General features: G+C 37.3%; 107 protein-coding genes, 1 tRNA gene and 2 other RNA genes. 93 read left to right on the forward strand and 17 right to left on the reverse strand.

Features of this window, described 5'->3' with window-relative positions:
* Nucleotides 1–32: 32 nt before the first annotated feature.
* Nucleotides 33–245 carry an integrase core domain-containing protein gene (locus EPJ90_RS03400; RefSeq protein WP_244660375.1) on the forward strand — a complete coding sequence of 71 codons (213 nt, stop codon included), beginning with the start codon at nt 33–35 and terminating at the stop codon, nt 243–245.
* Between the two features lie 51 nt (nt 246–296).
* Here EPJ90_RS03400 and EPJ90_RS03405 read toward each other — a convergent pair whose 3' ends face one another.
* Nucleotides 297–947: a YoaK family protein gene (locus EPJ90_RS03405; RefSeq protein WP_200542583.1), complete on the reverse strand. Its 651-nt coding sequence runs from the start codon at nt 945–947 to the stop codon at nt 297–299.
* A gap of 188 nt (nt 948–1,135) precedes the next feature.
* Between EPJ90_RS03405 and EPJ90_RS03410 the strand changes: the two genes are divergently transcribed.
* The 3 genes from EPJ90_RS03410 to EPJ90_RS03420 all read left to right on the forward strand — a co-directional run bounded on the left by EPJ90_RS03410 (nt 1,136) and on the right by EPJ90_RS03420 (nt 2,953).
* On the forward strand, nt 1,136–1,495 hold the full coding sequence (locus EPJ90_RS03410; RefSeq protein WP_244660376.1) for a GNAT family N-acetyltransferase: 360 nt from the start codon (nt 1,136–1,138) through the stop codon (nt 1,493–1,495).
* Nucleotides 1,496–1,611: 116 nt separating this feature from the next.
* Entirely contained in the window at nt 1,612–2,379 is a 768-nt protein-coding gene (locus EPJ90_RS03415) for a CPBP family intramembrane glutamic endopeptidase (RefSeq protein WP_161636611.1), read from the forward strand.
* A 7-nt stretch (nt 2,380–2,386) separates the two neighbouring features.
* Complete coding sequence (locus EPJ90_RS03420) at nt 2,387–2,953, forward strand: hypothetical protein (protein ID WP_200542584.1); 567 nt, start codon at nt 2,387–2,389, stop codon at nt 2,951–2,953.
* Here the strand turns inward: EPJ90_RS03420 and EPJ90_RS03425 are convergent.
* The 6 genes from EPJ90_RS03425 to EPJ90_RS03450 all read right to left on the reverse strand — a co-directional run bounded on the left by EPJ90_RS03425 (nt 2,946) and on the right by EPJ90_RS03450 (nt 8,238).
* On the reverse strand, nt 2,946–3,674 hold the full coding sequence (locus EPJ90_RS03425) for a hypothetical protein (RefSeq protein ID WP_200542585.1): 729 nt from the start codon (nt 3,672–3,674) through the stop codon (nt 2,946–2,948). The genes EPJ90_RS03420 and EPJ90_RS03425 overlap by 8 nt on opposite strands.
* 93 nt (nt 3,675–3,767) lie before the next feature.
* Nucleotides 3,768–3,965, reverse strand: coding sequence for a hypothetical protein (locus EPJ90_RS03430; RefSeq protein WP_200542586.1), 198 nt, complete (start codon nt 3,963–3,965; stop codon nt 3,768–3,770).
* A 436-nt stretch (nt 3,966–4,401) separates the two neighbouring features.
* Nucleotides 4,402–4,980, reverse strand: coding sequence for an Ltp family lipoprotein (locus tag EPJ90_RS08575; protein ID WP_237558267.1), 579 nt, complete (start codon nt 4,978–4,980; stop codon nt 4,402–4,404).
* 556 nt (nt 4,981–5,536) lie between these two features.
* Nucleotides 5,537–6,751: a site-specific integrase gene (locus tag EPJ90_RS03440; RefSeq protein ID WP_200542587.1), complete on the reverse strand. Its 1,215-nt coding sequence runs from the start codon at nt 6,749–6,751 to the stop codon at nt 5,537–5,539.
* Between the two features lie 337 nt (nt 6,752–7,088).
* A complete protein-coding gene (locus EPJ90_RS03445) occupies nt 7,089–7,646 on the reverse strand; it encodes a hypothetical protein (RefSeq protein WP_200542588.1) in 558 nt (185 codons plus the stop codon).
* Between the two features lie 124 nt (nt 7,647–7,770).
* Complete coding sequence (locus tag EPJ90_RS03450) at nt 7,771–8,238, reverse strand: helix-turn-helix domain-containing protein (RefSeq protein ID WP_200542589.1); 468 nt, start codon at nt 8,236–8,238, stop codon at nt 7,771–7,773.
* A 136-nt stretch (nt 8,239–8,374) separates the two neighbouring features.
* Between EPJ90_RS03450 and EPJ90_RS03455 the strand changes: the two genes are divergently transcribed.
* Entirely contained in the window at nt 8,375–8,584 is a 210-nt protein-coding gene (locus EPJ90_RS03455) for a helix-turn-helix transcriptional regulator (RefSeq protein ID WP_200542590.1), read from the forward strand.
* A gap of 36 nt (nt 8,585–8,620) precedes the next feature.
* Nucleotides 8,621–8,881 (forward strand): hypothetical protein, encoded by a 261-nt coding sequence (locus tag EPJ90_RS03460; RefSeq protein WP_200542591.1) that lies wholly within the window; start codon nt 8,621–8,623, stop codon nt 8,879–8,881.
* A 77-nt stretch (nt 8,882–8,958) separates the two neighbouring features.
* Here the strand turns inward: EPJ90_RS03460 and EPJ90_RS03465 are convergent, their stop codons facing one another.
* Complete coding sequence (locus tag EPJ90_RS03465; protein WP_200542592.1) at nt 8,959–9,324, reverse strand: DUF2513 domain-containing protein; 366 nt, start codon at nt 9,322–9,324, stop codon at nt 8,959–8,961.
* Nucleotides 9,325–9,378: 54 nt separating this feature from the next.
* Between EPJ90_RS03465 and EPJ90_RS03470 the strand changes: the two genes are divergently transcribed.
* From EPJ90_RS03470 to EPJ90_RS03495, 6 genes are read left to right on the forward strand one after another with little or no spacing between them, the layout of a single operon-like run.
* On the forward strand, nt 9,379–9,981 hold the full coding sequence (locus EPJ90_RS03470; protein WP_200542593.1) for a hypothetical protein: 603 nt from the start codon (nt 9,379–9,381) through the stop codon (nt 9,979–9,981).
* Nucleotides 9,974–10,192, forward strand: a complete 219-nt coding sequence (locus tag EPJ90_RS03475; protein ID WP_200542594.1) for a hypothetical protein — start codon at nt 9,974–9,976, stop codon at nt 10,190–10,192. The genes EPJ90_RS03470 and EPJ90_RS03475 overlap by 8 nt, the downstream gene beginning before the upstream one ends.
* The gene (locus EPJ90_RS03480; RefSeq protein WP_200542595.1) at nt 10,179–11,459 is read left to right on the forward strand and encodes an AAA family ATPase; all 1,281 of its coding nucleotides are present in this window, start codon (nt 10,179–10,181) and stop codon (nt 11,457–11,459) included. The genes EPJ90_RS03475 and EPJ90_RS03480 overlap by 14 nt, the downstream gene beginning before the upstream one ends.
* Nucleotides 11,460–11,461: 2 nt before the next feature.
* Complete coding sequence (locus tag EPJ90_RS03485; protein ID WP_244660377.1) at nt 11,462–12,541, forward strand: ATP-binding protein; 1,080 nt, start codon at nt 11,462–11,464, stop codon at nt 12,539–12,541.
* 18 nt (nt 12,542–12,559) lie between these two features.
* Nucleotides 12,560–13,018: a DUF669 domain-containing protein gene (locus EPJ90_RS03490; protein ID WP_200542599.1), complete on the forward strand. Its 459-nt coding sequence runs from the start codon at nt 12,560–12,562 to the stop codon at nt 13,016–13,018.
* 3 nt (nt 13,019–13,021) lie between these two features.
* On the forward strand, nt 13,022–14,608 hold the full coding sequence (locus tag EPJ90_RS03495; protein WP_200542601.1) for a DEAD/DEAH box helicase: 1,587 nt from the start codon (nt 13,022–13,024) through the stop codon (nt 14,606–14,608).
* Nucleotides 14,609–14,613: 5 nt separating this feature from the next.
* On the opposite strand, the gene EPJ90_RS03500 is transcribed toward EPJ90_RS03495, so the two are convergent.
* Nucleotides 14,614–15,210 (reverse strand): hypothetical protein, encoded by a 597-nt coding sequence (locus EPJ90_RS03500; protein ID WP_200542603.1) that lies wholly within the window; start codon nt 15,208–15,210, stop codon nt 14,614–14,616.
* Between the two features lie 90 nt (nt 15,211–15,300).
* Between EPJ90_RS03500 and EPJ90_RS03505 the strand changes: the two genes are divergently transcribed.
* The 32 genes from EPJ90_RS03505 to EPJ90_RS03655 all read left to right on the forward strand — a co-directional run bounded on the left by EPJ90_RS03505 (nt 15,301) and on the right by EPJ90_RS03655 (nt 40,597).
* Nucleotides 15,301–17,559, forward strand: coding sequence for an AAA family ATPase (locus EPJ90_RS03505; protein ID WP_200542608.1), 2,259 nt, complete (start codon nt 15,301–15,303; stop codon nt 17,557–17,559).
* Between the two features lie 324 nt (nt 17,560–17,883).
* Nucleotides 17,884–18,114 carry a helix-turn-helix domain-containing protein gene (locus EPJ90_RS03510; protein ID WP_200542610.1) on the forward strand — a complete coding sequence of 77 codons (231 nt, stop codon included), beginning with the start codon at nt 17,884–17,886 and terminating at the stop codon, nt 18,112–18,114.
* The gene (locus EPJ90_RS03515; protein ID WP_200542612.1) at nt 18,098–18,358 is read left to right on the forward strand and encodes a hypothetical protein; all 261 of its coding nucleotides are present in this window, start codon (nt 18,098–18,100) and stop codon (nt 18,356–18,358) included. Before EPJ90_RS03510 ends, EPJ90_RS03515 begins: the two co-directional genes overlap by 17 nt.
* Nucleotides 18,351–18,617 (forward strand): hypothetical protein, encoded by a 267-nt coding sequence (locus EPJ90_RS03520; protein ID WP_200542614.1) that lies wholly within the window; start codon nt 18,351–18,353, stop codon nt 18,615–18,617. The genes EPJ90_RS03515 and EPJ90_RS03520 overlap by 8 nt, the downstream gene beginning before the upstream one ends.
* A complete protein-coding gene (locus tag EPJ90_RS03525; RefSeq protein ID WP_200542616.1) occupies nt 18,610–19,014 on the forward strand; it encodes a RusA family crossover junction endodeoxyribonuclease in 405 nt (134 codons plus the stop codon). The genes EPJ90_RS03520 and EPJ90_RS03525 overlap by 8 nt, the downstream gene beginning before the upstream one ends.
* Entirely contained in the window at nt 19,011–19,142 is a 132-nt protein-coding gene (locus EPJ90_RS08640) for a hypothetical protein (RefSeq protein WP_275065478.1), read from the forward strand. The genes EPJ90_RS03525 and EPJ90_RS08640 overlap by 4 nt, the downstream gene beginning before the upstream one ends.
* A 67-nt stretch (nt 19,143–19,209) precedes the next feature.
* Entirely contained in the window at nt 19,210–19,620 is a 411-nt protein-coding gene (locus EPJ90_RS03530; RefSeq protein WP_207106264.1) for a hypothetical protein, read from the forward strand.
* A gap of 63 nt (nt 19,621–19,683) precedes the next feature.
* A complete protein-coding gene (locus EPJ90_RS03535) occupies nt 19,684–20,709 on the forward strand; it encodes an ATP-binding protein (RefSeq protein WP_200542620.1) in 1,026 nt (341 codons plus the stop codon).
* A gap of 167 nt (nt 20,710–20,876) precedes the next feature.
* Complete coding sequence (locus tag EPJ90_RS03540) at nt 20,877–21,428, forward strand: hypothetical protein (protein WP_200542621.1); 552 nt, start codon at nt 20,877–20,879, stop codon at nt 21,426–21,428.
* 210 nt (nt 21,429–21,638) lie between these two features.
* Nucleotides 21,639–22,103: a hypothetical protein gene (locus EPJ90_RS03545; RefSeq protein WP_200542623.1), complete on the forward strand. Its 465-nt coding sequence runs from the start codon at nt 21,639–21,641 to the stop codon at nt 22,101–22,103.
* Nucleotides 22,084–23,457 carry a phage terminase large subunit gene (gene terL, locus EPJ90_RS03550; RefSeq protein WP_200542627.1) on the forward strand — a complete coding sequence of 458 codons (1,374 nt, stop codon included), beginning with the start codon at nt 22,084–22,086 and terminating at the stop codon, nt 23,455–23,457. The genes EPJ90_RS03545 and terL overlap by 20 nt, the downstream gene beginning before the upstream one ends.
* Entirely contained in the window at nt 23,457–24,785 is a 1,329-nt protein-coding gene (locus EPJ90_RS03555) for a phage portal protein (RefSeq protein WP_200542631.1), read from the forward strand. The genes terL and EPJ90_RS03555 overlap by 1 nt, the downstream gene beginning before the upstream one ends.
* Nucleotides 24,763–26,346 carry a minor capsid protein gene (locus EPJ90_RS03560; protein WP_200542638.1) on the forward strand — a complete coding sequence of 528 codons (1,584 nt, stop codon included), beginning with the start codon at nt 24,763–24,765 and terminating at the stop codon, nt 26,344–26,346. Before EPJ90_RS03555 ends, EPJ90_RS03560 begins: the two co-directional genes overlap by 23 nt.
* Nucleotides 26,321–26,545 carry a hypothetical protein gene (locus EPJ90_RS03565; RefSeq protein ID WP_200542640.1) on the forward strand — a complete coding sequence of 75 codons (225 nt, stop codon included), beginning with the start codon at nt 26,321–26,323 and terminating at the stop codon, nt 26,543–26,545. The genes EPJ90_RS03560 and EPJ90_RS03565 overlap by 26 nt, the downstream gene beginning before the upstream one ends.
* A gap of 166 nt (nt 26,546–26,711) precedes the next feature.
* Nucleotides 26,712–27,323 carry a capsid assembly scaffolding protein Gp46 family protein gene (locus tag EPJ90_RS03570; protein ID WP_200542642.1) on the forward strand — a complete coding sequence of 204 codons (612 nt, stop codon included), beginning with the start codon at nt 26,712–26,714 and terminating at the stop codon, nt 27,321–27,323.
* Between the two features lie 4 nt (nt 27,324–27,327).
* On the forward strand, nt 27,328–28,434 hold the full coding sequence (locus EPJ90_RS03575) for a Rho termination factor N-terminal domain-containing protein (RefSeq protein ID WP_200542644.1): 1,107 nt from the start codon (nt 27,328–27,330) through the stop codon (nt 28,432–28,434).
* Nucleotides 28,435–28,450: 16 nt separating this feature from the next.
* Complete coding sequence (locus EPJ90_RS03580; RefSeq protein ID WP_200542646.1) at nt 28,451–28,819, forward strand: hypothetical protein; 369 nt, start codon at nt 28,451–28,453, stop codon at nt 28,817–28,819.
* Nucleotides 28,812–29,129, forward strand: a complete 318-nt coding sequence (locus EPJ90_RS03585) for a hypothetical protein (RefSeq protein ID WP_200542647.1) — start codon at nt 28,812–28,814, stop codon at nt 29,127–29,129. The genes EPJ90_RS03580 and EPJ90_RS03585 overlap by 8 nt, the downstream gene beginning before the upstream one ends.
* Nucleotides 29,120–29,644, forward strand: coding sequence for an HK97-gp10 family putative phage morphogenesis protein (locus EPJ90_RS03590; protein WP_200542649.1), 525 nt, complete (start codon nt 29,120–29,122; stop codon nt 29,642–29,644). The genes EPJ90_RS03585 and EPJ90_RS03590 overlap by 10 nt, the downstream gene beginning before the upstream one ends.
* Nucleotides 29,641–29,955: a hypothetical protein gene (locus EPJ90_RS03595; RefSeq protein WP_013852804.1), complete on the forward strand. Its 315-nt coding sequence runs from the start codon at nt 29,641–29,643 to the stop codon at nt 29,953–29,955. Before EPJ90_RS03590 ends, EPJ90_RS03595 begins: the two co-directional genes overlap by 4 nt.
* Nucleotides 29,956–30,014: 59 nt before the next feature.
* Nucleotides 30,015–30,443: a phage tail tube protein gene (locus EPJ90_RS03600; RefSeq protein WP_123245229.1), complete on the forward strand. Its 429-nt coding sequence runs from the start codon at nt 30,015–30,017 to the stop codon at nt 30,441–30,443.
* 15 nt (nt 30,444–30,458) lie between these two features.
* Nucleotides 30,459–30,818, forward strand: a complete 360-nt coding sequence (locus tag EPJ90_RS03605; protein ID WP_013852806.1) for a hypothetical protein — start codon at nt 30,459–30,461, stop codon at nt 30,816–30,818.
* An 83-nt stretch (nt 30,819–30,901) separates the two neighbouring features.
* The gene (locus EPJ90_RS03610; protein ID WP_200542656.1) at nt 30,902–31,153 is read left to right on the forward strand and encodes a hypothetical protein; all 252 of its coding nucleotides are present in this window, start codon (nt 30,902–30,904) and stop codon (nt 31,151–31,153) included.
* The gene (locus tag EPJ90_RS03615) at nt 31,150–33,747 is read left to right on the forward strand and encodes a tape measure protein (protein ID WP_200542658.1); all 2,598 of its coding nucleotides are present in this window, start codon (nt 31,150–31,152) and stop codon (nt 33,745–33,747) included. Before EPJ90_RS03610 ends, EPJ90_RS03615 begins: the two co-directional genes overlap by 4 nt.
* A 10-nt stretch (nt 33,748–33,757) precedes the next feature.
* Nucleotides 33,758–34,126, forward strand: a complete 369-nt coding sequence (locus EPJ90_RS03620; protein ID WP_200542659.1) for a hypothetical protein — start codon at nt 33,758–33,760, stop codon at nt 34,124–34,126.
* The gene (locus EPJ90_RS03625) at nt 34,126–35,733 is read left to right on the forward strand and encodes a hypothetical protein (protein ID WP_200542660.1); all 1,608 of its coding nucleotides are present in this window, start codon (nt 34,126–34,128) and stop codon (nt 35,731–35,733) included. Before EPJ90_RS03620 ends, EPJ90_RS03625 begins: the two co-directional genes overlap by 1 nt.
* Nucleotides 35,733–37,775, forward strand: coding sequence for a gp53-like domain-containing protein (locus EPJ90_RS03630; protein ID WP_200542661.1), 2,043 nt, complete (start codon nt 35,733–35,735; stop codon nt 37,773–37,775). Before EPJ90_RS03625 ends, EPJ90_RS03630 begins: the two co-directional genes overlap by 1 nt.
* Nucleotides 37,776–37,787: 12 nt before the next feature.
* Nucleotides 37,788–38,027 carry a hypothetical protein gene (locus EPJ90_RS03635; protein WP_115354745.1) on the forward strand — a complete coding sequence of 80 codons (240 nt, stop codon included), beginning with the start codon at nt 37,788–37,790 and terminating at the stop codon, nt 38,025–38,027.
* Nucleotides 38,020–38,391, forward strand: a complete 372-nt coding sequence (locus tag EPJ90_RS03640) for a phage holin family protein (RefSeq protein WP_200542662.1) — start codon at nt 38,020–38,022, stop codon at nt 38,389–38,391. The genes EPJ90_RS03635 and EPJ90_RS03640 overlap by 8 nt, the downstream gene beginning before the upstream one ends.
* Nucleotides 38,378–39,430 carry a CHAP domain-containing protein gene (locus tag EPJ90_RS03645; RefSeq protein WP_200542668.1) on the forward strand — a complete coding sequence of 351 codons (1,053 nt, stop codon included), beginning with the start codon at nt 38,378–38,380 and terminating at the stop codon, nt 39,428–39,430. Before EPJ90_RS03640 ends, EPJ90_RS03645 begins: the two co-directional genes overlap by 14 nt.
* 3 nt (nt 39,431–39,433) lie before the next feature.
* Complete coding sequence (locus EPJ90_RS03650) at nt 39,434–39,664, forward strand: hypothetical protein (RefSeq protein ID WP_003773244.1); 231 nt, start codon at nt 39,434–39,436, stop codon at nt 39,662–39,664.
* A 66-nt stretch (nt 39,665–39,730) separates the two neighbouring features.
* Nucleotides 39,731–40,597, forward strand: a complete 867-nt coding sequence (locus EPJ90_RS03655; RefSeq protein WP_200542670.1) for a hypothetical protein — start codon at nt 39,731–39,733, stop codon at nt 40,595–40,597.
* 149 nt (nt 40,598–40,746) lie between these two features.
* Here EPJ90_RS03655 and EPJ90_RS03660 read toward each other — a convergent pair whose 3' ends face one another.
* On the reverse strand, nt 40,747–41,346 hold the full coding sequence (locus EPJ90_RS03660) for a hypothetical protein (RefSeq protein ID WP_013852815.1): 600 nt from the start codon (nt 41,344–41,346) through the stop codon (nt 40,747–40,749).
* Between the two features lie 191 nt (nt 41,347–41,537).
* A tRNA-Trp gene (locus tag EPJ90_RS03665) sits at nt 41,538–41,611 on the reverse strand.
* Nucleotides 41,612–41,718: 107 nt separating this feature from the next.
* Between EPJ90_RS03665 and pyrR the strand changes: the two genes are divergently transcribed.
* From pyrR to trmD, 7 genes are all read left to right on the forward strand, one after another.
* Nucleotides 41,719–42,225, forward strand: coding sequence for a bifunctional pyr operon transcriptional regulator/uracil phosphoribosyltransferase PyrR (gene pyrR / locus EPJ90_RS03670; RefSeq protein ID WP_003773247.1), 507 nt, complete (start codon nt 41,719–41,721; stop codon nt 42,223–42,225).
* A 96-nt stretch (nt 42,226–42,321) separates the two neighbouring features.
* On the forward strand, nt 42,322–44,298 hold the full coding sequence (locus EPJ90_RS03675; protein ID WP_200542672.1) for a glycosyltransferase: 1,977 nt from the start codon (nt 42,322–42,324) through the stop codon (nt 44,296–44,298).
* Nucleotides 44,288–45,226 carry a 3'-5' exoribonuclease YhaM family protein gene (locus tag EPJ90_RS03680; RefSeq protein WP_125164652.1) on the forward strand — a complete coding sequence of 313 codons (939 nt, stop codon included), beginning with the start codon at nt 44,288–44,290 and terminating at the stop codon, nt 45,224–45,226. Before EPJ90_RS03675 ends, EPJ90_RS03680 begins: the two co-directional genes overlap by 11 nt.
* Nucleotides 45,227–45,308: 82 nt before the next feature.
* Nucleotides 45,309–45,581, forward strand: a complete 273-nt coding sequence (gene rpsP, locus EPJ90_RS03685) for a 30S ribosomal protein S16 (RefSeq protein ID WP_161636607.1) — start codon at nt 45,309–45,311, stop codon at nt 45,579–45,581.
* A gap of 2 nt (nt 45,582–45,583) precedes the next feature.
* Nucleotides 45,584–45,832 carry a KH domain-containing protein gene (locus tag EPJ90_RS03690; RefSeq protein WP_003773251.1) on the forward strand — a complete coding sequence of 83 codons (249 nt, stop codon included), beginning with the start codon at nt 45,584–45,586 and terminating at the stop codon, nt 45,830–45,832.
* Between the two features lie 34 nt (nt 45,833–45,866).
* Entirely contained in the window at nt 45,867–46,364 is a 498-nt protein-coding gene (gene rimM, locus EPJ90_RS03695; RefSeq protein ID WP_125164650.1) for a ribosome maturation factor RimM, read from the forward strand.
* A complete protein-coding gene (trmD, locus tag EPJ90_RS03700; protein ID WP_161636606.1) occupies nt 46,364–47,086 on the forward strand; it encodes a tRNA (guanosine(37)-N1)-methyltransferase TrmD in 723 nt (240 codons plus the stop codon). Before rimM ends, trmD begins: the two co-directional genes overlap by 1 nt.
* Nucleotides 47,087–47,166: 80 nt before the next feature.
* Here trmD and EPJ90_RS03705 read toward each other — a convergent pair whose 3' ends face one another.
* Nucleotides 47,167–48,471, reverse strand: a complete 1,305-nt coding sequence (locus EPJ90_RS03705) for a D-alanyl-D-alanine carboxypeptidase family protein (RefSeq protein WP_161636605.1) — start codon at nt 48,469–48,471, stop codon at nt 47,167–47,169.
* 150 nt (nt 48,472–48,621) lie between these two features.
* Here EPJ90_RS03705 and EPJ90_RS03710 point away from each other — a divergent pair, with 150 nt between their 5' ends.
* The 10 genes from EPJ90_RS03710 to EPJ90_RS03755 all read left to right on the forward strand — a co-directional run bounded on the left by EPJ90_RS03710 (nt 48,622) and on the right by EPJ90_RS03755 (nt 56,456).
* Complete coding sequence (locus tag EPJ90_RS03710; protein ID WP_161636604.1) at nt 48,622–49,005, forward strand: hypothetical protein; 384 nt, start codon at nt 48,622–48,624, stop codon at nt 49,003–49,005.
* Nucleotides 48,995–50,137 (forward strand): pyridoxal phosphate-dependent aminotransferase, encoded by a 1,143-nt coding sequence (locus EPJ90_RS03715; RefSeq protein WP_161636603.1) that lies wholly within the window; start codon nt 48,995–48,997, stop codon nt 50,135–50,137. Before EPJ90_RS03710 ends, EPJ90_RS03715 begins: the two co-directional genes overlap by 11 nt.
* Before the next feature lie 155 nt (nt 50,138–50,292).
* Complete coding sequence (gene rpsB / locus EPJ90_RS03720) at nt 50,293–51,216, forward strand: 30S ribosomal protein S2 (RefSeq protein WP_161636602.1); 924 nt, start codon at nt 50,293–50,295, stop codon at nt 51,214–51,216.
* A 2-nt stretch (nt 51,217–51,218) separates the two neighbouring features.
* Nucleotides 51,219–52,103, forward strand: a complete 885-nt coding sequence (gene tsf / locus EPJ90_RS03725; protein ID WP_161636601.1) for a translation elongation factor Ts — start codon at nt 51,219–51,221, stop codon at nt 52,101–52,103.
* A 51-nt stretch (nt 52,104–52,154) separates the two neighbouring features.
* The gene (pyrH, locus tag EPJ90_RS03730; protein WP_125164644.1) at nt 52,155–52,868 is read left to right on the forward strand and encodes a UMP kinase; all 714 of its coding nucleotides are present in this window, start codon (nt 52,155–52,157) and stop codon (nt 52,866–52,868) included.
* A 2-nt stretch (nt 52,869–52,870) separates the two neighbouring features.
* Nucleotides 52,871–53,416 (forward strand): ribosome recycling factor, encoded by a 546-nt coding sequence (frr, locus tag EPJ90_RS03735; protein ID WP_125164643.1) that lies wholly within the window; start codon nt 52,871–52,873, stop codon nt 53,414–53,416.
* A 2-nt stretch (nt 53,417–53,418) separates the two neighbouring features.
* Nucleotides 53,419–54,099, forward strand: a complete 681-nt coding sequence (locus tag EPJ90_RS03740) for an isoprenyl transferase (RefSeq protein WP_125164642.1) — start codon at nt 53,419–53,421, stop codon at nt 54,097–54,099.
* Between the two features lies 1 nt (nt 54,100).
* Nucleotides 54,101–54,868, forward strand: coding sequence for a phosphatidate cytidylyltransferase (locus tag EPJ90_RS03745; protein ID WP_125164641.1), 768 nt, complete (start codon nt 54,101–54,103; stop codon nt 54,866–54,868).
* Between the two features lie 9 nt (nt 54,869–54,877).
* Nucleotides 54,878–55,942 carry a M50 family metallopeptidase gene (locus tag EPJ90_RS03750; RefSeq protein ID WP_125164640.1) on the forward strand — a complete coding sequence of 355 codons (1,065 nt, stop codon included), beginning with the start codon at nt 54,878–54,880 and terminating at the stop codon, nt 55,940–55,942.
* Nucleotides 55,943–56,012: 70 nt separating this feature from the next.
* Complete coding sequence (locus EPJ90_RS03755) at nt 56,013–56,456, forward strand: hypothetical protein (RefSeq protein ID WP_125164639.1); 444 nt, start codon at nt 56,013–56,015, stop codon at nt 56,454–56,456.
* Nucleotides 56,457–56,468: 12 nt separating this feature from the next.
* On the opposite strand, the gene trhA is transcribed toward EPJ90_RS03755, so the two are convergent.
* Nucleotides 56,469–57,128 carry a PAQR family membrane homeostasis protein TrhA gene (trhA, locus tag EPJ90_RS03760; protein ID WP_161636600.1) on the reverse strand — a complete coding sequence of 220 codons (660 nt, stop codon included), beginning with the start codon at nt 57,126–57,128 and terminating at the stop codon, nt 56,469–56,471.
* 151 nt (nt 57,129–57,279) lie between these two features.
* Between trhA and EPJ90_RS03765 the strand changes: the two genes are divergently transcribed.
* The 8 genes from EPJ90_RS03765 to alr all read left to right on the forward strand — a co-directional run bounded on the left by EPJ90_RS03765 (nt 57,280) and on the right by alr (nt 65,754).
* Entirely contained in the window at nt 57,280–59,076 is a 1,797-nt protein-coding gene (locus tag EPJ90_RS03765; RefSeq protein ID WP_161636599.1) for a dockerin type I domain-containing protein, read from the forward strand.
* Between the two features lie 9 nt (nt 59,077–59,085).
* The gene (locus EPJ90_RS03770; protein WP_161636598.1) at nt 59,086–60,582 is read left to right on the forward strand and encodes a hypothetical protein; all 1,497 of its coding nucleotides are present in this window, start codon (nt 59,086–59,088) and stop codon (nt 60,580–60,582) included.
* 139 nt (nt 60,583–60,721) lie between these two features.
* Entirely contained in the window at nt 60,722–61,183 is a 462-nt protein-coding gene (locus tag EPJ90_RS03775) for a transporter (RefSeq protein ID WP_125164636.1), read from the forward strand.
* 2 nt (nt 61,184–61,185) lie between these two features.
* A complete protein-coding gene (locus EPJ90_RS03780) occupies nt 61,186–61,686 on the forward strand; it encodes a DnaD domain-containing protein (RefSeq protein WP_125164635.1) in 501 nt (166 codons plus the stop codon).
* Nucleotides 61,683–62,303 carry an endonuclease III gene (nth, locus tag EPJ90_RS03785; protein WP_161636597.1) on the forward strand — a complete coding sequence of 207 codons (621 nt, stop codon included), beginning with the start codon at nt 61,683–61,685 and terminating at the stop codon, nt 62,301–62,303. The genes EPJ90_RS03780 and nth overlap by 4 nt, the downstream gene beginning before the upstream one ends.
* Nucleotides 62,300–63,622 (forward strand): UDP-N-acetylmuramoyl-tripeptide--D-alanyl-D-alanine ligase, encoded by a 1,323-nt coding sequence (locus tag EPJ90_RS03790; RefSeq protein WP_161636596.1) that lies wholly within the window; start codon nt 62,300–62,302, stop codon nt 63,620–63,622. The genes nth and EPJ90_RS03790 overlap by 4 nt, the downstream gene beginning before the upstream one ends.
* Nucleotides 63,623–64,639, forward strand: a complete 1,017-nt coding sequence (locus EPJ90_RS03795; RefSeq protein WP_161636595.1) for a D-alanine--D-alanine ligase family protein — start codon at nt 63,623–63,625, stop codon at nt 64,637–64,639.
* Complete coding sequence (gene alr, locus EPJ90_RS03800; protein WP_125164631.1) at nt 64,636–65,754, forward strand: alanine racemase; 1,119 nt, start codon at nt 64,636–64,638, stop codon at nt 65,752–65,754. Before EPJ90_RS03795 ends, alr begins: the two co-directional genes overlap by 4 nt.
* 53 nt (nt 65,755–65,807) lie before the next feature.
* Here alr and EPJ90_RS03805 read toward each other — a convergent pair whose 3' ends face one another.
* Together EPJ90_RS03805 and recU are read right to left on the reverse strand one after the other, a co-directional pair.
* The gene (locus tag EPJ90_RS03805; protein ID WP_200542674.1) at nt 65,808–68,864 is read right to left on the reverse strand and encodes a transglycosylase domain-containing protein; all 3,057 of its coding nucleotides are present in this window, start codon (nt 68,862–68,864) and stop codon (nt 65,808–65,810) included.
* On the reverse strand, nt 68,861–69,442 hold the full coding sequence (gene recU, locus EPJ90_RS03810) for a Holliday junction resolvase RecU (protein ID WP_161636593.1): 582 nt from the start codon (nt 69,440–69,442) through the stop codon (nt 68,861–68,863). The genes EPJ90_RS03805 and recU overlap by 4 nt, the downstream gene beginning before the upstream one ends.
* Before the next feature lie 126 nt (nt 69,443–69,568).
* Here recU and EPJ90_RS03815 point away from each other — a divergent pair, with 126 nt between their 5' ends.
* The 11 genes from EPJ90_RS03815 to EPJ90_RS03865 all read left to right on the forward strand — a co-directional run bounded on the left by EPJ90_RS03815 (nt 69,569) and on the right by EPJ90_RS03865 (nt 88,277).
* Nucleotides 69,569–69,883 (forward strand): DivIVA domain-containing protein, encoded by a 315-nt coding sequence (locus EPJ90_RS03815; protein WP_013852834.1) that lies wholly within the window; start codon nt 69,569–69,571, stop codon nt 69,881–69,883.
* A gap of 15 nt (nt 69,884–69,898) precedes the next feature.
* Nucleotides 69,899–70,221, forward strand: an RNA gene (gene rnpB / locus EPJ90_RS03820) — RNase P RNA component class B.
* Between the two features lie 129 nt (nt 70,222–70,350).
* Nucleotides 70,351–71,280, forward strand: coding sequence for a helix-turn-helix domain-containing protein (locus EPJ90_RS03825; RefSeq protein WP_237558265.1), 930 nt, complete (start codon nt 70,351–70,353; stop codon nt 71,278–71,280).
* The gene (gene pgsA, locus EPJ90_RS03830) at nt 71,280–71,873 is read left to right on the forward strand and encodes a CDP-diacylglycerol--glycerol-3-phosphate 3-phosphatidyltransferase (protein ID WP_125164628.1); all 594 of its coding nucleotides are present in this window, start codon (nt 71,280–71,282) and stop codon (nt 71,871–71,873) included. Before EPJ90_RS03825 ends, pgsA begins: the two co-directional genes overlap by 1 nt.
* A gap of 31 nt (nt 71,874–71,904) precedes the next feature.
* Nucleotides 71,905–72,930, forward strand: coding sequence for a recombinase RecA (gene recA / locus EPJ90_RS03835; protein ID WP_200542676.1), 1,026 nt, complete (start codon nt 71,905–71,907; stop codon nt 72,928–72,930).
* A gap of 112 nt (nt 72,931–73,042) precedes the next feature.
* Nucleotides 73,043–74,599, forward strand: coding sequence for a ribonuclease Y (gene rny / locus EPJ90_RS03840; protein WP_161636590.1), 1,557 nt, complete (start codon nt 73,043–73,045; stop codon nt 74,597–74,599).
* On the forward strand, nt 74,599–75,363 hold the full coding sequence (locus tag EPJ90_RS03845; RefSeq protein ID WP_125164625.1) for a TIGR00282 family metallophosphoesterase: 765 nt from the start codon (nt 74,599–74,601) through the stop codon (nt 75,361–75,363). Before rny ends, EPJ90_RS03845 begins: the two co-directional genes overlap by 1 nt.
* Before the next feature lie 143 nt (nt 75,364–75,506).
* Entirely contained in the window at nt 75,507–77,165 is a 1,659-nt protein-coding gene (locus tag EPJ90_RS03850) for a ribonuclease J (protein ID WP_161636589.1), read from the forward strand.
* A gap of 14 nt (nt 77,166–77,179) precedes the next feature.
* Entirely contained in the window at nt 77,180–79,537 is a 2,358-nt protein-coding gene (locus EPJ90_RS03855; RefSeq protein ID WP_200542677.1) for a DNA translocase FtsK, read from the forward strand.
* 180 nt (nt 79,538–79,717) lie between these two features.
* Nucleotides 79,718–85,696 (forward strand): Cna B-type domain-containing protein, encoded by a 5,979-nt coding sequence (locus tag EPJ90_RS03860; RefSeq protein WP_200542678.1) that lies wholly within the window; start codon nt 79,718–79,720, stop codon nt 85,694–85,696.
* A 235-nt stretch (nt 85,697–85,931) separates the two neighbouring features.
* Entirely contained in the window at nt 85,932–88,277 is a 2,346-nt protein-coding gene (locus EPJ90_RS03865) for a Cna B-type domain-containing protein (RefSeq protein WP_200542679.1), read from the forward strand.
* 70 nt (nt 88,278–88,347) lie between these two features.
* Here EPJ90_RS03865 and EPJ90_RS03870 read toward each other — a convergent pair whose 3' ends face one another.
* Complete coding sequence (locus EPJ90_RS03870; RefSeq protein ID WP_200542680.1) at nt 88,348–90,033, reverse strand: proline--tRNA ligase; 1,686 nt, start codon at nt 90,031–90,033, stop codon at nt 88,348–88,350.
* Between the two features lie 63 nt (nt 90,034–90,096).
* Here EPJ90_RS03870 and ssrS point away from each other — a divergent pair.
* The 8 genes from ssrS (at nt 90,097) to EPJ90_RS03910 (ending at nt 96,835) form a co-directional block, all read left to right on the forward strand.
* A non-coding RNA gene (gene ssrS, locus EPJ90_RS03875) (6S RNA) lies at nt 90,097–90,249 on the forward strand.
* Between the two features lie 77 nt (nt 90,250–90,326).
* On the forward strand, nt 90,327–90,551 hold the full coding sequence (locus tag EPJ90_RS03880; RefSeq protein WP_125164623.1) for a YneF family protein: 225 nt from the start codon (nt 90,327–90,329) through the stop codon (nt 90,549–90,551).
* A 40-nt stretch (nt 90,552–90,591) separates the two neighbouring features.
* The gene (locus tag EPJ90_RS03885) at nt 90,592–91,308 is read left to right on the forward strand and encodes a biosynthetic peptidoglycan transglycosylase (RefSeq protein ID WP_200542681.1); all 717 of its coding nucleotides are present in this window, start codon (nt 90,592–90,594) and stop codon (nt 91,306–91,308) included.
* A 1-nt stretch (nt 91,309) separates the two neighbouring features.
* A complete protein-coding gene (gene trpS / locus EPJ90_RS03890) occupies nt 91,310–92,305 on the forward strand; it encodes a tryptophan--tRNA ligase (RefSeq protein ID WP_200542682.1) in 996 nt (331 codons plus the stop codon).
* Between the two features lie 113 nt (nt 92,306–92,418).
* On the forward strand, nt 92,419–92,856 hold the full coding sequence (gene spx / locus EPJ90_RS03895; protein ID WP_003773302.1) for a transcriptional regulator Spx: 438 nt from the start codon (nt 92,419–92,421) through the stop codon (nt 92,854–92,856).
* Nucleotides 92,853–93,971, forward strand: coding sequence for a tRNA 2-thiouridine(34) synthase MnmA (gene mnmA / locus EPJ90_RS03900; RefSeq protein ID WP_161636582.1), 1,119 nt, complete (start codon nt 92,853–92,855; stop codon nt 93,969–93,971). Before spx ends, mnmA begins: the two co-directional genes overlap by 4 nt.
* A complete protein-coding gene (locus EPJ90_RS03905) occupies nt 93,955–94,683 on the forward strand; it encodes a CPBP family intramembrane glutamic endopeptidase (RefSeq protein ID WP_161636581.1) in 729 nt (242 codons plus the stop codon). Before mnmA ends, EPJ90_RS03905 begins: the two co-directional genes overlap by 17 nt.
* A 16-nt stretch (nt 94,684–94,699) precedes the next feature.
* Nucleotides 94,700–96,835: an ATP-dependent RecD-like DNA helicase gene (locus EPJ90_RS03910; RefSeq protein WP_200542683.1), complete on the forward strand. Its 2,136-nt coding sequence runs from the start codon at nt 94,700–94,702 to the stop codon at nt 96,833–96,835.
* A gap of 157 nt (nt 96,836–96,992) precedes the next feature.
* Here the strand turns inward: EPJ90_RS03910 and mscL are convergent, their stop codons facing one another.
* Entirely contained in the window at nt 96,993–97,400 is a 408-nt protein-coding gene (mscL, locus tag EPJ90_RS03915) for a large-conductance mechanosensitive channel protein MscL (RefSeq protein ID WP_200542684.1), read from the reverse strand.
* A gap of 96 nt (nt 97,401–97,496) precedes the next feature.
* Here mscL and pepD point away from each other — a divergent pair, with 96 nt between their 5' ends.
* The 5 genes from pepD to EPJ90_RS03940 all read left to right on the forward strand — a co-directional run.
* Nucleotides 97,497–98,927: a beta-Ala-His dipeptidase gene (gene pepD, locus EPJ90_RS03920; protein WP_161636578.1), complete on the forward strand. Its 1,431-nt coding sequence runs from the start codon at nt 97,497–97,499 to the stop codon at nt 98,925–98,927.
* A 111-nt stretch (nt 98,928–99,038) separates the two neighbouring features.
* Nucleotides 99,039–99,512, forward strand: a complete 474-nt coding sequence (locus EPJ90_RS03925; RefSeq protein ID WP_123171605.1) for a PTS sugar transporter subunit IIA — start codon at nt 99,039–99,041, stop codon at nt 99,510–99,512.
* Nucleotides 99,513–99,562: 50 nt separating this feature from the next.
* Complete coding sequence (locus tag EPJ90_RS03930) at nt 99,563–100,423, forward strand: acyltransferase domain-containing protein (RefSeq protein WP_200542685.1); 861 nt, start codon at nt 99,563–99,565, stop codon at nt 100,421–100,423.
* Between the two features lie 71 nt (nt 100,424–100,494).
* Nucleotides 100,495–101,163 carry a hypothetical protein gene (locus EPJ90_RS03935; protein ID WP_200542686.1) on the forward strand — a complete coding sequence of 223 codons (669 nt, stop codon included), beginning with the start codon at nt 100,495–100,497 and terminating at the stop codon, nt 101,161–101,163.
* Between the two features lie 104 nt (nt 101,164–101,267).
* Nucleotides 101,268–101,538 (forward strand): helix-turn-helix domain-containing protein (locus tag EPJ90_RS03940; RefSeq protein WP_200542687.1); only part of this gene is annotated, 271 nt, incomplete at its 3' end.

Genomic DNA, 101,538 nt, shown 5'->3' on the forward strand with positions numbered 1-101,538 from the left:
AAGCGCATGAAAATTATAACATAATTAGATCTATGTCGCGAGCTGGAACACCTACAGATAATCCAATTATCGAATCATTAAATGGATGGATTAAAGCAGAAATGGCGTGTGATTATCAATACTGGTCTGTAGATAACTTTGAAAATTTTATCGAAGAATATGTACATTATTTTAATTTTGAAAGACCTACTTACTGTTTAAATTACAAAACCCCTATCCAATATAAAATGGATAAGGGTTTCTAGTCTTTTATTAATGTCTACTTTTGTTTGACAACTCCACCTTGGTGGCTCTTTTTAGTGTTGATGATAGAAACAAAAACTAAGATAAATGAAACATATAAAACCAACAATCAATTCTAATGCAAGCGTAGCATTGATGAAACAGAGTAGACAGGTTGACGTCATGGCGCCTAAAAAAAATAAGAACCATGTTAGAATTAATGTTGATACTTCATGCCAGCTCGTCTCTTTGCGTACAAAGCGCGCAAACGCTTCACCAATACCATAAAGCACTCCGGTCATAAATCCTTTCCCAATTGTTGCGTTATTAACTTCAACTTGGGCCTTGTTTTGAATTCCCATCGCAAAACTTATGAGGGGAAAACTCCACGTTTGATAGGTGGTAAATTGAAACGCCAGAGCGACGACCAAACAGAGGATATCAAGTTCTAAAATTTTTTTGATGGATTGCGCATGACTACCAGTGCAGAAAAGGTTACCGATAAAAGATCCTAGAACAAAGGAAATGAGTACCAAAACATAGCGAAGAACTTCAATCCATTCTTGGTTAATCAAATGAATCCCTAAGCGGGTTGAGTTACCACTCATAAAAGACAGGAATACACCACCAATGGCAAGGATTCCTAAAACATCTAAATAACCGGAAATAAATGAAAAAACATATGCGAAACGACTGTTCTCGTGTTGAAGATCGATTGATTTCATAGTACACCTCTTTTTACTGTTTTTAGTATAGCACGCACCGTCGTAAAAACGATATTTTTTATTAGAAATGCTTGAAATAATTGACATTGATACGCGACCGCGTTATGGTGTTACGGTTGTGAGCGCCGTTACATAAACGCTCATTTAATTTTCATGACACATGACCATGAATACGATAAGATAGGTTTATGGAGGATGTCGCAATGATTTGTCTTGGTACCCCAGAACAACTTGAAGAATTGGTATATCTAAGCATTATGTGTGAGACTGATTGTTCTTACGAACATCGACATGCCGTAATACAAGAACAACTAAATTCAGATCAAGATGTTTTTGTTATTAAATATGATTGTGGCTTTCCAGCAGGGTTTGCGCACATTCAAAAAGATTCCTTTAATAAGAATCACGCACGACTTCAAATGATTTATGTCGAGGAAGCGTTTCGAGGGAATGGATACGCAACTGAAATGATTGCGATGTGTAAGACGTTAATCGGATGCAATGACGAGGTGCGTTTATTCTCGGAGTGTGCCTTTCAGGTTTCTTAAATGCACCTTAGGTGCATTTTTTTATTGCTTCCAAGAGCGTCGGTTCATGAAGGATGAATTAATGAGCTAAATTAAGGTATAATTAAAGCAAGTAATTTTGAGGAGGATGTATGTCAATGGATTACAGAGAAGATATTTTCTACGGTGAGACGGTTAACCACGAGGTTGGGATTGGGGACATTGAATCCCCTTTAAAAGGAAAACGATTATTTTGGAGTGTGCTTTCCATTTTTATTTTATCGACATTTTCAGATGCATTTGTCGGGGTGTTTATTGAGATGAAAATGGTTCAAGAAATAAACATGACTGCGTTTACGCCCATTGTAATGATGTTGTTAACTACGGTAATTTTATTATGGATTAATTTACCATTAATCAAGGAGGCACGTACGTTTCCAAATCCATTAACACGTATACACATATTACGGAAGGTCGGTTTCTATTTTGTAGTAATGGTTTTTGCGAATTTTATTGTAAGTCCATTGGTGGCAATGCTTATTGAAACACTGGGTGGATCCAGTCAACCGATTAATCAAGAAGCGCTGATTGCAATGAAAGGGATTGGATTCCCTATGTATTTTGTTTTTGCGGTTGTTGCTGGTCCAATTAAAGAAGAACTGCTCTTCCGAGGATTAATTTTCCGCAAGTTGATTCATAAAAACCGCTTTGCAGCCTATGCAGTAAGCTCGATTTTGTTTGGCTTGATGCATCTTACGACGGAACTTGTGACTGGGCAATGGGTGATGATGTTTAATCTTATAATTTATGCAGGAATGGGAGCATTTTTCGCATATATCTATGAAAAGACAAACAGCATCAAAGCTGCAATGTATTTACATATGATTTGGAATACATTGGGCGTAGTCGCGATTTTCGCAGTCTAATTCAAACATGAAAGAGCCGATTTATTTACTAGAAGGGATTATCCCCAATTCGATTTTAGTTCAAGAAGCAGATCGTTTTATCTGGGTTGCGAATTTTCCTCATAAAGGCATTACTGTGACATCTGAAACGGTACAATCAAATTTGAAATCATGGGATGTGGTTCGTCGTGTAAAAACCATTGATTATGTTAAGGAGACATCATTGTGTACTTGGTCTGATGTTTATCATCTTTGGTATTCGACTAAATTTTTATGTCAAGAAATTGATGATGCCAAAGCTCGAACTCTGGGTCGGATGCTCGCCTCGCAAGAAAATGATGATTTCGAAACGGTACGGGAACAAATTATGGATATTATTTACTGTACTTCTACCCCTGAACGCATCAAAGGTTGGTTTCAGAAAGCGATGGCTCATGAACGTAAGCAAAATCCAAAGATTGAGCTATTTCAGACGGTAACGGAAGATGCATCGGATGAAGGGGTGTATCAAGGGATTTGCCAACTTGAGGCATACGCTCATAAACAATGTTTCTTTTTCCAACTGGAACCCTATACAAAAAGAGAAGCTAAATAGCTTCTCTTTTTCGTGAAATTTGATGGATACTGCGTTTAATTTCGGACTGAATCGTCGGATGGTCGCAGGTTAAGTACTGGCTGTTTAAAATTTCGAGCGCACGATCAAGTGGAAATACTGAAAGACATTGCATGCATTTCCAAAGAATTAAATCATCATCTGCGTAAGTATTGATGAGATATTCGATGACATTTAAGTGTGCTTGTGTCGCCAAATGAGGATGCTTTGAAATAAAATAACCGTAAGCATCAACAAACTCACTGACTTGATTTTGTGAGAGCGAACCTAAGGAATCAATCATTGTGTATAGAATTGCGGCATTCATATTACCCAATGTACGTGCAATGATATCACGCGGTAAAGGATAGCTTCGTTTACGCGAGACTGCCTTTGGAATGTTTTGATGTTGGTTGTGCCCAATCTCTCCAAGATAGGGCATCATCGCAGCGGCGACATCATTATTGCCACCTTCTAAAACACGACATATTTCAAGTCGTGTATAGAGCGCTTTTTCATTCATTAATTGCTTCAAGAGCAAATCAACAAACCAGGGTTCATAATTCCATCTTCTTGCGCCGACATGGACAGCTGCCGTGCGTTCTTGTGCGGTTTTCGCATTTAATTGTTTTACCAATGCGTCATCACTTAAGTCTGCACACTGTGTCACGATATTTAAGTCGAGATATCCTCGATGTTCAAGATCGTGTCGTATGTTTTCCATATTATCACCTATGATTATTATATCATTCTTGGGAAAGGGTTTATGAAATTCACGCAAGATAACATAATGCTTTAATAGAAAAAACGTGAGGATTCACGCTTTTTTGTTTGATTTATTTTTAATCGTTTTCTGAATTTGAATTGCATCATAGATAACGTAAATACCATAAGCAAGCATAAACCAAAAAACGCCTGTTCGAATTATTTGTGGAAGCCTTGATAAAGATAATCCCAAAATAAAAGCGATAAAACTTAAAAGCATCTTTTGATGCTTAATGATCGATTGTTTCATATTTCCATCCCCCTAAGAGGATTGTAACATAAAAAAGACTCGAGCCTGTATGAGAACTTGAGTCTTGTTTGTAACGATTGTACAGATGATAACTTATTTTCATGGAGAAAGACATGCATCGCTACATCAAAATTATAACAAGCTCCACCCAAATGAAACTAAGAATTAGGTATTCTTAATAAAATGTTAATGAATATTAAGAAATCAAAAGACCCTTATCCATAAGGGTCTTTTCGAGATATTGATGTTCTTTTAGGTTTAATACTACTTGATTTCTATGATATCAACCTAAAATTCACCTGTGTTTTTATTCAAAGTAATCAGTTTTAATCACGCTGTAGTGACCTAGTTCGTAGGTAACTTGGTTGAATAAAATATAAGAAGGGTAAGTAATTCTTAGTTGCTTTGTAACACGATATTTACTAAATGAGAGAAACTAATTGGGTAAATTTTCAAGAGCGTAATTTGCTTGATCTTCTGTAAAATTCTCTCCATGTTCTGAAACAAGTTGTTCCCAAATAGAATCACGAGACATGCTCATTCGAGATTGATAAGTTTTTGCTTTTTCAAGTGCGTTGTTATTGTAATCTGCTTTGATATTCTCAATAGCGTACTGTGCAGCATCCTCAGGAAAATTCTCTCCGTATTCTGACACAAGTTGGTCATAGATGGCACGTTCAGACATATTCATGCGATCGGCATACTGTTGTCCTTTAATCAGGGCATTTTTAAATTCAACAGATACAGACTCTTTCTCTTTCTCCGAAGACTCTGTTTTTATTGTTTCGTCTTTTGACTCCTTCTCGGGGTCTTTTGCGGATTCTACTGCAACATCTATCTCATCGGTGCTTCCAGTAGAGGGGGTATTAACCATAGCAATCCCAAAGAGTACGACCGAACCTAAGATGATAAACAAGGGTTTCTTCTTACTCGTTTTTTTAAATAATGAAATGACGAATAAGATAATTCCTATAAAAAATGTAAGAATTCCAAGTATTCCAAATAATGCTACCATAATTATATTTCCTCCTTAGTTTTCAATAAATTATTTTTCACTAAAATGAAAAAAGGAACTTTTTGTATTACACGCTCATAGAAAACATGTGTTGTTTAAAGTAGTATTGAGTCCATGGAAATGATAAGCCATGACCAGATGAGTAAGTCAAAATAATATTTAATGAATCTCACGTGTTTTTTTATTATAGAACATTGTGAGAAAAATCATCTTGAAATCCATCCCTTCTTGTTCACATAGTACTATAGTGGACATGAAGGGTCAACTGAAGTCGAGATAAGGGCGGATGTGTTTAATGATGAGTTACATTTAGAAATACCAGGTAATTTGAGTCGATTTAAACAATCTGTAGGCCTTTTGTAGGCCATAAAACAAGAGGGTAACATAAAAAAACCACTCGAAAGTGGTTGTATTTATATAATTGGCAGGGGTAGCAGGACTGTCTTAGTTGTATCATACAGTATCTAAAACCCACTAAATAGTGGGTTTTGCTATCATAGGGTATCATCAAATATCGCTATTTTTCATGGTTTGTATGGCAGATGTATGGCAGGAATTATAAAGTAATACTTTGTTTCAAATCCTCAAGAATTCTGTTAAAAGTAGTTTCGATGGTATAAAAAGATTGCCCTTTTATGACTGAAAGTATTTTATCTTCAAGATTATCGTCATTTAGACTTTCTGATGTGCAAATAGAATCATCATTAATATAATTTTGAATGGCATTAATTGCACGAGCATCATCACCTTTAAATAAATGGACATAAGTTTGCATTGTTTCTGAAATTGAACTATGACCGAGTCGTGCACTTACTACAGTTATTGGAATATTCTGACTTGCAAGGAATGTAGCGTGAGAATGTCTCAGATCATGAATTCTAACATGTGGAATTTCTTTTAAGCCAATTTCTCTGCGAGAGACATTAGCTTTATATAAACATGCACTAAAACGACGATTAACTGTGTTAGGAGCGAGATTTGTTTCTCCGCCTAATAAGAATTTACCTTTGCTCTTTGCGTGCGGTAGGAGGCGATTATAGAGGTCGTCGTGTATTTTGACTCTCCTATAACTACTCTCGTTCTTTGGTGGACCAACTTCCTGATAAGAATTAATTGAGTTATAAACATCTAACTCTTTTGTACGAAGCAAATCCTTTTTGAAAAGAGCTAGTGCTTCACCACGTCTAAGTCCTGCCCAAAAGTAAATTTCATATAGAAGTCTAAATACTTCTAATTTTTCGTACTGAATGACTTCCTGGAATTCCTCAGGGGTAAGGGTGTAATAAGTGAATTTTTCTTTAACCTTTGGTTTGATAATTTCTACATCGGAAGCAATATCATTGATACCAAAAATTCTCTTACCAAATTTATAAATCGATTTAAGAAGATAGATGGCTTTATTTTTTTGTGTAATGGATCCATCTGCTGCTTCAATATTATTTCTAAGGGTGATTAAGTTAAAAGGTGTAATATACTCGATTTTTTTATTAGAAATTTGAATGAGATACTTCGAAAATAACTCACGTTCTTTTCTTAACGTTTCGGGTTTAACATTTGGTTTTGATTCGTGATAAGCATCAAAAAGTCTTATAAATGTCATCTCTTTAGTAACACCAAGTCTTAGTTCTTCAATCAGTAGATTCTCGGCTAAGATTGCATCTCTGCGAGTACCATAAATAATCTTTCTACGTTCAGTTGGTTTGCCGTATCCATTTCTATATGCAACACGCACATCATATTTTTTATTTTTTATAAGTTCTTTAACTGCCAACTGTAATCACCTCCGAATTACATAATAGTTTTGATAGAATATAATGAAGTATCTGATTTCTTGTATAAATAATCAAGGGAATATTCACATTATTTAATTAATGGTTTCAGTTCTTTCAACTCAGATTGATAATTTTTGATTTCATGAGATCTAATTAAGTGTACATACATACGAAATGCTTTATCATACCATAGTATCTTGTCTTCGTCGGTCATATCATATTCACGATGATGTCTGGGAATATTTAATGCAAACTTTGTATCTTTATATAATGATTTAAAAGGATCACAGTTCAAGATTATTTGTTTGCTTTCAATATCTTTATATAATCTTGCAATTATCGATTCTTTATGAATGATATTTTTTCAAATCTAAAGTCGATATATGACAATACATCTAGACGTAGTTCCGGAGAAATATATTCAAGGACCGAGTCTATATCCTCATCTCTTTTGACAGTAAATACATCCAAAAATCCAAATTCGTTTTTTTCTTCGCTTAGTATATTCTTATAATTTTGGCTCTCTAATATTAGAAGAATTCGATCATACAAATTATGAATAAATTTAAATTCCAATTCTAATGATTTCAATGATCTATATTCTTCTATTAGCCAAAATATAAAATTTGAGTAAAGATTTAATAAATATAAATTGTAATCTTCTTGTTTAGAATTTATACCTCTCTCCTCAAAAAACTCTTTCACATTTCTAGAAGTACCTGATAACGGAAAAGAATCAAAATAATCAGTTAATAAATCACTAAATGTAATATCCGGATATGGAAAAGAAGTTGTTTTACCAACAATCTTTTCCGAAAATAAAGATTTCAATTTAGATATCTCAGTATCGATATCCATTCTTTGCTCTAGGTATTTTATGCTTATTTTATTCATTTACAAATTCTCCAATCTATTCGATATGCATATATAACTAAATTGAAAATTATCAAGTGTAAACTAAACAACATTAAAAAAATCATAGTGTTGAATAATTTTAATAATATTTTTAAGAGGCATTCTAATCCTGATTTCTCTCTTTTTTTATTCCTCTAGCAACCATCAATACCGTTTCCAAATCGATAGGTGATAAGTCTTTAGAGATACTGAATAACTGTTGTAGTTGTTCGTTATCATGAATTTGACGATAAATGTCAAACAATTCTGGTTTATCAAAGAAATATTTGAGATTAGAGGTGAAATCACCAAAAGGAGGATCCATAAACTCAGGTATATTAAAATCAGTTCTCCAATCAGAAACAGGATCAATTGAATTATCAACAAAATAGCTTACGGGGACTGAAAGTGAATCTGCAAGTTTGACTAAGTCACCAATTGAGTCGGGTTCTCTGTTTCCGTTTTCCCAATTTGAAATTGTATTTTGAGAAAAGCCGGTTTTATTTGATAAGTCTTGTTGTGTTAGAGAATAGTTCTTTCTTAAAGCTCTTAACTTTGACCCAAATAATTTTTTATTGAAAGTTTTATCCATATAATCACCTCATAATATCCTTATGAGATAAATATATCACAAAAGGATATTATAGACAACTACAATATAACTTTTTGAGATATTTGTATTGCAATATCTCGCAACGTGATATATACTATCCTCAGGAGGTGAACATATGAATGAAAAGTTGAGCATAAAACAAATGCGTGTTTTACGTGGTTACTCTCAGGAGTCTGTTTCAAATCATGTTAGTATATCGCGTGAGCATTTAGGGAAAATGGAAAATGATCCAGTTGTTTTGAAAAATGCAAAAATTCAAACTATATTGAATTTGCTCAATTATTATGAATTTGAAATAAATCAATTAAATTTTTTTGATGATTAATATCTCGTTGCGAGATATTAAGAAAAGGAGAAGTAAATGCCTAAACGAACAGATGAAGAAAAAATGTTATTTGATGATTATATAGCAGTAACGACTATTCAGAGATATTTTTCATTAAGCAAAATAGATGCCCAGGATGTCTTCATCAAGGCAAAGAGCTGGGATGAAGATAATGGATACTTGGATATCTTTCCAGAAAGGGTAAGGAAAGGGGCGGTACTACAAGTTTTAGGATTGAATTTAGAATCGATGTTGATGTGTTATCAGATTCGTCAAAAAAGTAAAACTAGTGATTGAAAATTTGATAGTTAAAAACACCGTCAATTAGTTAACGGTGTTAAGTATAAATTTTAAGTTGAGATTCTATTTTTGATCTATCCATTAATCATTTGGGATAAGACTGATGCAGCCACTTGAGACATTATATTAATTGATACAGAAGAAAAGGTGGAAAGTTTTGATTTTGTGTTAGACCAAACTTTACTATCCCGAATATTATCAAGAAATTGATGTCCTTCCCAAGATATTGATTTGACTTCAACAAGACGCATACCGTAAGAATAATTATAAACTTTTCCATCCAAATAATTAGCTTCAAGCATTTTAATAATACTATAATCAATGTCATCTTGTGAGAAGTTGGGGAGATTGATATCTTTGGTGTCGATTAACGATGCTATTTCTAAGTTTTCCTCTAAGTAAAGCATGACAGAACGGATACAATCGTGATTTAATCTCATGTTTTCACCCCCTTCCCATATAATCCAAGCATATCAAAAAAAGGAGAAGTATCAGTGAAAAAACAAAACAAAAAAAGGACACTCACCTTGGCCGGAAAAGTAATCCTTTACGGCTTTATTTTAACATTAACTTATTTAACTGTCCAATCTCTTGAATTGGCCAAAAAAGAACGAAAAGTTTTAGAGTCAAAAATACAATTAATCAATCAAGAAATGGTGAGACTAGATAAACAACAAATTGAGAATAAAACCAAAATCGAAACTATGAAATATATCTCAAATGTTGGTGCAGAGGTATCTTCCGTAAGAGTATATATAACTGAATATGGCACTTGGGATGGGGAATCAACAAACAATACTGCGTCAGGATTAACGATAGAAGATTTTACGGTATCTGACGGAATTTATCAGTATCAAGGTAAAGATGTGCTTGCAACTGCGAATTCAACTCGCTGGAGTGAACGATTAAAGGAAGGATTTAAGTCATACGATCTGTATGAAACTGTTAGTTATGAATTAAATGGGGTGTTAAGAACAGGAATTGTCTTAGACGTATGTGGTGCATGTCATGGGATAAATGGTGAAGAACTGCAAAGGATTGATGTATTTACAGAAAAACCAATCATTGGAAAGAAAGAAGGGAAAATATATGAATGATAAAAACAACGTGACAATTAAGAAAGAAAAAGATGGAATTGACATCAAATGTAATGGAACACAAAATTATATATTAAATGCATTAGTGGGTTTATGTAAAGCAATCCATGAAGCAGGAATTCCAACGGAATTACAAATATTAACAATCCTGGGTTCTTGTGAATTTACCAAAAAATTAGAAAGAGAGGGAAGCAAGAATGAATTCCATTAAAATAAATAAACTGGAAATTGAAAATGTTAAACGTGTACGTGCGGTGCAAGTTGTACCATCTGAAAAAGGTCTAACGGTACTTGGTGGAAAAAATAATCAAGGGAAGACATCTGTACTAGACTCTATTGCTTGGGCACTAGGTGGTAAGAAATATCAGCCATCAAATCCACGAAGAGAAGGTTCTGTAACACCGCCATCACTTAGAGTTGAGTTAAGTAATGGCTTAATCGTAGAACGCAAAGGTAAAAATAGCGATTTAAAAGTGATTGATCCATCTGGGAATAAGGCAGGACAGGCTCTGCTAGATTCTTTTGTAGAAGAACTTGCACTAGACTTACCCAAATTTATGGAAGCTACAAGCAAAGAAAAGGCACGAACACTTTTAGAAATTATTGGGGTAGGCGATAAGTTATTTGAACTTGATACCTTAGAAAATAAACTCTATCAGGAACGTTTGGCAATTGGTAAAATTGCCGATACTAAAAAGAAACATGCTCAAGAAATGCCGCGTCATGAAGGCGTTCCTGAAGATCTGATTAGTGCATCAGATTTAATTAAACAGCAGCAGGATATTCTGGCACGGAACGCAGAAAAAGAGCGTAAACGACGCAATTTAGCCCATCTAGAGGACGAAAATAAACGTCTGAAAGAAATACTTCAAGATTACCAAACTAAGCTAGAAACCAACGAAAACGACCTTGTAGAAGCTCGTAAGTCTGCATTAGACCTTCATGATGAATCAACAGCAGAACTTGAAGCTAATATCGCTAATATTGATGAAACGAATGCAAAAATTCGAATCAATTTAGAGAAAGACCAAGCAGAACAAGAAGCGGAGTATTACAGTCAACAATATAAGGATTTAAATGAAGAAATCGATGCGATTCGTAAGGAACGTCTCGATTTATTGAAAGGAGCAGATTTACCGCTACCAGGTCTAAGTGTTGTAGATGGGGAGTTAACATTCAATGATCAGCATTGGGACAACATGTCAGGCTCTGAACAATTACGCGTTGCGACAGCAATTGTACGAAAACTTAAACCTGAATGTGGATTTGTTCTAATCGATAAATTAGAACAGATGGATATCGATACCATGAAAGAATTTGGTGAATGGTTGGAGCAAGAAGATTTACAAGCGATTGCGACACGTGTCTCAAGCGGAGATGAGTGCCAAATTATTATTGAAGATGGATATGTCGTGGGACAGGAGACACTACCAACAGAAAACGATATGAAAGTTGAAGAGAAAGGATGGGAATTTTAGTCATGAATATAACGAAAGGTAAAGTGATAAAAGCTCAAAAAGTTATTTTATATGGACCTGAAGGAATTGGGAAATCAACTTTTGCTTCATTGTTTCCAAATCCATTATTTAGCGACACAGAAGGATCTACGATGCATCTTGATGTAGCGCGATTTGATAAACCAACTTCATGGCCGATGTTATTGTCGCAAATCGAATATGTTAAACAAAATAAGCCTTGTCTAACATACATTATTGACACTGCTGATTGGGCCGAAAAACTGGCCAAAGATTATCTTATAGGCCAGTATCCAAAGATTAAGTCCATTGAGGATTTTGGATATGGGAAAGGGTATACGATGCTTGCAGAGGAGTGGGGTCGATTCCTTAATAAATTACAGGAAGTTGTTGACGCTGGAATCAATGTCTTAATCCTAGCGCATGCCATGATGCGTAAATTTGAACAACCTCAAGAATTAGGTTCTTATGATAGATGGGAACTTAAACTTGAAAAGAAAACGTCGCCTCTAACTAAAGAGTGGGCGGATGCAGTTTTATTTGCAACTTATGAAATTCATGTAGTCAATGTCGATAATCAAGGTGCTACAAAGGGTAAAAATAAAGCACAAGGTGGTGCTCGTGTAATGTTTACTTCACACAATCCAGCATGGGATGCTAAAAATCGTTGGGGTCTTGCTGATAAACTTGCATTTGAATTCAAAGAAATCGCATTACATATTCCTGATCATCTTGTAGGTCCAATTATTGAAACCAAACAAGTTGTGAATGAAGATAATGCACATCAAAACGAAGTGCAAAAAGAAACATTAGAGGAAAATGTTTCAACTGATACTAATAATGATTTTGGATGTTTAAGTCTAGCGCTTCAAGATTTACTTAAAACTGATAAGGTGACTAAATCTGAATTGATGCACTACATAATAGATATAAAAGGGCATTTTCCAAAAGGAACACCTTTAGAAAATCTACCTCAAGAATATACTGATGGGGCACTTGTGGCTAATTGGCCAAAAGTTATTCAAGAGATTCGAAATATGAGAGAGCCTGTTTTAGATATAAACAGTGACGATTTACCATTTTAAAATAGGAGGACAAAAATAATGACATTAAATAATAATCAAATTGAACGCGAACTAGGATGGGACGATGAAATTCAAGATGATGGGGAAGATTTTATTATTTTAAAACCCGGAAACTATGATTTTGTAGTTAAGAAATTTGAACGAGGTCGTTTCGACGGAAGTGAAAAAATGCCGGCTTGTAATATGGCTTTAGTAACATTGACTGTTGAAGACCCTGATACCGGTCGACAAGTTGATGTTCAAAATCGAATATTACTTCACAGCAGAACAGAATGGACTATCAGTGCATTTTTTGCATCGCTTGGTATGAAGAAAAAAGGCGAGAAGATTAAACCACAATGGAACATGATTGTTGGTAAAGTCGGTAAATGTAAAATTAAGAACCGAGAATATAATGGAAACTTATACAACGAAGTTGACAAGTTCTATCCAAAAGAAGAGGAAGTAGTAAACCAACAAGCATCCTGGGGATTTTAAATCATGGAGTTAAGACCATATCAAGAATCCGCTAAGAATGCGATTCTTAATGAATGGGACAAAGGCATTAAACGAACGTTGTTAGTACTTCCAACAGGCTGTGGAAAAACAATAGTTTTCTCTAAAGTGATAGAAGAAAAAGTTAGGGAGGGCAAGCGTGGGCTTGTCCTCGCACATCGAGGAGAACTTCTTGAACAGGCGTCCGATAAACTTTATAAGGCATCAGGACTCCGGACTGCTCTTGAAAAAGCAGAGTCTACGAGCCTCAATAGTTGGGAACGTGTTGTTGTAGGTAGTGTTCAGACATTGATGCGTGAAAAACGATTGCATCAATTTAGCAAAGAACACTTTGATTTTATAGTTGTTGATGAAGCACATCATTGTATTTCTGATAGTTATCAGACAGTGTTAAATTACTTCGAAAATGCGGATGTACTTGGAGTTACTGCAACTCCTGATCGTGGTGATATGAAAAATTTAGGTAAATACTTTGAAACGTTAGCCTATCAGTATTCTTTACCACAAGCGATTAAAGAAGGATACTTGAGTCCGATTAAGGCTCTCACAATTCCGCTACAATTAGATTTATCAAGTGTCTCACAACAAGCAGGAGACTTTAAAGCAAGTGATATTGGAACTGCCTTAGACCCGTATTTGTATCAAATAGCCGATGAGATGGTTAAGCACTGTCAAAATAGAAAAACGGTAGTGTTTCTACCGTTAGTTGCTACGTCACAAAAGTTTAGAGATATTTTAAATGAAAAAGGATTTAGAGCCGCGGAAGTAAATGGAAGTAGTTCTGATAGAACTGAAATCTTGGAAAATTTTGAAAACAACAGATACAACGTGCTTTGCAATTCTATGCTACTTACTGAGGGGTGGGACAGTCCTGCCGTGGATTGTATCGTCGTACTTAGACCAACAAAAGTGAGAAGTTTATATTCTCAAATGGTTGGTCGTGGAACGAGACTTTATCCTGGGAAAGAGGAGTTATTACTCTTAGATTTCCTATGGCATACAGAACGACATGACTTAGTACATCCGGCTCATTTAATAGCAGAAAATGAAGAGGTTGCAAAAGCAATTACTAAGATATCAGAAGATAATGCAGGTATTGCTCTAGATATAGAACTTCTTGAAGAAAAGGCAAAAGAAGATGTTGTATCGCAAAGGGAGGAAGCCCTCGCAGAACAACTAGCGCAGATGCGTAAGCGAAAGCGAGCACTAGTAGATCCTTTACAATTTGAATTAAGCATTCAAGCAGAAGACCTATCTAATTATGTACCAAGTTTTGGGTGGGAAATGGGACCACCTACAAGTAAGCAACTTCAGCAATTAGAGAAAGCAGGGATATTACCTGATGAAATCGATAATGCAGGTAAAGCATCACTACTCATTGACAGAATCAATAAGCGTCGTGATGCAGGCCTTGCCACACCAAAACAGATAAGACTATTGGAACGATTTGATTTCCAACATGTAGGAAGTTGGTCCTTCGAAGCGGCAAATAAAATGATTAGTAGAATTGCTGCTCAAGGGTGGCGACAAGTACCTCCAGGGATTGAGCCGAGAACGTTTAATCCAGAATAAATCCATTATTTATTGAGAGTTAGTAAATATATGATAAAAGCCTTGATTTCTGATGAGAAAAAAGTGATAAGCCAAACAACTAAACTAATAATTTTTGAAGTGTTAAAATTAAGGGAAATGCCAAAATAATTTAGAATTGATTTTGGTATTAAAAAAATTCTTTCTAGAATTAATTTAGGGTTTATAGATCTGAAAAAGTCGTATTCCAGCTGAGTATCTAAGTTGACTAACTCGACACAAAGTTCTTTAAATTCTGTTTCGTTGTGAGCAGGTTCATTTGAGCAAGAAATATAGTGGTGCTTTATTGATAAACTTTTTAAATGAGGGATTATTGGAACTATGTTTGAACAAATTATGTCACTGAATTTGTGTCTAAATTCATTTTCTTTTTTCATCTTTTGTTGATAAGTGAAAAATGCTTCGGAATTGTTATCTAGTGCAGATAATTCTTCATTTAATGGTTTCAATTCATCTAATATATCGGAAATTTTAGACATGATGAAATCAATTCTTTTTCGATAAATTATATTTTTTATTATTGTCTTGCATGTTAAAAAGAAGTATAAGCCTGCAAAAACAAAAATTACCATTTTAATATTCATTGAAAGACCTCCAAGTATATTCACAGTATAACTCAATAATTCAAAAATTAAATGAAAGAAATATCAAAATAAATCAATTTAGGAGAAAACATGAATGAAATAAATCTATTAAGTATAATAAAAAATATTGATCCATCCAAATTATCATATACAGAGTGGATTCAAGTCGGAATGGCTTTGAAACATGAAGGTTATTCTGCTTATGACTGGGATTTGTGGTCATCTAAAGATACCGAAAGGTATAAACCTGGAGAGTGTTATCTGAAATGGGAAACATTCAATGAACAAGCAGGGACGATTGTAACAGGTGGGACAATTGTTCAACTCGCAAAAGAACAAGGATTTGAATTTCCAAAATATGATGCAGGATATGCACTCGATTGGGATGATGAAATTGAACAAGATGAACTCGTTGTCATCGATAAGTATTGGCTTGAAGATAGAGAAATTGATGAGCCGTCAGAGGATAATTGGCATCCTGTTCAAGAACTTATAAAATATTTGCAAGTTTTATTTGAGTCAACTGAAAATGTTGGCTATGTGACCTCCACCTATAAAAATGATGATGGTAAATACTTACCTCAAAAAGGAAACTTTGACCGAACTGCTGGTGAGTTAATCCAAGAATTGCATAAGTACAAAAATGATATTGGTGCAGTCATTGGTGATTACAAACCAGAAGCAGGTGCATGGATACGATTCAACCCTTTAGATGGCAAAGGTGTTAAAAATGAAAATGTAACAGATTATCGATACGCACTAGTAGAGTCAGACTCGATTCCTGTTGAACGACAAAATGCAATCATTAGAGAATTAGAACTTCCTGTAGCGACACTTGTATATAGTGGTGGTAAGTCCATTCATGCAGTGGTCAAAGTTGAAGCTGCAACGATGGAAGAATATCGAAAACGTGTTAATTATCTCTATGATGTTTGTAAGAAGAATGGTCTTGAAGTCGATACTCAAAACAGAAATGCAGCACGCCTAAGTCGAATGCCTGGTGTCGTGAGAAATGGTAAGAAACAATTTCTTATGGCCACAAATATTGGAAAAGGCTCATGGGCGGAGTGGGAAGAATGGATTGAAGGTGTAAATGATGATTTACCTGATCCAGAACCTTTGATTGAAGTGTTTGATAACTTGCCACCATTATCACCTCCATTAATTGAATGTGTATTACGCCAAGGACATAAGATGCTTATGGCGGGTCCATCAAAGGCAGGAAAGTCATTTGCATTGATTGGGCTAACAATTGCGATTGCCGAAGGTGGTAAATGGTTTGGTTGGCAGTGTACACAAGGAAGAGTGTTATACGTCAATTTAGAGCTTGATAGAGCATCAGCCCTACATCGCTTTAAAGACGTTTATAAATCACTTGGAATTAAGCCTAAAAACCTCAAGAACATCGATATTTGGAATCTTAGAGGCAAAGTAGTGCCGATGGACAAACTCGCTCCTAAGCTCATTAGACGAGCTCAAAAACAAGGGTATATCGCAGTGATTATTGACCCAATTTACAAGGTGATTACAGGAGATGAAAACTCTGCAGAGCAGATGGCTCATTTTACGAATCAATTCGATAAAGTGGCCAGTGAGCTAGGTGCTTCGGTTATTTATTGTCACCATCACAGTAAAGGTTCACAAGGTAGTAAAAAATCAATGGATAGAGCAAGTGGTTCGGGGGTGTTTGCACGGGACCCTGATGCACTTATTGATTTAGTTGAATTAGAACTAACACCTGAATTAGTTAATCAAGAACATAATCGAATTATTGCAAGCATCTATGCTGAGGAACTTAAAAAGCGAAATCCAAAATATTATGAAGAAGTAGTTGGTGAAGATGATGTATTAAGTAAATTCCAAATGAAGGAATATATCGATTTAGCTTTAAAGAAAGACGAGATATTTGAGGTGGATTCTAGAGTTCAAGAAGTGGAAACATCACTCGTAAATCGTTCTGCATGGCGTGTAGAAGGGACGCTTAGAGAATACCCTAAATTCCCACCACTGAACCTCTGGTTCGAATATCCAATCCACAAAGTAGATGAGGTGGGAGTGTTAGCTGATGTAGATCCTGAAGGGTTTTCGACGACACATTTAAATAGAAAATTATCAAAAGATAGTAATAGAAGAATTTCAAAAGCGGAAAAAATGAATTTAAAAACTTCGGAGTTAGATTTGGTTTTCACAGATTTGTCTAAAGAAAAATCCGAAATACATTACTCTGATTTAGAAGTGGAAATGTGCGTTTCACGAAACACTTTAAAAAATTACATAGCAGCACATGGAGGATTCAAAGTGACTCAAGAACCAGGGAGACCGGCCGTTATATCAAGAAATAACGAGTAGAGATAGACCCTATCAAGTCAAGCAAAAACATAAATTGATACCTTGTCAAATCAATGAATTGATAGGGTTGACAGTCTATCAGGTCAATCAATTGAGATAGTTGATAGTCTGTCAAAAAACTCTATAACCCTATCAATTGACAGACTTACACCACCCTCTCTCAAAAAGGTACCCCCTAAAGGGGGTAATATACCGGGTTGACACCCTACTGCTAGAGTGGATGGGAGGTCGGGCGCTAAAGCTGCCGCCCGGCCACTCCCTCACACCACACATAGCACTAGCAACCGCGCGAAGAAAATATGAAATCATCGAAAGGAGAAAACTATGACATACAAATTTGATAGAAAGAAATTTGGGAAACGAATTAGTGAAGCACGAAAACAGATTGGATTGACTCAAGGACAACTTTCAATTAAAACAGGATTCTCACAGAATGCTATTTCTAACTGGAAAAATGGAAATAGGGAACCAAATAATATCTCTGACCTAATTACCTTACTAAATACTCTCGAATTAAGATTTGAGGATGTGATTGTCTATGAGAGTAAGAAATAAATTAACAGGAGTTATTGGGAACAGCAACATGTTCTACGAACATAACTTGAATCGAATTATTGTTGCTACTGAATTTTGGGTTGATGATGACGATGTATCGAATTACGACGTGTATCTTGAAGGTAAGGGATGGATTGATCTCGTCGAAGCATTTCGATTGAAACTTGTGATTCCAGATAATTACACGAATTACTTTAGAGCATCAAAGTCGGATATCGAAAGAGAGCGTGGTTATTATGAGTGATTTGCAAATGCATATGGCAAAGGTAAATGAACTGATGGAGTTTCAAAACTCTAAAAACTTCCAACATCTCTCGGAGTGTTCTAAGTATAAGTTCAAACGTAGATTAAATTTTCACTTGCATCAGATTGTAGATTATTATACAAATTTTGCTTTTGAACTATTTCATGCGATTAAACGTGCGGTAGAGGAAGTGATGATATGTTTGGAACCATTTATTTCTGCGATTATTAAACTTGTAGTTGGTGAAGCTGATGATTGAGTTTTTCATTCCGATGATTACGCCTACGACAACACATCAGCAAAAGAAAATACGTGTGGTAAGTGGCAAACCAGTGTTCTATGAACCGCCCAAATTGAAAGCAGCTCGCTCGAAGTTGATGGGATATCTATACGAATTTGCTCCTGAGGCTTCAATAAATGGCCCAATTCGCTTGAAAGTTGTCTGGTTATATAAAAAAACCCCGGGACATAAAAGAGGCTCCTATAAGCCTACAAAGCCGGATTTAGATAATATGCAAAAATTACTTCTCGATTGTATGACAGATTTAGGTTTCTGGAATGATGATGCTCAGATTACGTCTATGCTTGTCGAGAAAATGTATGACAAAGTTCCAGGAATTTATATCAAAATTGAAGAGTTGGAGGTGGAGGTATGATTGACAACTTATGGTTGTTTTTGAAGGCATCAGTTTTAATGTTAGGTATTGCAATTGTTTGGGCAATTATATTTTCAGTAATTCGAGAAGTGGTAATTCAAAATCATGATGATCCTGATAGCAAGTAACGAAAGTAAGACCTTAAAAGGAGTTGATAGATAATGCGACAAAATAATAACTATCTGCGTGATTGCTGTGACTGATAAACGCGCCAAGATAAATCACGCTAAGTCTGAACTTCGAAACTACATGTATCTTCTTAACGTGTATCACAAATACGAGAGTAGAATTATTGAGTTAGAAACGCAACTAGAAGCCGTGAAATCATCGTCTGCTCCTTTGATACTCGGCAATAGCGGTTTAACTCCAGAAGAGCGTAAAAATGAGCTTAGAGATAAACTGCAGATTTATCAAAAGGAGTTAGCGCTTGTTCGTTATCGAACTGATAAGATTAAAAACTTCCTAGATAGCCTCGAATATTCTGATCGCGTTATTGTGACTGATATCTACATCAAAAACATTAACATTGAGAAAGTTGCTACACGCTTTTATTGTTCAGAAAGAACATTAAGGCGAAAAGTAGATGAGTTAATGGTGAAATTTTGAGTAAACCTACACTAAGTGGTGTAGGTTTTGGTATGGTTTAATCAGTGATGAGGAGGGCAATTAATGATAACTATACCAAATTTATCTACATATAATTCTATAGAAAGTGCAAGAACATTAAAAGCAAATTTAATACTTAACCAAGAACCTAAAGTGAAGTTTAATTTGACTGCAATTCGCAATTGTGATCCTTTTGCAATGATCATTGTAGGACTAGCAATACGAGATATACTGCATGATAGAGAAGTCATTGCGGAAAATCTTAATGATATTAATGACTATGCAGGTAGCATGTGTTTTTATGACTTCATTGGTGTGAAAAATTTAGGATTAAAAGTGAATAGTAGGAGTGGATCTACCAAACACATTCCCATTACGATTGTACGGAAAAGTATACTTATGGAAAAGTGTAGAAATCAAAATAAAGAGTTTATTGACGCATTGAGGGAGTACTCATTTCGAGTAGCGAAGGTATTAAGTAGAAATTATCCGGAATCGGAGATTGCGTTTGAGTACTTAATTCGCGAAATGATTAGAAATATATTTGAGCATAGTGAATCAGAATGTGCATATATCTGTGGTCAATACTGGCCTAGTTATGATTTGATTGAAATAGCGATTGCAGATGACGGTATTGGTATAAAAAACTCCCTCAAATCGAATATGAATTATATAAATTTGATTGAAAATGATAATGACGCAATTAAATTAGCGATGAGACCTGGAGTTTCTAAAAGTTATAGTCAGTCGGAAAATCCTATATTTAATCCAGATAAAAATTCTGGATTTGGCTTATATGTTGTTAGTGAATTATGTATCGCGTTGGATGGGTCGTTTATTATAACTAGCGGCAGTAATTCAAAGCATATAGGACGTAGCTCTGAAAATAGCGGATTATTAATTAAAGAAAGTATTTCAAACCATAATGGAACAGCAATAATGATAAGAATTAAACCAACAATGTTAGTTGATTTCGACAACATTTTTGATTCGATAATCGAAAAGGGAGAGGAACTTGCAAAGCAAGATAAGTTGGCTTTTAGTAAGTCATCTAGCTTATCTAGAAAATTGAGCCGTGATCTATATTAATGACCGTCGCGACCCTGTTTTCGGTGCTATTATGGTAGTGTGGCAGGTGTGACTAATACACTTATTCATTCATTGACTTTTCCTTTCTGAGTCAACCCCCTTAAACCCTACTAGTATCTCTGGTGGGGTTTTGTTATGATTAAGACAAATATGAAGGGGTGGGAAAAATGAACAACAGCAACATAGATAAATATATTAATGGTTTGAAAAAATTTATTGAGTCGAATGATCAAACATTACTAGTCACAGGGAATGAAAGATACAATAAACATAAAATTATAATCAAATACATAAATTCTGAATTTACTAATAAAAATATTCTATTTAGAACGAATGGATTTGATAAAGTTTTAAATGGTAATTGGTTAGGCTTTACTGGTATTAAGAAGAAACCAAAAGGCAATACTTTTTTTAAGATAGGGAATAATAATTATATGGTTGATTCGTTTTTGAGCAAAGGATCTAAGTCTGATTCTTTCGTAAATTTTGATTTTGTGATTGTTTACCCGATTGATGGAATGTTGAGAGAATCAAAATTTGATAGAATTGAAGAGTTATATAAGGATTATGATGTGGGAAAAGTTTTCTTAGTTACATGCTCAGACAGCTGGCTAAATAAATGTGGTAATATAGAACATATTGTAGATCAGCATTTGTCATATAATGATGAAAGCGTAGTCGATGATTGTCAAGATAAAAAGATATCTCAAGAAAAATAATGGTAACATCATCGTTTAGTTGTTTTAGAATCGAGAGATTTCGATAGTTTATACTATAGATATTTGAGATTTTTAGTCGCAAGTTTATAGAGATAATTCATAGCGATAGAATTAATTGATGAGATATTAGAAAACTATGACAAGCTAATGGAAGAGGACAAATTGTCTTCTTTTTTATCTATTTTTTAAACTTAATGGGAGGTGATATCTATGTCAAATAAGAGAGGTAAATACGTAAAATGGCTTGAACCTAAAAATCTACTGCTTCTTGAAAGTTGGGCTCGTAAGATTTCAAACGAACAAATCGCAGCGAACATAGGTATCGCTCCGAAAACGTTGTATGCCTGGATGAACAAGTATCCTGAGATACGTGAAGCAATAGAACGTGGCAAGGAAGTCTTGGTATCTGAAATCGAGAATGCACTTGTTAAACGAGCGCTAGGGTTTACTGAAGAAGTGAAACGGGCCAAGGTAACAAAAGATGGCGATGTGGTTCGGTATACGGAAGAGGTATATTATCCGCCAGACCCAACGTCACTCATTTTCGCATTAAAGAATTTTGATCCTGAACATTGGCGTGATAAACACTCATATGAGCATAGTGGTGAGATTAACAATCCGTTTGCGAATTTAACGACTGAGGAGTTGAGAAAGATTGCAAACAAAGATTGCTGATGGCGCAAGACAAGAACTTGCAAGAAGACACTATGCAGATTATGTATCATATACGCATCGCGGGAATTATCAGCATGCCAAACATACACGTCTTATCTGTGAACGGTTAGAGAAACTTATTTATCAAACGAATCAAAGAATTGTTATTGCAATGCCACCACGACACAGTAAGTCGATGACAATCACTGAAACGTTTCCAAGTTTTTATTTATGTAAGCATCCAGAGAAACGTGTCATCTTAGCTGCATACGCTTCTACCCTTGCAGATGGTTTTAGTAGACGTAATAGACAAAAAATCGAAGAGTTCGGAAGGACTCTTTTTAATTTGGGATTAAGTAAAGAAAAAGCAACAGAAAATGAATGGGAAATGGACAATAAGATAGGTGGTTTAATTAGTGCAGGGATGCTTGGTGGTGTAACTGGTAAAGGAGCTGACCTGCTAATTATTGATGACCCGATTAAAAACATGGCAGAAGCTTTATCTGAAACATATCGTAATAAAGTATGGAATGAGTGGGAGGCAACATTTTCAACGCGTCTTCATCCTGGAGCAAATGTAATCCTGATCATGACGATGTGGCATCAAGATGACCTAGCCAATCGTTTTATTAGAAAAGATTGGGAGACAATTATCATTCCTTGCGAGGCCGAGGTGGATGATATTTTAGGACGTGGGGTTGGTGAGCCATTATGGCCAGAACGTGGTTACGATAAAGCTTGGATTGAAGCAAAGAAATTAGAAGTTGGTTCTCGTGTTTGGAGTGCTTTGTATCAACAAAAACCGGTACCAAGTGATGGTGAAATATTTAAAGAAAGTTGGTTCCGCTTTTATCGGAGAAATGAAGAGATTGAAGTGTCCAATAAGATACAGTCATGGGATTTGGCATTTGAAGGCAAGAAAACATCAGACTACGTTGTTGGCCAAGTTTGGGGCGAGAAAGGTATCAACGCATATTTGGAGTACCAATGGCGTGATAGAGCATCTTTTACGGAAACAGTTAAAGCAATCCGTACGGTAACGAATCGTTTTCCTGAAGCAAAGACGAAGCTTGTAGAGAAAAAAGCAAATGGGGCTGCTGTCATTGACTCATTAAAAGACGACATAACTGGTATTGTTGATATCAATCCAAAGGAATCAAAGATAGCCAGAGCGAATGCAATCACGCCTTTTATGGAAGCAGGGAATGTTTGGTTCCCGCATCCTGATGAACAACCATGGGTCAATGACCTAATTGCAGAACTGCTAGCGTTCCCGAATGGCGCAAATGATGACCAAGTCGATGCACTTACACAGGCTTTACATAGAATTTATTTAAATAAGAAGAAAGTAAAAACAAGGAGAGGATTATTCTAATGGAATTAACACGTGAACGAATTGAATACATTAAGAAACGAAAAAAAGAAGAAGCGTCACAGTTAAATCTTAAACTTGATTACTATAAGGGAAGACATCGTATTTTAGATAGACTTAAAGATCCTGATTTATCCAATTACCGAATTGTTGTTAATCATTGTAAGCGAATTGTCGATATTAATGCAGGTGCACTATTCAATCAACCCGTACAGTATCAAGCAGATGAAGATGTTGACATTTCACCTATTTTAGAGGAATACAATAAGCAAACTATCGAACGTCTTGATTTGGCCAATGGAAAGAAAGTAGGAATCTACGGGAAGTCTTATGAATATATCTATGCAAAAGAAGTTGATGGAGAAATAAGTATTATTTCAACGCTATTAGATCCAAATTATTCATTTATTAAGTATGATAACAGCATAGAGAGAAATAAGCTTTATGGTGTATTTTGGAGTGAAGATGATGAGGCAAAGACTGAAGAATGGACGATTGTTGATGATTCAGAAATTAACATTTATCTCGTGGATAAGAAAGGCAGAATTATCCTTGATATAGAGCGTTCCACACCGCATTTATTTGGTCGTATTCCGATGATTGAGTATTTTAATAACGACGAAAAACAAGGTGACTTTGAGCAAGCGATTAGTCTTAATGATGCACTCAATGTATTGCAGTCTGATCGTATCAATGATAAGGAACAACTTGTTGCTGCTATTTTGGCCATTTATGGGGCAAACGTTGATGACGAAGATATGGATTCAATTAAAACAAATCGCGTTATCATGTTTCCAGAAGGCTCAAAGGCAGAATATCTTATTAAAGCCATGGATGAGGATTCAATTGAGGTTTTAAAGAAATCAATAGTAGATGATATTTATACCGTTACGATGACTCCGAACTTGTCTGATGAAAAGTTTGCTGGTAATGCATCAGGTGTTGCGCTTGAATTAAAGCTTATTCCATTTATCCAAAATATCGATAACAAAAAGACATTTATGTCAATAGGGCTAGATGAACGATTTGAGATTTATGCAAATGTTTTGAAGGCTTTAAAACGCATGGATGCTGATGTAGATGCATCAAACATGGATGTAATCTTTAAACATAACCTACCTCAAAACAAGCTTGAAATTGCTCAAATTATTGGTTTATTGTGGGGCAAGGTTGATAGAGCAACGCTCATTAGTTGGCTTCCTGATATCAAAGATGCTCAAGAAATACTTGATGCTATGGATGCAGATGAAGAAGAGGCTCGTAAAAAATATGCAATTCCTAACTTTGGCGATTTAGGTGTAGGTCAAGATGAAGACGAAGAAGCGCTATAATTATTGGCTTAAAAGACAGGATGAACGACTTGCTTATTCGGAGCGAATTTCAAACGAAACAATTGCTCAAATTATGGATGTCTACAATGATTCTTTACAACGTGTAGAGAAGAGAATTGATAATATTATCAAAAACTATTCGCAATCGATTCAAATGCCTGCTGACCAGTTAAAGGCGTTGTTATCCGAGCATGATAAACAAAAACTGCTTGAAGACTTGCAGCAGGATTTAATTAAAAATGGTGCAAATACGAATGCCAATATGACTTGGCTTCGTAGTAATTATCTTAAACGCTTAACAGACCAAGAGAGTATAAAGCTACAATTGGAAAATGAGCGGAGAATTATTGCGTCACATGAAAAATCACTCAGTACGCTTGGCTATAAGAATACAATTGAACGTACATACTTATCAATGACGCGTGATTTAACTGGACAGACAAAGCATTTAAATGAAAGTGCTAAAAACTCATTGTTAACTCAACGTTGGGTATCGAGTAAAAACTATTCAAAGCGAATTTGGGATAATACAGGGAAACTAAGCAATGATGTGAATAAACTTATTAATTCGTCCTTGATTTCAGGGGCCTCGAGAAATGACATTATTAATGATCTAAAAGAAAGATACGATGTTGCGCGGTATCGTGCTGAAGTTCTAGTAAGAACAGAAATGAATTACTTTGAGAACCAATCAGAGCTAAAATCGTATCAGGATGCAGGCATTGAACATTATATCTACATCGCAACACGTGACAGTCGTACGAGTGCGATATGCTCTGGTTTGGACAATCAACGATTTGCAGTTAATGATGCCCAGGCAGGTCTTAATTATCCGCCCATGCATCCTAATTGCAGAAGTACAACTGTGCCGGACTTAGATTTTATAGATGACTATCGCGTCTATAAAAATCCGATTACTGGATTGCGAGAAAAGACAACAAAATCCTATGAGGACTGGCTAAGCGATATTGAAGAAAAAGCAGAGTCGAAGTATAATATAGATAGAGATAGAATCACATCAAAGTATGATAGAAACACCTTTGCAGAGACTCATCAGATGAGGGATATTGATTTAGTTCAATCTCTTGAACTGGATGAAATATCACTTATTCAGTCTTACTCAAGGGATCTCTATCAAGATTTGAATAGATATCTAAGAGGTGAGTTTGAGTTTGCACCAGATATCTTCAAAATTAACGCGAGAAAACTTAACAATGCACTAAATCGTCATGAGTTAAAAGAAGATGCGTTATTAAGACGCGGAGTAAGTGGTGTGACTATCGAACAGATGGGAATAGAGGGTCTTGGAGAAGTTCAATTAAAAGGATTCACATCAACGACCATTAATCCCAATATTTCAATGCTATTTATGCATAAACAACCTAAGAAAGTTTATATGGAGTTTTTAGCACCCAAAGGAACAAAAGGGTTATACATCTCAAATTTAGCCGAATATGGTAGTGAACAAGAATTTTTATTACCACATAATACACGAATTAATGTTGAATCAATAAAGGAAAAGGAGGGTTACACACATGTCAAAGCACGGATCATTGTCTGATAAAGACAAGAAGATAAAAGTTTTTACAGAAGCTAAAAAGAATCGCGAGCTTTCTGAAAAGTTTTTAAGTGAAACGGGTCGCAACACTAATGCGTTTATGATAGCGCGTTGGAATAGTGAAAGTGACCCAACATCTACAGAGTTCGATGACTTGAAAAAAGAATTTGAACAATGGAAGAATAACTATAATATCAACTAAGACGGTAACCCCGTCTTTTTTAATGAAAGGATGTGTAGGAAAGCAGTAGAAAAATAATTTAGACGCTCATGATGCGTCTTTTTATTTGTCCTGAGTATGACGCTATAAAGTGCTTAATTTGAAGAAAGAACTTTAAGGTAGAAAACTTAAAGGGCAGGAGGTAAAAATGAAAGATTTAATTAAATTCCCACTAAACATTCAATTGTTTGGTGATGAGGCACCTAATGATACACAAGAAGGTAATGAGAACTTAAGTGGAGCAGAAAAGCCGAAAGTATTCACGCAAGCAGATATTGACCGTGCTGTTACTGCAGCAGTTAAAACACGTGATGAAAAACATAGCAAGGCATTAAAAGATGCGGTTGAAGCAGCAATTGCCGAGCAGAAACGTCTTGCAGCATTAACAGAAGAAGAACGTAAAGAAGAAGCCCGTAAGCTTGCGGATCAAGCTGTAGCACAAAAACAAAAAGATTTAGATGAAAAGATTTTGCGTTTTGATGTTGGTGAGGTACTTGTAAAGCGTGGACTTAATCCAGATTTACTTAGTTTTGTTTTAGGGAAAGATTTAGACGATTCAGTCGCTAAAATTGATGCTTTGACAGAAATCATCAATAAGCAGGTAGAGGAACAAATAAAACTAGTTGTAACGAAACCTGGAGTTCCTACACGCCCTAAAACTAAGACACTAACTAAGAAAGAAATCATGGATATTAAAGATAGTGAAGAGCGATTACGACAAATTGCACTTCACCCAGAATTATTTAATTATGGAGGATAGAAAAATGAAACAAAAGATGAAGTTTCCATTGGACATTCAATTGTTCGCAGAAGATAACTTAGTGAAAACCCCTAATATGGGTGTTGCACAGGATATTGACTTTGTGGAGCGCTTTAGTGCTTCTTTAATCAAACTTTCAGAAGCCTTAGGTGTTACACGTCCACTTCCTTTGAAACAAGGAAATAAGATTCAAACATATAAATTTATTTTGACAAAGCCAACAGGTGATGCTGCAAAAGGTATTGTTGGAGAAGGTGAAGATATTCCACTAACTCACGTTAAACGTGAAAAAGACAAAGAGTATACTGTTGATTTCCGTAAATACCGTAAAGCAGTAACGATGGAAGAAGTACAACGTGTGGGTTATGACGCTGCCGTTAATAAATCAGATAATCAAGTTCTTGGTTTAATGCAAAAGAACATCCGTACTGATTTCTTCGATTTCTTAGCAACTGCACCAACAAAACTAAAAGCAGATTCTCTACAAGGTGCGTTTGGTAAGGCATGGGGTAAAATTAATGCATTATTTGAGGATTATGGTGAGTTCCAAATTGTTCAATTTATTAATCCGGAAGATGCAGGAGAATACCTTGGTGAAGCTGCAATTGCTAATGGTGAATCCGTTGGTTTTGGATTAACACTTTTAAAAGATTTCACAGGAGCTGGAATTGTAATGACAAATGCGTCTGTACCTCGTGGAAAGGTTTATGCAACTGCGGTTGATAATATCAATCTAATGTATATTGATGTGAATGGTGAGGCTAAAAAAGTCTTTGAAGGTAAACCAGTGGTTACAGATGAATTAGGATTAATTGGTCTTGTAAAAGAGGCAAATACAGTTAATGCTACTACAAGTTCAACGCTATTCAACGGAATTAAATTGTTTGCCGAAATTACCAATGGTGTTATTGAAGTAACTATTGAGAAACCTGAGAAAAAAGCAGTTGAAGGGGATGCTCTTGCAGCAAAGAAATCACTTGAAGAAATGACAGTTCCTGAGCTTAAACAACTAGCAGAACTTTTAGGAGTTGACTACGGGCAAAAAACTAAGAAAGAAGAACTTGTAGCACTCTTAAAAACTGTAAAAGCAAATCCATCAGGATCTGTTTAATTTAAGAGGTTAGATAATGATGGAAATGGTCCAAGAAATAAAGAAATACCTTCAAGTCTTGGAACCAAATATCACGATTACTGACGTTCAAATTGACATGATTTTAAATCGAATAAAGGTATATCTCAATAGATCAGATATACCTTTTATTTTGTCATCGACGATCGCTGAAATGATTATTGAGCAAGCAAAAATGAATCGTAAAAACGACGACGATACAATTTCTTCAATTTCAGATAATGGGCAATCCATATCATTCAGTAATAAAGTTTTTCAGTCGATGATGTCACAAAAAGATGTAGATTTATTTGCATCACACACTGCTATCTTAAATCGCTTTCGAAAGGTAGGTGTCATAGGTGTACATCCCTTCAAAAATGAATAGTTTGATGCGCAAGTATTTCTACGATAAGTCAGTTGAGTTTTATAAATACGAAAAAATTGGTTCAAGTGAAGGTGGTAGATCTAAAAAAGGCGAAAAGGTAGCTTTAGGAAGTATTCAATGTAATATACAGCCAACATCTCATAAACTGATAAAAGAGACGTATGGTATTGATATCGATGCGAAATATGTCGTTACATGTGGAGTCAGTGAACATGTTGAAAAAGGATGGCGACTTTATTTCAAAGGAGAGGAAATGGAAGTTGTAGAAGTATTTCACTATGATTCCCATTTGATGATTTTATGTCAGTGATTAAAAATCTTGATAAATTAACCAAAAAGCTATCACGTACGCATCAACTTGTTCTTCAAGAAAGTAAAAAAGAAATTACTCGAAAGACTTTGGCTATCCAAAAGGATGCAAAGCTCAATGCTCCATCAGCAGCAGGTGATTTAGTAAATTCAATCAAAAAAGAAGTAAGAGTCGAGGGTGACGAAATCGTCGGTCGGGTTTATACCAAAAATGACCATGCACTTTTTGTAGAGTTTGGCACGGGTCCAAAAGGTAAAGGATCAGCAAGTATTGTGCCTAAAGGCGTTGTACTTCAATATCGAGAAACGCCATGGTTTGTTAATATTAAGGATTTTCCTGACTACAAGCGGTACAACCTAATAACTTACACGGTTGGCGAAGAAACGTTTGTCTTAATTCGAGGTCAGAAAGCGCAACAGTTTATGTCACCGGCAGCCAAACGATACAGTGGTACAGTAGGAAAATCAGTAGGCACGGCAATATCTAAGCAAATTAGAAAGGAACTAATAAAATGAGAAAAGAATTCTATGAATGTCTATGTACAGTTTGTCAAAATGTATTTCAAGACTATCCAGATGAAAACACTTCATTTCCTTGCTTAATTTTTGATTTGGATTATACTGCTGCTTATTCCCTCAATAACATTGCGTATTTTAAGCAATATGCTCGTGTAGAAATTTTCACAGAAACTTCTGAAGAACGAAGTGCACTCGAGCTCCAGTTAATTGAAAAATTATTTGAATATGATTGGATAAATGTTAGCAATCGGAGTATTCCTGATGCTGAATATTACCGACAAAATCTTACTTTTGAAAGGAAAGTGTAATCGTGTGGAGAAGAACTAGAATAATTAACGAAATAGAAGAAAGTAGAGAGGTGGTAAATATGGAAAAAGAAACCAAACGTACAATTGGTACAAAATTACTCTTAAAGAAATCAGGTAGTGAACAAGCAGACTTGGCTATCGGTGATTTAACGAATATTGGAGAAATTGGATTAGAGTCTGAAGAGATTGATGTAACAACACATGATAGCGAAGGAGACTTCAAGGAATATATTGCAGGATCTAAAGATGGAGGCGAAGTTTCTGTTGAAGGATATCTATTCAATCAAGAAACCTTTGAAAAATTATTGGCTCTTGCGAACTCTCGAGAAGTTCGTGATTGGGAAGTTAAATACCCAAGTGGTGCAGTTTGGTCTTTTAAAGCATTCGTAAAATCTTTAAAAGATGGCGCAAAAGGTCTCGATGATGTATCAAGTTTTACTGCAAACTTACGTGTGTCTGGTGCACCAACATTTAAAAAATCTGTTTAATAGAAAGAGGTAAGTATGACTAAAATTTTATTCAAATTCAATGCTTCAACAGTTGATTCAATTGAAAAACGTACTGGAGAATCAATCGGTAATGCATTGACTAATACAACGATCAGTAATATTGCAACATTCGTAGAACTTGCATCAGTTTCAGAGGAAGGAAAGGTTGGGATGTCTCGTTCATTGGCACTCAAGAGCATTGACGCTTATCTTGAAGAAGAAAATGATATGGACGATTTAGTTCTCGATATTACAGAACAGCTGGTTGCTGACGGTTTTTTATCGCGGGGTCTCTCAGTAGAGAAGATGAGAGCGTTGAAGGAATCGAAAGTTCAAGAGTTTGCGAAAGCAGTAGACAGAGAATTGAACAAATAATCTCTTATCGTTTCGGCGACCATTGGCGTGAGAATGAATCAAGTGCGATTGAGATAGGCTTAGACTTAAATTATTATTGGAGTTTGAACCCAAAACAGTTTCAAAAGCATGTTGATATTTTCAATAAGAAAGAATCAGAACGAATGATGTATGACGATAGACTTAATCATTTATTAGGTCAATACATTGTTCTTGCAATTCATGATCCAGGAAGTTATCCAAAGGATTCATTTTTATCTCAAGCAAACACGAATTCAGATAGAATGAGTGATTTTGAGATGGAAAAAATGGCACGTCGAAACACAATTATGTTAGGAGGTGACATTGTACAATGACCATTGAAGAATTACAGATTTTAATTACTGCAAATACAAATGAATTACGTAAAGAGATTTCTCGTACGAATAACACTTTACAAGGTTTAGAACGCAAATCCGCGAAAACGTCGCGAGGTGTCGTGAGTGGTTTTCGATTCATGAAAACTGCTATCTTAGCACTTGGAATTGGTAAACTTATTCAAAGTATCACTAATGGACTCGATGGTGCCATAGCGCGTGTTGATACAATGAATAACTTCCCACGAACGATGAGTAATCTTGGTATCAGTGCAAGTGATTCAAAAATGGCAATTGACCGATTAAGTAACAAGCTTAAAGGTTTGCCAACAACACTTAATGATGCAGCACTTTCTGTTCAACGATTTACGAGTGCGAACGGAAACATTAAAGCATCAACTGAAATGTTTTTAGCAATGAATAATGCTATTCTAGCGGGTGGAGCGCCTATTGAGCTACAAAAAACCGCCTTAGAGCAATTATCGCAAGCCTATACAAAAGGGAAACCTGATATGCAAGAATGGCGTGCAGCGATGTCTGCAATGCCCGCTCAATTAAAACAAGTTGCGATGGCCATGGGATATGCTAGTGCTGATCAACTTGGAGAAAGTCTTCGTAACGGTAGTGTTTCGATGAATGAGTTTATGCTTGCAATGATTCAATTAAACAAACAAGGAATTAATGGTTTTCAAAGCTTTGAAGCACAAGCTCGAAATTCTACTGGGGGAATTGCAACCTCTATTGCAAATTTGAAAACTGCAATTACTCGTGGAATTGCAGATGTTATCAATACAATTGGCCAGGCAAATATTGCTGGCTTTTTTAATGCAATTACAAATGCAATCAATGCAACGATTCCATATATCTTAGCATTTATTAAAGTAGTACAAATGGCGGTTGCGTGGGTTGCTAAACTGTTTGGAAAGACAATTAAACAATCAAAGACACTTGGAAGCAATGTACAAAGTGCAACAAGCTCTATGGGTGGTTTAAGTAACCAAGCAGGAAATGCTACAGGCGGTATCAATAAAGCTACTAAGGCTGCCAAGAAACTTAATAAAGAAATGAGTTCACTTGCGGATTTTGATGGTGATCTTCACGTAATGAAACAAGACGTTGGAGATTCGGGTGATTCAGGCGGTTATGGTGGTGGCGCAAGTGTGCCAAATATTGGTGGAGGAGCGGTTGACTTGTCAGGACTTGAATTCGATTGGGATGAGCAAGCGGATAGTATTGATAAAGTAAATGAGAAAGTGGAACAACTTCTTGGGTTTGTAAAAGGAATTGGTGCTTTTGTAGAGAAGCATAAAGTTCCAATTGTTTCTACGCTTGCTGCAGTAAGTGCAGGACTGGGTACACTAGGATTAATTGCACTATATGGTAAATTTCAAAAAGTTGCCGAAGTAGCTTCTAAAGTCGTTGGACTATTTAAACTTTGGACAGGAGAAATGGGTTTGGTCAAAGGGACATTGGACTTGCTGGTAACAGCAATAGGACCGGCAACGCTTATTATTGCGGGGATTGTTGCGGTTGTTGCTGCAGTCGCTGGGGCTTTAACTCAACTTTGGATGACGAATGAAGAGTTTAGAAACAAAGTTACAGCGGCGTGGGAAGGGCTTAAAGAAACATTATCCTTATTCTACGACACAGTAATTGGACCTGTTTTTACGTCGTTTAAAGAGGCTCTAATGATGATTTGGACGGATGGTGTTCAACCATTATGGGATGGTTGGGTTGAGTTTGTTCGTTCTATCTCAAGCGCACTCTTAGACTTTTGGAATGATGTTCTGAAAGATTACGTAGATTGGTTTATAAAAACCTTTGGACCGGTTCTTTCTAACGTTTTAGACATAGTTATGAAAACATTCTCGTTTTCGATGGCTACAATTGGTCGTCTTGTTGGAACAGTCTTTAAAAACATTGGAGCAAGTGTAGAAGGCATTGTTGGAGTGTTCATAGGATTAATTACCTTTATTCGTGGTGTTTTTACTGGTGATTGGAAAATGGCATGGAATGGCGTTGTTAAAATCTTTGATTCTATAACAACGGCTATCGGTAAGATTTGGGGTAATACTTGGGATTTTATCCTCAAGGTCTTTAACACGGGTGGTAAGGTTTTTGACGGAATTAAAGCAGGTATTGTCAATGCGTTCTCTGCGATCGTCAATGCACTGATTGGTGGAATTAACAAAATAATTGCACTACCATTCAACTCGATAAATGGCATCCTCAATGGTATCAAGAATATATTGATATTGGGTGCTAAACCATTTAGTGGTTTTTGGGATTACAATCCATTGCCAGTACCACAAATTCCAAAACTTCCAGCATATGAAAAAGGTACAAACTATGTACCGGAGACTGGGTATGCGTTACTCCATAAAGGTGAGTCTGTTGTACCTGCAAAACAAGGAGCTCCCTATCGTGAGAATGTACAAGAACGCCTTGAAATCATTCAAATCCTTATGGAAATGAATATTCACTTACGTCGTATCTATGAAAAAGATACAGATATCTATATGGATTCAGTCAAACTGAATCAACAGCTTAAAAAAGCAGAGCTAAAGCAATTAAAAGCATTAGGAGTCGGATAGGAGGTGTATCATGGCTAGTAAAAATGATTTGAGGATTGTTATAGAAGGATACACTTTTCCTTCTCCATTGAGAGATACGTTCTCTGTTAAAAAAATTAAATACAATGCGTTTGCTGAACGAACTGCAAAGACGATGCGCATTGATCAATTAGGAGATGTATGGAGCGTAGAGTTCACGCTCCCATCACTTCCAGAAACTGAATACAAGAAGATTGCAGATGCACTTTCACCCTTTGTTGTAGAAATGGAATTTTATAATGTGTTCGAGGGAAAGCGCATGAAGACTACGTTTTATCATTCAGACTTAGAAGTTGTGAGAATAAGTCAAGATTTACACAGACCACTAAACATTAAGTTTACGGGAACTGAGGTGATTTGATGTGGCAAACATCTGAGGCCTATAAAAAACTTGCAAATGCGCAAACACGTACACCGATTCCAATTGTACAAATCAATGGTATTGAAATTGACATCATTAGTTTAGAATTCAAGGAACCAAGAGAAACTTTTATTGGTGGTTTCGCTGCAAAATACATTGTCCTACAAATTGATAGGGATGCATATGCAGGTGAATTGATAGGTGCGGAAATTGAACCATTCATTCAATTTAAAGGAGACGAGACTAAAGTCCCAATTGGTAAGTTTTATGCAGATAAAGAAGACGTTGAATTTGATGAGGTAAAGAAAAAATATGCGATAACAGCTTATGATAAAGCTATTTGTTTCGACAAGCGGTATGAACACCTAGAATGGCCAATGACAGGAGAAGTATTTTTAACTGCAGTATGTAAAGCTGTCGGTGTAAATTTGAATATTGAATGTACATCGAAAATATTGTATTATCTTAAGCCGATTCAGGGTATCAATGTAAACGAAAAAGAAATTATTTCTTATCGACAACTCATCAATGAATTTGCGCGCTTCAATTTTTGCTCAGCACATATTAATCGACGTGGTGAATTAGAGTTTAGAAGTGTCTTTATTAATAATTCAATTAGTGAAGTAATAACAGGCTTTGACTATAATGACTTAAAAATAGACAAGGCCGTTAAACCTTTCAACTCATTAGTATATGAACAAAAAGATATTAATGATCCAATTTTTAAAAAAGATGAAGTAAGTATTACAACGCATGGATTAGCAGAATTGAAAATTACAGATAATGTATTTATTGATTTCATGGATAAAGCAACGCAACAAAATTATGTTGATGAAATGTTCTCCAAAATATCAGGATTTATTTATCATAAGTTTGAAAGTAATTTAATCATGAGACCTGATTATGATTCATGTGATGTTCTTGGGTACGAAGACTTAGATGGTTACTTATATCGAGTTGTTTTAACTGATATTTCATGGTCATGGATTGGTGGTGGAATGAAAGGAACGTTGAAGTGTCCACAATTGCCTGAAACTGTGACGAAGTATGAATTGTCAGGGGAGCGCCAAGACTTGTTGAATATGAGTATCGATGTAGATAGAGTGAATAAAAAAATTACTTCACTTGCTCGAGAAACAGGGAAGATACAAGATCAGAATGATTATTTATCTGACCTCGTTGAAGACAATCAAACTAAAATCACACAGACTGCTGAAAGGATAGAGAGTGAAATTAGTTCGCGCATTGAAATGGGTGACAAAATTTTAGAAGAAACTCGAAGTGTATTTCAACAGCTTGAAAATCAGTACAACTTTGAAATAGTAAAAGTCATCGATGGCTTAGATGAGATGAAGTCTTGGTTTCGTATCGATGAAAATGGCGCCATCATTGGAAAAAGTGGAAACCATGTTTCCGTTCATATTGGCCATAATGTCATTGAGTTTATTGAAAATGGTGTAGCGGTTGCGGTTATGGATAATCAAAAATTACGGATTACCAGTGTTATTGCCTTAATGGATATTATTGTTGGAAATCATATTATTATGAAATACCCTCAATCAAAAACCATTACGATTATTAAACCGGTAGAAGGAGAGATGCAGTAATGGCATGGGTGAGAAAAGAAAATCGAGAAATACCAAATTCAGGTGGTGTTTATCTTGAGGTTTGGTATGAAGTCGGGAATCAAAGTATTGAATCGAACTTCACACCGATGCGTTGGGAAATTGGCTTGCGTTCAACCGGTTCGCGATGGAATGCGGACGCAAACTCAAGTCTTAACCAAACGATTTATGGTGAGTCGTATTCAAGTTCCTTTGCCTATGATTTTAGAAATACAGATTACATTGTATTAGATTCTTGGAGTTGGCGTAATGTTGGTCACAATGACAATGGAACCAAGACGGTCTATTATGATATTTCGGTTTCATTAGTCAATCCATTAGGGAATGGATCAGTAAGAGCTCAAGGTAGTGTTGTTTTAAAAACAGTTCCACGAAAATCGAGTTTATCATCCTATCCGAGTGTATACTCCATTGGAGATGTCCTGTCGCTTCGTATTGAAGCAAAACACAGTTCATTTAGACATAACGTTTATGTAATGTATGAAAACAGTGATAGCAGTACCGATTATTGGTTGCAGCAAAAAAATATTGGCGCAGGACTTGTGACGTTTAATGTTACAGAAAGTCAAAAAAATAGTTTACTCAATCGAATGCCAACTGTGTCAAGTCGCAAGATGTATCTATGGCTTACGACCCTTAACGCAAGTGGCAATCGTATTGGCTATAACGTCTATACGATAACCGTCAATATTAAAGAAGCGGATAATAAAATTACGGTATCAGGATTTCAACTCAGTGAAGCAAACGCCCTAGTGAAAAATGGATTCCTGCAACACAATTCGCAAATCCGTTATGCTTATAAACCGAATGCACCAATAGGAACGAGCGTTAAATCAACTTCGATTCAAATCGAAGGGAAAAACTATTCAAATACCAGTGGTGTTACCGGTGTTCTGTTGAAATCAGGATTAAAGCAGAAAGCAATCATAACGGTTGAAACCAAGCGAAACCGTAAGGCAAGCTTTGAGTATCTGTATGATGTAAAACCTTATACTTATCCAAGTGTTCAGAATTTATCGCAAACCCGTACTGATTCGGTTGGGAATCCTGCAACACTGGGGACCTACATTCATATTAAAGGTGCATTGAAGTTTACTCAACTTGGTTACAATAAACTGCGTGTGCGTATCCTTAAAAACAGTGTTTCACAAGCTGAAAACACATATACCCAAAATGGATCACTTGACCGATTGTTGAGTGGTTTTTTAGTGCACGAACAATATGCTTTAACCGTTGAACTATTTGATGGCTTAAAAACAGTAACCTATCCGCTGTTTATTCCAACATCAAATGTCACGATGAGTTGGAATGAAACAAGTGTTGGAATTGGGATGGTTGTGAATGAATCCGACAAAGACTTGTTGCGTGTTAAGGGAAATATTTATCAAAAAGAAAAAATTCAAGTTCTCGATACAGAAACAGGTCGAAGACGATATCCAATCGGTGTCGGTGTGATAAATTTCAACGACTACTATAACGATGGAGACTATCTCATCAGTTCGAATGCAAATGCATCCAAGTCATACAACGCACCGTGTCCTTATGCAGGAATTTTTAGAGTTCGCACATTAAGAGCAGGGCAGTATCCAAATAAAAATGCACCCTGGATGTATGTGATGCAAAGCTATCTTGATTTAAATGGTGTTGAATACCAACGCTCTATGATGACGGATGGTAATGGTGTTTGGAACTACGGTAGATGGCGTACGGTATTATCAGTTGAGGAAGAAAAACTTAACGGAGAAAGTGGTTATGTTAAACATCAAAGCGGTCGTTTAGAAGTATGGGGCCGGGTAAGAATCGATATCCAAGCAAAAAATCGAGGATCAGCAGTTGTACGTTTTCCAATCTCATTTACCGATACAAAGTATACGGTAATCACTTCAGTAAATACGACTGCACCGGATGTTCAAGAACACGTTTCATTTGAACCCGATAGTTCGTCACAAATGACCTTGTATACATATCGCACGACATCAAACTGGATTTGGGCCCATTACCACGTAATTGGCCGTTGGAAATAGGAGGGAGTTATAATGTTGAACCTAATTAATCAAAAAATTAAAGCGCTTGAAGTGGAACGCAGTCAATATGATTATTCACAAGATGAAATTATTGTGGAGCGAAAAGAACGCGAACACCAACAAGCTTTAAACAAAATGCTGGAAAAGAAAGCGCCTTATGATCGTATTACCGAAGAAATTAAACGTCTGGATTCGATTAAGGCGTATCTTGAACAACTTTCAAATGATAAAGGAGTGAAACCACATGAGTGAATTTCTAAATGAATTACTAAATCTTTTGCGTCCAACTTTAATCACAGCTGGAACAATTATTTTAAGTTTTTTAGGGATGAAAATGAAAAAATACTACAATGTTAAGATATCTTTAGAACAACAAAAACAAATTGCGAATATTGCGAAAGCAGCCGTTATGTTTGTGGAGCAAGTAGCGGGAGAACATTTGTTGTCGGATGATAAATTAAGCATGGCAAAACATCGTGCAAAAGTGACCCTCAATCAAGTTGGTATTGATATTACCGATGAGGAATTGACGATGTGGATTGAAGCCTTTGTGGGAGGTTTAAATCATAAAGATGCCTTGCAAATTAATGAAGGAGGTCATCATGATATCATTTAAAATACGAACCACAGGGAGTGATTTACATCGTCTCCCTGAATACAATTCATACGCAAATGGCACCATGAACCCTTACCATGATGAATTTGCACCATTAAGTGTCCAAGGAACCATGAGTGGTTTAAAGAACAAATATGCGCTTGGAAATTGTACCTGGTATGCTTTTGGACGTATGCTTGAAGTTTTTAAAATTCGGCCAGACTATCCATGTTGCCGATGGGATGCGAAGCGATGGGGTGACGGGGATGGTGCAGTCCTCAGTGATAAGCCTGAAGTAGGAGGTATTGTTGTCTTTGGGGTACCTGGTGATCCTGACGACTATGGCCATGTCGCTTTTATCGAAAAAATAGAAAATGGACGTGCATACTTATCCGAGTCCGCATACAGTGAACGAACCAATGGATTTTTATTCAAATATGGGCGTAGTATCCAGGATGTGGAACATCAATGGGGTATGAAAGTCATTCGTTATCTGGCATCGCTTAAACCTGCAACATCTTATGAAGCACCGGCGCCAAGCAAGAGTGTTAATGGGAAATATATTAACCTATTACCGCTCAAAGATTATCCACGTTATGGGACTTATGACATGGGTGTGGTGCCAATTGCACAGAATATCAGCCACTACATTGAAGTGATGGAACTTGAACCCAATACAGGGATTTCTTATGAGATTGTAGACTGGATAAATCCGCAGGTAGCATGTATCGAAACACGTGATTTTGGAAAACAACAAATCTTTGTGGATTCAACACGTGCAACGGTTACGGATAAACCTGTTGGACGTGTCTATGGAAAGAAATCAAGCAAAGTCACAGATTACACAGGGCAAACCCTTGTCATTCATGACTATGCAGGATACGTGCCGCTTTATAACGAAGACTTTACATATCAATATCCTGATGGATTAAGTCCTCGTAATCGTGAGTTCAAAATCTTGCGTCAAATCGCAGATGGTCACTACATCGTCAACATTCCTTATGCTGATCCGCAAATTGTAGGGATTAAGTGGCAATCAGGAATTGGATTTAAAGGATAGATTATGAGCAATACAGAATTTATTGGATTACTCTTTCTAGTAGGAATCCCAACAATTGTATCAATCTTCAAACTCTCCGTATCGATTGCGAAATTCACGGTATCCGTTGACAACTTACTTGAATGGCAAAAGTCCAAAGACGATAAAGATGTCGAGCAGGACCGTAGACTGAATGAACATGAGGGACGTTTAGAAAAGATTGAACGTACGAACTTTATTAAAGATAGAATATAGAATAGAAGCCACTCTCGTACGGGAGTGGCTTTTTTGATATGATTAGTTATAAGGGAGAAGATAAATATGAAAAAAGAACAACTTCAATTTTCACTAAATATCAATGATAATGAAATTTCAAATCTAGACAATCTAGTAATGAAACACGGAGATAAAATCTACAATAAGTTAAGAAATCATAAAGGAAAATATTACTGGAATATTTTCTCATCAGCTCAACTTAGACTTAGAGAAACTGTTGAATACTGTAATAGCGCTCGAATGATTATCGATTATAATGATAAATATTCTTCATATATGTTTACTGATTGGATAACATATGTAAATTTGATTACAGATTATATCAAAGAGTTAGGGAGCCCATTCGATTATGAAATTCTAGAAAAATATTCTGGAACAGTATTTTGTGAACCTAAAGAGATAACTACCAAAAAGAATAAAAAAATAAAATCTAATGATATTCGGTATATGAGATATTTAAGATCTATCTGCATAATGCACACAACTAAAACAGATCATTTTGTATTTTTTGGATATCAAGAGAAAGAGGAATCATCGATTTACGCTTCGCCAATGAATTTTTCAATTAAAAGCATTATAACTGCAGATATCAATAGAAAACCAAGTGACTCGTTGGTTAAAAGAATAAATAGGGATTTCGATGTAGAAGAATCATTTTATATTAGAGTAGGAAATAATGACCATTCAGATTATCGAAAAGCGGAAGTAGAAACGAATGAATACTATGCAGAAATGATAGAAAACGGTTATATGGAAGAAGAAGAAATTAATGCGCTAATAGATAATAAATCTATAGGGCTTGATAGATACATCATAGTACATCCAAATGAAATTGTTGAATTTGTAGATAACATAATGGCAGAATTGAAAGCTATAAATGATGTGATTAAGAATTATTGTACTGAACATTAAGACTGTAGTTATATCATTGTTTTCTGATAATTAAGCGTAAAAACATTTGAAAATTGAAGTCATATTATACAAACTGGCGTCTACAAATACCCTAATTTATTTTACTTTAAAAAAACCACTCTTTTCGTAGGAGTGGTTTTAATTTTTTATTATTTTAAGTATTTTGATGTTTGTTTTGCTTTGATTAGAGCTGAGTTAACTTTTACAATCTTTTTTCCTTCGAATATGAGTGTTGATTGGAAACCATGATCATAGTCAACTGTTAGGAAGTTTTGGTTTATTTGTTTTCTTTTTGGCATAGCAAGCGAGAAAACACCAAATGCCAGCATTCGTGTAGCGCTAATTCTGCTTAGTATTTGTGACTGTGTTTCAATCGCTGTAGCAGTGATGTTTTCGATAGGTATAAACTCATTACCGTATCTTAGTCCTTTTGAGGTGACGATAATAGGAACATTCTTTTCCTTATTAATAGTACCCCCACCTAAGTATCGTAGACTTGTCATTGCATAAGGTATTTCTCGTGCATCTGGCTCTACGTGTTTTTTCTTTGGTTTATCGCGCTTAGCGACTTTGTCACTAGGTTTATCATTTCGAGCTATCCAAACATACGCGGTTGATCCCATACAAATAATACCGAAAATAGCTGCCAATGTTTCACTTTGACCTAGAATTCCATAGAGAATGGAAGCTCCAACCCATATAATCATGGTAGCAATTAAACGTTCTTTGTTACTGTTAGATTTCCACATAAAATCCCCTCCATAATTTATATTTTTATTATATTATATTTTCAAATTTGCGAAAAGAAGAAAAAAGGATAAAATGTGGTGAAATTAATTGATTTTAAGGGTACAAAAAGCACTTTGTATGGCAGATGTATGGCAGGAACATTTGTGTGAAAATAAAAAAAGCCACTTATAAGTGGCTGTAATTATATTGTTGGCAGGGGTAGCAGGACTCGAACCCACATTAACGGTTTTGGAGACCGTTGCTCTACCATTGAACTATACCCCTAAAAAGGCTTTGCAAGACGTTATTTAACTGACTGCCAACAAATAATACCATAGTCGTATATCAATATCAATAGGTATTTGATATAATATTTCTTGAGGTGTTAAATTATGAAAACTATAATGGATGAAAGTGCAATTAATCGATCGCTCATTCGAATGACGCACGAAATTATTGAGAAAAATAAGGGGCTCGATAAAGTTGTACTGTTGGGAATCGAAACACGTGGTGCCACGCTTGCGTTTCGCATGGCAAAACTTATGTATCAGTTTGAAAATATTAAAGTACCTGTGGCATCACTTGATATCAGTTACTGGCGTGATGATGTGAAAGCATCAGACCAAGCATTCCGCTTACCGATTAGTGTCCAAGATCGTGTTGTGGTTATTGTTGATGATGTGCTCTTTAAAGGTCGTACGGTTCGTGCAGCGTTGGATGGTATTATCTATAACGGTAGACCCGAACGCGTACAACTAGCTGTTTTGGTTGACCGGGGTCATCGTGAGTTGCCAATTCGTGCCGATATTGTTGGTAAGAACATTCCAACATCGCTCAATGAAACCGTAAAAGTAAAACTTCGTGAAGATGATTCAGAAGAATGTGTGGTCCTTTATTAATGAACACCCCATTTTCGGGGTGTCTTTTTTTGATATTTTTCCTAAATTAGATTATTATTAATACAGTGAAATTAAATGCCAAAGGAGGCATTCTCGATGAGAATTGGTTTATTTACAGATACTTATACACCGGATATAAATGGTGTAGTAACATCAATTGTTACTTTAAAAAATGCGTTAGAAGCGCAAGGACATAATGTTTTTGTGATAACAAACCAACCGTCAATTTTAAGCACGACTTATGAAGATGGCGTATTACGACTGCCGGGTTTAGAATTGAAATTTTTATATGGTTATGTCATGAGCAGTCCGTTACATATTCAAGCAATGAGTGTTATAGAAGAAATGGATTTGGATGTGCTTCATGTTCATTCAGAGTTTGGTGTGGGGATGTTTGCACGTCTTGTTGCGAAGAACCTTCACTTACCGCTTGTCTCAACCTATCATACGACTTATGAAGATTATACCCATTATGTAAATCTATTAGGGCTTAAGTCCGTTGATCAGCTTTCAAGAAAGGCGATCGCGAAGATGAGCCGTATGTTTACCAAGCAAGCTCAAGTGATTATTTCGCCATCTGAGAAAACTAAGAAAATGTTGCTTGGTTATGATATTCGTAAAGAGATTGCCGTAATTCCTACGGGTTTGGATCTGACGCGGTTTGCGACTCGGAATGAAACACGGATTCGAGAAATTCGTGAATCCTATAATTTAGGAACACAACCAACATTTGTATATATCGGTCGTCTGGCCAAAGAAAAAAGCATAGATGTTGTTATTGATGCGTTTGCTGAACTTTTAAAAAGGGATGTCGAAGCGAAACTCTTAATTGTTGGTGGTGGGCCTTCGGATAAAGATCTTTTACATCAAACACAGAAACTTGGTATCCAAGATGCAGTCATTTTTGTTGGACCCGTGGATTCCACAGATGTTGTGAATTTTTATCATGTATCGGATGCGTTTATTTCGGCGTCATTAACAGAAACACAAGGATTAACCTATATTGAAGCGTTAGCATGTGGTTTATGTGTCTTTGCACGCCCTGATAAACCACTTGAGGGGATTATTGTTGATGATGAGACGGGATATTTATTTGAGTCATCTGAAGAGTTCGCAGACAAAGCGCAGCATCTTCTACAATCAGATAAAGACCTTCTAGATCAATTTAAAACGAATGCACTTGAAAAAGCATCAACCTTTGATAGTTCGAAGTTTGCAGACAGTGTACTGACCGTATACCAACGTGCCATTGATACATACTTTGGACGTTATGTTGTTACAGCAATCGAACAAGTGGGAGATGAAGTATTTATTGATTTTGAATCAAAAGATAGTGATGAGCGCATGGTGATTGATCACTATGTGTTTGAACGGAGAGGAATCGAGGTGGGTCGCGAGTTGTCACGAAATGAGCTAAATGAGATTGAGGATGATCAAGCCGTTTATGAAGCGTACCAGTTAGCGTTATCGCGAATTGGAGTCAAAGATTATACCTCGTTTGAAATGTCGGAATATTTGCATAAAAAACTTGAACTGACTCAAGAGCAAGTTGATATTGTTATTGAATTGCTAAAGCGTCGACGTTTTATTGATGATGATCGTTACTTTAGAGATAAAGTAGACTATCATCGTGAACAAATGCGAGGAAATCAGCGTATCGTTGAAGACTTGCGTAAACGTGGGTTTGAAGCAGATCGCATCTTGGCTGCTTTAGAAGATGAAGACTACGATGACTATACAGAGCGTGGTGTACGCCGGGCTGAGACCTTTATGAAGACTTTAAGGGATGGCTCGAGCCGTCAACGTGAGTCAAAATTGCGTCAACATCTCCAACGTCAAGGTTATGGATTTGAAGTGATTAACGATATTGTGGGTCGTTTGATTAAAGATGAATTTGATGAGACCGATGAATTTGAAAGTCTTAAAAAAGTTATGGAAAAAAGCACTGCACGTTATGCTCGTAAATATGACGCCCGTGAAACACGAAATCGTGTTGTACGACATGCATTATCACGTGGTTATGATTACGAAATGATTGCACGTGTTCTGGAGGAGTATGAAAATGAAGATTAAAGAATTTGAAGCCGGTCAAAAAAATACAGTGCCGTTGTTGATTTCACGTTATACAAAAGGCGTGACACAAAATGGTGCTCCCTATATGTCGATTACTTTGCAAGATGATACCGGAGAAATTGAAGGAAAGATCTGGGATGTCAAACCAGAACAAGAATTATTGATTCAAGTAGGTTTAATTGGAGTAGTGCATTGCGATGTCCTTCAGTATCGTCAAAGCTTACAATTGCGAATTCACAGCATTGAAATTAAAGAACAGTCTGAATATGTATTGAGTGATTTTGTGAACGCATCCAAATATGATATTGAATTTTTAAAAGAAAAAATAAATGGATTTAAAGATCAAATTGAGGATCCAATCATAAAAGAATTGGTTGAAGCATCGCTTGAGGATTGTGGGGAGCAATTTTACCAATATCCCGCTGCAACGCGTAACCATCACGATTTTGTTGGAGGCCTTGCAACGCATGTGTTTGGGATGTGTCAACTTGCCAACAGCATTTGTGACCTGTATCCAATTTATAATCGCGATTTATTACTTGCAGGTGTAATTCTGCATGATATGGGTAAGATTGAGGAATATACAGCAGCGATGTTGAGTGAATACAGTGCTAAAGGAAAATTATTGGGTCATATTTCTATTGAACACTCAAACTTTGTAGAAGTAGCAACCCGTCTTGGCTATCACGATACAGAGCAAGTGTTGTTATTGCGTCATATGATTTTATCGCATCACGGGAAATTAGAATACGGTTCACCCGTATTACCGATGATTAAAGAAGCGGAGATGTTAACCTTTATTGATAACATTGATGCACGTACCAATATGTTTGAAAAGTTCTACGATGACCTTGAGGAAGGCGAATTTAGTACGCGTATGTTTGCACTTGATAATCGAAATTTCTATAAAGCAAAGGGTGTCAAGTAAAAACACTTGACACCACTTCCTGTTATGATATACTTAACAAGGAAATTAACAAATACGTTAAAATTAATAGGAGGCTATACACATGGCAGTTAAATTACGTTTAAGAAGAATGGGTTCAAAACAAAAACCTTCATACCGAATTGTTGCAGCAGATTCACGCGCACCTCGTGATGGACGTTTCATCGAAATCGTTGGATACTATGATCCAACAACTTCACCAGCTGAAGTTAAAGTTGATGCAGAAAAAGCATTAAAATGGTTATCAGTTGGAGCTCAACCATCAGACACAGTTCGTAGCATTCTTTCAAAAGAAGGAATCATGACTCGTTACCACGAATCAAAATTAGCGAAATAATCATGAAACCGGTTGAAGATATTCTTTATGATTTAGTTCTTCCACTTGTGGAGGAAGAGAAGAGTTTGAGTGTCAAAAGGTTACCGAGCTTAGATGAAAATGAAATTATTCTTGCAATCTATGCGGATAGCGCAGATATTGCTCGTTTAATTGGACGACAAGGGACGATGGCACATGCAATTCGTCAAACAATGGCAATTGGTTCTCGTGTCCTTGATCAACGTATTTCAATTAAATTTGAATCATATTAAGGATGTAGCAATACATCCTTTTTTTGGAGGTTATATGGAACATATTATTATTGGTATTATTCAAAAGCCCTTTGGTATTAAGGGCGAATTAAAAGTTGCACCGAAGACTGACTTTGTGGAGGAGCGTTTTGCTCCTGGTCAACGCGTTCATTTCAAACTGGGTGGGAAATCAACGGATTACGTTATTGAGTCGTTCCGCCGTCATCACGGATCCATTCTGATAAAGTTTGAGGGACTGAATTCGCTTAATGATGTTGAGTTTTTCCATAAAGGTGAGATATCGATCGACCGAGAATCTCAACATGAACTCCCAGAGGATCAATATTATTTCATCGATTTAGAGGACTGCACCGTGTTTTCTGATGATGTTAAGTTAGGGATTGTAACTGAAGTAATGGAAACACCTGCACATCCTGTATTGCGTATTCAGGCTGAAGATCGTGATATTTTAGTTCCTTTTGTGGAACGATTTATTAAAAAAGTTGATACGCAAGCGAAGCGTATTGATATTAACTGGATGGAGGGACTTTAATGCGTGTAAGTATTTTGACCCTTTTTCCGTCAATGTTTACCGGGTTTGTGGAGTCTTCCATTATCAGTAAAGCCATCGAACGTGATTTAATTCAAATCGATGTTGTGGATATGCGAAATTTTACCGAAGATAAACACAATCGTGTTGATGATTATCCCTATGGTGGTGGCGCAGGATTGGTGTTAATGTGTCAGCCGGTAATTGATGCAATTGAAGCAACCCGTACCAAGGATTCTTTAGTGATTATGTTAACGCCTCAAGGGAAGACTTTAAAGCAATCCTTGGCGTATGACTTAAGTAAGGAGCAACACATAATCTTGGTTTGTGGCCATTATGAAGGGTTTGATGAACGCATTCGCTCATATGTTGATATGGAAATGTCTATTGGAGATTATGTGCTTACGGGCGGAGAAACTGCAGCGATGGTTATTGCTGACTCTGTGATTCGTCTTGTTGATGGTGTAATTACCAAGGAATCCCATGAAGATGATTCTTTTAGTGATGGACTCTTGGAATATCCACATTATACGCGACCTCGTTCTTACAAAGGGCATGATGTTCCTGAAGTGCTAATGAGCGGACATCACGCGAATATCGAAACGTATCGTTTAAAAGAATCATTGCGTAAGACATACCGTGTTCGTCCAGATCTTTTGGAAAGTAGAAATCTTACCCCGACAGAGGCGAAATTGCTTCAAGAAGTTGTTGCGGAAGAAAAATAAAAAAAGGAACCTTTGTGAACCGCCATACCGAATCTTTTCAAGATTTGGTGTGCGGGTCATGGATTAAAGGTTCCTTTTTTCTATTCTTTTCGAGAGCGTCGATCTAATTTTTTAAGATAGTACTTATGGTCACGGTAATCTTTCCATTGTCGATAAATTAGATAGACAATCCCGAGAATCCCGAATCCAACGGCTAAGATAAAACCGATGATTTTTATCGCTTCAAAAGCAATCTGAAGATAGGAAATTTTTATTACTTCATCATTAATGATTTCTTTTTCAAGAAGTGTTTTTCCTTTGTAAGAGAAACGAATTTCACCCATCTTCATACCTTCTGAGATGGGAGCCTCAAATTCTTTCTGACTTGGGATAAATTCGATTTTGATGTCGTCTTGATCATAATCTTTGGGTAAGTAGCTCATGATATCGTCTTCGAACCAGATATCAAAATCGGATCGCCCGTGTTTAATTGGGATGGTTTGAATGGTTGTGTTTTTATACAATAAAGGAACATAACGATAATGTTCAAGGACGTGTTGATAGACGGTTCCGTGGTCGATAATCTGAGTATACAGCCTGTTTTCAAAAGGGGCATTGGTTGAAATGAAAATGTAGGATTGTGATGCATCTTCTGCAACACTTGAAAGTGCACGTTCTGCGAGATCGGTTGTCCCGGATTTTGCCCCTTTAATCATCGTATAGCCTTTTTGGTGTGCAACACTTAAGGATTCGTTAGTGAGTGCGATGCCGTTGGGATGAGTAGGGGTTGATGATGTAAGGTAGGTTTCGGTTTTATAGATAGTTTCGAATGTGGGGTTTTTTAATGAATACCTTAACAGTAATGCAAGGTCATCTAACGTTGTTAGGTGCTTTGGATCATCAAGGCCGCTCGTATTTACAAAGTGGGAGTTTTTCATTCCAATGCGTTGTGCGAGTCGGTTCATTTTTTCCACGAGTTTTTCGGGATCTTGTGTTAGATAGGTTGACATAGCCCGTGTCGCATCAGCTCCGGAAGGTAACATGATTCCGTGAAGCAGGTCATTGAGTGTTAATGCATCTCCCTCTTGAAATCCGGCAACAGAGGCGATGGGATCCAAGCCCTCAAAAACCTCGGGGGGCAAGGTATAAATCGTGTCAAGTGATGTATCGCCCAATGCTTCAATTGCGGTAATGACCGTTAGGACTTTTGTGATGGAAGCAGGGTGAATCGGTGTGTCGTGATTTTTTTCGGCGAGTGTTTGACCTGTATTGGAATCAACAAGGATGTAATTTTGACTCTGCAGATCTAAATCGTAGATCGGAATTAAATCATGATTTCCCGCAGCGTTTATGGGAAGAAGTGTCATGGCTAGGATCAGAAGTGTTAGGACAATTTTTTGTTTCATAAGAATACCTCAATATAAGTTTAATTAATCATACGACAAAATAGACTGAAATGGGTAAAAAACAACTGAAAAATGTATAAGGCAGAGGATTGATGACTTGATTTTAGAAGTTCTATGATAAAATAATACTAAAGAGAAAAGAGGTCAATCATGAAATTATTAGTTATCAGTGATCGGGACTCCGTGAAGCAAGAGCTTACCGATTTAAACCGTGATTTTGAATATTTGGATTTGCGAAAAGGATTTCCCAATGAACAATTAATGGATGTCTATGAGATTGAAAAACCGGAGTTGTGTCGTGTTGTCCGTCAAGAAATTGAATCGATTCATCCGGATAAGATTGTTGTTGTGGGTGAATTAACTGATTATGTATGGTTAGGGACAATTGTGACGCGTCTATTTGGTCAGTTCAATTCTTGGAACGGCCAACGTGAAAATGCTTTTGGAAAAACAACACTGTTCATTAACGGTAAAGAAGTTCCTTTATATGCAATTTATAAAACAAGCGATTGGAGGTATGTGGATGAAGCATAGGATTGAGGCTTTGACCCTAAGTGGTATACGTCAGTTTTCAGCGCGTTTTCAAGGTCGTGAAGATATGATATTTCTAACGATTGGTGAACCGGATTTGGATACACCTGAAATAATTAAACAAGCGGCAGTGGATGCATTGACGCGTAATGAAACGCATTATCCACCAGCGATTGGTAATCTTGATTTGCGCGATGCGATCGCTCGTTATGAATCACAATTTAACATCCATCCTTACAAAACTGATAATGTGATTATCACTAATGGTGCAACGGAAGGATTAACGTTGGCGATTTGGTCGGTTGTGACGGAAGGGGATGAAGTGGTGATTTTCACACCCAGTTTTCCGTTATATCAAACGCAAGTTACACTAGCGGGAGCAAAACCGGTACTTCTCGATACCAGTGAATCACAATTTCAAGTTACATCAGCGATGCTTGAGAAGGTCATCTCACCACGCACTCGTGCAATCCTTTTCGCAACACCCAATAATCCAACTGGGGTCGTTTATAATGAAGCAAGCATTCAAGCAATCCGTGAGGTGCTATCAAAACGATCAGATATTTATGTAATTGTCGATGAGGTGTATCGTTCAATGTTGTATGAAGGAAATATTCCATCATTACGCATGGATGAATCAATTCAAGACCAAATCATTATTACGCAGAGTTTTTCAAAGTCGCATGCAATGACTGGATGGCGTGTAGGGTACGTTTTGGGTGAAGCGCACTTAATCGAGTTGATGCATCGTCTTCATCAAAATCTTGTAACTGGAATTTCAAGTTTCTCCCAACCGGCATGTATTGCTGCATTGGATGTGGATACACAGTATATGGTCGATGCCTACGCAAAACGTAGAACGTATGTTTTAGCACGCTTGGATGCAATGGGGCTTCAGTATGTAAAACCAGAAGGTGCATTTTATGTCTTTCCTTCGATTCAACGGTTTGGGATGCCTTCGGAAATTTTTGCCACGAAACTTGCGGAAGCATATGGGTTGGTAACCATCCCTGGAATCTATTTTGGGACTGAAGGATTTATTCGAATTTCATATGGAAGTCCTATGGATGTACTTGAAAAAGGCCTTGATCGATTGGAACAATTTATCACGGATTTTGACAAGGATAAATCGTGATTTAGCCTTGTTTAAGCAAGGACATTATGATAAAATAAACAATGGCATCAAAAGAATGCCTAATTCACACATCATGGATTCGTAGACCCCGTGCTCACGATGAGTTGTCTACTTTAGAAATGATGGAGGACTAACGGAAAGGTAGGAATTTAGTTATGTCAGTTGTGACAATGAAGAAATTATTAGAAAGCGGAGTTCATTATGGACACCAAACACGTCGTTGGAATCCAAAAATGAAACCATATATTTATGCTGCAAAGAATCGTATTTACATTATCGATTTAAATAAAACTCAAGAAAAACTTGATGAAGCATATGCGGCAATGAAAGATATCGCAGAAAAAGGCGGTAAACTTTTAATTGTAGGTACAAAGAAACAAGCTCAAACAATCGTATTAGAAGAAGCATTACGTAGTGGATCATTCTTTATCAACCAACGTTGGTTAGGTGGTACATTAACAAACTTCCGTACAATCCAAAAATCAATTCGTCGTTTAGTTGAAATTGAAGAAATGGAAAACAGCGGATCAATCAATGTTTATACTAAAAAAGAAGTGTCATTATTACTTAAAGAAAAAGACCGTCTAGAAAACTTCTTAGGTGGAATTAAAGAAATGAAGAAACTTCCAGATGCATTATTTGTGGTAGACCCAATTGAAGATGCTAACGCTGTTGCTGAAGCACGTAAATTAGGAATCCCAGTATTTGGAATCGTTGATACAAACTGTGATCCAGATGCAGTTGATTACGCAATTCCTGGTAACGATGACGCAATCCGCGCAATCCGTACAATCGTAGGATTAATGGCTGATGCAATGATCGAACCAAAAGGTGGCGTATTGCAAGTTGCTTATCAAGATCAAGATGTTGAAGATATCACAATGGAAGACGTTATCGTTAATGTAGAACAACAAGCTGCTGAAAATGACCGTCGTCGTCGTCAACGTTTCGAAGAACGTCGTAAACGCGATGATCGTCGTCGTCAACAACGTTATACACGTAATGACCGTCCAACAAATAACCGTGATGAAAAAGTAGAAGCAAAAACAGAAACAAAAACAGAAAAAAGTGAGGCGTAAAGATGATTAGTGCAAAGTTAGTTAAAGAACTTCGTGATCTTACTGGAGCTGGAATGATGGACTGTAAGAAAGCTCTTGAAGCTACTGAAGGCGATATTCAAGCTTCAGTTGACTGGTTACGAGAAAAAGGTATTTCAAATGCTCAAAAGAAATCAGGTCGTATTGCTGCTGAAGGAACAACAAAGGTTACTGTTAAGGGAAACCGCGGTATTGTTATCGAAGTAAACTCAGAAACAGACTTTGTTGCTAAGAATGATCAATTCGTAGAACTCGTTGATACATTAAGCAACGTACTTCTTGAAGCTAATCCTGCAGATTTAGATGCAGCTTTAGCAGTTGATGTTAATGGACAAACAGTATCAGATTTAGTTGTTGCTGCAACAGCTACAATCGGAGAAAAAATTACATTACGTCGATTTGCAATCGTTGAAAAATCAGATGATGAAGTATTCGGTGAATACATGCATATGGGTGGAAAAATTTCAGCATTAGCAGTTCTAAAGAACGCAGATGATGAATTAGCAAAAGACATGGCAATGCAAATTGCATCAATGTCTCCACAATATGTATCACAAGCTGAAATTCCTTCAGAAATCATTGATCATGAAACAAACATTCAAGTTGAAATCGTTAAAAATGACGAATCACTTTCAAATAAACCAGAACAAGTAGTTGCTGGAATCATCAAGGGACGTGTAAGCAAATCAATGCAAGACATCTCTTTAGTTGACCAAATCTTCTTTAAAGATGGTAAAGCTAAGGTTTCACAAGTACTTAAATCAGCAAATGCTAACGTAGAATCATTTATTCGTTATGCAGTTGGTGAAGGTATTGAAAAACGCGAAGAAGATTTCGCAGCTGAAGTTGCAAAAGCAGCTCAAGTTTAATTAATGATATAAGGACACAGTTACTGTGTCCTTTTTGAAAGGACGTGCAACATGTACAAACGCGTATTGTTAAAATTAAGCGGTGAAGCTCTATCAAAAGATGGAGAAATATTTGATCCGATCGTTCTCGATGATTTATCAGAACAAATTAAAACAATCGTCAACGATGGTGTCGAAGTCGCTATTGTTGTCGGAGGAGGAAACTTTGTAAGAGGTCGTATGGCTGATGATTTAGGTATTGATCGCATGCAAGTTGACTACATGGGAATGTTGGGCACAGTAATCAACGCTTTAGCAATCCAAGGCGCTTTAGAACGCAACGGTGTTGAAACACGCGTTCAAACAGCAATTGATATGACTAAGGTCGCAGAACCCTTTATTCCACGTCGTGCAATCCGTCATTTAGAAAAAGGACGTGTTGTCGTATTTGGTGCGGGTACAGGCTCTGCATACTTTTCAACGGATACTACTGCTGCACTACGTGCATCAGAAATTAAAGCTGATGTTATTTTAATGGCAAAAAATGGTGTGGATGGTGTTTATAATTCAGATCCAAGAGTTAATCCAGATGCCTTAAAATATGATAGCTTATCCTATATGGATGTAATTCAAGAAGAACTTGCAGTCATGGATACAACTGCAACATCGATGTGTATGGATAATGATATTGATTTAATTGTATTTAATATGAATGAAAAAAATAATATAATAAAAGCAGTAAAAGGTGAAGCAGTAGCAACACGTGTATCTAAGGGAGGAAAATAAAGATGCAATCAATCATTAACGATGGTCGTCTTTTAATGGACGAAGTAATTGAAAACTTTGAGACACGCTTAGGCGGTTTACGTTCAGGCCGTGCGAATGTGTCAATGTTATATGGGGTGTCAATTGACTATTATGGTTCAGCAACACCCATTGAACAAATTGCTCAAATTTCAGTAGTCGAAGGGCGTCAATTGGTAATCAAGCCATTTGATCCATCTGCACTTAAAGAAATTGAACATACAATTAATAACGGTAACCTAGGGTTACTTGCTCAAAATGATGGTACGGTGGTTCGTATTAATGTACCTCAATTAACTGAAGAAACACGTAAAGAAGTTTCAAAACAAGTTGGTACTTTAGCAGAAGATGCAAAAGTAGCTGCACGTAATGTTCGTCGAGATTTAAATGATGAAATTAAGAAACTTGAAGATCTTCCAGAAGATCAAGAAAAACGTCTTCTTGATGATGTCCAAAAACTTACAGATGATATTACAAAGAAAATTGATGCGATTTCAAAAGATAAAGTTAAGGAAATCATGACAATTTAATTATGAATAGCCTAAAACATGTGGCCATCATTATGGATGGCAACGGACGTTGGGCAACAAAGCAAAAAAAAGAGCGTACATTCGGTCACTACTACGGGAGTGAGAATGTACGTGATATTGCTTTGGAAGCCTTAGATTTGGGTGTTGAGGTCATTACTTTGTATGCATTTTCGACTGAAAACTGGAAACGTCCTCAAAAAGAAATCGATTATCTGATGAAATTACCGGCTGTGTTTTTTGAAAAGTTTTTAAATGAATTGATGGAAAAGGGCATTAAGATCCGAACAATTGGTGATCTTACGAAAATTCCTGCACGTACGCGTAAGGTAATGGATAATGCGGTTGAACGCACAAAAGATAATAACAAATTAATTCTTAATTTCGCATTGAATTATGGTTCACGTGATGAAATCGTTCGGGCGGCCCAATCAATTGTGGATGAAGGTATTGAAACTGTTACGGAAACAGTATTTGAATCGTATTTAGATACGTTTGGATTACCCCCTGTTGATCTCTTAATTCGTACAGGAGGCGATCGTCGACTTTCGAATTACTTATTGTGGCAATTAGCGTATGCGGAACTTCTCTTTGTAGATGTTCAATGGCCAGAGTTTGATCGTCCAATGTTTAAGTCGTGTGTAGAGGATTTCAATCAACGAAATCGTAGATTTGGAGGACTTTAGTATGAAAGAGCGCATAACCACTGCCATTGTATTAGTCGCTGTTTTTGGTGCAGCCTTATTTGCAGGGAATCGGGCTCTTTTTACTTTAATCATGGGTTTAATTCTTTTGGGAGCATATGAAATATATCTTCTCAATAAATCGCGATTAAAGCCCGTTATTGTCCCTATAATCATCGCATTTACCATAACAGGTGGCTTAATTCAAGCCGATTATCTGCCATCCTATACTGCTGTCTTAATCATGACGCTTTTTGCACTGACGGTATTTTTCGAATGGTTTACCTTTGATAATGTTTCCTATATGTTTATCCTCATAATGATGTTAGTTCTTGCGGTGCAAGCTGTGAGCGTAGTATTGAACTATGATAAGTTTGTATTTATTTATGTACTTCTTGCTACATACCTAACTGATACGTTTGCGTATTTTGGAGGTATGCTATTTGGAAAGCATAAACTCATTGAGCGGATTTCTCCAAAGAAAACGATTGAAGGTGCGGTGATCGGTTATGCGATGTCCGCAATATTATCCTTTATCTTTGGTTCAGTATTTATTCTTAACTACGTACCCTTAAATGCTGTCATTGCAGGGTCACTTATAATCCCTTTTATTGGTCAAATTGGCGATTTAGCATTTAGCTCAATTAAACGCCATTTTGATGTTAAGGATTTTGGCTATATATTCCCAGGTCATGGGGGTGTCTTGGATCGTGTTGATAGTGTGATTTTCGCACTCTTGACATTCAATATTATACTTACAATCTTTGTATAGGAGGTTTGCATGCAAGTATTACTTAATATATTTTATTTTGTTCTCGTTATGGGATTGATTGTATTCATTCATGAATTAGGTCATCTTATGGCGGCAAAGGCTTTTGGCGTCTATTGTAATGAATTCGCAATTGGAATGGGACCTAAAGTTTTCGAATATAAGAAAGAAAATTGGGAAACCAGTTTCTCAATTCGTGCATTGCCCTTAGGGGGATTTGTATCGATGGCTGGTGAACCAGGTGAAGCGGACTTTGGTGTCGAACGTGAACGAACCATTGTTGGGATTAAACCTTGGAAGCGTCTTATTGTGATGCTTGCCGGTATCTTTATGAATTTAGTGTTAGCGTTCGTGATTTTCACAGGGCTTTCAATGCATCTCGGTACGGTTGATGCACCCAAACCCATTGTGGCAGGTGTTGCGGAAGGGTCACCGGCAGAAAAGGCTGGACTACGCGTTCAAGATGAAATTACAAAACTAACATTTGATGATGGGAAAGTCGTGATTCCTCATGATTTTAATCAGCTCGTTACGAGTATTATGGTTTATGAAGATCATGAAGTTACCATTACGGTAATGCGAGATGGTCAAGAAGTTGATACAAAACTAAAACCTGAATTCAATAAAGAAGAAGAACGGTATCTCATTGGTGTTCAAGCAGTTAGTGGTGAACATCGCGATTTAGGGTTTTTTGAATCGATCATGATGGGCTTTACAATGCTGGGAACAATTATCCAGCAACTTGGTTTTGTACTAAGCAGACTTGTTCATGGTGTGGGTCTCAATGCTGTGGGTGGTCCAATTGGGATTTACCAAGTAACATCTCAAATTTCAAGTCAAGGATTTATTTTCTTCTTGAGCCTTATTGCACAATTATCCGTAAGTTTAGCGGTTATCAACCTTGTTCCGATTCCTGTAATGGACGGTGGACGTGCGCTCTTAACCCTTATCGAGATGATTATTCGAAGACCGATTCCAGAAAAAATTGAAAATGCCATTATGTCTCTTGGCGTTGCAATGATTATGGCGCTCTTTGTATTCATAATGTTCAACGATATTCGTAAACTTATTGGGTAACAGAAGTTGATTTAAGTTAAAAAAAGGCAAGAGCCTTTTTTTATGTTATAATGGTAAAAAGGAGTATTTTATGGCGTATAAGATTGAAAAACTTTCATTAGATAAAATGTGGCTGGCTACAATGGAGATTACGGTACCCGATTATTCTCGTGATCTATACTTAAAAGCAATTGATTCATTACGCAATGAGTTGATTCGTCTTAATGTAGAACTAACAGAGCCAGAATATAACTATACAGTGGCATATGATTCAGAAGACCGTATCGAACTTGTTGATGTTAAGCTTTTCATTGCTGTGAAAGAGCCGATTGAAGACCTTGGACCGATTAAGTTTGTTCAAGAGAAACCCGATGAGTTGATACGTATAGTTGCGGATTCATTTGTGGATGTTCATACGGGAATTGCAGAATGGATGCATGAACATGATTATGTCGCGGATGGCGATATGAGACGTGTTGTGGATGCAGATCAAGAATATGTCTTTGATTGCCCATATAAAAGAGCAGATGATTAATCTGCTCTTTTTTTATGCCATACAGAATACAATTGCGATAAAATGCGCAAGCGACGCTAAATTAATAAATAAATGCCAAATAAAATGATAATACTGTTTATCTTTTTGCATATAAAACCATGCCCCAATGCTATACAAGACACCACCAAGGACAATCAGTCCGAGAAATAAGGGCGTTGTATTTTCTAGTAAGCGTGGAATTAAGACGACAGCAGTCCATCCCATCACTAGATAAATCCCAACTGTAATGGATGGCTTAGCATTCTTAGCCAGAGCCTTATAAAGAATTCCTAATACTACCATAAGCCATTGAATTAGAACAATCACAATTCCAAATGTACCGCCAATGGCATAAAGTGCTATTGGAGTATAACTTCCAGCGATTGCCACAAAAATAAAACTGTGATCCAGAAATCTAAAGATATACTTATGATTTGAACCATACTCCATTGAATGATAAAGGGTAGATCCTAAAAACATAAAGAATAATGAAATTACGAATACCGCTTCTCCAGTAGCAAGGAGTGCGCCACCATCTTGATATGCATGAATGGAAACATAGGGAAGGCTTATAAGAAGTGCGAGCGCCATGATTCCGTGCGAGACACAGTTAAGAACTTCTTCTTTAAAAGAAAGTTTAATCATGTGCTTCATTGAATTTTCGTTTGTCATAATTACCTCCTAAGATTATTCTACACTATCCACATATAAACTTATAGTAAATTCAAGTATGTGCGTATGTGAAATATTGTTCATGATGCACCCATTCAATTGTGATTGTGAGGGAATTATGGTATATTTTATTCCAAGGCGGTGGGTAATAATGAAACGTTTTAAACTTAAAAAGAAACTCTTAAAACTGATAATTTGTGCTGTGATTTTAGGATTTGTGGGGGTAAATTCAAGTGCATCGACGTATGCGGACCATAAAGGGTTGGAGGGATTTACACAAGAACTTGATCCTGAAATTGAACAGCTTCGTGATGAAGAGGATTTGGGGGAAATTGATTTGAATGAAAATCCAGATGTCCCATCCTTAGGTGGTGAAGACAATGAAACAGTAACCGTATTAAATCAAATGCGGAATTTTTCTTCTGGAGCCCGTGCACAACGTACAGAGGGGATTATTGAACCCAATGGATCGGGAAAATCTACCATTCTTCTATACAATAATTCAACAGGGGAAGCAGCACGTACGTATCTTTCAGATGGAGTCCTTTACAGTGGTGCCTTTCCGTTTTATGGCAAAGAAAACAATCGTTATAAAGTTCAAATTGCTGGCGCTATAGGTTGGGTTAATGCTTCGAACTTTAGAGAATATAGTTTCGATGAAGCAAAATCCATGAATATGTATAAAGTGAATGGAGATAACGAATTGGTTCACTATATCAGTCGTGGTGCAAATCAAACGAATGCAGCATCAATTCTTCTTGGACCAGCACCAAGTTTTTTACGTCAAGGGGTCAATTATTATTCGGCAGATGGTCATTATTTTTACACAAATCTCAAGACCATGGTTGCGGATTTAAAACTTAATAAAAATGCCGCGGCAGTCAATGCTTCAAATCCTTGGTATAACTACTATCAATATTTATCAAATCGTGCAAAATCATCCGTTACTGCGCAAGATATCAATAAATATTTAGCACGCAAGGGTTATACCGCAGCCCCTTCACCTAAAGTAACTGAGGTTGAGAATTTACAGCCACATGAGTCACTATTGGTTGGCTCGGAAAGTCACTTTATAAATGAAGGGAAAAAGTATGGGATTAACCCTCTAATTACATTTGGAACTGCAGTAAATGAGTCGGCATGGGGACGAAGTAATATTGCCTTAAAAGATAAAAATATATTTGGGCATTCAGCCTATGATTCTGCACCTGAATCGGCGACTGTCTATGAGAGTATTGGGATGTCCATTTCTAACCATATGACCCATTTCTTGAACTGGCATTATATGGATGTTACGGAAGCGAATTACTATGGCGGTTATCTAGGGGATAAACAAAGTGGTATTAACGTTAAGTATTCATCAGATCCATTTTGGGGCGAGAAAGCTGCAGAGTATTTCTACATCATGGATTGGTATATTGGTATGAAAGATTACAAGCAATATACCATCGGTTTGGTGACATCAAGTGGAACACCATCAGTTTATAAAGAGGCAAATGGAAGTTCTGCTTCAATCTACAAATTAAACGTTACAGGACAACATGTATTAATTCTTGATGAGATTAAGAAAGGATCAGAGGTGTGGTATAAAATTGCTGCAGATCCATTATTAACCTCAAATCGTGACTTAATGCCTTGGGATACTGAGACAAGACCTTTTAAAACACCCTATAATGAAAATCATAACTATGGTTATGTAAAAGGGAGTGAAGTTAAAATCGTAGCGGGTAAGTTGCATAACGAAGCAAATCTAAAACGTGGAGATGTGAATGGTGATGGGAAAATATCACTCATCGATCTTGCGATGGTCAAAAGTCATCTATTAGGTAATTCAAAACTCAGTGGTGACAGTTTTAAACGAGCTGACGTTAATGGTGATGGTAAAATTTCATTATTAGATTTAGCGATGATTAAAAGTCATTTATTAGGAAATAGTAATTTAAACTAGAGGTGAATCATGAAAAAAATATTAAAATTAGTTGTTGTGGGGCTCATGACGGTCCTCTTATTACCGTTTAATGCGAATACAGTTCATGCCGCAAGTGGCAGCATTTCTATCTCAGGACCTTCATCACTTGCGCCCGGAGAAACTGGGTATTATACACTCACATTCAGTGCTAGCGAAACTGCGTATTTTTCATATAATACGTCTGTATCAAACGGTAGTGCGGGCGGTGAAACATCCAGTGGTGCGTTTGGAAGTGGAGAGAGTAAAACTGAAAGTGCGAGTATTTCTGTAACTGCGGGATCAAGTGGAACGGTTGTGATCTCAGTCTCTGGTGTTGCTGCAACGACGTCGGCGAATGCTTCAGAATTCTCAATTGGAGGATCGAAAGAAGTTGCAATCGTTGCATCTTCAGGTGGGGGAAACTCATCGGGAAACGGTGGATCATCAGGAGGGTCAACAGGAGGTTCGACTGGTGGGTCATCAGGTGGGTCAAGTCAAGGTGGTGCAGAAGCGCCATCAAAGACACCTGAAGAACTCAAAGAAGAAGCTGAACAAGCAGAAAAAGAGCGCAAGGAAGAAATTGCGAAATCATTTTTAGTTGAGTCTATCGATATTATTTCCAGTGATACCAAACTTTATGGTGAAACGTTAAAGACAATAAAAATCGAAGAAGGTAAAACAGAATACGAGTATACATTACCTAAACGTGTCAATAAAGTTCTTTTAGATGTTGCCTCAACCGGCAATGATGTTACCTTAACGTTTGACAAAGAGTATGAATTCAAAGATGACGTAAAAGAGCATGTTATCACCGTTCGTGGTGCTCAAGAGGATGTCGTGAAGGAATATAAAGTCACATTAAAACGTAATTTAGATGAACCCACAGTCGTAAAGGTTGATGACCACGATGTGACGGTTTATGAAGATGAGATGTTAGATCGCTACATGGAATCAATTGGATTTAAACAAGCCGAAATCAAAATTGGGGACCAAAAAATCAATGGGTTTGGTAACGGTAATCTAAAAGCGATGTTAAGTCTTGAGAATGGCGAAGCATCATGGCGTGTATTCAGCAACGATGATGCCTATCTCGGGGATGCGGTTATGATGATGCGTTCTGAGAAAGAACCATTCTTTATCCAATCAACAACAAATGGTAGTGACCATGAAAAGGTTAATAAAGCGACGTATGTTGACCATACCTTGGACTTGGATAAAAAAATTCTTGAAATTGATCCAGAGTTGAAATTTAAACAAACTTATAAAGCTTGGGATTTAGAAGATGAATCACAGTTGCTCTATGGTATCAATTCTAAAGGGAAACAAGGTTTTTATAATCTAGATGTCGACAAAAATATCGAATGGTCCGTTGTCGGTTTTGATCACGTCGATAATGCTTATGTTACAGCTACTTGGGGACTTTCTGGTGCACTTGCTGTTGTATCAAGTGGGTTGGTTGCAAGTGTATTAGAACGAAAAGGCATCCTTAAATTTAAGAAAAAATAACTGAAGCAATTCAGTTTTTTTTTACGCATAAATTATCGAAGTGGCACCGTGATAAAAAGAAGTTTGATTTCAAGAAATTCCAGTGGAATGTCCGCCGTTTTCATTGTAATTATGGTAAAATAATGATTGAGGTGTGAACATGAAAAATAGAGTTAAAGCATTTTCAACAAATGTATTTTTGATTTTTTTAATCGTTTTGACAATCTATATCGGCTATGTAGGATTTATTGGTGGACCTCGCCGTGCTTATGAACGTGAAGATCAATTACATGTTGAAGCGATGATGAAATTAAAAGGCTATGAAGAGGCTCGCTTATTGAGTCGTTTTTCACTTGATCAAGTTTATTACATAACAGAAATAAAAGAAGATGAAGGCTCTAAAATTGTGTGGTTCAATAAAGGTTTAGATGCTTTCGGTGAACATGAAATGATTACCTATGAGCCGGTTTATGATTTGGCAGAGTCAATGGGCATTTCAAGTCGTAAAATTCGTTTGGGTGTCTATAATGACAAACTTGTATATGTATTAAAAACTAAAAATAAAGAAGTATTTGTAGATGTTGATGACTTATCCGTAGTTTTTGAATTGGAGGACTTTTAGTTATGTGGTGGAATAAGGCTTATATTAATCGCCGTGATTGGATTTTAGAGAATTTGGGTTCGCTGAAACTGACGCCTACCCAGACCCTAGTTTTATTAATGATTGATTTCTTGAATCAACAAGATGCTCCGATTACGCTTGAACTGTTGGCAGAACGTACGGCTTTAGACAGTCAAGTTGTGGATGAAACAATCCATGATTTAGTACGCCAGAATATTCTTGCGATTAAGGTATCGAAAGATGCCCTTGAGTTTAACCTTGACGGACTATTTCAAGACGGGGTTCGATATGAATACGTTAATGAAGGGATTTTTGAGGTGTTTGAATCGGAATTTGGACGATTGTTGTCTCAAAATGAGTTGATGACTCTTAATACATGGTTATCAAAATATTCGGAAGCCGATATTTTGGACGGTTTAAGAAATGCTGTGATCTATAAAAAAGTATCGATGCAATACATCAATGCAATCCTTGCGAATAAGCAAAAAGAGCGTTTAGGATGACCGTAGCTGAAATGATTAAAATTTTGGATGCTGAGTTTCCAAATGCGAAAAGTGACTTGGATTATCGCAATCCTTTTGAATTGTTGATTGCAGTTACTTTGTCGGCTCAGACAACCGATGTTGCAGTGAATAAAGTGACACCTGCCCTCTTTCAAGCTTATCCAACGCCCGAAGCACTTGCACAGGCAGATGTTAAAGTGGTTGAGTCGTATTTAAAGACGATTGGTTTGTACCGAAACAAAGCGAAGTATATTGTCGCATGTGCTCGGATGCTTGTTGAGGATTTTAATGGGGAAGTTCCCAGAACACGCACTCAACTGATGAAATTACCGGGTGTTGGTCGAAAAACAGCGAATGTTGTTTTAGCGGAAGGTTTTAAGCTTCCCGCAATCGCAGTGGATACGCACGTTGAACGTGTTGCCAAACGGCTAAAGCTTGCCAAACCAAATGATTCGGTAGAGGATGTTGAACGTAAGTTAATGCGTAAAATTCCGCGAGAGGATTGGGCTCGTGCTCATCATCTCTTATTATTATTTGGACGTTATCATAGCACCGCACGAAATGAGCGGGATGCTTTTGAGTTATTAGAAGAATTAAAGGAGAAACATCAATTATGAAAAATTTAAAAACCGATATCATTGCGGATTGGGTAAAAGGTTCTGTATTGGGTTCAGCGCAAATTCAAGGGGTTAAGGTCGATTCACGTACTGTGGAAGCAGGAGATTTATTTGTGTGCTTAAAAGGGGCTCGTGTAGATGGTCATGATTATATTGAAGATGTGATTGGTAAGGGAGCTGTAGCGGTTCTTGTTGATCATAAAATTGATAATCTTGATGTATGTCAGATTATCGTTGAGGATACAATGGTGGGCTTACAGATGTTTGCGTATGCATACCGTGAAACGTTAAATGCGACATTTATTGGTATTACAGGCAGTAATGGAAAGACTTCGACGAAAGATATTCTCTTTAGTATTCTAAGTCGTGTTGGAAGTGCTATCGCAACATACAAAAATCAAAATACTGAAATTGGAACTTACCTCAATCTCTTTCGCATGAATGAGGATACAGAATTCGGTATTTTTGAAATGGGTCTTGATTATGTCGGGGATGTCGCTGTCATGGCTGAATGTATTCGTCCGGATGCAGGACTTGTAATGAGTTTAGCACCAGCACATATGATGAATTTTGAAAGCATTGAACACATTGCTTCGGAAAAAATGAGAATCTTCGATTTTGTGACGCATAAAGATTTATCGTTTTACCAAGGAGATTTTGAACACTATCGTAATATAAGCCATGGTGAGCACACTTTTGGTTTTAATCAAGATAATGAATGGATTGTGTCAGATGTCGCTTCAAATAATGATGGCATCACATTTAAAGTAGATGGTATTGAATATTCAAGCAATCTTTTAGGGAATCACCAAGCGAGCAATTGTGCTGGGGTAATTGCCTTAATGCGTAAACTTGGCGTTGATGATGGACTTATTCGTGAGGGTTTGAATCACGTTGCATTAACCTCCCTAAGAACTGAGCTTGTAAACAAAGGGAATGCATTAGTCTTGTTGGATGCATACAAGTCCAATCCAATCAGTGCGAAATATGCTCTTGATTTGCTTGCACACTATGAATTTGAAGGGGAACGTATTGCTATCTTGAGTGATATGGTTGAGTTAGGTCCTGAAAGTCAACGTGCACATCTTGAAGTTCTTGATTGCATCCAAGATTTAGATATTAAAAGGGTTCATACATTAGGACCAGAATTTAATAAAGCGATTTCTCAACGTAAACTTGATTCGTCGCGATTCACAAATGATGAAACGTTTGAGGCATTTGTGGCACGGGTCACACCCTGTTTTAATGAGCATGCGATGATATTAATTAAAGGATCACGTTCGTATCAACTCGAGCGTTTAATGGAAGAGGTAAAGTAAATGGATAAGTTACAAGTGGCATTAGTTTTTGGATCAATTAATAGTGAACATGATATTTCAGTTGCAAGTGCAGCGTCTGTATTTGAACATTTTCCTAAAGATAAGTTTGACTGTGTACCTTTATACATTGGCAAAGATGGAAAATGGTATACGGGTGATTATACATTAGCGATGATGCAATCAAATAAACTTGAGGGACATCGTGAACTTTATTTACAATTTAATTATGATCGTCCCGGTTTTATTTATGCAGATGATCAAAGTCTCTTACCGGTTGATGTGGCATTTCTAATGTTACATGGTCGTATGGGTGAGGGGGGACAAGTTCAAGGACTCCTAAAATGTGCAAACATTCCTTTTACAGGCTGTGATGTACTTTCTTCCGCACTATGTATGGATAAAGGCTTTACACATATAATCTGTGAAGCAGCAGGCATTAATATGGCTGATTATCAATTAATCACCCATATTAACGATATTGATATTGAAAAAGTAACTTATCCTTGTATTGTGAAACCAAGTCGTGAAGGGTCTTCTTTTGGTGTGACCTATGTGCGTAATTATGATGAATTACTGAAAGCATGTTTGTTTGCGTTTGAATTTGATACCCGTGTTCTCATTGAAGCGTATATCAAAGGAACTGAGGTCGGTCTCGGTATTCTTAAAACCGATCAAAAGATGATTATCAGTGAAGTGGACCAGGTTAATGTTTCCGGTGAGGTGTTTGACTTCCAAGAGAAATATCACCCACATGCAACCGAGACACTCCCTATCTCTACATTCCCTGAATCGGTCCGAAAAGAGGTACAGCGTTTGGGTGAGCTTGCATTCAATGTTTTAGATTGCGCTCAATTCTCGCGTATTGATTTCTTTGTAACTGAAGATCATCGTATTTTCTTAAACGAAATTAATACAATCCCAGGATTTACAAGTTCATCACGTTATCCGGGAATGTTAGACCGTGCCGGTGTAAGTTATCCAGAATTGATTACCAAAATGATTGAGGATTTACTATGATTAACAACTGTACTGTATTTGTAGACGAACAAAAAATCCTGAACAATACTGAAAAACTGCGTGAAATTATTAAACCTGAAACGAAAATCATTGCGGTCATTAAAGCCAATGGTTATGGTTGCGGTCTTGTGGAAGTAGCACATACTTGTGAAAAGATGAAAATTGATGTACTTGCAGTTTTAAACATTGAACAAGCCCGTGACCTTCGATCCCATGGAATTACGACACCGATTCTTCTTCTTGGTGCTACCCTCGAGTCAAATTTTAAGTATTTGATTGAGTATGATTTAATGCAAGTTATTGTTAATCATGACTATGCATTAAAACTGAATCAATTTGGTCTTGACCACGGTGTTAAAGTTAAAACACATGTAAAAGTTGATACAGGCCTTCATCGCTTGGGTATGGAAGATTATGAAGAGATTAAGACTTGTTATGCACTTGAGGGTCTAGAAGTTTGTGGTATTTACAGTCATTTTGTGGAAGCGCAGTCTTATGATGGAGATGCAGTTGCATTTTCAATGCTTCAACTTGAACGTTATAAGACAGTTATTGAAAAGCTCCATCAAGATGGCATTGATCCAAAGATGACCCATATTCAAAACAGTCCTTCCATCCTTAATTTTGGTGATTTAGGCTTTGATGCAGTTCGTTGCGGTATGATTATGTTTGGTCTCTATCACCCTTCACAACTGGAGATGTCTTTAAATGCGGGGTATGAACCCGTCCTATCTTTTGAATCACGCGTTTGCATGGTGCGTGAGCTTAAGAAAGGGGAGTATGTAGGTTATGGTCGCACATTCCAAGCAACGCACGATATGATGCTTGCTACGGTCTCAGCAGGCTATTGTGATGGGGTTATGAAGTCCTTGTCCCTCAATGGTGGTCATGTTGTTATTAATGATACACTGTGTCCGATTGTGGGTGATATTGCGATGTCTCAATTTATGGTTGATGTGACCGGAGTTCCTTGTGCGCTGGAAGATCGCGTGATTCTCTTTGGTCATGAGAAGCAAACAATTTATGATTACATCGCAATCACAGGACAATCGATTAATGAATTAATCAGTCATATTCTTTACGATATTCCTCGAATCTATATACATAAAATCTAAGAGACAATCCGTCTCTTTTTTTTATGCACGCAAAAAAAGAAGGCCGAAGCCTTCTATTTAAAGTTTACAACAACTTGAGATCCTTCATGATCACTTAATCTGAATGAACTCATCGCCGTACCATCTACAGTAAAGGAATCAATTATTCCAGATGCTTTACCTTGTGTGTCAACTGTGAGATATCCTGCATCAGCTGCACGCTTGAGATTAGAACGAAGATAGTCACCCGAAGCAGTGATTTCTAAATCGGTGACATTAACACTGATAACAGTTCCAGAATAATCACCCGGTTTTACATTTTTACCAAGGATATTTGGATCCGAGGAAACAACTGATTTATATTTGTTTCCTTCGAGAACATAATTTGCTTGAATGAGGTCTCGATTAAAGCCTGCTGCCACCATTTGTTCTACAAAGTCATTAAATGCAGTTCCTGCAGAGGGAACTAAAACACTAATTTCCTTGGCATCAACGGCTGTACAGACTACATTACTCTTCTTACCGGTACTCTTATCAAAGGTGTAGTAAGAACATGCCTCAATTTTACCTTTTAAATTCTCAATCGTTACTGAGATTTCTTGATTTGGTCCTTCGGTCATCGATTCAGCGATGGGTTTACCATCAACACGAATTTCAGATTTATAGCGCACGGCACCAAAGAGCCATGATGGATCATACAGACGTTTTCCATCAACCGTACCACCACTTGGATAGTTCATGGTTATGGTAGATGGTGCAACGGTTAATTGCGACGCATCGGGATAGGTTGCCATCTTAATATCAAAATTAAATTTATTTCCTTTTTGATTCATCATAACTTTATGATCACTGAGTGCTGCTAAGTCTTTTGGACTCGCTTCGGCAAGTTTTAAGAAATCACGTTTGATATAACCTGTAGCAAGGAGGCTTTGGTCCATACCTTCTACTGGCGCTTGATATGGGAATGTTCCCAAGATATGTTGAATATCGGCAACTGAACCCGGGCGGGCAACATCATCACCAGCACCATAGGATTCTTCAATGAGTGTTAGGAGGTAACTGTTGAGTTTACCTGTAAGATTTTGTGATGCTTCATCAACACCGTACTCATCGATGAAGTAAGGATTCTTCTTATCTTTTGAGTCAAAACCAGTCCATGTCGCAATACTGTATTCCGATGTTGCGGTAATCATGAGACGGTCTTTAATTGAATTTCGTGGAACACCTGTAGCATCAGCTGTTTCATCATCATATTTATTCGTTCCAGTTTTACCAAATACAGGGTAGTTACGACGTACTGGCGAGATAACCGGGTTATATGAACTTTCAACTGCATATTTCATAATTCGAGTTGTAAGCCATGCCGATGCATCCGAAATAACAGGTGTTGCAGTGTGCGAAGGAACATAAGGTTCCCGATCACTATCCAAGAACTCGATTCGAGTGACTGTATGAGGCTTAATATAATTTCCATCATTAAACATAACAGCATTGGCACCCGCCAATTCAACTGGACTTACAGTGAAGGTTCCATCACCAATCGCGAAACCAGGACGGAAATTATCCTCGGATACAGAACTGAATCCAAGTTTATTTAAATATTCGACCATCTTTTCATTACCAATGGTATCAATTGTACCTTGTGTTGCTTCAAGGGCAGGAATGTTTCGTGAATCGGCAACGGCCATCATCAATGGAACTTGTCCTAAATAGCGTCCATCATAGTTTCCAATTAGAATATCCGTACCACGATAATTCATCGGTGCGTCTAAGAACACATGTGATGTCGCAAGACCTTGATATTCAAATGCAGGTGCATAAGCAATATGAGGCTTCATAACAGATGCAGGTGAAGAGTTTCTCGCAATGGCGCGGTTATGAAGGAATGCACCATTATAATCGAAACCACCTACAATCCCAGCAATTTCACCGGTATGGTTATTAAGAATAACCGAACCAACTTGAATAGGTCGGTATTCATTTTTTTCTTCATCAACCAATGAAGGGTTTAAATCTGTAATTTTACGATTTTGGAAATCATCAATCCCTTTTTGCACGGTAGGATCCATACTTGTATAAATATTCATGGAAACTTTTCCTGGATCAAGACCCGTAAGTTCTTGGGCTTCTTGATAGGCGACATCGATAAATGCTTGATACTCAAACATTTCGCCTTCGGAAGCAGATGATTCAACAAGTAAATCCTCGACGCGTACTGCTTTCGCAAGTTGGTACTCTTCATCAGTAATATATCCGTGATAATTCATTAAGTAGAGTACTTCTTTTGTACGTTCGTCGGCTGCTTCAATGCTGTAGTAAGGGTTATTCACACTCGGTGCATTAATAACACCAGCCAAGAATGCAGCTTCAGTTAAGTTAATTTCAGAAAGACGCTTACCAAAATATGCTTGGGCCGAAGCATCGGCACCCATTGTACGTGGAACACCATAATTAATCATATTAATATAGAGTTCAAAAATCATTTTTTTGCTAAGAACTTGTTCACGTTCAAGTTTAGTAGAAAGATAAATTTCTTGCAGTTTACGGTTTACACCCGTTGCTGCATCTTCATTTTCCATAAAATACTGGTTTTTAATTAATTGCATTGTGAGTGTCGACCCACCTTGACCAAAACTAATCGAACCATGTCTTAACGAATCAAGAAGATTGGAAAGTGCTGCTTTGGTAAAGCGTGGAACATCCCAACCGCCATGGACAAAGAAACGAGAATCTTCAACCGCAACAAATGCATCAATTAACGATTGAGGCACTTGATCAAATGTTGTAGGATCGGATTTCTTTGCAGCAGTATTATAAATAGGCTCCCCATTCTTATCAAAAATGGTTGATGCGGATTGTGTTAAAAAGTCATCTTTTTTTAATACAGGTGCATTTTTCATGTTTTTTACGGTAAGTGCACCGACGCCTGTAACGCCAATAATTCCGATTGATACACAAACAATTAAAATCCATGCGACAATGCGTTGTCGTTTCAGTTTTTTCTGTTCAGGTGTTAAGGGTTTTTTATCTTTTTTTATTTTTGTTTTCTTTTGAGAACCATCCGTATTATTTGATGATCCACGCTTAATATGTGGAATCTCAGGTTCGTTTTTACTTTTTCTATTTGTCATAGACACTCCTTTATATAGACTCTATTAATAATGTCAAGATAATGACAAGGTATTTGATATGTACTTTCAAGTTGATAACCGACAGATCGAATCCACGAAAGGGGTAACGACCGAACATGTTTCTCACTGATATAAGGTACAAAGTCTTTTGCAAAGATCAAATACGTCTCATCAATCGTCCAAAAACGAATGATAAGAAATGCTATGGCACCATGCCGTGAAACCGCAGCAAGATGATCGAGCTGATGTTTATGAAGCGCAGCAAGTGGGAACAAGGTTTTGTTCTTGGTTTCTTTTGCTTCAAAATCAAGAGCGTATCCCTTATATACACCTTGATAATCGGTCGTGGATGCCTGTCTAAAATAAGCTTCAGTGATTTTTGCTTTGTTACGTGAAGGGTAGTCAACATTGACGATTTGAATCGGCGTAGGTTTTTTATGAACTACCGCCATGTCCTTCATAAGATAGTGGTCATTGGTCTTGTTGATATCTTCTTCAAGACTCATACCACGTCTACTTGTAACGCCAGTACCACTGGGTTTGTTGTAAGTTTTTTTTCCAGTTGGATATTGAATCATCTAATCACCAACAATATTATACTATAATTCCCATCAAATATCATATACTAAAAATCTTGGGGGAAAGCGGAGGTTTCCTATTGAACTTCAAACGGTTATTTGTAATAATAGATGAGAGGTGAATTTATGGCACAAAAATTAACGACGCAAGCAATCCTGGATAAAGAGTTCCATGTGGACTTTAAAGGATATAATGCAGTTGAAGTTGATCAATTCCTTGATCAAGTAATGCACGACTATGAATTCTTTGAAGGCATTATCAAAGAACAAAAAGAGTTGTTAGATCGATATGAAACCACATTAGGTCAACAAAAACGCATGCTTTTAGAATATGAAGGAAGAGATCGTGTGTCTAAGGATATGCCAACTCAATTCAGTCATGTAGACATTCTAAAACGTGTTTCACGGCTTGAGGAAGCGGTCTTTAATAATAAAAAATAAATCTTACTAACACGAAAGATAATCGCTGCAGTAAAATGTAGAGGAAAGTCCATGCTCGCACCACCTGAGATGGTGGTAGTGTTTGTGCTCAGTGAATCAATAAGCTGAGGTATAGAGGCATCTATAACGGCAGACCAAAATCCTAAGGGAAACTATGGATGGAGGCTATAAAAGTGCCACAGTGACGAAGTTTCTAGGGAAACCTAGGAAGTGGAACGAGGTAAACCCCATAAGCGAGAAACCCAAAATTGGTAGGGGAACTCACACTACTGAAATGAAGGTAACGTGAGACGTTTTTAAAACGTAGATAAATGATTATCGCAACAGAACATGGCTTAATGAGTGTTAATGCATTTAGGAGTAGAAATACTCCTTTTTTTAATTTCACAAATGCACACGTATTACATTGTAATAAAGTGTAATGATTGTTATAATTATTTTATATGTGTAAGGAAGGTGAGCATAACTTGGAAAAAATTGGCTTAATACTACAAGAACGCCGTAAAGAACAAGGTTACTCATTAGAAGAAATGAGTGTTAAAACGAAATTATCAACCGTACAGTTGAGTGCAATTGAAGAAGGAAATATTCAATTTTTCAAAGACGATTTATCGTATTTGAGCTACTTTGTACGTTATTATGCGAATGCTTTAGATATTGATTATAATGAATTGCGAAGTGAGTTGGATGATACGATTAATGCGTATACAGATTCCATTACGGTTTCACAAATCAAAAAGCAAGATGAAATTACAAGCAATGTCCAAAAAAAATCGAAGCAAGCTAAAGTTAAGAGCAAACCCGCATCGAAAGGCCGTAAGAAAATGGATTTACAAACAATTGCGATGCTCTTGTTTGCGATTGCGATTCTCGCACTATTATTCTTTGGTGGTTATAAATTATTAAGTGGAAGTCTCAATGTCAAAGATCCGATTGAAGATCCAGGAAGTACCATCGTAGTTCCAAAAGAAGATCCAAAAGAAGATGAGAAAGAAGATGAGAAAAAACCAGAAACCGAAAAGCCAAAAGAACCTGAAAAGACAAAACTTGAAGTCGCTCAAAAATCGATTGAAGGATCAAGTGTTGTTTATGAAGTGAAAAACTGGGTTAAGGATGAAAAAGCAACGTTTGATTTTGAATTCCATAATGCTTCTTGGACCTCTTTTACCGAAGATGGCCAACAGCTTGCAAATCCAGCTGCTAAGATTTTTAATGCTAATGAGAAAGCAAGTGTTATTCTCAATGTTGCGGATGGGAAGTCACTGGAAGTAACATTTGGTTACATGAATGGTAATGAGATTAAACTGAATGGTGAAAAAGTCGAAATGGATGCATCAATTGCAACCTTACCCGACTATGCAACAATTACCTTCAAGTTTGTTGGAGGAGCTAACTAATGAATATCGCAAATAAACTAACCGTCTTTCGAATTATTCTAATACCAATTATTGTATTGGTGGAATTATTTCCTTACAGTCATTTTGGGATTACGGTTCCCTACATAAATATTGATACCGTGATGTTGTCGTATAAAAATATTGCAGTGCTTGTACTGTTTGCGGTCGCATCCTTTACGGATTTCCTTGATGGTTATCTTGCACGCAGTCGTAATATGATTACTGTATTTGGGAAGTTTTTAGATCCAATTGCAGACAAACTTCTTGTAAATACATTATTTATTATTTTCGCCTACCAAGGCATTGTTCCTGTTGTAGCAGTCTTAATTATGATTTGGCGCGATACCATTGTGGATGCAGTGCGAATGTTACTTGCTCAAAAAGGAATGGTTATGGCTGCTGGGTATTTAGGTAAGGTAAAGACTGTTGCGCAAATGATTGCAATTATTTTAGTCTTACTCAATAATCTGCCATTTGAGTTATATCATATTCCAGTTTCATCGATTGCAGTATGGTTTGCAACCTTGATGTCAGTATTAAGTGGGGCTTCGTATGTAATTCAAAGCCGTTCATTCTTTACAGAAAGTATGTAGTCTTTGTTTAGTTTCATATATGGAGGATCGTATGGAAGACGCAAAAAAAGATAAAGTTCTTGATGATGCAATAAAACAAATCGAAAAACAATTTGGTAAGGGTTCAATTATGCGCTTGGGTGATCGAGCTGCGGTTGATATTGACGCTATTAGTTCAGGATCGCTCAGTTTGGATGCTGCACTTGGAATTGGCGGATACCCTAAAGGTCGTATTATTGAAATTTATGGCCCTGAATCAAGCGGTAAAACAACGCTTGCATTACATGCGATTGCGGAAGTGCAAAAAGCGGGTGGTAAAGCTGCATTTATCGATGCTGAAAATGCGATTGATCCTATTTATGCTCAAAATTTAGGTGTTAACATTGACGATTTAATTCTTTCACAACCGGATAGTGGTGAACAAGGATTGGAAATTGTGGATGTCTTAGTTCGTAGCGGTGCTGTTGATTTAATTGTCGTTGATAGTGTTGCGGCACTGGTACCACAAGCGGAACTCGATGGTGAAATGGGTGATGCTCAAGTCGGTTTACAAGCACGAATGATGTCTAAAGCAATGCGTAAGCTATCCGGTGGCATGAACCGAGGGGAATGTACCGCAATTTTCATTAATCAGCTTCGTGAAAAAGTGGGAATTATGTTTGGTAATCCTGAAACAACACCAGGTGGCCGTGCGTTGAAGTTCTACTCTTCAGTTCGACTCGATATTCGTCGCAGTGAACAAATTAAACAAGGGACGGATATTGTTGGGAATAAAGCCAATATTAAAGTCGTAAAAAATAAAGTAGCCCCACCTTTTAGAACCACACAAGTTGAAATCATTTATGGTAAAGGTATTAGTTATATTGGTGAAGTCATTGATCTCGGTGTTCAATATGACTTTATCAATAAGAGTGGATCTTGGTATTCTTACAAAGATGAGAAAATCGGACAGGGTCGTGAAGCGGTTCGAAGTTTCTTAGAAGATAATCCTAAGATAACAGAAGAGATTGCTGCACAGATTCGCGAGATTATTTTACCGAAACGTGAAGTTTTAGAGAAAAAAGAGGATAAAGAATGATAATATATATCATTCTTTTTTTTGTCCTTGTGGAATTCACATTAATAAAGTATTATATAGGTATTAGGAAACTAATTTTTAAATATTTTTTTAATAAAGAAAGAGGAATAGAATGGACAATCAACTATTATATTCCGTCTTAACTGGTATTATTGTTTTTATTTTGACAATTTTTGCGATGATTGTCGTGAATAAATTAGGTTTAAACCGTTCAAAGGAACGTGCAAATTCATTAATTAAAGATGCTGAAGAAAAAGCAGAATCAATAAAAAGAGAAGCACATTTAGAAGCGAAAACTCATGCTTATGAGATCAAACTAAATGCTGAAAAGGAACTTAAGGGGCAGCGTAAGGAACTCCAAGAATATGAAAATAAATTGGATCGCCGTGAAGAAAATCTAAATTTTCGCGATGCAAACTTAGTGACTAAAGATAAAGAAATGTTGAATAAGCAACGTGACTTAGAGGCTAGAACTGCCAAACTAGATAAGATGGAGCAGGCGTTAATCGAACGCACAGAGGTTCAATTAAGAGAATTAGAACGAGTTGCTCATATGCCTGCATCAGAAGCAAAAACAGAACTATTCGAAGTTGTTGAAAAACAAATGGAGCAAGAAGTTCTTACTTACATTCGTGAACAAGAAGAAATGGCTCATCAACGGGCTGAAGACATCGCAAGAAACATAATTTCTCTTGCTATTTCGCGATATGCACAAGAAGAAACAACGCAACGGACCTCTTCGGTCATTACCTTGCCAAGTGAGGAAATGAAGGGCCGTATTATTGGTCGTGAAGGACGTAATATCCGTGCATTTGAAAATGCAACGGGTGTCGATCTATTAATCGATGACACACCTGAAATTATTACATTATCATGTTTTGATCCAATTCGTCGTGAAGTTGCACGAATGGCATTGGATACGCTTATGACTGATGGTCGAATTCAACCAGGTCGTATTGAAGAAGTTGTTGATAAAGCACGTAAAGAACTTTATCAAGTTATTAATAAAACGGGTCAGGATACCTTGTTTGATTTAGGTATTAGTAAGATGGATAAAGAAATTGTAACCATTCTGGGACGTCTGAAATATCGTTATAGCTATGGTCAAAATGCCTTGGCTCATAGTATTGAGGTTGCGAATTTAGCGGGGATGATGGCCGCTGAACTTGGCTTAAATCAAAAACTTGCGAAGCGTGCAGGTCTGCTCCATGATATTGGTAAGGGTCTTGATTTTGAAATCGAGGGTAGCCATGTGGATTTAGGGGTGCGTTTAGCGAAGAAACATAATGAACATCCAATTGTGATTAATGCAATTGCATCACATCATGGTGATACTGAAGCAACCAGTGCGATTGCCGTACTTGTCGCAGCGGCGGATACATTAAGTGCAGCACGACCAGGCGCACGCTTTGAGTCATTTGAAAATTATATTCAACGTCTTGAAGAACTTGAAGCGATTGCATCAACTCGTGAAGGAGTTCAACGTGCATTCGCAATTCAAGCAGGTCGTGAATTACGTGTTATGGTTGTACCAGATGAAATCGATGATCTTCAAACGGTAAAACTAGCACGCGATATTCGTCAACAAATAGAAGAAGAACTCACATATCCTGGTCAAATTAAAGTGACTGTGATTCGTGAATTACGCGCAATGGAGTTAGCTAAGTAATGAAGATATTATTTATAGGTGATATCGTAGGAGCAAGTGGTCGACAAATTGTTGTTGACCACTTACCTATGTTAAAAGAGCAATACGAAATAGACTTTACGATTGCAAACGGTGAAAACAGTGCACATGGTAAAGGCATTACAAAGAAAATATACAATCAATTAACCGAAGCAGGTGTGGAGTGCATTACAATGGGAAACCATACATTTGCGAAACGCGAAATTATCGATGATTATGATGCATGTCCGAATCTATTGATACCTGCGAATATTGAACCCATTGATTTTGGAAACTATTATAAAGTTTTTGATGTTCAGGGAAAACAAATTTGTGTGGTAAACCTCTATGGTGAAGCATTTATGAATCGTGTGGGTGATCGGCCTTATCCTTATATGGACTGGCTTTTAGAAAATACGGAGTATGATTACTACTTTGTAGATTTCCATGGAGAATCGACCAGCGAAAAGATGTTATTTGCACATATTTATTCTGAAGAAATTGATGCGATGGTTGGAACCCATACACATGTTCAAACTGCAGATGAACGTATTATTGGCCAGGTAGCCTATATTACGGATGTCGGAATGTGTGGCGCTTGTGATAGTGTTATTGGACGTGACATTGATGAGTTGTATGATCGCGTAATATTAAATGAAAAAACACACTTCAAAGTGGCCAAAGGTGATGCATTCTTAAATGCTGTAGTGATTGATGTTGATGATAAGACGATGAAGTCGAAGTCAATTCAAAGAATTGCAATTTAAAGTAAGTAAAACCAAGCCTTGCTTGGTTTTTTTATTGAAGTTTCTGTGCAAACATTAGTGCTTCGTTTTTAAGTGAAGGAAATCTAGTGTATAATATAGGAAATGGTTTACATCATAATAGAAATTAATTAAAAGGAGATTTTATGGATAAAATTCGTTTTCTCGCATTAGGAGGTCTTGATGAAGATGGCAAGAATATGTCGGTCATTGAGATTAATGACGAGATTTATGTCGTGGATGCAGGTTTAAAATATCCACAAACTGATCAATTGGGTGTCGAAATTGTCATTCCCGATTTATCATATTTAAAGAAAAATAAAAAGCGTGTTAAAGCAATTTTTATCACACACGGTCATGATGACGTAATGGGTGCACTCCCATATCTTGTTAAGGAAGTGAATGCACCGGTATATGCAACGCCGCTTATTGCGCTTATGATTGAAGATTTGTTTAAAGAAAATAAAGTAAAGAATGCACACATTCACAAAATTAAACGCAACAGCCGTTTTAAAATTGGTGAGCGTCGTTTTGTAGCTTTTGGGTTGACACATTCAATTCCAGATACATTTGGAATTGCAATTGATACGGATCAAGGATATGTCGTCCATTCGAGTGAATTTATTATTGATTTTGATGTGCGTAATCAAGGATTTATGTGTGATGTCGCAAATATCTCTGAATTGGGTAAAAAAGGCGTATTCTTATTAACTGCTGAATCGGTAGCTTCAAAACGCCAAGGATTTACTTCGCCTAATCACCGTATTTCAAAACGTATTGAACGTGTTTTTGAAGAAACAAACGAGCGCATTCTTGTGACGTTGTATGAACAAAATATTTACCGACTCATTGAAGTGATTGAAACGGCTCAAAAATTCAATCGTAAAGTGTTTTTCTATGGCGAGAAGCAACGTCGTTTGATGAAGCATCTTGAACGTCTAAATTACTATCATATGCCTAAAGGTCTCGAAATTAAACCTGAGAAGTTTAATAATGAAATCAAAGATGTCGTGGTAATTGTGTCTGATATTGGCCCTAGCGTTTTTAATAAAATGGGACGCATTGCGATGGGTGAAGATCAACTTGTTGAAGTGAATGAAAACGATAACGTGATTGTCGCTTCTCCAGTTGTTCCAGGTACGGAAGCCGTCGCGGGAGCTATGATCAATGAATTGTATAAAGATGGCGTTAAAGTAATGTCCTTAAACTATAAAGATGTTATGCCGATGCATGCATCTGTTGAAGATTTGAAAATGATGATTGCGCTTCTTAAACCGAAGTATTATGTTCCAGTTAAAGGTGAATATCAAAATCTTGTCGCAAACGCAGGTGTTGCGGTTGATATGGGTATTAGCGCTGGTAATATTGTAATCTTGGATAACGGTCAAGTCGCAGAGTTTGATGAGGGTCGTTTAAAAACGACATCTGAAATCTTAAAACTTGAAGATATGTTAATCGATGGCAAAGACCATTTAGATACATCGGGATTGGTGCTTCGTGATCGTCAAACACTCGCTACAGATGGATCCATTATTGTTGGTATGGTTATCAATAACAAAACGAAGGAAATTCTGGGCGGACCGGATGTGCAATCTCGTGGTGTTATCTACCTAAAAGACGCAGATAACATTATGAAAGAAGTGGGTGTCATTCTTGAACAAACCATTCTTAAACTTGTTGAGAAGCACAAATATGATAACGTTACAGCGCGTAATGAAGCACGTGATGTTATTTCTAAATACATTTATAAACAAACAGGGAAACGTCCGATGATTTTACCTGTTATTATTGAAATTCATATTTGATAAGGGGTGATTGCGTGAGTTCTAAGGGAAAGAAAACAAAAAAAGAACAGCTTAAACAACAAGAGCTCATTAAATTTGTCGTTGAACTCTCTGTAATTGCACTTGCAATTATTGCGATGTTTGAATTGGGTGTTGTTGGCCGCTTTTTAAATCAATGTATGCGTATTTTAGTGGGACAATATCCGATGCCTTACCACATCTTAATCATTGGGATTACAGGATACAAAATGATTGGAACGGATACGAAACATAAAACATGGCGTTTTTGGACCGCCGTGGGTCTGCTTTTTACTGCAATGATTCTTTCCGTTAATTTCTTTCTACAACCCCAAGCGTCCGGTTTGTCCGTAATCTCGGAGTATTTTAATCGTATTCCGAAGATTTTTATGAATTCAAATGAGAATGCTTATGGTGGTGTTGTGGGCGCAGTTTTATTTGGACTGTTGTCATATCTTGTGGATCGTGCAGGTGTCTTGCTTTTTGTAATTGTGCTAATTCTAAGTGGTCTTGCGCTCTTATTTACACCAAGAGAAATGTTGCGAAGTGCACAAAAGAGTACTGATGCAACCAAGTCTGCCTTAGAAAAACGTCGTGAACAAAAAGAAGCGAAGCGCCGTGTGAAGGCAATGCAGGAAAAACAAGCGGAACTGGATGAAAAATTAAATGAGTACGCAAGCGAAGCAGAACCAACAAAAGCCGGTTTTATTTCGTTTGATGCTCCCAATGTGGTGAAAGAATCAGTCACAAAATCACCGTTTATGACAATGGATGATGTCAATGTGCCTGATTCTTCCGATGCTACGCCGACAACGGATTTAGAAGAAAATCCATTTGGATTTAAAAATGCAGGATTAGATCCGGTTTCCTTATCGGATAAAACCAGTACCCAACAAGCACTGGAACAAGGAGAAGATTTTAGAACGAGTTCATTTGAAAATTACAAAGTTCCTTCCATTCACTTGTTGGAGGCGGGACGTGGATCAAATACATCCAAAGCGAATGTAGCCAGTGCTAAAGAAAAAGGGGAACGGTTAATTGCGGTTTTAAAACAGTTTGGAATTGATGCAGCGCTTATGGATATCCATATTGGTCCTGCCGTAACGAAATTTGAGTTAAAACCTGACAGCAATGTGAAGATCAGTCGGATTGCATCGATTCAAGATAACTTGATGATGGAACTGGCAGTAAAGACTTTGCGTATTGAAGCGCCGATTCCAGGTAAAAGTGCGGTTGGGATTGAAATTCCAAATGTTGAGATGGTCCCAGTTAAAATGAAAGATGTTGTGATGGGGTCATCACAATTTATGTCAGAAGATAATGTAAATGTTGCACTGGGTAAGGATTTAACAGGAAAACCCATTACGGTGGCTTTGAATAAGATGCCTCACCTACTTGTTGCGGGTGCAACAGGGAGCGGTAAGTCGGTATGTATGAATACCATTATTACATCCATTCTGCTCACCAAGTCTCCTGAAGATTTAAAACTTCTCTTAATTGATCCTAAAAAAGTAGAATTTACACCTTATACTGAAATACCTCATTTAATTGGTCCGGTTATTGATGATCCGCATAAGGCATCAGCAGCTTTGAAAGTTGTTGTTGAGGAGATGGAACAACGTTATGATTTATTTTCAAAAGCTGGGGTGCGAAATATTGGATCTTATAATGAGAAAGTGAAAGCCTTCCCTGCGGAAAATCTGTCAAAATTACCGTGGATTGTCGTTATTATTGACGAGTTGGCAGATTTAATGTCTGTTGCCGGTAAAGAGGTTGAGACAAGTATTCAAAGAATTACTCAACTTGCGCGTGCTGCGGGGATACATCTTATTGTCGCGACGCAGCGACCATCCGTGGATGTTGTAACAGGAATCATTAAGGCAAATATTCCTTCGAGAATTGCTTTTGCGGTGTCAAGTGCAATTGATTCGCGTACCATCTTGGATGAGACCGGTGCCGAAAAATTGCTTGGATATGGCGATATGTTGTATGTACCAATGGGTGAACCGCATGCAATTCGTGTTCAGGGATGTTATGTCAGTGATGACGAAGTTAAGAAAATTGCGGATAAAGCAAGTGCCCAAGCAAAACCACGATTTGATGATTCCTTTATTAAATTAGATGGTGTTGATGGAAACCAAGGGGTCTTGGATGTGGAAGAAGATCCACTTTACCAAGAAGCTCAAGAATATGTTGTTCGTCAGAAAAAAGCATCAACATCTCTATTACAACGCCGTTTTAGAATTGGATATAATCGCGCAGCCAATATGATCGATGCCTTAGAACAAAATGGTGTCATTGGTCCAGCTCAGGGTAGTAAACCCCGCGATGTTTATTTAAAATTAGATGATCTTGAACAAGAGAGCGCTTTATAGCGCTTTTTTATTTGTCTCCATTACCTTATATTTGTCATTTATCGTTAAATATATGGGAGTTGTGTTAAGTTTATGTATATTACGAGAACAAATTGTGCGAATGTAGTGAAATTTTCTTAAAAATAGTGTATATTGATACCGTTAGTCTAAATTTTTATATTTGGATTCATGGGAGGGTATATGAAAAGAAAGCTATTTGCACTTTTGATGGCTGTGGTCATGTTTGTATCAACTGGAGTTCAGTTGGATGCAGATACAGCACGTGTCGCAAATCAAAACAGTCTTATAACTGATTTTAATTTCTCAAATACTAATTTAAACCATGGGTATGAAACCAGCGTTACAGTTCAATTTGCGGAATCCGGAAATCGCAAGTTGAATTCTGGTGATGTTATGGAACTCCGATTACCAATGGAGCAGAAAGTAGATTCGAATGGATCTCCTTATTCCGTGGGACTCAAAGGAATCTCACAAACGATTAAGCTTACCATGCCAGGGGTTGAAAAACCATTCGGTCATGTCTATGTGACAGAAAGTAATGTTCATGTTGTGTTTACAGATGAAGTGGATCAACTCAACAATATTGCAGGTTCTTTCACATTTAGAGTTGAAGGATTTAATGATAATACGCAAAACATCAAAGAAACACTGTATACCAATCTTGGAACGAATGTTTCTCAAAAGTCGGTACAAATTGAAGGTCAATTTCAAGGAAGTGGTTCTTATGAGATGTTTGCGAAACTAGGCGGAATGTCCCGTGAAGAGGAAGAGGTCGTGCGATGGGTTCTTCTATTAAACGGTGAACGCGAACCCTTTATGTCTGAGATGACGGTACGCGATACAATTGGAACAGGTCATGAATACATGCCAGGATCCTTAGTATTTATGGTTACCGATCATACCGGAAATCGCTTTACGGTTAGTGAACAGACGTTTCGAGATCAGTATGGTGGCGTATGGATTAATGGTCAGTCTTTAATTGTGGCAACCCATCCAGGCAAATTACACTATACTTCAATTGAAGTCATGTATAACACAAAAATCACAGATTTGAAACAGGCTGAGATGGAAAATAAAGCTGTGGCGAGTTTTTATGATCATGAAGGCTATCCCCAAACCATTGAAAAAGATGTATCTGTTGAAAATCATTATGCATCCGGTTCGATTGTTGGAAATAAACCAAAACCGGGTGTTTTAAGGATTGTAAAAGTTATTGATGGAACGGAAACACCTGTATCGGGTGTTACTTTTACTGTGAAAAATGATCGTGGTGTCCTCGTTGAACGTGTAACAACCGATGAAACGGGAGTGGTTAATCTTTCGCTGAAAGATGGCCGTTATACGATTGAAGAAGTCGAGGCACCTTCTTGGCTTGTCTTGGATCCCAAACCCGTAACCGTGGATGTTGATCAACATGCGGAAGTCGGGACGCTTGCAGTTTTTAAAAATGAAATTAAAAAAACAGAAGTTAAAGTCTCTAAAACATGGATTGGTGGTCCTTCACCCCATCCGATTGTTGCATTTAACCTTATGCAAACGCTTAACGGGGTTACTTCTGAGGCAGGTCGTATTTTAACCTTAGAGGGTGGAAAATCTTCGGTTGTTTTTGAAAATCTTCCAGTTGCTGATGAAACTGGAACCCCCATTGTTTATTCTGTCGAAGAAGCGGGGTTCGCAACCGATGAATATAAGGTTTCAATCACACCAATTAATGAAAATAATGAAATTTTTGTTACAAATACCTTTATTAAAGATACAGAGTTGACAGATTTTAAAGTTTTTAAAACATGGAATGGGGGGCCTTCTACGAAGCCTTCAGTTTCCGTTCAACTTTATGCCAATGGGGATCTTGTTGAGGGAAGTATTATGGAAATTCCTAGCGGTGAAAACTCCGTAACGTTTCAAAATTTACCTGCTTATAAAGGAGGCGTTGCGATAGAGTATAGTATTCGAGAAGTTGAAGTTCCTAAAAATTATAAAGAAACAGTGATTAAACCCAATCATATTGAAAATGAGTACCTATTAAAAGATGTAACCATGACTAAAAAATGGGTGGGAGGCAGTCCGATACATCCAGACACTGAATATGTTTTAGTTGCGGATGGTGTTGATACTGAACACACCGTAACGCTCTCACAAGAAACGAGTTATACCTTTAAAGACATGCCGAAATACAATGACAAGGGTCAAGAAATTGTTTACCGTGTTCGTGAAGTCGTGGTTCCAGAAGGGTATGACGCATCGTATAGTGAAGATGGTTTAACCATAACCAATACCTATCGTATGGAGTACATGGATGTTACCGCAAACAAAGTTTGGGTGGATTCCTTAAACTCAGGGGAACATCCAACAGTTAGGTTTCAATTGTACCAAACCATTGATGGTGTAACATCAGCGGTTAATGGTGTATATAAAGACTTAAGTGAAGGTTCTGTAACGTTTAAACAGCTTCCTAAAACGACGCAAGACGGTAAAGAAATTCGTTATACTGTTCGTGAGGCAAATATTCCAAAACATTATGAAGTTCACTACAGTACGGATGGTTTAACTGTCACCAATACCTTTAAACCGGATATGATTTCCGTAAATGTAGAGAAGGTTTGGAATCATGGACCCGTTACGCGTCCAGATATTGAAATTCAATTGTACGCAAATGGTGCTCCTGTCACAAACGGGAAACGTACTTTAAGAAATGGTCAAACACACGTGGTTTATCGAAATCTACCAAAACAAGACCATGCGGGAGAGATTGTATATACGGTTAAAGAAATTACCCAGTTAGACAATTATTCAACCCGCTATGAAGGAGCAGGGACAGATTTAAAAATCATTAACGATTATCAAATTCCGACAAAACCCATTATTGCGCGTAAAGTGTGGGAGGGTGGACCAAGTCCAAAACCAACCATTGCTTTAACACTCTCAAAACGTATTGAGGGATCCAATGACATATTACCAGTTCCCCTTGCACCGATTGAACTTAAAGATGGTGAAACGGAGGCTCATTTTGGTGTGCTTCCAATTAAAACCTTGGATGGAAAAACCATTACGTATTTCGCGAATGAGGTGGATGTCCCAGAAGGTTATCTAGGGTTAAATTCATACTCCGACCCACTAACCGTAATCAACCGTTTTGATGTGAAGACAGCACCGGTTTACGGTAAGAAACTATGGCGTGGCGGACCAGATCTTAAACCTGATATTGAAATTAAACTTCAAGAACGGTATGAAGGTGAGACAGAGTATCGTGATAGCGATGTTGCTTCTAAGCTTTTAAAAAGCGGTTATGATACTGTGCGTTTTGACTCCATGCCAACGTTTGCGTTTGATGGACGTCGTATTGAATATCGACTTCATGAAGTAAAGGTACCAACTGGATACACTCAAATAGAAAGTTCCAATCCGCTGGAATTGATAAATGTATATAATCAAGGAAGCATGTCCGTTACGGCTGAAAAGAAATGGATTGGTGGACGCAAAGAAACCGTTACCCTTCGTCTTTATCAAGAAATTGATGGTGTTGAAACGCCTGTACCTAATGGGGAACGCGTTTTAAAGGAATCCGAAGCACAGATCGTAACGTTTACGGATTTACCTGAAAGAACCTTGGATGGGAAAACCATTACGTACTTTGTTCGTGAGTTAGGCGTTCCGGAAAATTATTCTGTTTCATACAGCTCTGATCGTTTGACAGTTATCAATACCTTCCAAGAAGGGGTAACGCATTTAAATGTGAAGAAAATATGGCAAGGTGGTCCAGGACCTTCAATTCCCCTCGAACTTGAATTAACGCGTAATGGAGCGGCTACGGGGATTATGCAAACTATGGTTCCTGGAGATAATGACGTTGTCTTTGCGAACTTACCGAAATATAGTGAAGAGAATGTTCCGTATTTCTACAGTGTTCGTGAGGTAAATGAAATCGAACACTATAGCCTTGAAAACATTTCGCATGATGGAGATACCAACGTTACCTTGACCAATGTCTACGATTATGGAGTACGGGATGTGGTTGCGAAAAAAGTATGGACCAACGGCATGAGTCCACGTCCTGAGATACAGTTTGAACTTCGCCGTGCGTCTTCACCAACTGATAAAGTCGGTACATCAACAGGTAGGGTTCAAACCTTACGTGATGGTGAAACAACCACTGTCTTTAAAGATTTAGAGGTTCGCGATGATGAGGGGAATACCTACATCTATTTTGTAAAGGAATTGACGTCAGTTCCGAATACGATTACACAATACAGCCCTGATGGGTTAACCGTCTATAATCACTATGTGTCACCGAAAACATCCATTCGTATTCTAAAAACATGGGTTGATGGACCAACGGTGAGACCTGATACCTCTTTCCAATTAACACGACGTCTAAAAGGGACCGAAAATGTCTTTGAAGATGTTTTAGGATTTGAAGCTCAATTACATTCAGGTCAAACACACCTTGATTTTGTGGATGTGCCCTTAAATGATCATCAAGGGAATCCGTATGAATACTCGGTTCGTGAAGTTTCCGTTCCAGAAAATTATACAGAAACCGTATCACCAATTCGTGATGCAAATATTATAGAGGTTACCAACACCTATCAGTCTCCACTTAAATCCGTGACCGCCTTTAAAAAGTGGTCTGGCGGAGAAAAAGCGCGGGATCGTGTTGTATTCGAACTCTATCGACGAGTTGAAGATAACGATTTTGAAGCGGTATCGAATCAAAAAGAAACGCTTTTACCATCAATGGCTTCCGTAACGTTTACAGATCTTCCTGTGAATGATCAACAAGGCCGTCTTTATGAGTATCGTGTCAAAGAAATCGAGGGACCTGAGCATTTTGAAGCCTCTTACAGCGATGATGGATTAACGGTAACCAATACGTATAATCCTGGGGTCACGGAAGTGTCCTTTACTAAAGTATGGGTTGATGGACCCGATACGCATCCGACAATTGTGGTTGATTTATACGCAAATAACGTTAAAACAGAGCACGCAATAACACTTCAAGCGGGTGAAAAGGCCGGTATATTTAAAAACCTTCCAAAACGTGATGAAGCAGGTATTGATATTACGTATACCGTACAAGAACGGGATGTTCCTGAAAATTATGATGTATTGTATCAAGGAACGACCATTACCAATACCTTTAATCAAGGTGTTCGTGATGTGATTGCTACTAAACTATGGGATGGTGGTCCAATGACACATTCTGAGGTTACCTTTGAACTTTTTGCGGATCAAAAAGCAACCGGTATAACGCAAGTTCTATCACCAGGTGCTAAGACGGTGACCTTTACGAATGTTCCAGTCTATACATCGGAGGGTACAAAAATTGCATATCGTGTTGAAGAAATCAGTGGTCCGGAACATTATATCGCACGTTATAGTTCTGATGGTCTAACGGTAACCAATACGTATGATCCAGGCCTACGTGATGTCATTGCTACTAAAAAATGGGTCGGTGGAGCATCAAGTAATCGACCAACGGTGATTTTTGACTTGTATGCAGATGGTTCTAAGACAGATCAATCTGTAAGCCTCTCAGATGGCATGACACAAGCTCATTTCACAAATCGTCCGATCCGTAATCAAGATGGCTCAATCATTCAATATACAGTGAAAGAGCGTACAAAGCATGAAGCTTATGATGTCCATTACAGTGAAGATGGTTTAACCGTAACCAATACCTTCAACCCAGGTTCACAAACCATCACCGCTCATAAAGTGTGGGTAGGTGGACCTGATGAAAAGCCTGATGTTGTATTTGAACTTTATGCCAACAATAAACCCCTTGGTGTGAAAAAAATCTTGGGATCGGGTGTGAAGTCGGTTAGTTTCAGAGGTCAGCCTGTTTTTGACGACTTTGGAAAACGCATTAAATATCATATTGTGGAACATGATGTTCCTGATTATAAAATTACATACAGTGCGGATGGCTTAACCGCTATTAACACTTATACAAAAATCGATAATGGTGTTGGTTCGCTCAACAATCGACCAACAAAACCATCTGTGCCACCACTCCATGGTATTAATGTATTGGGAATGAGTAAAAATCGTCTGAGTGCTCTTCCAAATACAGGGGTTGGTGGATCGCAAATGCAGTATACTGCTGCATTGGGTCTTATTGCGATGGGATTAATTCTAAGACGCAAAAAACGAAAATAGCCTAAAAAACCTACATAAACGTAGGTTTTTTTATTGTGCAAAATCTTGTGTATTTAATGCCATAAATAAGTGAACAATTGCTTAAGTTTGTTCATTAGATACATTTTGTAAGGAATCGTGATAACTTTGTGATGAAAAGGTGCAAAAATGTGTAAGTTTTGTGACAAAGGTCATATACTACATATACAAAGAGATTGTGAACAGGTCATGAAAGTTCACAAGTAAAGGAGAGAATATGAAAAATACGAAGACAAAGTTGATTCTAAGGTCACTTATTGCTTTAGTTCTAATCGTTTCAGGTATTACCACAAATGTGAATGCATCAAGCAGTCCTAAAGATTATACAAATGAAGCGATCTTTACCCAATTCGACGTTAATCCTAAGGGATTAATTAACAATCCAAGTCAACCTATTGAGTTTAACTTAGCGTTCAGCGATATGAACAATGGTCAAAAAGTTAAATTTAAACCAGGTGATTATTTCGAGTTAACATTACCAAGTAATGATGAGGTAAGTTTACGTTCCCTTCGTGCTATGGGTTCAAAAATGCCTGTACATGCATTTGATAAAAATGGAAAACAAATCACCCTTGGTGAGTTAACCTTTAATGGAAGTCACATTCATTTTGAATTTATGGAGGATGTACTTCAACTTGAAAACGTTACAGGTACGATTAATCTAAAATCGGTATACGATAATGCATACCGTGGTGAAGAAGATAAAATTGCGGAACTTCCAACCAATCTTGGATTGGGTTCATTGGATAAACAAATGATTACAATCTCACAACCTGGAACCCCTACAGGTGTTGAACCAAGTCCAATCTTTTACTGGAAAACCGGAACATTCTCAACAGAAGTTCACGGCGATATGAACTGGTGGTTAAACATCAACAGTCCTAAAGAAGCAGTGCAATCCGATGTGAAGGTAATCGATACAATTGGTGAAGGTCATAAACTGGTTGATGGATCAATCATGGTTGACGTGGAAGCAAATGGAGAACTCAAACACATCAGTGCTGAAGAATTTAATAAAGAATATGGAACAATTACTGTTGAGGGTCAAGTTCTAACGGTAATGATTCCAAGAGAAAAAGCAGCAAAAACAACATTTACCGTTACTTATGATACGCGTGCTTTTGATAAGAAACTTGAAAATTATAAAAATGCGTCAACAATTGAATATAAAGATGAATCCGGAAATCTTGTGACGGATACACCCAAACATTATACTGATACATCCGTTGTGAATATGTTTGATGATGCGACAATCGGTGGAGAAATGAAGGAAAAAGGTGTATTCCGCGTGCAAAAATTTATTAAAGATACAGATGAAGTGCTCGAAGGCGTTACCTTTGAGATTACAGATAAAGATGGCAAGAAAATAGAAGGAATTACCAATGAAGATGGTATCTTTGATTTCAATCTTGAACCCGGTAGTTATACCTTAAAAGAAATCAAAACGCGTGATGGGTTTGAGTTGGATTCAACAGAATATGAAATTGAAATGACTGAAAAATCCCAATCGAAGTCAATTTACAACGATTACCAACGAATTGATGTTGTTGCGACAAAGAAATGGGTGGGTGGTACGTCACCACGGCCTGCGGTAACATTTGATCTCTACCGTAGCGCAAACGGTGTTTCAGAACGTGTTGAAGGTGCAACCATGGAATTGGTTGATGGTCAAACAACCGCTGATTTTGGAAAACAGTTAAAATTCGACAAAGAAGGTCATGAATACACATATTTTGTTAAAGAAACAACAGATTTAGAAAACTATATCAAACATGAAAATGGACTTGAAGTAACCAATACCTATAACCTACGTGATGTAGCTGTAAACAAAGTATGGGTTGGTGGACCTGCGGTTCACCCAACCATTCAAATTCAACTTTATGCAAATGATATTGCACTTGAAAATCATCTTGAAACCTTAACATCAGGTACTGATGTGGTAACATTTAAGAATTTACCAATTCTTGACAAAGCAGGAAATGAAATCGTTTATTCCGCAAAAGAAGTCAATGTGCCGGTAGGCTATGAAATGGAACAAACGGATGCACTCACAATTACCAATCACTTTATCGTTGAGAAAATCGATATTACCGCACACAAAATCTGGGACGGTGGTCCAAGTGTTAAACCTACCATCACATTTGGGTTAGTCCGTGATGGCATTGAAATGGGAATTACGGTAGATTTAGTCAATGGTGAGGAAACAGCAGTCTTTGAGGATTTACCAAAAACAGATCCTAATGGAAAAGATTATGTTTATACCGTTATCGAACTTGATGTACCAAAAGGTTATGTTGCGGTTTACAGTGAAGACGGTTTAACCGTTACAAACTATTATGATGAACCGGTCATTGTAGATCCACACGAACCAAAAGAACCTACAAAACCTGGTGAACCTACGAAACCTGGTGAACCTTCAAAACCTGAAGTCTTGGGTGTTCGTAAAGAACAATTACCTCAAACAGGTGTAAGTGCAAACAATGTCTTACTCTATGGTAGTTTATTATTAATCTCAGGAATCGGTATGTTTGTATTGAAACATCATCGTGAGGAAAAAGAGTAGAAGCTTCGGCTTCTTCTTTTTTTTATAAAAGCATAAAAAAAACTGGATGATTAAGTCCAGTTTTTGTATTTTACATATAAGATTTAAGAACACTCAAGATGTCTTCACGTTTAATTTTTTGTTCCGCACCAGTTTTACGTTCCTTCAGTTCGACTTCACCGTGTTCCACATCACGTCCGACGGTAATTCGTAATGGAACCCCAATGAGATCCATATCGTTAAACTTAATACCTGGACGTTGTTTACGATCATCGAGAATCACTTCAAGTCCTGCTTGGGTTAATTCTTGATATAAATCGTCTGCGAAGGCCATATGTTCTTCGTTTTTATTATTGATAACAACGATTGCTACTTGGAATGGCGCAAGATTCATGGGCCATACAATGCCGTTTTCATCATTGTTTTGTTCAACAACAGCTGCAAGAGTACGACCCAGTCCAATTCCATAAGATCCCATATATACATCTTGAAGTTTGTTGTTTTGGTCTAGATATTCAAGACCCATTGCTTTTGAATATTTTGTCCCCAGTTTAAAGGTATTTCCAACTTCAATCCCTTTTGAGAATGTAAGAACGCCTTTACCATCTGGGTTTGGATCGCCTTCTTTAACATTTGATACGTCGATAATGTGTGTTGCTTTAAAATCAGAATGATTCACATTAATGAAGTGGTGGTCATTTTCATTTGCACCCACTGTGAAATTTCGTAATCCTTCAATCATCTTATCAACAACAACATCAATTTCAAGACCTACAGGTCCTGCAAATCCGACAGAAGCACCCGTATGTTTTTGAACGTTTTCAAAGTCGGCAAGTTCAACTTCCGTTGCTTTGTATAATTTCGCAAGCTTAGTTTCATTTACATCACGGTCTCCAAGAACACAAACGGCAACATATTGATCATCCAAGCGATAGATTAATGTTTTTACAAATTTTTGAACGGGTTGTTGTAAAAATGAAGCAACCTCTTCAATTGTACGTGCATTGGGCGTATAGACTTTTTCCATACTTAAGAATGGTTCATCAGATTGAATACGATTTACGTTTTCCGCAACCTCAAGGTTACTTGAATATCCTGTTTCTTCGCCAAGTACTAAGATGTCTTCACCGATATCAGTAACAGCCTGAAACTCTTCAGAGAGTAAACCACCCATAATACCTGTGTCTGCACGAACGATACGATAATCCAGTCCAACACGATCAAAGATACGTTTATACGCTTCAAACATCGCGTCATAGGACTTGTCAGCGGATTCAAGATCAGCATCAAAGGTATAGGAATCCTTCATCACAAACTCACGTACACGAATTAAACCAAAACGAGGACGTGCTTCATCTCTAAATTTCGTTTGAAATTGATAAAGGCTAAATGGCATATCTTTATACGAACGAATTTTCATTTGTGCTGCTTGCGCAAACAACTCTTCATGCGTAGGACCTAAAACAAATGGTTTTTTAAAACGGTCATCCAATTGGAACATGCTGGTACCAATAATATCACGACGTCCTGAGGCTACATAAACATCTTCAGGAATCAAGGTAGGCATGGTCATTTCCTGTGCATCGATGGCGTTCATCTCTTCACGGATAATGTTTTCGATTTTATTTTTAACTTTTAAACCAAGTGGCATATACATATATACCCCGGAAGAACTTTTTTTAATATACCCAGCTCGAACGAGTAGGTTACCACTGGTAGAATCTTCATCACGAACATCTTCCCTAATGGTATAAAAGAAACTTTTACTTAATTTCATACATTCACCTCGTAATTTTCTCATATAGTATATCACGAAACCATGAATTGTGTGTTATAATAGTGGTGCCCAAAGGGAAATATATTTCCGACACTTTGATATAAGGGAATCCGGATGTTTATGCGTGGTGTGAAAGCTAATTTATTAGAATCCTAAACCCATGACAGGATACCCACCTGTTAACACAGGGAATAATATCAACCCTTTGGGTTTTTATTTTGAATGATTAAATCGGTCCTTGTGTTTATCAAGGAATCGTTATAAAATATAGATAGATATAGGATGGTGAGAGTATGCTAACACTACTAAGTACAACAGGTTTATCAATTACTTATTTTGTTTTAGGGTTATTGGTTGGAGGTGTCGTTGCTTTCTTCTTAAGTAAGAAGTATTTTGAAAAACAATTAAAAGAAAACCCACCAATTAACGAAAAAATGATTCGTGCGATGTACATGCAAATGGGACGTAAACCGTCCGAAGCGCAAATTCGTCAGATCATGAAGTCGATGGGACAATAAAAAACACAGGCGACTGTGTTTTTTATTACGATGTGTGAATATGAGAAAACTGATACGAAAACTTGTTTTAATGATGGTGACCGTTGCCTTGGTGGTTGCGGGGGTCATCCTCTTTTTCGGATACAAAGAGTATCAATCGGTTATCCTGAAAAAACCAATTGATACGGTTTTAATCGAATTAAAAAAAGATAAAGCGTATACTACAATCGATGAAATCCCTGACCTGGCTTTAAAGGCTATGGTTGCTACGGAAGACTCCCGTTTGTTTACTCGGAAATCGGTAATGGATTTGCGTGCAGTTTTACGTGCGATTGTTCATAATATTCAAAGTCGTAAACTTGTGGAAGGGGGATCAACCATTCCACAACAAGTTTCTAAAAATATATATTTTGATCATGATGCCTCTTTTGTGCGGAAAGTATCCGAATATTTTGTAACACGTGACTTACTTTTAACGTATACTAAAGAAGAAATCCTGGAGATGTATCTAAATATAATCTATTACGGTGATGGTTATTCCGGGATATACCATGCAAGCATGGGGTATTTTGAGGTCCTACCTTTCGAATTGAATGAAGGACAGGCGACGCTTTTAATGGGGTTGCCACAATCACCGTCTTATTATGCCTTGAGTTCTAATTTTGAGGCTGCGAAAGCGCGGCAACGTCATGTATTAAATCGTCTTGTTGATGCCCAAGAAATTACAGCAGAACGTGCCGAAGAAATCTATTTAATGGATGTTTATGGAGGACAATGAAATGAAAAAGAGAATGATTAGTGGTATTAAACCAACAGGACAATTAACATTAGGAAACTATATTGGCGCGTTAAAGCCTTTTGTAGCATCGCAAGATGAATACGATTTAAGTGTTTTTATCGCGAATCTACACTGTGTTACCATGCCGATTGATCCGGAAGAACTTGAGACCAATTTAAGGGATGCCTTGGCATTTTATTTGGCATGTGGTCTTGATCCGCAAAAAACAGACATCTTTCTCCAAAGTGATGTTCCTGAAATTGCGCAACTTGGTTTCTTATTATCGTGTGTTACCCCAATGGGTGAATTAAACCGTCAAACTCAATATAAAGATAAAAAAGACAGCGGTGTTTCCTTAAGTGCTGGATTTTATACGTATCCAACCTTAATGTCAGCCGATATTTTAATTCACGGTGCAGAGCTTGTACCTGTTGGTGAAGATCAAAAACAACACGTTGAGTTAGCGCGTGATACAGCCGAACGTTTTAATAATCGATTTGGGGATACGTTTAAAATTCCAGAACCGGTCATTGCGAAGGTTGGAAAACGCATTATGTCCTTACAAGATCCAAGCAAGAAAATGAGTAAATCAGATCGCGAAGGGGACAAAGGGGTCATTTATTTAAAAGAAGACACTAAAAAAGCACGTAAGAAAATTATGTCAGCAGTGACGGATAGTATTGGTGTTGTGCAATATGATCCAGAACACCAACCAGGGGTTGCGAACTTACTAACCATCTATGCTTCACTGAAAGAAATCAGTATTGATGACGCCGTAAAAGTATTTGAAGGCCAACAATATGGAAGTTTTAAAAAGGCAGTCGCAGACGTTGTTTGCGCTGAATTAGAGGCGATTCAAGCACGTTATCACGAGTGTATTGAATCCAATACACTCAATGATGTTTTAGCGGAAGGCGCATCCCGTGTCCGTCCTCAAGCCCAAGCAACATTGCATGAGGTGCAATCGAAATTTGGTCTTGATTGGAAACGCAACTAAGTTCGCTTAACATAAATATCAAAAAGATTCATGAATTATGACCTAGAATTATTTTCTAGGTCTTTCAAAATATACATATAAAATGTATAATTGATTAAAAGGGAGGTTTGCACATGATTGTTCTTTATTCATCTCCTGGTTGTGCGTCGTGTCGAAAAGTTCGACAATGGCTTAAAGATCGGAATTTAAAATTTATTGAAAAAAACATATTTACATCGGTTCTTAGCGAAAAAGAAATTAAACATTTACTTATGCGAAGTGAAAACGGTACGGAAGATATTATCTCGAAACGTTCGAAAGTGATGCAAGAATCACAACTTGACTTAGAGGAATTATCGATGAGTGAATTAATTACATTTATTCAACGACATCCATCCGTTTTAAAACGTCCAATCATTATGAATGATAAATCATTCTTAGTGGGGTATGATGAAGAAGAAATCGATGCATTTCTACCGCCGGAATTACGTTCGGCAAATAGACATTCGTGTGATCCAACCTGTCCAAAGTATGGGTCATGCAGCATGGCAATGAAAGATGATGAAAAATGAAAGTATTAGTAGGTTTATCTGGAGGCGTCGATAGCGCAGTCGCGGCTCATATATTAAAATCGCAAGGACATGATGTTACTTGCGCTTTTATGCGTAATTGGGATTCTTTTGCGAATAATGATATTCTGGGAAACCCAACCATTAAAGATGATATGTGTTCACAAGAAGTGGACTATGATGATGCGAAACGTGTTGCTGACCATTTGGGTTTAGAATTGCTTCGTGTGGATTACGTTAAAGAATATTGGGATCATGTGTTCTCATTTTTCTTAGCAGAAACCGAACGCGGAAATACTCCGAATCCGGACATTTTATGCAATCGTTTTGTGAAGTTTGATGCATTCTATGATTTTATGGATGCGAATGGTTTTGAAGCACTTGCGACCGGTCATTATGCCATTACACGTGATGGGAAAATGTATCGTGCCGTCGATCAAAATAAAGATCAAACGTATTTCTTAAGCCGTGTTCGTCCTGAAGTGTTACCACGGGTATTATTCCCATTAGGTTCTTTAACCAAAGACGAGGTTCGTCGTATCGCCTTAGAATTAGATTTACCGGTAGCAACCAAAAAAGATTCTACGGGCATCTGCTTTATTGGTGAACGTCAATATCGTGATTTCCTTAAAAACTACCTTAAAGATGTGGAAGGGGATATCATCGATGTGGATACACAAAAAGTACTCGGAAAACATCAAGGTGTTATGTTCTATACAATAGGTCAACGCCATGGCTTGGACATCAGTACGGCTGTAGGCCCATGGTTTGTGGTGGGAAAAGACCTATCAACAAACCGTATCTATGTTGGAAAAGGCGCAGACCATCCAATGCTCTTTGCCGGTGCTGCCGAAATTGCGGAAATGAACTGGTTTGCGGATGAAAAAGTGGATCTTGAATGTACCGCAAAATTTAGATATCGTCAAAAAGATGTGCGAGTGCGTATTGCTTGGATTGATGCGACGCGACTCCGTGTTGAAATGATTGATGATGTGAAGTCAGTCACATTGGGGCAAGAAGCCGTCTTCTATCTTGGCGAAGCATGTCTTGGTGGCGGTCGTATTGACCGTGTGTTTGATACAAATGGAAATGAAGTAACCTATGATTCGAAATTATGATGTTGATCAGGGGCGATTTGAGTTTACCCCCTTTCAAGTGATTTTAGTGGTTCTAAATTATTTCTGTGGATTCCAATACCTTTACCCACGCATCGGTGCTTGGGTAAGTGGTACACAAGGGGTCGTAACACCGCGTGTGGCGATGTTTATCTACCTTTTTACATTGATATCAATGGTTGCAATCGTTTATAAGCCATTGAGAGCTAGTTTCTATTTTTTTAAACGAAATATTCGGACAAACATTCTTCCAGTATTTAGGATAACAGGTCTTATGCTTTTATTTAATATTGCACTGGGTTTGTTGGTTCAATTAATTCTGGGAAGTGGTGTCGTAAGTGCCAATCAAGAAGCGGTCAATGAAGGGTTGCGTAATTTTCCGTATCTAAATATGTTTGCAACAATTGTGTTTGCGCCCATTGTGGAAGAGATTGTCTTTCGTGGAGCGTTTTACCAATCCTTGCGTTCTGAAAAATCATACAGATCAAGCATTGTGATTTCGTGTTTGCTCTTTGGGTTAATCCATATCTTACCCAATATGATGCTTACCGGAGATTTAACGCAATTGATTTACTTAATTCCTTATTCAGGAATGGCAATTTTTATGATTATGGCATTTGAAGTAACAGGTTCAATATGGGGAGCAATTTTTGTCCATATGTTGAACAATACCTTCGCAACATTAACTGTAATTCTACCAATGTTTTTAGGTTAGATTTGAGGTCAATATTATGGAACAAACGATTAAAGGATCTGTCGAAACATGTATATTTAAAAATGAACAATCTGGATATGGTATTTTCCGGATTGTTCTTTTCAATAGCAATCAAAAGCCAATGACCATTAAGGGGCCATTGGCGACTTTAGAGCTGGATTCATTTTATGAGTTTACAGGGGATTACGTCGAAGATCCACGTTATGGCATGCAGTTTGATGTCATTGCGTTTAAACAAATGCTTCCCCAACACCGTGATTTTATTATTCGTTTTTTAAGTGGACCCAATTTTCCCGGTATCGGTCAAAAAACGGCAACTGCAGTTGTGGATACTTATGGCGAAGATGTTTTAGATCAAATTCGTGAGGATGAGTCTTTTAAACTTGACGTTAAGGGGATTACGGAAGCGAAAGCGGAAATGATTGTTTCGGTGATTCGCAAACAAGACGCGCAAGAAGATGCGGTATCGTTTTTGCTTGCCCATGGACTTGGAAATAAGCAAATTATTAAAATAAATAAAGAATACGGTGATAATGCGATTTCAGTGATTCGTGAAAATCCTTATCGTCTTGTTTATGACGTCGATGGCATTGGATTTAAAACCGCTGATAAAGTCGCAATGTCGCTTGGTTATGCGCTGGATGATCCCTTGCGTGTTGAGGCACTGGTTCTTGACCGTTATAAAACAATTTGTTTTGGGGCGGGTGACAGTTTTATCACCAAAGATAAATTGTTTGATGGTGTGCGAATGGGGGATGCAGAGCGAGTGGAAGCGGCGTATCAAGCGCTGGTTCAAAGCGGTGAATTGGTTGAAGATGGTGATCGTCTTTACCACCGTACGCAATATGATAGTGAAGTTTATGTTACCGAAACCCTTAAGAATTTTAAATACACAGGTTATGATTTTGATCTGGATGATTTGGAATCTAAAATCGCTTCAATAGAATCTCAGCTTCGCATTGAATTTGATGATACCCAACGCGAAGCCATTGAGTCCTTTTTATGTGAAGATGTCATGATTCTAACCGGTGGTCCGGGAACGGGGAAAAGTACCTTGTTATCGGGTGTGGTCACATTACTCCAAGCAAATTGTCCATGGCTACACATTACCTTATGTGCGCCGACTGGGCGTGCCGCAAAACGCTTGGAAGAATTAACCAACGTCCAAGCCGCTACGATTCACTCTGTTCTTAAATGGGATTTGGAATCCAATAAGTTTGGTATGCATGAAGAAAACCCATTAGAAACCGATATTTTAATTATCGATGAGTTTTCAATGGTCGATACATGGCTTCTTGCTCATATCTTAAAAGCATCGGAGAGGGTAAAAAAACTGCTGTTTGTGGGTGATAAAGATCAGCTTCCATCAGTGAGCAGTGGTTTTGTGTTAGGGGATTTAATTGCATCGAAGGTATTTAAAACAATTTCCTTAGAACGAAACTACCGTCAAGAGGCCGGATCTGAAGTTATTGACTTAGCGGTTAATATGAATCAAGGTCTTCTGGATGTTTCAAATTATCATCGTGATGTCCGGTTCTTTGATAGCCGTTATGGCAGTGTCAAAGATATTGTCTTAAAGGTTGTGGATGAAGCTATGCAGCGTGGTTATGATTTAAGCGATATTCAAGTCTTAGCACCCATGTACTCAGGTCCAGCTGGGATTGATAATTTAAATCACTTCCTTCAAAAAATGTGTAATCCTGAAAGTCCTCAAAAAGCACAAATCATGTACGGGACACGGATTTTTAGAGAAGGGGATAAAATCTTACAACTTAAAAATCAACCGGATGATTTTGTATTTAATGGCGATATTGGGATGCTTGTGGAAGTTGAAGCCAAACGTTTGGTTGTTGATTTTGATGGAAACTTCGTCGAGTATGAGCCATCTTCCTATATAAACATTACCCATGCTTATGCCATGAGCGTTCATAAAGCTCAAGGGTCGGAATATCCCATTGTGATTCTTGTAGCAGTGCGAGATTTTTACCGCATGTTATCCCGTCGACTTTACTATACCGGGGCAACGCGATCTTCAAAATCACTCGTCTTGGTTGGTGAATTGGATGCCTTTCACACCGCAGTTGAAAATCACCACGAAGCCAAACGCAATACATATTTAACTGAACGCTTGCAAGAAGCATTTGAAAAGTAAGAAAAATTTGATATAATAGACGTGTCTGAGACGTGATGAATCTTAGACATGGTGGATTTAGTTTGGGAGACAAAATCTATTATGGTAGCTATAATACTACTATAAGAAAAATAACACCGCTTATAATAGGTGTTATTTTTTTATGCTTTTTCAGCGATTATTTATTTTTCTTGAGTTCATCTAAGATGTTTTCAAGTAACACAACTTCATCTGATTTTGGTGCAGGTGCCTCTTCCACAACTTTAGGTGCTTTTTTAAATTTATTCATAGCGCGGATAACCATGAAGATACATAAAGCAATGACAATAAAGTCGATTGTTGCTTGTAGGAAGTTTCCGTAACTCATGACAACGGCGGGTGTTTCACCGACTGCAGGTTTAATAACCCACTTCAAGTCCTCAAAGTTTGCGGCTCCGGTTAATAAACTAATGAGTGGTGTAAAGATATCTGCTACCAGTGACGTTACGATTTTCCCAAACGCACCCCCGATAACAACCCCAACTGCCATGTCAATCACATTCCCTTGCATTGCGAATTCTTTGAATTCTGTGATAAATTTTTTCATACTGCTCCTCCTTATTAATAATATAATTGATTTATGTGATATTTCAAAGGAATGTGATATGATTTATACGACAAATAACAAGAAAGAAGGTCTTTTATGAGTGAATCAGTTGTAATGAAATATTTTAGAGAAATCAGTGCGATTCCTCGTGCTTCGTTTAATGAAGAAGCAATTAGTAATCACTTAGTTGATTTTGCGAAAGGATTAGGTTTAGACTACATCCAAGATGAATTATGGAATGTGATTATCTTTAAGCCGGCAACTCAAGGTTATGAAAATGCACCGACTGTAATGCTTCAATCCCATACAGATATGGTTGCGGAAAAAAACAAAGACAGTAATCATGATTTTGATGTGGATCCTATCGAACTGATTATTAAAGATGGGATGCTTTATGCTAATAATACAACGTTGGGTGCTGATGATGGTGCCGGGGTTGCGTATATGATGGCAGTTTTAGCGGACTCAGAAATGGGACATCCTGCCCTTGAATGCGTCTTTACGGTTCAAGAAGAAACGGGCTTAACGGGTGCGACTGAACTGGATACATCAATGCTTAAGTCAGAATTATGCATTGGTTTGGATGGATCGGGTGAAGTTGAAACGTATGTATCCTCATGTGGGGGTGTGCGTGCACGTCTTGCGAAGGCAGTACAATTTGAAGATATTGATTCGGATACAATTACCGTATCAATTCGAGGTCTTTTAGGTGGTCACTCAGGTGGTGAAATTGATCAAGAGCGTGGGAATGCTTCCAAGATTGCAGGAATCATTATGCGTCGTGCACTCGATCAATTTGATTTCCGTGTGGTTGCTGCAGAGGGTGGTTTAAAAATGAACGCGATTACGCGTGAACATGATTTCACCTTAGCCATGAAAGATATTGAAGGATTTAAAGCATGGTTTAAAGAAATGGAAGCAGGCTTTAAAGAACAATATGAATTCAGTGACGCGGGTTTAAACTTTACCTTAACAGAAGGTCATACAACTCGTGCTTTATGTGAAGCAGACACACGTCGTGTTGTGGATGCACTCTTTATGCTTCCTTATGGTGTAATTCAAATGAGTAAAGCAATTGAAGGCTTGGTCATCACGTCTTCAAATATTGGGACAGTACGATTAGATGAAAATGAACTGGAAATCACGATGTCGATTCGTGCAACGCAAGCGTTTGTCTTGGATACGGTAATGCGTCAAGTTGAGTGGATTGCAGCACAAAATGATCTTGAGACCGAGTTTACGTCACGTTACCCTGGATGGAACTACGATGCGAAGTCAAAACTACGCGAACGTACAATGAGAGTTTATAAAGAACTTCGTGGTCAAGACATGGAAACCGAAGCAACACATGGTGGAATGGAACTTGGTATTTGGAAGGGTAAAATGCCTCATATCGATATTGTAAGTTTTGGTCCAATTATGTTTGATATTCATACACCGGATGAACGTTTGGATATTGCGTCATTTGACCGTACCTACGAATTCTTAGTGGCATTACTTGAATCACTTCACGATTTCAAGGCATAGTCGCCATATCCGAAATCGTTTACGAAATTTATGCGTAAATTTCAAACACTTAACAATTATATTTTTAAAATAATATGATAAAATTAGAGTAACTGATTGGAGGACGATATTATGTTTGGTTTGTTTAAAAAAAATAAAGAATCATACCGTTCATTTGGTACCGGTACCGTCTTAGCGCTTAAGGATGTTCCAGATCAAGTGTTCTCAACCAAAATGATGGGGGATGGCTATGCCCTTGAACTTACTGATGGTAAGGTCTATGCACCCATCAGCGGTGATGTAACTTTGGTCTTTCCTACAGGTCATGCCTTTGGCATTACGGATGCAAGTGGTGTGGAGATGTTAATTCATTTAGGAATTGATACGGTGGAACTTAATGGTAAAGGATTTAATGGTGTTGTGAAGCAAGGGGATAAGGTTACCCAAGGTGATCTGTTAACCACTGTGGATCTTGATTATATTCGTGAAAACGGAAAATCTTTAGTAAGTCCTTTTATTCTAACTTCAGGTCAATCCATTACGCTTCTTAAAGAAGGGGAATCGGTAACACCCGAGTCTGAAGACATTTTCTCAATTAATGCTTAAAAGACATCTTCATGATGTCTTTTTTTCCAATTTATGAAAGAGGTGCCCTAATGCTTAAGAAACTATTAAAAACAGCACAGTTTAATGACGATGCAATTTCAATCCTAATCTCACAATACGATAACTATCAATATGTCTTAGAAACGTGTGCGAAGCCGTATACGGGTGAAAAGAACGCACTCCCTATATTGAAGCTCAATCCCCAAGAACGCCTCATGCGAACGCTTTATATGCTTCCTGAGCTCAAAGAACAATATATTCAGCGTGGTATTGACGATGCAATCTTTAACGCCAGCATTCAAGACCTAAACTATCGTATTGAACGTTATCATAAATCCAATGATCATTATGGACTCAGCGATAGTGATGTCATCTGGTTACGCTTTATGTTCCGTTTTGAAATGTTTGAACTTGGAAGTTTGCGTTATCAAATCTTTCCATTCAGTTATGCTGAGATTGAACGGAGTGGTCATGACACCATGCACTTACCCCAACAACAAAAACACCGTTTTCCTGAAAACACCATGATGCTTAACATTCATATCAAACGTGATGCCGATTTATCACCACAAGCCATCGATGCATCCCTCAAACAAGCACATGACTTCTTTACAAAGACCTTCCCCGAACATCATTTTAAAGCGTTTATTACCCGAACATGGTTAATTCATCGCGGGATTATGGCTTTAATTGGTGATCCAAACAGCCATATCGTTCAGTTTGGAAATCGCTTCGAAATCATTGCTTCTTCACATAACCGATATCAAGCACTGGAACGCATCTATGGGACAACCGATATGTATGAAATCAGTCGCATGGACAAAACAACCCAATTACAACGTGATGCATACAAACATCCGGAAATGCTTGGGGTTGCATGTGGGATTATCGAATTTGAAAGCTTTGAATAATGGTGATAGGGATTTCATTATTACGTGAAATAGTCTATTATAGTACTAGATATTCCAAATAGGAGGAAGCCATGGATTACTTAAAAATATTTATGATCTTTGTCGTTGCATTTATCGCGATCCAACTTTTAATCCGATTACTGGGTAAAAGAGCGAGTGATAAGGCAATGAAAGCATTTATGGAAAGTGACACCCCAACATTCACGAAAAACATTGATAGTTGGCTTGCGAAACTGACCATCCCCACATTTAACCGTAACTTCTTTAAACTTAATTATTTTATGAGTGTCAATGACAGTGAGCAGGTTCAAAGCATTGCGCAGGGTATGGAGAAACTTCATATGAACCGCAATCAAAAATTAGAGTACTTAATGAAGCTTTATGAATATGCATTGATGCGTGATGAAGTTGAATCCACCAAACAAGCACTTGAAGCACTGCGTACCTTTATTCGCGAATCGGATATGGATAATCGCACCCAACTTCTTGAGAAACTGGATTTGGATGAATCAATTTTTATTAATCACGATATGGACTCACTCGCAGCCATTGATACCTTGATCGAACAATCCCCCGAGGAACTTAAAGGTGTTTGGTATTTCCGTAAAGCGATGATCTTGGAAGAAAATGGTCATGACCAACGCGCACTTACTGAAATCGAGCGTGCTATGCGCCATGAACCCCTCGAGATTAATAAAGAACAATACCAAGTATTAAAAGATCAAATTTTAAAGAAATAGAAGGGTTCACATGCGTGGAGTAGTAAACTAAAAGTAGACAAGTAAAAAAGACTTGTCTACTTTTTTTGTGTAATAATAAAATCAGAGATAAAACGGAGGTATTAATGATGGGAAGACCCAAAGGCGGATTAAATAATAAATGGACTTATGAGGATCGTATTAAAGTCGTTACACGTCATATTGATGAACATATAAGTGCTGCGAAACTATCACAAGAAACAGGAATACCTAAAGGAACGATTAATGGTTGGATTGATCGATTCATGCGCGATGGTAAAGAGGGTTTAAAAAACAAGAAAAAGACAGGAAATCATTTTTCTGCGCTTCATACGAGTAAATCATTAACTGAGATCGAACGACTTCAACTCGAAATTC

It is taken from the genome of Erysipelothrix sp. strain 2 (EsS2-7-Brazil), from assembly GCF_016617655.1.
Taxonomy (GTDB): Bacteria; Bacillota_I; Bacilli_A; order Erysipelotrichales; family Erysipelotrichaceae; genus Erysipelothrix; species Erysipelothrix piscisicarius.

Bases quoted from the DNA above. Each gene is read 5' to 3' on its own strand.
- EPJ90_RS03400 (WP_244660375.1), top strand. From the start codon at position 33: ATGTCGCGAGCTGGAACACCTACAGATAATCCAATTATCGAATCATTA.
- EPJ90_RS03405 (WP_200542583.1), bottom strand. From the start codon at position 947: ATGAAATCAATCGATCTTCAACACGAGAACAGTCGTTTCGCATATGTT.
- EPJ90_RS03410 (WP_244660376.1), top strand. From the start codon at position 1,136: ATGGAGGATGTCGCAATGATTTGTCTTGGTACCCCAGAACAACTTGAA.
- EPJ90_RS03415 (WP_161636611.1), top strand. From the start codon at position 1,612: ATGGATTACAGAGAAGATATTTTCTACGGTGAGACGGTTAACCACGAG.
- EPJ90_RS03420 (WP_200542584.1), top strand. From the start codon at position 2,387: ATGAAAGAGCCGATTTATTTACTAGAAGGGATTATCCCCAATTCGATT.
- EPJ90_RS03425 (WP_200542585.1), bottom strand. From the start codon at position 3,674: ATGGAAAACATACGACACGATCTTGAACATCGAGGATATCTCGACTTA.
- EPJ90_RS03430 (WP_200542586.1), bottom strand. From the start codon at position 3,965: ATGAAACAATCGATCATTAAGCATCAAAAGATGCTTTTAAGTTTTATC.
- EPJ90_RS08575 (WP_237558267.1), bottom strand. From the start codon at position 4,980: ATGGTAGCATTATTTGGAATACTTGGAATTCTTACATTTTTTATAGGA.
- EPJ90_RS03445 (WP_200542588.1), bottom strand. From the start codon at position 7,646: ATGAATAAAATAAGCATAAAATACCTAGAGCAAAGAATGGATATCGAT.
- EPJ90_RS03450 (WP_200542589.1), bottom strand. From the start codon at position 8,238: ATGGATAAAACTTTCAATAAAAAATTATTTGGGTCAAAGTTAAGAGCT.
- EPJ90_RS03455 (WP_200542590.1), top strand. From the start codon at position 8,375: ATGAATGAAAAGTTGAGCATAAAACAAATGCGTGTTTTACGTGGTTAC.
- EPJ90_RS03460 (WP_200542591.1), top strand. From the start codon at position 8,621: ATGCCTAAACGAACAGATGAAGAAAAAATGTTATTTGATGATTATATA.
- EPJ90_RS03465 (WP_200542592.1), bottom strand. From the start codon at position 9,324: ATGAGATTAAATCACGATTGTATCCGTTCTGTCATGCTTTACTTAGAG.
- EPJ90_RS03475 (WP_200542594.1), top strand. From the start codon at position 9,974: ATGAATGATAAAAACAACGTGACAATTAAGAAAGAAAAAGATGGAATT.
- EPJ90_RS03480 (WP_200542595.1), top strand. From the start codon at position 10,179: ATGAATTCCATTAAAATAAATAAACTGGAAATTGAAAATGTTAAACGT.
- EPJ90_RS03485 (WP_244660377.1), top strand. From the start codon at position 11,462: ATGAATATAACGAAAGGTAAAGTGATAAAAGCTCAAAAAGTTATTTTA.
- EPJ90_RS03490 (WP_200542599.1), top strand. From the start codon at position 12,560: ATGACATTAAATAATAATCAAATTGAACGCGAACTAGGATGGGACGAT.
- EPJ90_RS03495 (WP_200542601.1), top strand. From the start codon at position 13,022: ATGGAGTTAAGACCATATCAAGAATCCGCTAAGAATGCGATTCTTAAT.
- EPJ90_RS03500 (WP_200542603.1), bottom strand. From the start codon at position 15,210: ATGAATATTAAAATGGTAATTTTTGTTTTTGCAGGCTTATACTTCTTT.
- EPJ90_RS03505 (WP_200542608.1), top strand. From the start codon at position 15,301: ATGAATGAAATAAATCTATTAAGTATAATAAAAAATATTGATCCATCC.
- EPJ90_RS03510 (WP_200542610.1), top strand. From the start codon at position 17,884: ATGACATACAAATTTGATAGAAAGAAATTTGGGAAACGAATTAGTGAA.
- EPJ90_RS03515 (WP_200542612.1), top strand. From the start codon at position 18,098: ATGAGAGTAAGAAATAAATTAACAGGAGTTATTGGGAACAGCAACATG.
- EPJ90_RS03520 (WP_200542614.1), top strand. From the start codon at position 18,351: ATGAGTGATTTGCAAATGCATATGGCAAAGGTAAATGAACTGATGGAG.
- EPJ90_RS03525 (WP_200542616.1), top strand. From the start codon at position 18,610: ATGATTGAGTTTTTCATTCCGATGATTACGCCTACGACAACACATCAG.
- EPJ90_RS08640 (WP_275065478.1), top strand. From the start codon at position 19,011: ATGATTGACAACTTATGGTTGTTTTTGAAGGCATCAGTTTTAATGTTA.
- EPJ90_RS03535 (WP_200542620.1), top strand. From the start codon at position 19,684: ATGATAACTATACCAAATTTATCTACATATAATTCTATAGAAAGTGCA.
- EPJ90_RS03540 (WP_200542621.1), top strand. From the start codon at position 20,877: ATGAACAACAGCAACATAGATAAATATATTAATGGTTTGAAAAAATTT.
- EPJ90_RS03545 (WP_200542623.1), top strand. From the start codon at position 21,639: ATGTCAAATAAGAGAGGTAAATACGTAAAATGGCTTGAACCTAAAAAT.
- EPJ90_RS03555 (WP_200542631.1), top strand. From the start codon at position 23,457: ATGGAATTAACACGTGAACGAATTGAATACATTAAGAAACGAAAAAAA.
- EPJ90_RS03560 (WP_200542638.1), top strand. From the start codon at position 24,763: ATGAAGACGAAGAAGCGCTATAATTATTGGCTTAAAAGACAGGATGAA.
- EPJ90_RS03565 (WP_200542640.1), top strand. From the start codon at position 26,321: ATGTCAAAGCACGGATCATTGTCTGATAAAGACAAGAAGATAAAAGTT.
- EPJ90_RS03570 (WP_200542642.1), top strand. From the start codon at position 26,712: ATGAAAGATTTAATTAAATTCCCACTAAACATTCAATTGTTTGGTGAT.
- EPJ90_RS03575 (WP_200542644.1), top strand. From the start codon at position 27,328: ATGAAACAAAAGATGAAGTTTCCATTGGACATTCAATTGTTCGCAGAA.
- EPJ90_RS03580 (WP_200542646.1), top strand. From the start codon at position 28,451: ATGATGGAAATGGTCCAAGAAATAAAGAAATACCTTCAAGTCTTGGAA.
- EPJ90_RS03585 (WP_200542647.1), top strand. From the start codon at position 28,812: ATGAATAGTTTGATGCGCAAGTATTTCTACGATAAGTCAGTTGAGTTT.
- EPJ90_RS03590 (WP_200542649.1), top strand. From the start codon at position 29,120: ATGTCAGTGATTAAAAATCTTGATAAATTAACCAAAAAGCTATCACGT.
- EPJ90_RS03595 (WP_013852804.1), top strand. From the start codon at position 29,641: ATGAGAAAAGAATTCTATGAATGTCTATGTACAGTTTGTCAAAATGTA.
- EPJ90_RS03600 (WP_123245229.1), top strand. From the start codon at position 30,015: ATGGAAAAAGAAACCAAACGTACAATTGGTACAAAATTACTCTTAAAG.
- EPJ90_RS03605 (WP_013852806.1), top strand. From the start codon at position 30,459: ATGACTAAAATTTTATTCAAATTCAATGCTTCAACAGTTGATTCAATT.
- EPJ90_RS03615 (WP_200542658.1), top strand. From the start codon at position 31,150: ATGACCATTGAAGAATTACAGATTTTAATTACTGCAAATACAAATGAA.
- EPJ90_RS03620 (WP_200542659.1), top strand. From the start codon at position 33,758: ATGGCTAGTAAAAATGATTTGAGGATTGTTATAGAAGGATACACTTTT.
- EPJ90_RS03625 (WP_200542660.1), top strand. From the start codon at position 34,126: ATGTGGCAAACATCTGAGGCCTATAAAAAACTTGCAAATGCGCAAACA.
- EPJ90_RS03630 (WP_200542661.1), top strand. From the start codon at position 35,733: ATGGCATGGGTGAGAAAAGAAAATCGAGAAATACCAAATTCAGGTGGT.
- EPJ90_RS03635 (WP_115354745.1), top strand. From the start codon at position 37,788: ATGTTGAACCTAATTAATCAAAAAATTAAAGCGCTTGAAGTGGAACGC.
- EPJ90_RS03640 (WP_200542662.1), top strand. From the start codon at position 38,020: ATGAGTGAATTTCTAAATGAATTACTAAATCTTTTGCGTCCAACTTTA.
- EPJ90_RS03645 (WP_200542668.1), top strand. From the start codon at position 38,378: ATGATATCATTTAAAATACGAACCACAGGGAGTGATTTACATCGTCTC.
- EPJ90_RS03650 (WP_003773244.1), top strand. From the start codon at position 39,434: ATGAGCAATACAGAATTTATTGGATTACTCTTTCTAGTAGGAATCCCA.
- EPJ90_RS03655 (WP_200542670.1), top strand. From the start codon at position 39,731: ATGAAAAAAGAACAACTTCAATTTTCACTAAATATCAATGATAATGAA.
- EPJ90_RS03660 (WP_013852815.1), bottom strand. From the start codon at position 41,346: ATGTGGAAATCTAACAGTAACAAAGAACGTTTAATTGCTACCATGATT.
- pyrR (WP_003773247.1), top strand. From the start codon at position 41,719: ATGAAAACTATAATGGATGAAAGTGCAATTAATCGATCGCTCATTCGA.
- EPJ90_RS03675 (WP_200542672.1), top strand. From the start codon at position 42,322: ATGAGAATTGGTTTATTTACAGATACTTATACACCGGATATAAATGGT.
- EPJ90_RS03680 (WP_125164652.1), top strand. From the start codon at position 44,288: ATGAAGATTAAAGAATTTGAAGCCGGTCAAAAAAATACAGTGCCGTTG.
- rpsP (WP_161636607.1), top strand. From the start codon at position 45,309: ATGGCAGTTAAATTACGTTTAAGAAGAATGGGTTCAAAACAAAAACCT.
- EPJ90_RS03690 (WP_003773251.1), top strand. From the start codon at position 45,584: ATGAAACCGGTTGAAGATATTCTTTATGATTTAGTTCTTCCACTTGTG.
- rimM (WP_125164650.1), top strand. From the start codon at position 45,867: ATGGAACATATTATTATTGGTATTATTCAAAAGCCCTTTGGTATTAAG.
- trmD (WP_161636606.1), top strand. From the start codon at position 46,364: ATGCGTGTAAGTATTTTGACCCTTTTTCCGTCAATGTTTACCGGGTTT.
- EPJ90_RS03705 (WP_161636605.1), bottom strand. From the start codon at position 48,471: ATGAAACAAAAAATTGTCCTAACACTTCTGATCCTAGCCATGACACTT.
- EPJ90_RS03710 (WP_161636604.1), top strand. From the start codon at position 48,622: ATGAAATTATTAGTTATCAGTGATCGGGACTCCGTGAAGCAAGAGCTT.
- EPJ90_RS03715 (WP_161636603.1), top strand. From the start codon at position 48,995: ATGAAGCATAGGATTGAGGCTTTGACCCTAAGTGGTATACGTCAGTTT.
- rpsB (WP_161636602.1), top strand. From the start codon at position 50,293: ATGTCAGTTGTGACAATGAAGAAATTATTAGAAAGCGGAGTTCATTAT.
- tsf (WP_161636601.1), top strand. From the start codon at position 51,219: ATGATTAGTGCAAAGTTAGTTAAAGAACTTCGTGATCTTACTGGAGCT.
- pyrH (WP_125164644.1), top strand. From the start codon at position 52,155: ATGTACAAACGCGTATTGTTAAAATTAAGCGGTGAAGCTCTATCAAAA.
- frr (WP_125164643.1), top strand. From the start codon at position 52,871: ATGCAATCAATCATTAACGATGGTCGTCTTTTAATGGACGAAGTAATT.
- EPJ90_RS03740 (WP_125164642.1), top strand. From the start codon at position 53,419: ATGAATAGCCTAAAACATGTGGCCATCATTATGGATGGCAACGGACGT.
- EPJ90_RS03745 (WP_125164641.1), top strand. From the start codon at position 54,101: ATGAAAGAGCGCATAACCACTGCCATTGTATTAGTCGCTGTTTTTGGT.
- EPJ90_RS03750 (WP_125164640.1), top strand. From the start codon at position 54,878: ATGCAAGTATTACTTAATATATTTTATTTTGTTCTCGTTATGGGATTG.
- EPJ90_RS03755 (WP_125164639.1), top strand. From the start codon at position 56,013: ATGGCGTATAAGATTGAAAAACTTTCATTAGATAAAATGTGGCTGGCT.
- trhA (WP_161636600.1), bottom strand. From the start codon at position 57,128: ATGACAAACGAAAATTCAATGAAGCACATGATTAAACTTTCTTTTAAA.
- EPJ90_RS03765 (WP_161636599.1), top strand. From the start codon at position 57,280: ATGAAACGTTTTAAACTTAAAAAGAAACTCTTAAAACTGATAATTTGT.
- EPJ90_RS03770 (WP_161636598.1), top strand. From the start codon at position 59,086: ATGAAAAAAATATTAAAATTAGTTGTTGTGGGGCTCATGACGGTCCTC.
- EPJ90_RS03775 (WP_125164636.1), top strand. From the start codon at position 60,722: ATGAAAAATAGAGTTAAAGCATTTTCAACAAATGTATTTTTGATTTTT.
- EPJ90_RS03780 (WP_125164635.1), top strand. From the start codon at position 61,186: ATGTGGTGGAATAAGGCTTATATTAATCGCCGTGATTGGATTTTAGAG.
- nth (WP_161636597.1), top strand. From the start codon at position 61,683: ATGACCGTAGCTGAAATGATTAAAATTTTGGATGCTGAGTTTCCAAAT.
- EPJ90_RS03790 (WP_161636596.1), top strand. From the start codon at position 62,300: ATGAAAAATTTAAAAACCGATATCATTGCGGATTGGGTAAAAGGTTCT.
- EPJ90_RS03795 (WP_161636595.1), top strand. From the start codon at position 63,623: ATGGATAAGTTACAAGTGGCATTAGTTTTTGGATCAATTAATAGTGAA.
- alr (WP_125164631.1), top strand. From the start codon at position 64,636: ATGATTAACAACTGTACTGTATTTGTAGACGAACAAAAAATCCTGAAC.
- EPJ90_RS03805 (WP_200542674.1), bottom strand. From the start codon at position 68,864: ATGACAAATAGAAAAAGTAAAAACGAACCTGAGATTCCACATATTAAG.
- recU (WP_161636593.1), bottom strand. From the start codon at position 69,442: ATGATTCAATATCCAACTGGAAAAAAAACTTACAACAAACCCAGTGGT.
- EPJ90_RS03815 (WP_013852834.1), top strand. From the start codon at position 69,569: ATGGCACAAAAATTAACGACGCAAGCAATCCTGGATAAAGAGTTCCAT.
- pgsA (WP_125164628.1), top strand. From the start codon at position 71,280: ATGAATATCGCAAATAAACTAACCGTCTTTCGAATTATTCTAATACCA.
- recA (WP_200542676.1), top strand. From the start codon at position 71,905: ATGGAAGACGCAAAAAAAGATAAAGTTCTTGATGATGCAATAAAACAA.
- rny (WP_161636590.1), top strand. From the start codon at position 73,043: ATGGACAATCAACTATTATATTCCGTCTTAACTGGTATTATTGTTTTT.
- EPJ90_RS03845 (WP_125164625.1), top strand. From the start codon at position 74,599: ATGAAGATATTATTTATAGGTGATATCGTAGGAGCAAGTGGTCGACAA.
- EPJ90_RS03850 (WP_161636589.1), top strand. From the start codon at position 75,507: ATGGATAAAATTCGTTTTCTCGCATTAGGAGGTCTTGATGAAGATGGC.
- EPJ90_RS03860 (WP_200542678.1), top strand. From the start codon at position 79,718: ATGAAAAGAAAGCTATTTGCACTTTTGATGGCTGTGGTCATGTTTGTA.
- EPJ90_RS03865 (WP_200542679.1), top strand. From the start codon at position 85,932: ATGAAAAATACGAAGACAAAGTTGATTCTAAGGTCACTTATTGCTTTA.
- EPJ90_RS03870 (WP_200542680.1), bottom strand. From the start codon at position 90,033: ATGAAATTAAGTAAAAGTTTCTTTTATACCATTAGGGAAGATGTTCGT.
- EPJ90_RS03880 (WP_125164623.1), top strand. From the start codon at position 90,327: ATGCTAACACTACTAAGTACAACAGGTTTATCAATTACTTATTTTGTT.
- EPJ90_RS03885 (WP_200542681.1), top strand. From the start codon at position 90,592: ATGAGAAAACTGATACGAAAACTTGTTTTAATGATGGTGACCGTTGCC.
- trpS (WP_200542682.1), top strand. From the start codon at position 91,310: ATGAAAAAGAGAATGATTAGTGGTATTAAACCAACAGGACAATTAACA.
- spx (WP_003773302.1), top strand. From the start codon at position 92,419: ATGATTGTTCTTTATTCATCTCCTGGTTGTGCGTCGTGTCGAAAAGTT.
- mnmA (WP_161636582.1), top strand. From the start codon at position 92,853: ATGAAAGTATTAGTAGGTTTATCTGGAGGCGTCGATAGCGCAGTCGCG.
- EPJ90_RS03905 (WP_161636581.1), top strand. From the start codon at position 93,955: ATGATTCGAAATTATGATGTTGATCAGGGGCGATTTGAGTTTACCCCC.
- EPJ90_RS03910 (WP_200542683.1), top strand. From the start codon at position 94,700: ATGGAACAAACGATTAAAGGATCTGTCGAAACATGTATATTTAAAAAT.
- mscL (WP_200542684.1), bottom strand. From the start codon at position 97,400: ATGAAAAAATTTATCACAGAATTCAAAGAATTCGCAATGCAAGGGAAT.
- pepD (WP_161636578.1), top strand. From the start codon at position 97,497: ATGAGTGAATCAGTTGTAATGAAATATTTTAGAGAAATCAGTGCGATT.
- EPJ90_RS03925 (WP_123171605.1), top strand. From the start codon at position 99,039: ATGTTTGGTTTGTTTAAAAAAAATAAAGAATCATACCGTTCATTTGGT.
- EPJ90_RS03930 (WP_200542685.1), top strand. From the start codon at position 99,563: ATGCTTAAGAAACTATTAAAAACAGCACAGTTTAATGACGATGCAATT.
- EPJ90_RS03935 (WP_200542686.1), top strand. From the start codon at position 100,495: ATGGATTACTTAAAAATATTTATGATCTTTGTCGTTGCATTTATCGCG.